This window comes from Vibrio sp. Y20_XG_PY13 (genome assembly GCF_024181925.1).
Lineage (GTDB): Bacteria > Pseudomonadota > Gammaproteobacteria > Enterobacterales > Vibrionaceae > Vibrio > Vibrio parahaemolyticus.
Map to the genome: position 1 here is coordinate 287,775 of NZ_JAMZAL010000001.1, position 115,343 is coordinate 403,117.

Here is a 115,343-nt window from a genome sequence, read left to right on the forward strand (position 1 = left end):
GTGCAGACGGACTCAACTTGGCGCTGATGGTGGCGGATTCAGGCATCATCGACAGTGCTGTAAATGATTTGATGGCTCGCTCTCAAGTCATGATGATGGCAGAAAACCGAGGTGTAAAATCGTCGGTGAAAAACCATTTGTTAAAATGGCGCGGCAACGTAAAGAAACGCATCACCAAAGTATGTGAGACGGAGCGTTTCCAACAAGAGCTCGCTTTATATCAAGAAGTGATTCACTGGGATGAAGACGAGTTTTTTGAGCGCATAGAGGATGTGATCAAAAAGCTTGAGTGGCACTCTGCGTTTTACATGCAAGCACGCCGCATGATGGAAAAGAACAAAGGGGTTAATAACCCGATGTTCCCGCATTACTTCTGTGACCAATGGTATCAAAGCCTTGCTGATGCAATTAAACAGGCGCAAGTAAGTGAGTTAGAAGCCAACAAAGAGAAAGTTCTTAACGATCTGTATCAACGTATGGAAACCATGCGCAATATGGATAAAGTGACGGAATCTGGCGACGCTGAAAGCGTAGGGCGCTTGTGGGATATGGCTTCGGCAAAACTCAGCAAAACCGATTTAACGGTGATGAAGCGCCATGCAGAGTTTTTGAAAAAGCACAAAGGCTTGCAAGAAATCGCAGAACAGCTTGGCCGTATGGCTGGGCAAGTGAATGATCCTGACTTAAACCGTGCACCAGCGGAAGAGCTGCAAATGGTTGAAGAAAAAAGCGACGAAGCGACTGATGATATCGTCGGTATCCATGAAAGTGACGATCTCAACAAGCTGCTGCCAAACGAGACCATGTTTTTGGCTTACCCTGAGCTAGAAGTTGTGTTCTACAAGCATCTGGTCGACAAGCGTTTAATGAACTATCGCACGCAAGGTAAATCTCGCACTTTACGTAAAGTCAAAGCGCATCGTCCAGACAACAAAGCTGTGGATATCGAAAAAGGGCCGTTCATCGTCTGTGTGGATGCCTCTGGCTCGATGAGTGGTTTCCCTGAGCAGTGCGCAAAAGCGATGGCGTATGCGTTAATGCAGATTGCACTGGCCGAACAGCGCGATTGTTACGTGATCATTTTCTCTACTGAACACATTACTTACGAGCTCACCAAACAAGATGGTTTGCGTGAGGCGGCGGATTTCTTAACGTACAGTTTCCATGGTGGTACAGATTTGGAGCCAACGCTTATCAAATCCATCGATTTGATGAGTGGAGATAAATACAAAAACGCCGACATGGTGGTAATTTCTGATTTTATTGCGCCAAAACAGCAAGATGAGTTGTTGGCAAAAGTGGATGCGCTTAAAGCGAAGAAAAACCGCTTCCATGCGATCAGTTTATCTAAATACGGAAACCCTGCGTTAATGTCGATGTTTGATCATACTTGGTCTTACCATCCAAACGTTGTGGGACGTTTACTCAAGCGCGTAAGTAACGGTTGATGACCTAAAGCGGCGAATTCGCCGCTTTATTTTTAGTTCGTTTATCGGATGAATGTGTTTGGGGAAGAATCAATAAATACGCAATTGGATCGAATTTCCATCTGATTGATTTAAAAAAAAGCAAACAAACAGAAAATGAAAGATTTTTGTTTGACTATCTTTTCTGAATCCGTAAAGTAGCAACCAACGCAACGGGGGAGACCTCTTAAAGCGTTAAAGAAAGGCGCGTTGGCAGAGTGGCTATGCAGCGGATTGCAAATCCGTGGACCTCGGTTCGACTCCGGGACGCGCCTCCATTTGCGACACTAGCTCAGTTGGTAGAGCGCAACCTTGCCAAGGTTGAGGTCACGAGTTCGAACCTCGTGTGTCGCTCCAAATTGTTCAGATATGGCAATTGCGATATCTCGATGCTTAAAGCATTAACTTAAAACCAGCGGAAGCTGGTTTTTTTGTATCTGAATATCCGAAAACAGATCCTATTCTTATTTCTCTCTCGTGATTTGTAGGTCTCACCATTGGTAACTGTGACCCTACATTTAGCGCCTCGGCTGATATCGGTTTACAATATCGGCCTCTAAAGGATTTGACGAAGACGCATGAGAAACACCGACGATTACATCATTTTTTACCATTTGGTCGAACAAGGCTCCTTCAGCAGTGCGGCAAGGCACATGGAGCTCACTAAATCGGTGGTTAGTAAACGTATTGCGAAGTTGGAGCAAGAATTAGGTGTTCAGCTTCTTTATCGCACGACGAGAACGCTGACGTTGACAGAGGCGGGGCAATCCTTCTTTGTGCACGCTAAAGCGGTTTATAAAGCTGTTGCTACAGCCGAAGAATCGATCGTTGGATTGGGGAAGAACCTATCTGGCAACATTAAGATCACGGTACCTACCATTTCTGGTGAGTTGATTCTTCCGGGTGTGATTTCGGAGTTCAATGACAAGTACCCTGACATCAATATCGATATGGAACTTGATAATCGATTTGTCGATATCGTCAATGAGCGTTTCGATCTGGCCATTCGTACTGGCATGTTGCCAGATTCTAGCCTTATTGCCAGAAAGCTGGTGGATGCAAATTGGGTGGTGTGTGCGTCTCCCAAGTATCTTGCCAAGCATGGCATTCCAAAGCAGCCGAGCGAACTTACTAAGCATAACTGTTTGGTTTACTCCTATCAGGAAACTGGCGCGCGTGAGTGGGCGTTTAAAGCCGACGATAAGACGTATCAAGTTACCGTTGATGGCAACTTATGTACCAACAACTCTTCCGCGTTGCGAAATGTCGCGCTGCTAGGGCAAGGTGTTATCTATGTGCCTCGCGTATTGGTGTATGAAGATTTAAAGCAGGGCAGCTTGATCCAGTTGTTCAAAGAAGAAACGGCGAAATGCTTGGGTATCTACGCTGTCTACCCATACACAAGGCAGCAACCCGAGAAGATTAAGATCTTCATTGATCACCTATACAACAGCTTCCAAAGTCAAAATCATCGATTTTAAATCAAGTCTACAACGCCATTGGTTACTTTGGTGTTGTGGTTTTGTTTCCACCTTTTCTCTTAAATAATTTATCCAATTTAGCCACTTACACGGTGTTACTCCCTCATCACTTACTTTGATAACAAGACGTTGCGCACACCTGTTAAAGAATGGTTTTGTTATTGTTTCTTTTTGGAAACGATCTGTTTCTTTCGTTCTAACGTCGGTTTGTGAACGCTAAGTTACAGAAAAACAACAGATTAATTACGCTATGTGAGTGCTGGTTAAGGTTTGTACGCTTGACCTTGATGGACGCAGGGAAATTGACTGCTTATAGTGAGCCAAACTCAAATCCACACCGTGTTCGGTTGGATGTGAGTGATGCAAAATAACTAGAGATACGGATATGAAACAAAAGCAGCTGATAGAAGAATTTAAAACGATAGTCGGGGAAGAGAATGTCCTGACCGATCAGGTTAAAACCAAATACTACCGCTCAGGTTTTCGCTCTGGTAGTGGTACAGCGCTTGCCGTCGTGTTTCCTAACACTTTGTTAGAGCAATGGAAGATCATTAAACAGTGTGTCGAGGCGAACTGCATCATCATCATGCAGGCTGCGAAAACGGGCCTCACAGAAGGCTCTGCGCCAAGTGGTAACGACTATGACCGCGATGTCGTGGTGATCAACATTACCAAAATCAAAAAAATTCATCTGCTGGATGGTGGCAAACAGGCGGTGTGCTTACCCGGTGCAAGTCTACATTCACTAGAAAAAGAACTCAGAGCCGTTAACCGCGCGCCGCATTCGATTATTGGGTCATCATCGCTAGGAGCGACGGTTGTCGGTGGCATTGCTAATAACTCAGGCGGTGCGTTAGTGAAACGCGGCCCAGCATATACTGAGCTTGCCATCTACGCGCAGGTCGATAAGCAGGGCAACCTCCATCTAGTAAATCACCTTGGTATTGATGGCTTGGGTGAGACGCCGGAAGAAATTCTTCACAACCTGCAAGAGGGCAATTTCGACCCAAGCAAGATTGTTCACGATGATCGCATGGCATCAGACAAAGAATATGATGAACGAGTTCGTGACGTAACATCTGACATCCCTTCACGTTTTAATGCTGACGAGCGTCGCTTGTTTGAAGCGAGCGGCTGTGCGGGCAAATTGGGCGTGTTTGCAGTGCGTGTTGATAGCTACCCAGTGTCAAGCAAAGAGCAAGTGTTTTACTTGGGCACGAACGACGCAAACAAGTTAACCAAATTGAGAAAAGATTTTCTGACTCAATTCGATAACCTGCCAGAAATGGGGGAGTATCTGCATCGCGATATCTTCAACATGGCAGAGAAATACGGCAAAGACGTGTTTTTATCGATCGACTTATTGGGTACGGACAAACTGCCTAAGATGTTCGCACTGAAAGCGAAAGTAGAGAACTTTTTAGAGCGAGTGCCATTTGTCAGCAAATATTTACCAGACACCATTTTGTACTACGCAAGCAAATTGTTCCCGCAGCATTTGCCTGAGCGAATGTTAGAATTCCGCGATAAATACGAGCACCACTTAGTGCTAAAAATGAGTGATGGCGGAATTGAAGAGGCACAAAAATACCTGAAAGAAGTATGGGCTGTTGAAGATGATTGCGATTTCTTCGAATGTACGCCAGATGAAGGTAAAAAAGCTTACTTACATCGTTTTGCGGCGGCTGGGGCTGCGATTCGCTACGAAACGATTCATCGCAACGAGGTTGAAGACATTGTTGCGCTCGATATCGCATTGCGCAGAAATGATGAAGAGTGGTTGGAAACTTTGCCTGAAGAGGTAAGCAAAAATCTGGTTCAGTCGCTCTATTACGGGCACTTCATGTGTTACGTCTTCCATCAGGATTACATCTTCAAAAAAGGTACAGATACCAAATTGATGAAGAAGCTGATGTTAGAGCACCTCAATAGTCGCGGTGCAAAATACCCAGCTGAACACAATGTGGGTCATTTGTACGAAGCAGAAAACTCATTACAGAAGTTCTACCACGAGCTTGATCCAACCAATACCTTTAACCCGGGCATCGGTAAAATGGACAAATATAAGCGCAACTGCAACTGCTGTGCTTAAGCCCCTGTTTTGATCACTAGAGTCTTAGGCTTATATATCTGAGATTCATCAAACATGAAGAAAAAGCCCTGCTGACGCTATTAGAGTCAGCAGGGCTTTGTTGTTTATGAATCGTGATTTTGATGAATATGGCTTTTCTGAGCCTTTGACGCGATTGAAAACCCAGTTTTAGAAAGCGCGCACTGCGGCGGCGGCGATAATGCCAGCAGCAATAGCAGGAAGCGGTTTTTTAACGATAAACATTACCACAGCGGTTGAAAATAGAGCGGCTCTCGCACCGTTGTCACCTTCGACGGCGAGAGGCGCTAAGAGGGCAATCAATACAGATCCTGACATAGCGGTGATAAAACGTTGCACGCGTTCGCTAATCGGAATGAATGACATCACATAAACGCCACCCCAGCGAGTTGCCAGAGTTACCAATCCCATTGCGATAATGATAAACAGCGTGCCGCCTAAGCTTGTTTCGATGTTCATGCTTTTTTCTCCTTCCAACAAGCCCCTAAAATACCGCCAGCGATTGCGCCGACAACGACATGGCTGTTTTCTGGCAAATACCAGTAAGCCATCAGTGATGAAGCTGCTGCCATACCCCAAATCGCGAAGATACGCAGATTTTTAGGGCCGCCTGCAACCATAGAAAGTAAAAAGCAACCCATGACCATATCAAGGCCAAGACTGACTGGATCTTTGATGGCTCCACCAAAGTAGATCCCCATCCACGTGCCGACAATCCAGAAGCCCCAAAGCGCAAGCCCTCCGCCGACCAACAAACCAAACCCAGGCTCTTTCTTGCCAAATGCGTTCATCGCCATTGCCCAGTTCGCATCGGAGGCAAGCAACATAATGCCATAGCGCTTATGTGGCGGTAGCTGTCTCAGCCAAGGGTAGAGCGTCGCACCCATCAGAAGGTGGCGAGCATTGATGGCAAACACAGTAATCAAAACCGGTACAAGTGGTACTTCAGCTCCCCACATTTCTAATGTGGCAAACTGAGACGCACCAGCAAAGACGAGCGTACTCATTAAAAGAGTCGGAAAGGCGTCTAAGCCGGTTTGCACCGCAGCAACCCCAAAGGCGAGGCCAAAGACCACCACAAAAAAGGAAAGCGGTAAAAGCTGAGTAAATCCACCCCAGACGTCAGCCCGAGTGAACTCATGTAGATCCCCAGAAGATCGAGGAAAAGAGGATGTATTTTCTGTCATAAATGTACCTAGCCGGCAGCAAAGTCGGGAGAAGCCCCAAATGGGTATTGTTGTGATTTTGTAAACTGCATGTTTAACATCAATTGGATGGGCTTTCAAACACAACCAGAATGTGGTTTTCGTCGCAGACAACAAGATGACATTAACGTTATCGGTGTTTCAGGGCTTTTTGAGCGAAAAAAGAAAGCGAGCACGAAGCTCGCTTTGAGTTAGGAAGTGTTTAAAAAGGAAGTCGTAAGACTACTTCACGTACACACGAGGGTTTGATGTGCCCCAAATGGTGTAAAGTTCTGGGAAGATCACGTCGGCGTTCTTCTCGATTTCTGCGGCATTGATGGTTTGAGATTTTTGGTTGCCGAACAGAACGACCTCAGAACCCGGCTTCACGCCTTTGATATCGGAAACGTCGATCATTGTTGTATTCATTGACGTTACTCCAACCACTTTTGCACGTTGACCATTAATCAGCACGTCTGCCGTATTGCCCATTTTTCTTGGGTAACCGTCAGAGTAACCGACAGGAAGGTTCGCCATTACGCTTTCTTTAGTGGTTGTAAAGCTGCTGTCGTAACCCACAGTGCTGTTTTTCGGTAGGTGGTGCAGTGATGCTACGCGTGTTTTGAAAGACACGATAGAAGGGTATTCAAGGTTAGTTGGTAGGTCACCGTAAAGCACACCACCAGGACGAACCATATCAAGTTGAGCTTCTGGTACGTTAAGCGCTGTGTACGAGTTTGCTACGTGCAGAAAAATGTTTTCGCGTTTTAGATCCGCTTTTTCAATTAGCCATGCCGAGCTTTCTTTGAATGAGCCAAGTTTCGCGCGTACTTCTTCTGCGTTGTAATTCGGGAAGTGCGTCATGATACCGACAATCTCAACGCCAGATTGCTTAGCAATCGCAAGGGCTTCCTTTTTGCCGTTTTCTGTCGTCATGTCAATGCCGTTACGACCCATACCGCCGTCGTTAAGCGCAAGGTGAACTTTGACTGTCTTGTTTGCTTTTTTAGAGAGTGCAGCGATCGCCTTTGCTTGATCAAGCGTGCCGATTAGCTCTTCAACATTAAGATCAAGTGCACCTTCAATTTCGCCAATCTCTGCTGAGCGAACACGCATTAATTGACCTTTAAAGCCGCTGTCGCGCACGACTTGTGCTTCTGCATTACTTGCGATCGCTACGCAAGGAATTTGCTGTTCTATGATAGTTGGCATTAAGCCTGCGATACCGTTGCCATAGGCGTCAGCTTTCATCACCGCACAGATTTTAGTCTGGTCACTCATGTGTGACTTAAACTGCTCGATGTTTTGCTTAAACTGACCTAAATCGATTTCTAGCCAAGTGTTGGATGATTGAATTTGACTCTCTTGGTCTAACGTCGTTTGAAGCTGGAGTGGAGCTGCGATTGAATGCATAGCAGGGGTGAACGTTGCTGCAGCAATGGCAATAGAAAGAAGAGTTTTCTTAAGGCGCATAAAACCTCCATACGCGTTTTTTTATTGTTAAAGGAAAGCGTACGAGGGAATGTACGCCAGAAAAACAAAACGCCCCAAACTGCGGAGCTTGGAGCGTTTTTGTCGAGTCGTTTTAGTTTAGCTTAAAGCGGCTCATTACATCTTGAAGAGATACGGATAGCTGGCTCAGTTCGCGGCAAGCTTGTGCAGTTTGCTCTGAACCTTGCGCGACCTCTTGAGACGCAAGATGGATGTTTTCGATGCTACGGCTTAGTTCCTCAGCAACTGAGTCTTGCTGGTTACATGCTGTTGCGATTTGACTGCCCATGTCTGAGATATCAGAAATCGCATGTTCGATGTCATTCATCAGTTGTTTTGACTGAATGCCTTGGTCAGCGCACTCGGCAATGCTTGTGCGAGAAAGCTCAGTCGCTGATTTCGCGTCTTTCGCTAGTGATTGTAGCTGCTCGATGATCGCTGTGATTTCACTTGTTGAATCTTGAGTACGGCCAGCAAGAGTACGAACTTCGTCCGCTACAACAGCAAAGCCACGGCCCGATTCACCAGCACGCGCTGCTTCAATAGCGGCGTTAAGCGCAAGCAAGTTTGTTTGATCTGCGATATCACGGATAACATCAACCACAACGTTGATTTGGTTAGATTGCTGTTCAAGCTCTGAAACTGTATCACCAGCAGCGCCGATAACATTTGCTACTTCACCAATCGCATCAACCATGCTTTGTGTTTCACGCACACCAAGTTGTGTACGGTGGTTCGCATCGTTTGCTTGGCTCGCTGACTCTTCCGTGTTGCGTGCAACGTCGGCGACCGCAGCTTTCATTTCCGTCATTGCTGTTGCAACGTGCGTGATTTGTAGCTGTTGGTCTTTCATGCCAGAAGCAGAAAGCTCAGAGATTTGGTTCATCTCTTCTACTGCACTGCTCAATTGCGTTACAGCGGCAATAACGTTGTCGATAACTTGGCGTAGGTCGTTTTGCATCTTAGTCGTTGCATCTGCCAACTCGCCCAGTTCATCGTTACCAATCAACTTACGATCGATGTCTTTAGAAAGGTCACCTTTCGCAATCGAGTTTGCTTGTTCCACAACAAGTTGTAGTGGGCCACAAATCAAACGCGTTAGAACAAGCGTCATAACAATCATGATCACTAGAATGGTCACGTTGCTCGCGATGGATGAGTTGCTCAAACCGTTCACTGAAGAAAGGATGTGATTTTTGTTGCTGTCCATTGCGACTTTCAACAAGCGGATTAGCTCGTTTAGATCAGAATCGACGGCTTCGAAGTCGTTTAAAGAGTTAGATAGAACAGCGAGCGCTTCGGTTTTGTTGCCTGCTAACATCGACTCATTGTATTGGTCCATAGTAACTAAGTACTGTTTCCATTGACGCATTAGGCGTTGGAACGTTTGTTGTTCTTCACCTGGCCAAATGGTTGAGCCGTAAGCTTCAAGTTCTTTGCTGATCTTTTCGCGTTCACGGATGTTACTTGCGATTTTGTTTCTGATCTTATCTGCGTCCTTATAGGTGTAAGTAGCAAATTGAGAGCGACGCCAGTGAGAAAGATCATCTCGGATCGCATCCACTCTTTCCATTGCTGGAAGAGTGTCATCAGTATAGTTTAAAAGCTCAGATTTGATTTCTTTGAGCTCTTTAGACAAAAACACGCCAAATACAATATTAATAAGCGCAATCAGTAAAAAAGAGAGCGAAATTTTCTTCGCAATAGATAGGTTTCTGATAGACATTGGTGATATACCTTGTTTTTTTTTATGCAGTGTCGTCAAAGTAAACCACGTCCTTATATGTGATATTGATCCATTAAATTACTGCAACACATTTAAAGTATCATTAATCGAAACGATTTTCGATAACGCATTGAGCTTTTCAAAAAAATAAATTATGTCAATGGTTTTATAATGGTAAGACCAGGCGTTTTATGCATTTACGTGTAACAAATTGTTGAAAATGAAAGGACGCTTCCATTTTTACGGGGTGTTAACGATGTGCTTAATGCACAAAAGGTGAGGGAAGTACCGGAATTGTTGTGCATGGATATGATAAGAGCGCGATGCGACGCTTGCTGAATTTATTGTTTTACTCATTTGGTGACGAAAATGTGTGCTGATTGATCGTCAATTAAACTTGTTAGCGTGCTTTTTAATCGTTTGAATCAAAAAGGTAAAATTTATTGTTGACCAGATAAATTAATCCGTTAAAGTACGCCTCGTTCTCACGGCACAGGCCGCTGAGAGATGGTGTTACCATCGCAAAGATTTGCGTTGCCCTGGTGGTGGAATTGGTAGACACAAGGGATTTAAAATCCCTCGGCGTTCGCGCTGTGCCGGTTCAAGTCCGGCCCGGGGCACCATCAAAACGATGTATGGATTTCAAATTCAGTTTTAAAGCATCGTTCTCATGACAATGAGAAAACAATCAGGTAAGGCGCGTTGGCAGAGTGGCTATGCAGCGGATTGCAAATCCGTGGACCTCGGTTCGACTCCGGGACGCGCCTCCATTATTTCGAAAGCCAGTCTCTTATGACTGGCTTTTCTCGTTTCTAGTGCTCGCAAATCGCTTCTTCTCTTCTCTTCTCTTCTCTTCGCTTTGTTTCATTCGTATCCGTATCACCAAACTCATTTGATCGTCATTCAATATTTTACACACGCTAATTATTGATTTTATAAATGTTAATCAACTCAATAATTGTATGGGGTGATTGGTGTTAATTTCTCTTCGATTGTAATCCGAACTTTCTGTCTTACAGACAATACGTTAGCAAGTTTTATGTGTTGCTATTGCAGCTGCATGGTAGGTCAGAAAGCGGGTTTTAGTCCTTTAACGTGAGAGAAAAATAATGAAAATATTCAAATTAAAACGCACTTTTTTACCGCTAACCTTGCTGCTCAGTGCTCCTGCCTTTGCCGGGCAAAATGGCACCATGATGCAGTACTTTCATTGGTACGTACCTAATGATGGCGCATTATGGACGCAGGTTGAAAGCAATGCTCCAGCACTCGCTGAAAACGGTTTTACAGCGCTCTGGCTACCGCCAGCTTACAAAGGCGCGGGCGGCAGTAATGATGTCGGTTATGGCGTCTACGATATGTACGATTTAGGTGAGTTTGATCAAAAAGGCTCAGTACGAACCAAATACGGTACCAAGGCTCAGTACATCTCTGCAATCAATGCCGCGCACAACAACAGTATCCAAATCTACGGAGACGTTGTGTTTAACCATCGTGGTGGCGCTGATGGGAAGTCGTGGGTCGATACCAAGCGCGTTGATTGGGACAACCGCAATATTGAACTGGGCGACAAATGGATTGAAGCTTGGGTTGAGTTTAATTTTCCTGGCCGCAACGACAAATACTCGAACTTTCATTGGACTTGGTATCACTTTGACGGTGTTGACTGGGATGACGCCGGCAAAGAAAAAGCGATCTTTAAATTCAAAGGCGAAGGAAAAGCATGGGATTGGGAAGTCAGCTCTGAAAAAGGCAATTACGACTACCTAATGTACGCCGATTTAGACATGGATCACCCAGAAGTTAAACAAGAGCTGAAAGATTGGGGTGAGTGGTACATCAACATGACCGGCGTTGATGGCTTTAGAATGGATGCCGTTAAGCACATTAAATATCAGTATCTACAAGAGTGGATTGATCATTTACGTTGGAAAACAGGCAAAGAGCTTTTCACCGTTGGTGAGTATTGGAATTACGACGTAAATCAACTGCATAACTTTATTACTAAGACCTCTGGCAGTATGTCGTTGTTCGATGCGCCGCTTCACATGAACTTCTACAATGCGTCAAAATCTGGCGGCAATTACGATATGCGCCAAATCATGAATGGCACGTTGATGAAGGACAACCCAGTCAAAGCAGTGACTCTCGTAGAAAACCACGATACGCAGCCACTGCAGGCGTTAGAGTCGACAGTAGATTGGTGGTTCAAGCCTCTTGCTTACGCATTCATTTTATTGCGTGAAGAAGGTTATCCATCGGTGTTCTACGCAGATTACTACGGCGCGCAGTACAGCGACAAAGGCTACAACATTAATATGGCCAAAGTGCCTTACATTGAAGAACTTGTAACACTGCGTAAAGAGTATGCGTATGGCAAACAGAATTCTTATCTCGACCATTGGGATGTGATTGGCTGGACCCGAGAGGGCGATGCTGAACATCCAAACTCAATGGCGGTGATCATGAGTGATGGACCGGGCGGCACAAAATGGATGTATACCGGTAAGCCAAGCACGCGCTATGTCGACAAGCTGGGTATCCGAACTGAAGAAGTTTGGACCGATGCCAATGGCTGGGCAGAATTTCCTGTCAATGGTGGTTCAGTCTCGGTTTGGGTGGGCGTTAAGTAACGTCGTCCTGTGATTTTGATACAGAACATGCAAATTTCAATGAAACATTACATTTAATCAAGGTGTTATTTGATATTCATGTAACAAATGCGTAACTTATATTTGAGCATTATCTAGAGGAATATAAAGAATGGAATCTATTGCTGATGTATTGGTTGTCGCCATTGTGTTTGGTGCCATTTTTGGAGGCGGGATCGTCAAGTTGATCTTAAATCATCGTAAAGAAGTTCGAGCGTTAGAGATTTCTGAGCGAAATACGATGAGCCAAGAAGAGCAAGAAAGCCTCAAAAAGCAAATTGGCGAGTTAAAACGACGCGTTGAAGTGCTAGAGAGAATCGTCACCGACAGCAAATATCAACTTGAGAAAGAAATTGCTTCACTGTAATTCAAATCTTAGAAAAAGCCGGATCAGTCCGGCTTTTTTATGTCTATCGTTTGGTTTTTCAGTCAACGTTCATCGAAAAAGTCTTTGTTTCGGATGTACTTACTCATTAAATGGTAAGAAAACGGACGAATCAGCCAACTAAACAGTGAACGCCCGAGGCGAATGAGTGTCGGCGTGTTCTCATAAATTCTGCCATTGTACAGCCACAGCATTTTTCCGACGTGCCAGTAAAGAAAAGGCACCGGAGGCATGAAAGTCACAATATCGATATCACAACAAATTCGGTAGGTTTTATGCGCCAGACGATAGCGGCGTTTGAACGTCCAGTCACCAATGGCGGGCTGCCCGAAAGTCACAACGCGCTTGATGCTTTTCGGATACTTCTTTTCTATGTAATCCGCAAACACGCTACCAATTGCACCACCAGAAGAGTGGCCTGTCACCGAAATGCGCTTGCCTTGCAGAATAAGCGGGACAACGGTTGCTTCTAGCCGTTCTATCACGCTCAAACCTAAGCGGTCTTCGTTTCTACTAGGTAAACTTTCTTGGAACAATAGGTGATAAAACCCTGCGTGAATACGGTAGTTGAGACCTAATCGACGGCAGCTTCGTGTCCACATTGCAAAGTTGAGCAACCAATCGGTAATGCTGTGAGAACCTTTAATAACGACCACGACTTCATCGCGGTTTTTGCTCCACAGTACGCGAATCATAATCTTGCCGTGTTCGTTTCGAATGACTCGCTGACCATTGGGATCGAAGCCATAACGTGTTTGTTTAAAGACTCTTGGATACGCGAGGTTGCACAGTACGGCGTAGCGTTCGTATTGGTATCGTTTTAGTGGTTTCACGTTGTCTTACTTAAAACTGTCCAACCTTATACTCTAGTGAGCGAGTGTGAAGAACACGTGAACATCAGCAGAATGTTTATTGGTTCAATCCTCGCGGTTAACGGTAAATCTCTAACGTTGAAGCGTCATTGATAAATGAATCAAAACTTTTTAGACGAAGTAAGGTAGATTGCCGAGACTGCTCATGGGCCTGTTTTATTTCCTTAATCAGAGATTTGAGTACTTGGCGATCTGGTTTGTTGTAGCGTTTGTCTTTGCGGAGCTGGGTGAAAAACGCAATTTGAGTCGAAGTGTCATTGAAGTTGCCGAGCTTGTCTTGAAGTAGCTTAAGTTGCTTCACGTTTTCTTTGTGTTGTTGTGCGGGATAGAGAGCAGAGAAGCACTCCAGCAGGTAGCGCAGAGCTTTGCATTTAATGCGTAATGTGTGAATAACATCGTCTTTACTCGCGGGCGAGATTTTTCTTTGTGAGTTATTTACTTTTCTAAACTGGTCGACAATCTTTTGATTTGCGAACGTCACTAATTCAATGTCGTTTTTTAGCAAGTCGTATTGTTTAGTTCGCTCAAGGCTGTTTCGAACCATAGCGCAATGCGCTTGGTAAGCAAGTGATGCCAACCAACTTGCTACGCGCACTTGTTCAGCATTCTTCATGGCATCAATATCCGCGAAAATGCGCGTTAATGATGAATGCTGTTCTGGCAACATCGCAAGATACTGGTTGGTGTCTAAAGTGAATACATCTAGGTCTCGCAATAAGTTCGTTTGTTTCATTAATGTCTTTAAATGAGGCTTGAGGATGGATAACTCAAAACAGGGGATGACTTCGCTGAGTAAAACGCATAAAGAGCGCATGCGTCGTAACGTGACGCGATATTGATGTGTAAATTCAGGGTGAAGGTTATCCATGATCCCTTGCTCTAACGAACGAGCATACTCAAACTCTCTCGCAAGAAATTCAGGCAATACAAAGCAGAGTTCGGAATCGAGATGCAGTGGCAATCGACTTGAAGATTTTGGTGGGGCGCTCATGGTTTTCCTCCAACATACTTAGACTAAGTGTAGAGGTTGATATTGCATAGACATAAAAGTCGTTCAAATAAATCGAAATCTTACCAAGCAATAAATTAATTGTTTTAAATACATGTCGTTAGCCGATAGTCATTTTATATAAGCATAATATAACCATATTATTAACCGAATTGACTTATATCGACTCCTTTACAATACTTTTTACCAACTTGAAAGAAATTGCTGTCTTATCGTCAGTGTTAATAGCTATTCGGCATTTATTAATACTCAGATTAGATGGAAATCTGTAGCTTGTTGTTATTACTGATAGTTTGAATTTTCTCTAATCACTTAACAGGCATATTCTGTCAATGACATCTCAGCAAATCTTTTAATAGGGATAAGTAAAGTGCGAATTTATATTCGTACTATTTCATAGTGAGGGCGTGAGATGTTTATACAAACTGTAAGAATCGTCATACCGTTAGTATTACTGCAGTTTTTAACGGGTTGTCAGTCGGATGATAACGATAAGCTAAAGTCAGAAATTGAGTCATTAAAACAAGAGATCAGTCAACTAACAAAAGAAGTAGGAAAGATAGAAAATGAAGTGAAAGAAATGAAAGAAATGAAAGATTTGGCATTTAACCCACCCAAAAAAGAGCCACCGACTTTGCCGAATCAACCTAACTTTACTGAAGATGGCACATTGCCACTTCTGGGAAGTAAAGACGCAAAAATTGCTATTATTGAATTTTCTGATTTTCAATGTCCTTATTGTAAACGATTTACAGACAGTGCTTTTAAACAGATAAAAGAAAATTATATTGATACTGGTAAAGTTCAATATATTGCGCGCGATTTCCCGTTGAGTTTTCACGCGAAAGCCATGGGTGCTGCGATCGCAGCGACGTGTAGTCTTCACCAAAATTCCTACTGGCCAATGCGAGATATGCTGTTTAGCAATGTCAAAGACTTAGGAGACGAGCTCTATCAAAAAGCAGCCACAGATTTATCTTTGAACTTGGAAGAGTTCAATAAGTGTATGAAAGATAAATCAATTGCTAACAAAGTTGAACAAGATTTGACGTTAGGAAAATCCTTGGGCATTCGTGGTACGCCAAGTTTCTTAATTGGTCGCGTCGAAAACGATCAACTTGTAGAACCACAGATAGTAGTGGGCGCGCAGAGGTATGCAGTGTTTGAATCGCTATTAGAGCAGTTATCGAATAGCGATAAAGCAAAATAATATTTTTCATATTGAATAAAAGGCAACTAATGTTAGTTGCCTTTTATTTTATCTAAATTAACCAGTTTATTAATTTAGAGCTTTTCTTTATATATTGATATTAGGTGTCGATATTTATAGTTGTTCTGGTGAATTGAAACCACACACATAGATCTTCTTAAACCATCGATGCTTAATAATTGTTTTGTTTTTGTTAATTTTTGGTTATTTAAGATAAATTTCTTATTTTTCATGGGGTAACTTTGAGCATATATTAAAATGGCAAAGTTATATTAAGCTGAATTCATATTGGGATTGGCATTTTACTTGTAATTTAAATCTTCTTATATATTCATGCTTTAAATAAGAATGTTTGATCTTGCGATAAAAATTAATTGTTTTTGGTTGAAATTTAATCACTGTGTTTGTAGGATTTTACCTTCAAAAACCAACCTGCGCTTAAAAATAGGAAAGAGGGGTAAATTTATTGCATACAAATAAATAATTTGTCTTGTGTTACTAATGCAAGTTTAACCTAAATAATAAACGACTATTTTAGAGTTTTGCTTTTTAATTTTTGTTAAAAGGCACGGCATCTTATTGACTAATTATTAGATGTCTTTGGGGTTCTAATTCTAGCATCTATTGCTTACCTTTAACGTTTGTAGCTTTTCGAAATGAATGGAAATTCATGCATTTAGGCTAGTTATTTGCGCTCCCTAACCGTCAAGCGATCGACATGATTGCGGACTTCTGCTGCGCAAAAATTAAGAACCAAAGATAAAAATACATAAGAAATTAAGTATGTTTAATACCCATTTTAATATTGTTACTTCCAATACATTTAAACTATCAACAACGGCTCTTATCGGCCTCTTATCTCTGACATTCAACGCGACGGCGCAGTCGCAAGACATCCCACATGGACATGTGATTCAACAAGAAAAACTGGTTTCACCTACTGCCAAGGGAAAACGCCAACAGGCTCAAGATAATACCAGCGCATTAAAGCAAGCGATGGCTGATTATCGCGGTGCATCGGCGAAAAACAAACATCACTATTTAGAGCAAATGATTTCTCTTGCTCACGGTCGTCAAGCATTGCTTTCCGAGTTGTTTCAGTCAGATCCTAGCGCGGTAGCGCAGGTTGCTCTGACTGCAAAAGCTCGCAAAGGTATGCCTGAAAAAGTACAAGCTTTGCTAGAGCAGGAGCAAACGCTAGAAGGCGAACTGGAAGTCTTCTACGAAGATTATGAAGATCACAGCAAGAGCCGTCTTCGACACGTACTAAACACCTCTGAGGGACTTATTGAGGTTCACGGTTCTTCTCAATCACCAATCAACGCGATTCAGTCGGGTGCAAAAGTACGTGCGCGTGGTTGGAAGTTCAAAGACGTAGCAGATAAATTGGATGCTTTAGTCGTAGCTGACGAAGCGGATGGACTGTCTGTGTTAGCGCAAGACAGCACGGGGACGGTTACAGTATCGACTACGACGAGTTCTGCTGCGTTATCAAACACTTTTGGCGAACAGCGCACGTTGGTGCTTCTGGTTAACTTTCAAGATAATCCGCAGCAACCGTGGACCATTGATGAAGTTCAATACATGGTTTTTGGAAAGGTTAACGACTTCTACAAAGAGAACTCCTTTGGTCAGACGTGGTTGAGTGGTGATGTACACGGTTACTACACGTTGCCGATTAATAGCAGTTGTGATTACAAAGGCTTTGAAAGTTACATTACGGCAGCCGCTGAAGCGGATGGCATTGATACGTCTAGCTATTCACGCAAAGTCTATATCTATCCCAAAGTAGAGAACTGCGGTTGGTCTGGAATGGGTACCGTTGGTGGCAACCCGTCAAGAGCTTGGATTAATGGCGCATTTAGGCTGAACACGATTGGACACGAATTAGGTCACAACTTTGGCCTTCATCACGCTCAAGCATTAGAGTGCGGTACAAATACAGTCGGTGGTACGTGTTACAACTATTCGTACGGTGACACGTTGGACATTATGGGAACATCTAATGGTCATTTTAATGCCTTTAACAAAGAACAGTTAGGTTGGATTAAACCATCCGAGCAAGAGGTCATTACGGTTACCAATAGCGGCACATATTCTTTGGAACCTTATGAAACGGCGCCAGCAGGTGCAGCTAAAGGTCTAAGGATTAAACGTGGGACTGATGCGGCATCTGGACAACCATTGTGGTATTACATTGAGTACCGTCAACCTATCGGTTTTGATAGTTTTCTTGAAGGGCAAACTACAATAACGGATGGCGTCGTTTTCCACGCTGTAACTGGAGATGATTTGAGTAGTGTCCAACTGCTTGATATGACGCCTAACAGTGTGAACTCAGACCTGATTGATGCTGCCTTAATCGCGGGCAATACGTATGAGGATACAGAAGCCGGTATTACCATTACGACCGAATGGGCTGATAGCTCAGGCGCAAGTGTCCACGTTAGCTTCGCTGAGCCTATGTGTGTGCCAAGCATGCCGAGTGTTGCTGTTGTTTCCAATCAAGTTTCAGGTGTAGAGTCTGGTAGCACCGTGGGGTATTCGGTTACGGTAACTAACAATGATGGTGATGGATGCGCAACATCGAATTTCGCTATTGAGGCAAGTGCTCCAAGTGGGTGGGTGACAACGGCATCTCAGTTAAATTTGGCTCCTGGTGCGAGTGATACAGTGACGGTTGATGTGACTTCGGATCAAGCTGCGATAGACGGGACCTACGGCATTACATTCAACGTGACAAATGTTACTGATACTGACTACGACGCGAGTGCTACAGCAAATTATGTGGTTGAAACTGAGGTTGAAGCTTGTCAGCTATCGACGCCATTTCTCATCATGTCTACTAACCAAAACGGGGATTTTGAACCTGGTAGTACAGTAAGTTACACAGCGACGGTTACCAACCAAGATAGCGCAACTTGTGACGCGACTACTTTCACGCTAGCAGCAAATATTCCGAATGGATGGAGTGCGAATAGTGGTGCTATGACTTTGATTCCTGGTGAAACCCAATCTATTACAATGACAGTAACATCGAGCACTGAAGCTACTGACGGTACTTATAACATTGTTATCAATGCGAAACATTCTGCTGATGCAAGCTTGAATGCTAGCCAAGTAGTGAGTGTGAGTATTGTCGCTCCAGTCACGGAAAATAACGCTCCTGCCGCTCAAAACGATTCTGTGACGTTGACATCGAAAGATCCAGTGACTATCGATGTACTCAAGAATGACAGTGATCCCGAAGGAGATACGTTGAAGGTTATCTCAGTGACTCAAGGCGCGAAAGGAACCGTTCAAATTACATCAAATGGTCAATTGCTTTATTCTCCAGCGAAAAGCTTTAAAGGTAGCGATAGTTTTAGTTACACCATCAGTGATGGCGTGAATACGGCTTCTGCGTCGGTGAATATTGGTTTTGGTAGTTCTGATACGAGTACTTCTACGGGGAGCAAAGGCAAAGGTCGAAACAAGTAAGTTGACTTAGAAAAACAAAAATGCCAGTCAGAAGTTCTGACTGGCATTTCTTTTAAGGTAAGGTAGGCCTTACTGATTTTTAGTGCATTCAAACATTAAGGTTGAATCACATCTTGAGTTTGAACCGTAACTTCCACTTCTGCAGCTCGAATACTACCGTCATCATCCAGCACTTCTATAACAATACCATCATCTGCACCAGAGGCGCTGAAGGTATCGAAAATACCAAGTGCATTGAAGAGTTGAACACGAACGAAACAAGCATAGGTCTCGCCAGCAGGAATCGTTTGTCCAACATTACAGTAACCATCAAGCAATTGTTGGAATGCAGAGTCAAGCACACCTTCAATGCTCGTACCAGAGTCATCGAAGATTCTGAATAGAGTACCTACATCAACATCACCAGGGGTGGTTGCGTCAGGAATACTCACACCGCGAATCGACATTTTGTTCAAAGTAATGTCTTCAAAAGTACTGCTGTTGGTTACTTTGACAAATACGTTGGCATGGAAACCGAAGTTAGCTTCAAATTGCGGAAGCACATTATCAAAGTTCACTTGAGCAGTATCTTCGTTCGATTTGGTCTCAGGTTCACTTGCATCATTTGGATCGCGTTTAGCTGTGACGAATGCAGTATTTAGCAAGAATGTGTCGTCGTAATCTGTATTTGGATCGTTTGAACCATTACCAGTTACATCAGCGACTAAGGTACACATGTAAGGTGTGCCATATTCAATCACTTGAGGGAACGAACACTCATCGCTTCGTTGAGTTGAAGAAGCACTTGCTCTCACGCTGCTAAATAGCACGTCATCCGTCAACGAAATCACGGTCAAGTCTTCTTTGGTTACCGCATTAGCATTGGTCATCGTAAATCGGTAAACGACCTCATCTCCCGGTTCATCCACGTTGATAGATTGCATGAACGAAGCTGAATCGATAGCTGGTGTTGGAACGTTTGCGTCTACAGACACGGCAACATCTTTGACAAGCGTAATCATTGGTTCGGCACGAGTCACACTGACTACCGCCATATCGTTCGCTGCACGAGCCTCATTGTCGTTGATAATGACGTTTACGGTATTGGTGTAGGTACTACCATCCGCAACAGTGACATCGACAGTATATCGACAAGTGAAGGAACCAGTCATTTTCGCTAACGGTGTATCGCTGTTAGGATTATCTGGAGCCGTATTACAGGCTGGAGAACCCGTGCTGTCAGCTAACAGATTAATATCGTCGGCCAAGTTTCCTGGTGTACCGTTATCATCGACAAGTTGGATTACCCATGCCGAGTCAACTGTACTTAGATTGGTCACAGTAACTTCATAGGTGATAAGTCCTTCATCATCAATATACCAAGCGCCAGCTACATTACGTAAACCTGGGCCGCTGATAGGGGTTTTAGTGATATCTACGGCTGGGTCGACGTTGATCATTTTAACTGTAACGACATTCGAACAGTTACCATCATCGTTTGTCGCATCACCATCGGTAGGGTCACAGGTATCATCGCCAATTACAGTGCCACGACCTTCATTATCGGTAGCGCTAAAGCGAATGAAGTTTTGATAAAGCTCCTCAGGTTGTCCCGCAGCGTTTGCTGTGGTTGGGGCAGGATCATCTGGGAGATCTTCATCATTGATCTGAACGTAGAAACTACAAGAAGTACTTGGAGTTGTATCAGTTAGTATGATTGGATAACTGAGTGACTTACAAGTATTCGGGTTACCCGCAGTGTCTAGCAGATTAAGCGTACCTTGGTTGTCTGCACCGCCAGTTAAATCAAACTGTTCAAAGATCGAACCGTCTGTGCTTGAACGATAGATATCGGAAAGGCTCGTGATTTGAACTGCTGAACCGGCAGCTTTAGTAATCGTCAAAGTATATTTGAACGTACCTGCTGGCTCGTTGCTGCTAGCTGGCTCGACGGATTTCAACACTGTTGGTGGATTCGGTTTAATGAATACCGGAATGTTGAAGTTGTCACATTTACATTTCGATTTGTTGTTTGGAACTTGGCCAGGATAAGCGCTGTCTTCAGAACAGTTGTCGCGTTCGATGTTGTCCCACGCGGCACAGTAGTTGAAGTCAGCTTGTCCATCTAAGCCGTCATCCTCACAGATAATTTCGAATACAGCATCTTCTAGAGTGTATTCGTCAGCGGTTAGCTCAGATTTTTTAATATCACCACAGGCGTCTCCATCAAGCTGCTGGGCGACAAGAAAATCAGGGTCAAACCCACCAGCACCAACTGGTACTGGCAATAGGACACTACATGCGTCCCCATCTTGATAAATTACGTCTGGATCGACGTTCTCTTTTCGAGGTACGTAAAAGGTGGTATCCCAGCGCTCTGCTGCATTAGCACGCACACGAATATCTGCTTTTAATTTAAAGGTTTCCCCAAGGTACAGGTCAAATTCCCAGAGCTGCTGCCATCTGGAAGGATTATCTCTTTAGGAATGACCTGCGTAATCTCAACGTCGTTCGCGGTACAGTTTAGAGCTTCACCTAACGTACCTTTCATACCAGAACCGCCAGTATCGAAGTACGCGTCCGCCATACAGCTGTTTGCTGAATTAGCGGGATCAGGATAAATAGGTTGCTCGGTTAATGCATTCGCAGGTGAAGCGGTGGTTAACCCATAAAAGGCGGCAGCACTTATCAACATAGTGCTGAGTATCCCTTTATGTCGGTTGTATATTAAATGTTCCATCATCTACCTTCTTTTCTCATTGAAAGTTGATAAAAGGGCGATGTAAGTATCCAATGATGCCAACACTGGACTCCGGCATCATTGAACACACGAACTGCTGTGCCCCCTGTCCCATGACAATTGCTCCACAAAGTGTGTGTTCTGAAACTTGTATGGTGGAGCGCTTGTCGGTGCCCACTAGAGAGCAAAAAACAAACCAACACCTATTGCATTGATTTTTAAATATTTTGTGTTTTTTGAAACTGTTTCAAAAACACTTTGTGTGAACAGAGTGTTAACTTGTTGGGAAACGGTCTAGGAGATCATTCCTAGGAATTAAACGAGATATCAGTCGGTTATGGAGGGAAAGAAAAACGTGCCACTTGGGTAGTGTTCGAGTTAACAGGTGGACACTTTGTTGACAGCGAGTGAGAAAGTCATGTGTCTTGCTGTGGTTTTTTGTGCCTAACAAAGTCAATGTAGAGACTGGGGGAAGGGGATTTGAACAAGATTGTGAGGAACCGATTTGAATGATAGTTGCACTAATTGCGTGTGATTTATGCTGTTGGGATTGCTTTTTAAGCATCTGAATCAAAAAGATAAAATTTATTGTTGACCAGATAAATTAATCCGTTAAAGTGTGCCTCGTTCTCACGGCACAGGCCGATGAGAGATGGTGTTACCATCGCAAAAATTTGCGTTGCCCTGGTGGTGGAATTGGTAGACACAAGGGATTTAAAATCCCTCGGCGTTCGCGCTGTGCCGGTTCAAGTCCGGCCCGGGGCACCATCAAAACGATGTATGGATTTCAGATTCAGTTTTAAAGCATCGTTCTCATGACAATGAGAAAACAATCAGGTAAGGCGCGTTGGCAGAGTGGCTATGCAGCGGATTGCAAATCCGTGGACCTCGGTTCGACTCCGGGACGCGCCTCCATTATTTCGAAAGCCAGTCTCTTATGACTGGCTTTTCTCGTTTATAGCACCCGCAAATCATTTTCCTCTCTTGTTCTGGCTACAATTAATTATCACCATTCTGTTTGCCACATCATTATCATATTCAAAGTGTATTTCCATTTTTTCTACAGAATAAAACTATTTATCTTGTTCAATTTTTTATTCACAGGTAGGAATTGAATAGTAGAGTGAAGCTTATATATTTCTTCGAGTGATTTTATTGTTGTCATCATTTTATATCTATTATGTTCATATAAATGCCACCTTAAATATAAAGTTCACACTTGGTGTGTAATGTGATTAATGTTTTTATTTTGTTTGTTAATTGTTATTCTTTGTTGTTGTCTTAAGGTAAGGCTTTGAAATGTGGTCAGTAAAAAAACCAATAGCAGTTGAGTGAGAACAGTTTTGCGCTCATTTTCTATTTTTGACATATATTTCATTGATTCTTAATGGTTTTTATATTTAAGAGTGCAATCGGTTCATTATTGATTCGATTGAATATTCTCAATTTTTGAGCGAAAAATGATCGATGTTTAACTGTTTGATGTGATTGAAACTCTTTGGCTCTTACAAAGAATTAACGTAATTTGGTGATGTGGTTGGTTGAATTTTAACCTTTTGCTTTGTTATGATGCTGCCTCATTTATTGATGTTGGTGATGTTTTAGAAGAATAAATACATTATGTATAGAAAATTGAGATTATTCATAGAATAAGCTCTGGTTCTATATTTTCTAAATTTTAACCTCTATCTAATTCTATATATTCTTATCGTTAATTCGGTGGGAAGGATAATTATTATAATTATTTCAGGTGAAGCAGTGATTGATAAACTCCGCATGAATAAGCACGCCCTAAATAAAGGGATCTTTTTCTTACTCGTCTTATTTCTATTTCTACAAAACATCCAGTACGCCAAAGCTGCAGGCAGTTCAATAGGCCAACAAGATACGTTGGTGATGCTATTGAATTTCAAAGAGAATCCTAACGATCAACCGATCACGTCAGAAGAGGCGCACGCGTTAGTATTTGGTGAAGTTAACGATTTTTACCAAGAAAACTCCTACGGCAAGACATGGCTAAGTGGTCAAGTTGCAGGTTGGTACACATTGCCTGTATCGAATCAGGTGTGTGATTATCCTTCGGTTCAAGCGGAAGCGGATAAAATGGCGCGTGCTGATGGCGTAGTGCTTGAGGACTATCAGCGCATCATTTACATCATGACGCAATCGGGTTGTGCTGGTGGTGGTTCTGCAACAACAGGGAAAACGTTCCCGAGTCGTGCATACATAGATGGCACGCTGTCAGCAAGAGTGATTGCACATGAATTCGGGCACAACCTTGGTTTGAGCCACGCTAAGGCGTTGGATTGTGGAGATGCGTCGGTATCGAACAACTGTAGCGTAATTGAATATGGCGACTCGTACGATGTTATGGGTACTCCGGATATGGGTTACATCAATACGTACTACAAAGAACGTATGGGATGGTTGAATGATGCGGAATCACCAAACATTCTTACGGCAACTCAAGATGGTTTGTATGAAATCGCAGAGTACGAAACCCAAGACATAACACAAAACATCGCGTTAAAAATACCTCGCGGTGTGAACCCTAATACTGGCTTGAGGGAGTGGTTCTATGTCGAATATCGTCAAGCGATGGGTTATGACCAGTTTTTAGATGACCGCTCTTATATGCTGTTTCGTGGTGATGTGACGGACGGTGTGATTGTTCGTTTAGTCGAAGAAGGCGCGGAAGAAAGTTACATTCTGCACATGAAGCCAAATTCGGATTACAGCCAGGTTTATGGCCGAAAGGATTGGAAAGACACCGCGTTACCAGTGGGTGACAGTTTTACCGATCCAGTTTCTGGTCTCACGATTAATCTTGCGAGTGCAGCCAATGGTTTTGCCGGTGTGAACGTATCGTTTGGTGGTTCGGTAACTCCAACCGTTTGCAAGATGTCTGCGCCAAGTGTGTCTGTGAAAGCGACGTCTGATACACAAGTTAACGCTGGTGACACGGTTGAATATCAACTGACGGTAACAAATACGGCGAATGACGTTTGTGGCACGATTCGTTTTGATGTGTCTGCTCAAGTAGAGAGTGGCTGGCAAGCGAGCTCTCAATCTATTTCCCTTGCGTCTGGCGAGTCTAGCGTGGTTACCATCGCGGTGACTTCTGCTCTAAGTGCAACCTCTGGTGACTACCCTGTGACGTTTAATGTGGTAAACACGAAAGATGAGGCTTACAACGTGGCGACACAAGCAACGTATGCCGTTGCTGAGCAGCAAACGGGCAGTGGTGATGTAGTGGCGGTTGACGATAACGTTCAGATGAGCAAAGTTTCAACGGTAACCATCAATGTATTGGGTAATGACATCATTGCTGATGGTGTGTCTGTCGAGATCTCAGCAATGAGCGCACCGAGTAAAGGAACGGTGAAGCTACTTTCTGATGGGAGTATCCAATACACGCCAGCGAAGCGATTCAAGAATCAAGACAGCTTTAGCTATACGATCACCAGCGGTAATGTTACGTCGACGGCAATGGTGACTGTGGCGCTGCAATCATCTCCTGATTCTGGCGGATCTTCACCTGGCAAAGGTAAGAACAAATAACAAAGCAAAGCCACCTTATGTTTAAGGTGGCTTTTTCGTTATTGTTTACTGTGGATTGCTGCTATCGGTTTGTCTTGCTTACGGTGCAGGACATAGTGGACAGCTTGCCTCTACAGGCATGCCTGTATCGACAGTGACACCTGTAATGGCGTTAACACCTTCTGCAACGACGGTGTCTTTGAAGGTTCTTACATCATGTGCAACAACCGGACCACCAGAAACGTCACTACCCGGAGCAGGGATGTAGGTACCATCGTAGTTCATGCAGCTTTCAGGATTTAAAGTACCGACATCTTTAACGACTGTCATACCGTCATGCATTTCAGTAATTTTCACATCGTTAAGTTTCACTTTACTGTCGTTACATACTTTACCTTCGTAGTTCACTCTTAATCCGTACGCGCCATATGCGTTTTCTTCAACGTAGGTTGTACAGTCTTTAGTGATACTCAATGCGCCCACTGGAGTAAGTGGAGGACAGCTATCTGTGTCAGACTTAGTAAGCACAGGTTCGCCACCATCTTTGATGGCTGCGCTCGCCGTAGCCTCATTTTCTACACCGTTGATGAGCGAAACAAAGGAACCAGTAAATGTTGCAGTTTCGCCAGCGGCAAGAACGTCAGCAGTGAATGAATCGCCAGCGGTAATATCTTCAACATAAAGGTCGTAAAGTGCACCAAAACCAGTATTGGTTACTTTGATCTCGTAGTTGTAGATGATTGAGTCACCACTTGGTGATAACGCACCAGTTGGACATGTTTTCACAAGTTCCATACCACATAACTGGAATTGACCTAAAACGAAGTCTTTCAAAGATGCGGTGAATGAAGCAGACGAACGGGTTTCAGCCATGAAGCTGCTGAAACAAGACGCTGTGCCGTCGATTCCGCCAAGCAGTTGAGTGAGGTTTACACCACCTTCATAGAAGCTTTCGTATGGGAAAGCGTTCATTGTGCCGTTTTTTGCAGTGTATGGCCAAGGTGATGGGATTGGTGTTTCACCTTTGTTGGTGGTTGCACAACCAAAGTCGCCATCATTGACAGCAGAACAGTCAGCAGGGTTTGCACCACTGGTTTCCGCTTGTAGACGTAAGTTTTTGGCTGCACAATCGCCAGGGGCAGGGTCATTACTGTCCGCTTTTGAACAGGTTGGATCCCAAGTTACCAATGCGGCGTAAGGTTCATCATTCGCACCTTGCGGATAATCAATCAATACCAAAACGTCGCCCACAACGTGTTGACCAGAGAACGAACCGTCATCAAGGGCTTGGACATCATCTTGGAAGAACCAGAAACCCATAAAGGCATCACCTACGTTCGCAAAACGGTCGGCACCAAAATAAATGACCAAATCCGAACCGCCACCGCCGTTATCGACGCCGTAGGCAGCAGCATAAGCATTGGTTAAGTCATCTTTATCTGGTACAGAACCATCTTTGTGAGACCATTCTGATATGTCTTGGATATCTTTTCGACCACCAGTAAATATGGAGATAGGTGACGGATCGGGAAGAATCCCAGTATCGACATTGGCACTGTCGCTACCATCGTAAATATTTTCCCAATCATCCCCCTCAACGGCTTCGTCTGTTGCATTACCTTCCAGTTCGAAGGTGCCCAGATCATGAACCGCCCAAGTCGGCGAGGCGAACACACTCAATATCAGCCCCAAGCAAAATGCTCGAGCCAATATCACCAGTTTATTAAAGTCCATCTTACTTTCTCCTTTTCCAAACAGAAGATACGAGCCGATTGGTGCTCATAACGGCAAGGAGCGTCTCCAATTAACACGTCATCACCATTGACGCTGGGCTCGTTACGTACGGGAGGGGTTAAGCAAGAAGTAATCCGTTAGTTAACTGGCTGAAAAATTTGGGAAAAATAATTTCAAGCTGTCGAGGTGAACAGTTTAAATAGCGGTGTTTAGGTGATACGGAACGATAAGCGTATGAATTCGATTGAAAAGACCGAAATCTGTATCAGATGGACAATGTGTAACACACGTGAACAGGTTGTAGAGGCTGGCGAAGAGAGTAGCAAGGCAGCGCGAGGGAAGCCGAAGGTGAAAAGCGACGATGTAAGAGAAAGTTCGAGAAGCTCTCCTGGTGCAAAGTCTTGCGATGTCCTTTGCACCGGGACTCCTGAGGATTAGCGGTTTAGTGCACCACAACGCTCAGGTTGGTATGTGATATCGACAATTTCAATCGTCTTCACTTGTTTGTTTGGCATTGGCCAATCGAGCTTTTGACCCACAGACAAACCGATTAGTGCGCTACCAACAGGAGCAAAAATCGAAATGTCATCGCTGCTTTTTAGCTCCGATGGGTAGACCAATGTTTTGGTCATGGTTCTTTCTTCGCCTGCAAATTTAAACTCAACGGTTGAGTTCATGGTGACCACATTCGACGGCATCTCTTCTGGTTCTAAAACCGTTGCGCGGTCAAGCTCTGCTTCTAGCTCAACAAGCTCTGCAGCGATGTTTGGCATCTTATCCAGTAGGGCGGTAATTCTGTTCATATCTAAGCTTGAGATATAGATAGAGTTGTTTTCTGACATTTTATGACTCCCAAATAAAATGCCGCCTCATAAACATGGGACGGCGCTCTATATGTCAATTACGGTATAAATCACATGGTTTTCATTCCATATGAACTGCTTTTGATTCTAGTCTTTATGCAATCTGTTAGCTAGTAAAAGATTTTTATTGTGGGGCTTGATTTTTTCTAAAACTATCAAACACTTCGAACGCTGTTCGGTACAAAATTCTTCTTTATAACCATAACTTATCATGGGCAGCTGATTGCTTATAAGTGTTCTTTGTAAAAACTACCAATATTCGTTAATAAATTACCTTATTTTATGAGTAAACAAAGCAAATAGAGCCGACTACCCCTTTAGGGTAGTTTGAATTTGTAATTGATTTACATCATGTATTAATTTTCTTTCACAATTAACAATGCGCTCAGTGATAAGAACCTAACCCTTAGGAAGTACAATGAGCAAGTTGAAGCTAGTAGTTATTGGTAACGGTATGGTAGGGCACCGTTACATCGAAGACTTAGTCGAGAAAACGGATGTCTCGCAAATGGATATCACCGTTTTCTGTGAAGAACCTCGTGTCGCATACGACCGTGTGCACCTTTCCTCTTATTTTTCTCACCACACAGCCGACGAACTGTCTCTAGTCAAAGAAGGCTTTTACGAGAAACACGGCATCAATATGTTGATCGGTGAACGCGCGATTAACATCAACCGTGAAAACCGAATCGTTTACTCAAGCACTGGTCGTGAAGTTCAATACGATAAGCTGATTCTTGCTACTGGCTCATTCCCATTTGTTCCGCCTATCAAAGGTCATGAAAGCAAAGACTGTTTTGTTTACCGCACAATCGAAGATCTTAAAGCGATCGAAGCGTGTGCGAAGAAGAGTAAATCAGGCGTGGTTATCGGTGGCGGTCTGCTAGGTCTTGAAGCTGCAGGCGCACTAAAGGCTCTCGGTGTAGAAACACACGTCGTTGAGTTCGCGCCAAAGCTAATGGCTGAGCAACTTGACCTTGCTGGTGGTAATCAACTTCGTCAAAAAATCGAGCGTATGGGCGTGAACGTTCATACCAGCAAAAACACGCTAGAGATTGCAGCAGAAGGTAAAAATGCTCGTAACGTCATGCGTTTTGCTGACGGCACTGAGTTAGAGACAGACTTCATCGTATTTTCTGCGGGTATTCGTCCACAAGACAAACTGGCTCGCCAAATGGAGCTAGAACTTGGCCCTCGTGGCGGTGTTGCCATCAACGACCACTGCCAGACTTCTGATGAGAACATCTACGCGATTGGTGAGTGTGCGTCTTGGAATGAAATGTTCTACGGCCTTGTTGCTCCTGGTTACAAGATGGCGACCGTTGCGGTTGATCACCTACTAGGTAACACAGAAAGCAAATTCGAAGGCGCTGATATGTCTGCGAAGCTAAAACTGCTTGGTGTGAAAGTGGGCTCTATCGGTGATGCGAATGGCCGTACTGAAGGTTGTAAGAGTTACGTTTACCAAAACGAAGAGCAAGAAGTTTACAAACGTCTTATCGTTTCTGAAGACAACAAGAAGCTGCTAGGTGCAGTACTCGTGGGTGATACGTCTGACTACGGCGATCTGCTTCAACTGATGTTGAACGAAATCGACCTACCAGAGCATCCAGATGCCTTGATCCTTCCTGCACACGCAGGTGCTGAGAAACCAGCACTCGGTGCGGATGCACTACCAGAAAGCGCAGTGATCTGTTCATGTTTCGACGTAACCAAAGGCAAGATCGCTCAAGCGGTTGCTGATGGTCACCACACATTGGGTGACATCAAAGCAGTGACTGGCGCAGGTACAGGCTGTGGTGGCTGCATTCCTCTAGTCACTTCTGTTCTAAATGCAGAGCTTGCTAAATCGGGTATCGAAGTGAAGAACGACGTGTGTGAGCACTTTGCTTACTCGCGCCAAGAGCTGTTCCACCTAATCCGTATTGAAGAGATCAAAACGTTTGATGAGCTTCTAGAGAAATACGGTAAAGGGTACGGCTGTGAAGTTTGTAAACCACTGGCTGGTTCTATTTTGGCTTCTTGCTGGGGTGAGCACATCCTTAAGCCACAACTGGTTAAGCTGCACGACACGAATGATAACTTCCTAGGTAACATCCAAAAAGACGGTACTTACTCTGTTATTCCACGTATGGCGGGTGGTGAAGTAACACCTCAAGCACTGGGTGCGCTAGCGAACGTTGCTGCAGAATACAACCTATACACCAAAGTAACCGGTGCTCAACGTATTGGTCTGTTTGGTGCTCAAAAAGACGATCTTCCAGAGATCTGGCGCAAGCTTATCGACGCTGGTTTCGAAACAGGTCAAGCGTACGCAAAAGCACTTCGTATGGCGAAGACCTGTGTTGGCTCAACTTGGTGTCGTTACGGCGTTCAAGATTCTGTTGGTCTAGGTTCTTACATCGAGAACCGTTACAAAGGCATTCGTACACCTCACAAGATGAAGTTCGGTGTTTCTGGCTGTACTCGTGAGTGTGCGGAAGCACAAGGTAAAGACCTTGGTATCATCGCGACTGACGCAGGTTGGAATATGTACGTTTGTGGTAACGGCGGCATGAAACCTCGTCACGCAGACTTACTAGCCAGCGATCTAGATAAAGAAACGCTAATCAAGTACATCGACCGCTTCATGATGTTCTACATCCGTACTGCTGCGCCACTACAACGCACATCAGTTTGGATGGAAAACATGGAAGGTGGTGTTGACTACCTACGCGCAGTGATTGTTGAAGACAAACTTGGCATCAACGCTCAACTAGAAGCTGACGTAGCGAAGCTTGTAGACGAGTACGAGTGTGAGTGGACGGCAACCATCAATGACGCATCACAACTGACTCGTTTCGCACACTTCATTAACTCTGATAAGCGCGATGACAACGTTGTGTTTGTTCAAGAGCGCGAACAGCACCGCCCAGCGACCTTCACGGAGAAACATCCTGAAGCGAAAGGCGACATCCTACACGTAGCGATCACTGAAGCATAAGGGAAGGTTGAACATGTCATTTGAAAAGATTTGCCAAATCAGCGACATCGTACCGGGCACTGGCGTTTGTGCTTTGGTTAATGGTCAGCAAGTTGCGGTATTTCGCCCAACAGAAGCGGAAGAAGTGTTAGCTATCAGCAACACCGACCCGTTCTTCCAATCGAACGTGCTTTCTCGCGGTTTGATTTGTGAGCATCAAGGAGAGCTTTGGGTGGCGAGCCCGCTTAAGAAGCAACGCTTTAACCTGACAACAGGTGCTTGTATGGAAGACGAGCGTTTTAACGTGAAAGCGTACAAAGCGCGCGTGACAAACGGCGAAGTCGAGATTCAAGCGTAAGTTTAATCCCTCCTCTGTGGAGGAGGGATGTTTCTTCGCCTTTCGGTATCCGTTTCATAGATTCAATAGACAAAGGCTTTCCACGCATCATTTCCGGGGGACAGGGAAGCGAGATGATGTCGACAGCAGTGGATGTCAGCGGGAAGCCTTTCTCTATTCAATCTTCAACTTTTAACTTTCAATTTTGAATAAGGACACATTCATGTCTACAGACTTTAAACCTGCTGAATTCGTGCAAACCATGATCAACGTTGGTGAAGCAAAAACCAATACAAGCACGCGCGACCTTCTGCTTCGTGGCACGATGGCCGGCATTATTTTGTCGTTAGCGGTAGTTGTCGCAATTACGGCGATGGTGCAAACGGGAATTGGCCTTGTGGGCGCACTTGTTTTCCCTGTTGGTTTTGTGATTCTTAGTGTGATGGGTTACGACCTAGTTACGGGGGTATTTGGTCTTGCGCCTTTGGCGAAGTTTGCAAACCGTCCGGGCATCACTTGGGGGCGCATTTTCCGTTGCTGGGGTCTTGTAGGTTTGGGTAACCTGATTGGTTCTCTGATTGTGGCTTACCTTGTGGCGATTTCTCTAACCGGTAACTTTTCTCTAGAACTCAACGCGGTAGCGAAGAAGTTTGTCGCTGTTTCTACAGCGCGTAGCCTTGGTTTTGAAAACATGGGTATGGACGGATGGATCACGTGTTTCGTACGCGGTATCTTCTGTAACCTAATGGTGTGTCTAGGCGTGATTGGCAACATGACTGCGCGTTCAGTATCCGGTCGCGTGGCGATGATGTGGTTCCCAATCTTCATCTTCTTCGCACTCGTATTTGAGCACACGGTGGTAAACATGTTCCTATTCCCACTAGGTATGATTCTAGGTGCGGACTTTGGTATCGCGACTTGGTTGAACTTCAACTTAATCCCAACCATTCTAGGTAACATCATCGGTGGTCTTGTCATGACTTGTCTGCCACTGTACCTAACTCATGCGAAAACAGCGCCTTCTCTAAGTGTTGAAGAGGACGTTATTGCAGAACCTGCAATCGCAAAATAAACCGCTTTATTTGGCCCTACCTTTGGTGGGTAGGGCTATTCAGCTCTTTTAACTTTCGATAGATATTGTATTGATTTAGCTATAAAAAGTAATAACTCCTTGGGGTAGTTTGAACCTTAAGCCAATTAGGTGAGTGTTACTCTTTATATCCCAATTTTCCGATAGGCGTTGATATGACTACTGCGAACTCATCTTTAAACAGCGGCTTTGTTTCTCTTGTTGGTGCTGGGCCTGGCGATCCGGATTTACTGACTGTCAAAGGGTTGAAAGCAATTCAAGCGGCTGAAGTTGTGGTGTATGACCGTTTGGTATCGAAAGAGATTCTAGAGTTAGCACAGGCATCCGCAGAGATGATTTATGTCGGGAAAAAGCTCGATTTTCACTGCGTACCACAAGATCAGATCAACCAAATTTTGGTGGAAAAAGCACAAGAAGGGAAACGCGTTGTGCGCCTAAAAGGTGGTGATTCATTTATCTTTGGACGCGGCGGTGAAGAGTTGGAAGAGCTTGCAGAATACGGTATTCAATACGAAGTGGTACCGGGGATCACCGCTGCGGCGGGGGCGACGGCTTACGCAGGTATTCCACTAACGCACCGTGATCATGCGCAAAGTGTTCAATTCATCACGGGTCACGTGCAAAAAGACGGTCGCGAAATTGAATGGCACTCGTTAGCGCAGTCAAACAACACACTTGTGTTCTACATGGGTTTGAAGCAAAGCGGCCACATTATGGACAAGCTCATCACGCACGGCTTAGACCCAGAAATGTCATGCGCAATCATCGAAAATGGGACGCGACCAGAGCAACGCGTGTTCCAAGGTAAACTAAATGAACTGTCTAACATGGCAGAGCAAGCAGTAAGCCCTGCATTGATAGTGGTGGGGAGCGTTACGCAGCTGCATAATAAGTTGGCGTGGTTCGGAAAGTAACGAAGAATCCTGTTTCTTCACGAGTCTTCATTTCCTCAAGTGCTTCAGATTTCGCAGGGGCTTCGCTGCCTCTGCATCTCTTGTTTTCGCATCGGCATTTGGTCAATCAAATCGTTAATGTATTGCCAATCGGTTTCTGCCCCCCAGCGGTATTTTTCTAAGCCATCTTTACCGAGTAAAATCGCAGTGTGCTCGCCTTTTTTCACGCTGTAGATCTCTGCGAGTATCTTTAAATCAAACTCTTCTTTAAGCCAGCTTGGCACGGTGTAGCCGTCTTCTGTGATCACCAGTGTGACGACATCTCTATCAACTAACTCGCACTCGTGCATCAATGCTTCAAGCAAGAACTGTTTTACGTAATCATCATTTTCAGGCGCGAAATACAGAACACTGCGATGCGGCCAGTATTGAGTGTGCGCAGGATAGCCGAGTGCCGTCGAGGCAAAGATACACGAAAGCAGTATCACCAATAACTTTCCACTCATGACTCACTCCTAAAAACGCGATTTTCCGTTTATACGTTAAGTTTAGTGGAATTGGCTCATTGTGCTTTTGGGCGATCTGGCTTAGGGTAGGCGGCAAATTATCGGTATGAGATCACCATGCAATCAGACCACAAAGAAAAAATCGCCATTCTCGTTGACGTTCAAAACGTTTATTACACTTGTCGTGAAGCGTATCGCAGTAACTTTGATTACAACCAGTTTTGGTATGTCGCGACACAAGAAAAGGAAGTAGTAAGCGCGAAAGCTTATGCCATTGCCAGTAACGATCCGAAGCAACGCCAGTTTCATCACATTCTAAGAGGTGTGGGATTTGAGGTGATGTTGAAGCCTTACATTCAGCGTCGAGATGGCAGCGCCAAAGGGGATTGGGATGTCGGTATCACGCTCGATGCGATTGAGATTGCGCCTGATGTTGACCGCGTGATTTTGGTTTCTGGTGATGGCGACTTCAGTTTGCTGGTGCAACGTATTCAGCAGCGCTACAACAAGAAGGTCACCGTCTATGGTGTACCAAGGTTAACCTCGCAAACCTTGATTGATTGTGCTGATAATTTCGTCGCGATTGATGATGATTTCTTGTTGTAAGCATCAGACTAGACAAAGAAAAGGCGAGTCATTCAGGCTGTACTTATGCGTACAATGACTCGCCTTCCAATTTTACTTTACAGGTTGTTTATGAAGGAATGATGATTTGTCCTAGTACGTAACCTAAGCAACACGCGCCGATCACACCAATCAAACCTACCGACATAAATGAGTGGTTGAAGTACCACTTACCAATCTTAGTTGTACCTGATGTATCGAAGTTCACTGTCGCGATATCAGAAGGGTAGTTCGGAATAAAGAAGTAACCGTACACCGCTGGCATTAGGCCGATAAGCAGTGCAGGATCTAGACCCAAGCCAAGACCAACAGGCAGCATCATACGAGCCGTTGCTGCTTGAGAGTTCACCACAACAGACACAATGAACAACGCCAGTGCGAACGTCCAAGGGTAGTTCGTTACCATCTCTACAATGCCAGATTTGAATTGAGGCATTGCGTATTGGAAGTAAGTATCAGACATCCATGCGATACCGAAGATAGCAATTGCCGCCACCATACCCGATTTGAAGACCACACCGTTTGGTACGTCACGCGGGTCAGTTTTGGTTGCAAGAAGAATGATACCGCCGAAGCAGAGCATCATCATTTGAATGACAACGGCCATGCTAATTGGCTTCGCGCCATCCACAATAGTACGAATGTCTGGCCACATCGCGATAACGACGATAACCAAGATAGAAGCGATGAACAGCAACACAGAGTTGCGAGCACTTGTTGGTAGCACTTCGTCAAGAGACGTTGCAGTGGTGTTGAGGATCTTTTCACGCCACACAGGATCTTTCAAACGCTCTTGGTATTCTTCATCGTCTTCCAGTTCTTTACCACGTTTGATGCTGTAAAGTGACATCAGCAACGTACCGAATAGTGTTGCTGGAACCGTAACGAGCAAAATAGAAAGCAGAGTGATCTCGTGCTGAATATCAGAGAGTTGCGCTAAGTAGTAAACCACGGCCGCTGAAATTGGTGAGGCTGTGATTGCGATTTGAGAAGCGACAGAAGCCGCCGCCATTGGACGCTCAGGACGAATGCCGTTTTTCAATGCAACGTCGCCAATGATTGGCATAATGGAGTAAACCGCGTGACCTGTACCGAGCAAGAAAGTCATAAAGTAAGTCACAAAAGGAGCGATCAGGGTGACGCGTTTTGGGTTTTTACGAAGCACACGTTCGGCAACTTGAAGCATGTATTTCAAACCGCCTGCGGCTTCAAGAATCGATGCACATGTTACAACCGCTAGGATGATCAACATAACGGTGACAGGTGGGGAGGTTGGCGGCATCTTAAAGATAAAGACTTCAATCACCAAACCAATACCAGATACGACCCCGAGGCCGATACCACCATAGCGTGAGCCGATATACAGCATCACGAGCAAAAATAGAAACTCAAGATACAACATGTGGATTTCCTTATTCAAAACAGAGGGCTATATAGCCAAATTACCTAGTTATATTGTCCCGATATTCAGATGGAAAATACTTCATGTTGTTCACATTCCGCTGGATAAGAAACAGCAATATTCAATTATTGGCAATAACTCACGCTATCAGAGCGAACTGTTACAGACCTTTTACCAAGGTGTTTTTATGCTGTGGCATTTTTAAATCGAAATACCTCAAAACCTGCTGATGATTTAATCATTTGTTGAATTTTATAGTGTGTCGTTTTACTCAAGTGGTTGAGCAACGAAATGGATACTGACTTGGAGCGCCGGTCAACGGTATATAAAATGCACAAATACAAAGGATAATAGTTTGCATTGCGATTCATGGTTAAGTATAAAGGGGGCAGATCTCAAACCGTAACCGCACGCAATCATGTCCGAGCCATTCTTCCCGCAACTCTTTCAAACATCGCAAACCATCACTCCTTATTTACATGGCGATATTGGTCGCATTGAGTCGGATGCCATTCATATCGATAATGATATCAATCCCATCGTTCAAGAGTTGTATCGTCAACTTTCTGAAACGTATCCAGAGGCCGGAAGGGCGTATTGGCTCACAAGAACATGGGATTTGCTCTGTTGGCAGCCAATCTACGTTGCGCTTGTCTCTATCTACGGTTTTCAATCGCTCCCGAATTTACGCAATATGGCGCAGTACTTACAGCCCTGCTTTGTAAGAGGATTTCGCTTTGCGGATCAGGAACATATTCAAGGTGATCACACAATATTGATTACGAAGGCTGGGCGTCAAATTCGAGCTTTGTTCGATTTTTATCAAGAACAGATGAACGAGTGGATTCGCATTCGTCCGGGGTTTACTCATCAGTTGATGTCAGACGGTATTTTGGCGTGCTTGTTAAGGTTACAGCAACATTTCCCTCAACTGACCGATGCCATCATTAAAGAGCACGCTAGCTTGTGGCTTAGTGCTCTGGGGCTGGATGAGCGTCATATCGATGCTTTGCATGGTGTGCCTCATGAGCAACCGCTCAAACTGGTCAGAAAAAGCTGCTGCTTGGTGTACAAGTGTGAAGGAAGAAAGCTCTGCGAGGACTGCCCGAGAGCTGCAAAAAACCGTCAGTTAATCATGCAAAAGAGCAATGGTTAACAATTTGTTAACCTATGTAACAGTGCTCGATTTGTTATTGATAATAAGTTTCATTGTCGATTCTTTGGCTACAACAAAAAGATAAATACAATGACAAATAGGAAGTTCTCTTTAAACCTCATCGTATTAGCGATGAGCAGTGGATATGCAGCGCACGCATTGGCTGCGGAACAAGCTCAGCAACTGGCGTCTCAAAACGCAGCAGATGAACAGTTAGTCGTGGTTGGCAGCGTCATGCCAAAATCCATTTCTGATATTCCCGGTACGGTTTGGTTTGTAGGGCAAGAAGAAATTGCTCAACAATATCGAGCAGGTAAAACTCTGGGTGATATTCTTTCGGCGACGATCCCTTCTTTAGATGTTGGCACTGGCGGCCGAACAAACTACGGCCAAAATCTGCGTGGCAGAGCCATGCTGGTCATGATTGATGGCGTTTCTCTGCAATCTTCTCGTCCTATCAGTCGTCAATTGGATGCGATTGACCCTTTCAACATCGAACGAATTGAAGTGCTGTCAGGCGCGACTTCCATTTATGGGGCTGGTGCGACGGGTGGTGTCATTAACATCATCACTAAAAAAGCGTACTCAGATGAATTGGCGTTTGAATCTTTTGTCGGCGGTACGTCAGGTTTCAACAGTAGCGATGATTTTGACTACAAAGTCGCACAATCCGTTGCTGGTGGAAATGACATCGTAAAAGCACGTGGCTCAGTGGTGTATTCCGAGACACAAGGTGCATTTGACGGAAATGGTGACATTGTCACGCCAGACATTTCTCAAGGTTCTTTGCAATACAACTCAACGCTTGATGTTATGGGTTCGGCAGAGATCCAAATCTCCGATGCCAGCAAGCTAAACCTAGTCGCGCAATACTATGACAGCCAGCAAGATTCGCCATACGGCTTGTACATTGTTAATAGTAAATTTGTTGATGTGCGAAAAGGGTTCGATTCCGATCGTGAGCATGGTACAGAGCGTGTACTTTTAAGTGCAAACTACGCACACGACAACGTATTCGGTCATCAATTGATTGGTGAATTGTCTTACCGCAGCGAAGATCAAACCTTTACTCCGTATTACCAAAGCTCTTCACAACAAGAAACCGAAGTGTTTGCGGGGCGTTTAGCGCTGGCGAAAAGTTGGGGTGCATTCAGTGCCGTTTACGGTGTGGATGCATACCTAGATCGATTCGATAGCAACCAAGCTTTGTTCGACAAAACCATCGCTGACAACTCAGGTAACCTAATTAACCGAACGTATGCGGAAGTGGGGCGTTATCCTGGTGTAGACGTAACATCTTACGCGATGTTTGTGCAGGGGGATTACCAAATCAATCAAGATTGGTCTGTGCAGGCGGGATACCGTTATCAATATATGGACAACAAGATTGATGATTTTGTCGCATACAGCGTGCAGAAGAACATTGCTTCGGGTAAAGGTGTGTCTGCCGATGCAGTGCCGGGTGGCAGTACTGATTACTCGGTGAGTTTGTTTAATGTTGGGACAATTTATCAGTTGAATGATGAATCTCAATTGTGGGCGAACTTCTCACAAGGTTTTGAATTAGCAGACCCAGCGAAATACTACGGTCAAGGCAGCTACGAGGCCGTTGATGCCAACGGGCACTACGCACTCAAAGACAGCATCAACGTAGCCGATTCAAAAATGTCGGGCATTAAAACGGACAGCTACGAAATTGGTTATCGCTTAGATACCGATACCGTCGCACTGCAAGCGGCGGGTTACTACTCGGTGTCGGATAACTCCATCAAGTACGATAAAAAGACGCTTCTAATTACCAACGTCGATGACGAGCAGCGCGTTTACGGCGCAGAAGCAAACATCAATTATTGGGTAAGCAGTGACATCCTATTGGGTGCTTCTGGTCATTATGTCGTGTCTGAGCTAAAAACCAACGGGAAGTGGGAAGACTTAAGCGCAGGTAAAGCAAGCACATCAAAAGCGAACGCGTGGGCGGCTTACTATCAGGATGATTATTCAGTGCGTCTACAAAGCCAAACGATGTTTGATTACGAAGATGATGCTAACAACAAGCTTGATGGTTACACCACGTTTGATCTACTGGGCAATGTGAATTTGCCAGTTGGTCAGCTTGGCTTTGGTATTCAAAACCTGTTTGATGAAGATTACACCACGGCTTGGGGCCAACGTGCACAGATCTTGTACGCAGCTCACTACGATGCGGCGGCGTATGATTACAAAGGTCGAGGCCGCTCGTTTACACTGAACTACAGCCTTGAATACTAAGTTCAATATTCTTTTCTAAAAGTAAAAAAGCCGCATTATGCGGCTTTTCTTTTTAAGCTTGGTCAGCAGTTGCTGTCTCTACAACGTTTTCAGAAGATTGCTGTTGTTCTTCGGCTTCCATTTTCGCGCGCTCAGCTTTAGAGATGTAGCGCGGTTTGTTGCTTTTATGCAGCTTCGCGTTGTGCTTCTTCTGCTTCGCTTTTAAGATCTGATTGATTTTCTTCTTGCGGTTCATGGTGTTGGTCCTTTAATTTAGCGGGGCAGGATAGTGATTTTTCATCCAAGTTACAACCATAATGGAGTTCGTATGAAAACTTTGACCACCGAACGATTGATACTGCGTCTAGTGAGTGTAGATGATGCGCCATTTATATTGGAGCTCTACAACCACCCTGACTTTTATCGCTTTGTTGGGGATAAGCAAATGCGAACCGATTACGAAGCGGTTCGTTACATCAAAGAGAACATGCTGCGTATGGAAGAAAAGAAAGGTGTGAGCTTGCTGGTGGTTGAAGATAAGCAGACAAAACAGCCGCTAGGCATTTGTGGGTTAGTGAAGCGTGATACCTTGAACGCTTACGACATCGGCTATGGTTATCTTCCTTCAGCTTACGGCCAAGGTTTTGCTATAGAAGCAGCAAAGGCAGTGATCGAGTACGCGAAACAAGCGATGCAACTTAGTCAACTGGTCGCGATTACGAATAATGATAATATTCGTAGTATAAGTTTGCTGAAAAAACTCGGTTTCGAATTTGAACGTGTTGAGCAGCAATATGATAATGGCCGAACTTTAGAACTCTACACTCTCCAACTGTGATTTTGGGCAATACCATGAGCGATATTTTACTTGGCAAACTCGCCACCGAATTTAAAACCGTCAAAGCGATGGTGGAGGTGTATTGCCATGATCATCATGGAACCAAAGATGCGCTGTGCAGTGAATGCCGTGAACTGCTTGATTACGCGGAAGTGCGATTGGATCGATGCCCATACGGAGAAGAAAAACCGACGTGTAACAAGTGTCCAATCCACTGCTATAAACCCGAACCTAAAGAACAGATGCGTTTAGTGATGCGCTATTCAGGCCCGAGAATGTTACTCAAACATCCGATTCTGGCAGTTCGGCACCTGCTGCACGAGAAACGTGAGGTTCCTGAAAAACCAGCAGCCAATGCATCGAACCGCCACAAAAGAATCAATGCAGAACGCGATACTAAGAAGTCGTAACGACGGTTAGATTCTTTATCCAATACTTTTGCGTGTATCGACGATAACACAACGCCAACTTAACGACTTCCTCTGCAATCATCAGTGCATACACGTACTTAAACTCCCAACCAAGAACAAACGCAGCGATTGCACAAAGTGGTAAGCCTGTCATCCACATGGCGATAAAGTCCATGCGTAAGCAGAATACGTTGTCGCCACCAGCTCGAATAATCCCGTTAATGATGATCATGTTCAACATACGCAACCAAATCGCGCAGCACAAAATCATCACCGCAGGGGCGGCGAGTGGGTAAAGCTCAGGGTTGTCCAAATTCAATGCTGCAATGATCAACTCACGATTAAGAAGCAACAGTGCGCCGATGGAAATACCAAAAACAAAGACTGCTTTGATAAAGAATTTTGCCATGTGTTCGGCTTGCTCAAAGGCATCACGCCCCAAGGATTGACCAATCATCACAGAGCATGCCACAGAGATCCCAAAGAAAATCGAGTAACAGAGTGATTCAAATGGGCCGAGCATGCTAAATACCGCCAATTCGGTTGTCCCCATGTGGCCAAAAATCATCTGATAAACCATAGTACCGATTGCCCAAAGTAGCGCACCTAGCGTCATTGGCAGCGCAAGACGACGATAAGACAGCCACAGCGAAGGGCGTTCAGAGCCTTCTTTTACTTCCAACAACCAGTGTTTCCGCCAACGCATGTAGGCAATCATGGCGAGTACTTGGAACAAACGAGAAATGGTCGTAGCGAATGCCGCACCAGCGACCCCCATTGCTGGGATGCCAAAGCCGCCTTTGATTAACCAGAAATTCAAACCAATATTAAGGACGATGGTCATTGCACCCATTAATAGCGGAGTGACGGTGTCACCCGAAGAGCGCATGCTGGCTTCGAGCACGATGACGATATGCGTAAGCAACAGCACCGGAAACGCATACCACAAGTAAGTCGCACCCAACTCAATCACTCGTGTATCGCTGGTTTGTAAACGCATGATGAGTTCGCTACCAAGCGTGATGATCAACGTCACTGGGATAAGCACTTTTAAGCCAAATCGGATGGCGATACCAGTGACGGTTTTGGCACTGACGGCATCATTTCGCCCCCAATATTGAGCAACGAGCGTGCCGTTGGCAGAGGCTAGACCGGCCATGATCATGATCGCCACGAAATGCCATTTTGACGCAATTCCCACAGCCGCTGTCGCTTCTTTACCAAAGTCACTAACCATGAGAACATCAGCCAATGCCAATATCGCGACAAGCGCGCTTTGGATTGCAACAGGAAAACCTAAGCGAATAATCTGACGTAACAAGTCGCCAGACATAGGATTTGTTTGGTTTTTGATGTCAGTATTGTTCGTCATAGTCACTCCTCAGTTTGTGGGGGAATATAAAACCAACCGAGGCATAAATACATGTTCGAAAATCGACAAAACCTGTGCAAATCCGTCATCGGTCAATTCTCTCCTCAAGATGAGTGGCACGATGACGTCTACCTTGCGCCTGCTTGCAAAGAACGTTTTCTTACGTTAACGGAAATTCCAGAATGGCAACGTGCCGATATTTTTATGGCGGGATTGGCTGAGCTGCACGACGGTTATCACGTTGAGCGTGACAAGGTGGGCGTGCATACGTTGTTATTCACGTTAGAAGGCGGCGGTGTGTTGATTACGCCAAACTGCGTTAAGGAGATCGAACCCTACACGCTGACCATCTTGCCCGTAGACACTTGCTTTCGTTTCGAGATCAACCCGCGTTTGGGAAGTTGGAAAATGGTCTAGTTGCTGCCGCAAAATGCACCTGCATGGCATCATCTCAATGATCTTGGTCAGTGCGTGATTCCATTTCGTGGCTCAGAACAGATTTGGTCGTTGATGACCTTACTCTACAACGAAATCGGCGGACGCTCTGGTTTTCGTCAGTTATTGATCAGTGAAGTTCAACGGTTGGTGCAAAGTGTGGAAACTCCAATCAGTACGTCGCTTTCGCGTGTTCAGACCTTGTTTAATGAGATAGAAGGGCAACTGCATTTGCCTTGGACTGTCAGTGAAATGGCGAAGCGATGTTTTATTAGTGAAGAACAGCTAAACCGTTTGTCGAAACAGCTCTTCAATATGAGCCCGAGGAGCAAGTTGATCGAGCTGCGAATGCACAAAGCAGCAGACTTGTTGCAATACCGGGCGTGGTCAATTGCGATGATTGCCAATCGATTGGGATACCGAGACCCGTACAACTTTACGCATCGATTTAAGAAGTTTCACGGCATTTCACCAACACGTTATCGAAAGCAGTTAATGGAAAACGCATAAAAAAACGAGGGCAGATAGCCCTCGTTTTCAATGGTCATTTGGTTGTTTTAGCTTTATAGGCCCGCAGCCATTTGCTGTTTGGTTTTGCTCGCTGCAAGCAACATGTAAACGCATGTCGCTACCAAAGCCGCAAACAAGTAACCCAACAAGCCGTGTACTTGGCCCATAAATTTGTCTGCGACCACTGGGCCTGCTACTGAGCCTACGCTGTAGCTAAACAGCATGACTTGAGTTGCAGAGACAATAAAGCGTTCATCAAGTCCTTCACAGCCGAGGTTGATTGCCACTGGGTATAGAGCAAACGTGGCCATGCCCAATAGGAAAAGCGACGCCGCCAACACTGCGGTAGACGTAGAGATGAACGTCAAACCGATAGAGAAAATACCCAAGATACAGAAGAACGCCATTAAGACTGTTCGGCTCATGTATTTGTTTAATGTGGTCACCATAGGTTGAACCAACATGCCGCCAAGGATCACTAACGCCATAAGCGTACCAATGTCTTGGTGGGTAATTTTACGGTTCGCCAATTCAACAGGCATAAGACCGTAAATCGCACCCAAGGTTAAACCAGATACGACGCAACCGATGATCGCTGCATGATTGAGTTTTGCAATCTGTTTGAATGACAATGAAGTCGATTCATGGCTGTTCGGTTGTTCGCAATCAATAAACATCAGTACCAGCATCGCCATTAGGATCAATGTTGTAATCGCAACAAAGGGTACGCCGCCACTTACGCCAAGAACGCCAATACCAAATTGACCGAGAGCCGAGCCGCCGTACAGAGAAAGCATGTATAGGCTTAGGCGTTTTGCGCGTGATGCTTCGTCGCCTGACATCAACCAGGATTCAACGATCACGAATACACCTGCAACTGCTACACCAGCAATAAAGCGCGCAACGAGCCAAACTAGGCCATTCGGGAATGCTGGTAGGGCAACGATGGTGAGCGAAAATGCAGCCAAACAGCCAATAAATGCTTTGCGGTGGCCAACATTGCGAACAATGCGTTCGATAAACATGGCACCAATCAACAAGCCGCCATAAAACACGCTCGCCAACCAACTCGCGTAATCAGCAGAGATGTTGTATTCGCCGAGCATGAGTGGGATCAAGCTCATCAAATAGCCTGAAGCAACCGCGTAAAGAGACAGTGCGACGACTGGAACTGTAACTCGTGGTGATGCTGCAGAAACGACTGTGTTTTCCAATGTTTTGCGCCTATAAATTAAGAGAAATCTGGGGGTTATTCGGCGCGAATATGAGGCTAATTAGTAGGCATGTAAAATGATAAATTTGTGTCGTATCGACAAATAAAATTTGTCGAAATTATATGGCAATTTGCTGCATAAAAAAGCCTGCCAGATTGGCAGGCTTAAGGCTAGAATTATTTTGTAAGTGCTTGATTTAACCATTGATCAAACTGCGATTTAGGCAACGCACCATTCAGCATATCAACGCGCTGACCGTTCTTAAATACCATGATGGTTGGAATGCTGCGAATACCAAATTGCGCCGCAAGCTGTTGTTGGGCTTCAGTATCAATCTTTACAAAACGAGCCGTTCCTACTTGTTCTTGCGCGACATCCGAGAAAACAGGAGCAAAGCCGACGCACGGATTGCACCATGGAGCCCAAAAATCGACAACAACTGGCGTTGAGCTTTCTAATAGTGCAGAAAAGTTATCGAGTGTACCTTCAATAGGCGCGCCATCTAAAAGCGGGCTCTTACATTTACCGCACGTTGCAGATTCTGCAACACGCTCATTAGGGACACGATTTAAACCGCCACAAGATGGGCAACGAGTTTTAAACGATGACATGACTTCTTCCTTTATAACAACTTGATGAAAACATGACTTATCAGTCAGCTTCATAATGCGTATACTTTCTTTTTACTTGCAAATTTTATGGAATAGCAAGTTTTATAATAGAACCGGATCAGGTTCTTAGATATTTCATTAAAATACAACAATAAATAGGTCTGCGATGACAAATTACTACGCTGAAATTACAGGTTGGGGGAAATGTGTTCCGCCAACCGTGCTCTCTAACGATGATCTTAGCACTTTCCTTGATACTTCAGATGAGTGGATTCGCACCCGAACAGGTATCGAAAATCGCCGTATTAGCCATGTAAATACTTCAGATATGGCGACAGTAGCCGCTCAGCATGCGTTGGCAAGAGCAGGCGTTGAAGCAAGCGAAATCGACCTAATCATTGTTGCAACGTGCTCTCCTGATTCACTTATTCCAAACATTGCGTCTAAAGTGCAGCAAAATCTGGGCATTCGCTCAGCGGCGGCTTTCGACTTAAACGCAGCATGTACCGGTTTTGTATACGGCCTAGAAACGGGCACGCGTTTGATTCAGTCCGGTAACTACCGACACGCCATCATCATCGGTGCGGAACGTTTGTCTTTCTACATTGACTGGGCGATGCGTGATACCGCGGTTCTATTTGGTGACGGTGCTGGCGCGGTGGTTCTATCTCGCACAGAGAAAGAAACGGGCTTGCTGCAATCGCAAATTGGTTGTGATGCCAAAGGTCGCGATATTCTTTCTGTGCCGAAGTTTGGTACTTGTATGGACCGCTTTGCGGAAGATAACGGTTACTGGGATTTCAACTTTGTGGGTCAAGAGATCTTCAAACGCGCAGTGAAAGGCATGGGCCTGGCGGCGAAAACCGTACTAAAAGCATCTCAGTTGACGACGGAACAAATTGATGTGGTGATTCCGCATCAAGCGAACATCCGTATTATTCAAACGCTGTGCGACCTTTCCGGTATTCCTCAAGACAAAGCGTTTGTGAACATTCAAAACTACGGCAATACCTCTGCGGCAACGGTGCCAATTGCATTGTGTGAAGCGGTAGAGCAAGGCCGAGTAAATCCTGGCGATAACATGCTTCTGGCTGCGTTTGGTGCAGGTTTGACGTGGGGTGCTGCAGTGCTGAAGTGGGGTGACCGCGTAACGCCAATTGGTGAAAGTGATGCGGCTTTGCCTGAGTGTGAGCAATCCGCGCTAGAATTGCTTGAGCGTGCTATCAAGCTTTGTAACGAACGTCGTCGTGACGAAGTTTAATGAACGTTCGTTAACATAGATGATATTGCAAAGGGAGCACTGCGCTCCCTTTTTTGACAATTAAATAAACGAAACTAAGCCGCTTAGCTTAAGCCATAAAGCCTAGGTTAGATGTGGTGAAATTACGGATGTTCGGGAATACGTATTCCAGTGCGGCATTGTCACTCACGCCCATCCACTGTGCGAGAGTTGAGCCAACTTGGTTTGCAGCAATAGCCGGAATCAATCGACCTTTTGAGTAATCATCTTGCCCTCCAAGTGTTAACTCTGGCCACGTACCGATCGGCGCACTGCCATTTACCGCACCACCTATCAATAACTGATGACCGCCCCAGCCGTGATCGGTACCGTTACCATTATTGGTCATTCGTCGACCAAAGTCAGACATCGTAAACGTGGTCACGTTTTTACTCATACCTAGCTTATCAACTGCGCGATACATGGCATTTAGGTTGGTGGCGAGATCTTCGAGTAACAAAGGGTGTCGCGCGAGTTGCGAGTCATGTAAGTCGTATCCTGTATGTTTTACAAAGAACACTTGTCGCTGCTGACTAAGCGCACTCTGGCTGGCGATCAATTTGTACACGGTCTGCATTTGTTTGCCGAGTGTAGAAGAGGAGAATAAAGGCGCGTCGTCGATCAGTTTTAGCTGCTCCGCGAGGATGTTGCTCATCATCATGGATTCGTCGACCATCAAATTAAAATGCCCACTGAACGGGTTATCTGCGCTTTGTGAGAGCAATTTTTGATAAATCTCTTCGTAAAGTGGATTTCCAACCGCAGTCAATTGAACTGCTTTGTCTTTTTTGAGTACGGTCTGACGGTGCTCCATGGCCTTCAACCACAACGTATCGCCATGCACACTATACAGCGGTGTTATTTGAGCGTCTGACGTTAGCACATCGAGCATGCGTCCAGCCCAACCTAAATTCGTAGAAGCATCCATCCCACCGCGCAGCCAAGATGCGGTCTGTGAATTGTGAGAAAACAGCTGCTCTGGCAATGGAACATCACCTTGTTCGATGGCTTGTTTTGTCACAGGTTGGTTGAGAATGCCGCTATTGAGCACCAAATTAGCATCGCCTTGTTGGAATAGTGGAGCAAGTGCCGACAACTTAGGATGCAGCCCAAGCGGAACGGCGTTGTTGTTTGCGTCGTGGGCATTCAATCCGATGGGAATAATGGTATTTTTGGCAACAGAAAGAGATCCTCTCACATTGGCGTACTGGTTGTAGTGAAAATCAGATAGCGGCAATATGGTATTAATCGCGTCGTTTCCACCAGCTAAGTACACACAGATCAGCGCTCGGAAATCATTTGAAGGCGCGGCAAGTGAATAACCCGGCAACCCGAGTGAAGCGATCGCCCCAAACGATGCGGTGCTTTTTAGAAAGTTGCGTCTCGAAATGTCCATAATTCACCCCTAATCCTGAATGTAAAACTCATCGCCAGAAATCGCAGTAAAGATAACGAGTGCGAGTTTTGTTGTTGGTACGTAATCGGTTCGATAATCATTCGATACTTCTAGCAAAAGCGCTTTGAGTTCAGGCGAAGCCGTGCCCGCAAAGAATCGTTCATCGACACGCTCAACGAGAGCTTCGTGATCATCGAGTAGGGAATACAGTTCGCTAAAGTCCAGCGTATAAGTATCACCACCACCCGAGCGAGTGCTACTAAGCATGAAATTGACCAGATCGGTATACACTGACCAATCGAGCAATTCGTATTCGGGTGACACCATGCCTGACTGCACAAACTCATTCGAAGGTTGATAGTCTGGCGAGTAGAAGTTAAATACCGAAGGAGAACGCAGTGCGCCTTGTTCTGCGGTGTTCATCACTGTTGTTGCTCCGTCATAGCGCGCAGCGGTAAGTGTAAAGCCTGCGGCTCGGTGGAAGTTGGTGAGCACCAAAATGGGCTCTTTCACTTTCATTGGCGGCGTGTTGGTTAACCCCATGGCTTCGTTATCAAGTAAAACCGCGCGGATCACTGCGCTTAAATCACCTTTTACCCCTTTTCCGTTGTTGTTGAATACGCGAGCAACTCGCGCAACGTACTCCGGACTTGGGTTAGAAGAGACGAATCGTTGAATCAAAAACTTCGACACAAACGGCGCAATGTTAGGATGAGACATCAATATATCCAGCACTTGTGAGAGCTCTTCTTGGGCGGTCAAACCCGCAGGAATGGTTGTTCCCAACACGGTTTTTTCGTTGTTATCATGTCGGCTGTTTATCACGCGCATGGGTTCAACAAATGCCGTGTCTGAATTTTTCCAACCAGTTAGCGCACGGGCCAGTTCTTGGATATCAGTTTGAGAGTAGGCCGGCAGCGGTTTTCCGGTTTTAGGATCACGTTTTACACTGCCATCGAGGTTTAGCTCGTAAAGTCCTAACGTAAAAAGCTGCATCAGTTCTCTGGCAAAGTTTTCATCCGGTAGCGCGCCTGTTGAAGGATTTTCCTTAGTGCTGCCCATCATCGATAGGTAGTTGCCCATCGCCGGGTGGATAGCCACTTCGTGTAGAAGATCACGATAGTTGCCAAAAGCATGCTTCACCAACACATCGTAGTAGTCCACTAGGCCTGTTGGCTTGCTCGATAGTGATCCGCCATAGCGCGAGACCACGAGTATTTGGCTTAACGCAAATGCCATTCGCTGACGAAGCTGGTCTTCTGATGTGAGAACAATTTGATACCAAGCATTTTCTCGGTTTGCTTGTGCTCCTTTGCTAAAAGGAACGTCGTAGAGAGGACGATGATAGGTCGCCGGAAGAAGAAGTTGTTGTTTGATCCAACTTTCAATGCCAACTTCTTCGACTTGATCAATCAAGGCTGGCGTTGGTCCAAACGTACTTTGATAAAGAAAGCGCGCATTGACGAAGTTAGCGGAATCCTCTTCTGAGGAAACGGGCCCTGCATAGCAGAGCAACATGGCTAAGAATCCTAGCACCCAACAAGAAATTCCATTTTGTTTCTGACGTCTCATAGTTAACTCGCTTACCCAAAGGAACGACTTAAATCCATTTAACGGGAGTAGTGACGCTCGTGTGAGCTTTAAAATAAATTTAGAAAAATCAAGCAGCTGCAGAGGTGAGTATAGTCGCTATAAGTGACTAATAAAAAACACAATTACTGAAAATAGTACGATTTTGTAACGACAGGAATTGGTAATTTGAGATAACTTACTGAATTTTATGTATAGACAAAAAGAAAGAAAAACCGCGTAAGAAAGAGAATAATTGTGAACAGATACGGAGCTGACGGTCAATTTTGCCCAATGTAAAGAGGCGGCTTTATCGATGAGAGCGAACTCGGTGTTTAAAACGAATGAGCCATGAAAGAAAATTATCGAAGAGAAGGAGCTGAATAAGTGCCCCGCAGAAGTTCAGCGCTCAGAGAAAAACAAAAGGTCTTCTCTGAGCGGCGAGTCAGTTATTTACGCGCTAATTTATGATGAGCTCGGGAGAAGTGATCGGCACAAAATGCTCCCACAATCGAGAGTTCGCCAGCCAGACAAAGCGCAGCTGCGACTTCGGCTAAGGCTTTCGCTTTGCCGTTGCCGTGCAAACCTAAAATATCCAAACATGCTTTTTGCGTAGGAAGGCCAGTGCCCCCGCCAACCGTTCCCACCATGATGTTTGGCAAGGTCACGCACGCGTACAGGTTGCCTTGAGTGTCCACATCCATACGAGTGATACCAATGGCAGACTCTGCAACACAAGCGGCATCTTGACCGCAAGCAATGTACAGCGCAGCAAGGGCGTTTGCGTAATGCGCGTTGACGCCAATCGTCCCGCTGAGTAAACCGCCCACCGTGGTCATTTTGCCAAATTGAACCATAGACTCCGGCGTTGTATGCAAGTATTTTTCCACCAACTCAGCCGGAATGGTCACTTCGGCGGATACTTTCTTACCGCGTACAGAGCGCAGCGTGTGCGCGTTTGGTTTTTTGTCGCCTGATAAGTTGCCATCCAAGAATGCTTGAGTTGGTTTGATTGGGCTGGTCGCCAAAATATGATGGAACACTTCGTTTGTTGCGATGGTCACCATGTTTTGTCCGGAAGCGTCACCGGTCACGTATTCAAAGACCAAATAAACGTGGTTTCCTTCGATATTTACATTGATGTCTTTGAGTTTGCCATGTGAGGTGGTGGATTCCGCAATTTGACGAAATACTTCAAATTGGGTCACAACCCAACTGACGAACTGGCCAGCGTTGGCAAGGTTATTAAAGGCGAACACTGGTGTTCTGCTCACCCCTTCACTCAGCAACAATGCGCTTGCGCCACCAGCGGCGGTAATAAGATTTGCGCCACGGTTGTAGGAAGCGACTAACGCGGCTTCTGTCGTTGCGAGCGGAACCAAAAAGTCATCGTTCGCATACAAACCGTTGACGCGTAAAGGACCTGCGATGCCGACCGGGACATTGACAGTACCAATGAAGTGCTCGATGTTGTTGGAGTAAGCGTCGCAATGTGACTGTGTGAAAGGATCAAGAAGATGATCTTTATTGGTCACTTGTTCCAATACTTGCCAACGGCGCGCCAAATGCTTATCCGATAGGCCAGGGCTTAAGCAGAGACGTTTCTCTGGCTTGTGAAACTTCGGTTCTAATGCCGATTGAATCTTACTGCTGGTTTCGATATCGGAAAGGGCGGAGCTTTGAACTGGGTTATCTTGGTTTAACTTCGGCATACAAACGTTAACTGAAAAATCGAACCAGAGATTGTAGTGATTGGGGCTTTGATTACAACGTTGATTATACGTTTTGCAACAAATACCACTGTGCAAGCGCCTTTATTATCCAAGTGATTTGATATTGGAGCGGCGAATTTACCGGAAATAAATGGGTTTTGACAATGGATGTGCAGTGAATAGAGGAATCGGGAGGTTATGGTTCTCAGAGAACTTAGAGAGCTCAGACTGTTGGTGTTTGGAGTCGACAAGGTATAAGCATGATTGCCTTCAAATCGGGCTGGCTCAATCTATGAAAGAAATAAATTGTCTAACCCAGTCCCTTGGGTCAGACGCTAACTTGAATCCGTTATTCAGAAGTTAGTTAAAGGCGCGAGCCACACGTCCCACACTTTGAATACGGTAATGGCCAACGTAAGCAGGAACAAATACCGATTGTCCTTTCGCGGCGGTTAATGTCTCACCGTTATCACTGATGAGTGTCAGGTCGGCATCAATCGCCATCAAAATCTCTGCGCTGTTAGCCTCAACCACTTCATTGTTCGGTTGGTTAAGAATGCTGAAACTAAAGTCTGCCACTGGAACGGGGTAAAGGTTTTGGCAACCATCGGTATTGGGTTCTAGAACAAGGCTGTTAAACGGCTTAGGCACAAAGTCTGTGCATTTAACCAGTTCTTCAACATCCATATGTTTCGGCGTGAGTCCTGCACGCAAAACGTTATCTGAGTTCGCCATGATCTCTAATCCCGTACCTTTAATGTAAGCGTGTGGCGTTCTTGCGCTCAGGAACATCGCTTCGCCAGGTTGCAGCGTGATGACATTCAACAGTAATGGCGCAAACAAGCCGACATCGCCGGGGTATTGAGTGGATAGATCCAAGATGAGCTGGAAAACGTCGCTGTCAGTGCCTTGCTCCGATTGACGTGAAGCGTGGGCAAGAAGCTGTTTCAGTGCTCGCTCTTTTGTTTCTCCTTCCATGGTCAGAATGTGCACAAAGAAATCGCGTAAACCTTGTGAGTTGGCTTCGCGTTTGAAGGCATCTAGCGGTGCGCGTAGCTCATCGATATCGCAAAGGCCAAATGCCTCAATAATCTCGTCATACGAACGAAAACTGTTCATGGCTTGGTAACTTGTCAGCGCGTACACCAACTCAGGTTTGTGGTTTGGATCCTTGTAGTTACGATGGCTCGCGTTTAGTGGGATGCCAGCACTTTGCTCTTTTTCGAAACCTATTTCGGCATCTTGTTTGCTTGGGTGAACTTGAATCGACAGTGCATGTTCGGCCGCTAAGATCTTAAACAGAAAGGGCAGGTCGCCAAATTTCGCTGCGGTTTCTGCTGATAAGTAAGCGGGTTGGTTTTGTTTGATCAGTTCAGACAAAGGCAGCGTGTTTTGTTCAATCTGAACTTCAGAGCAGCCGTTTGGGTGAGTCCCCATCCATACTTCTGCTTGAGGCTCATTCGTTTCGTTAGAAAAGCCAAACAAATCGTGAATAGAAGAGGTGCTTCCCCAAGCGTAGTTTTGGATTTTGTTGTTCATTTGAAAGAAGCTATGCGATGAAATAGTGTTCAAATTCATGAATTTTTCCCATAGTTAACCCTCCGAACTGAATCGGAAGAAAAATTGAGCAGAGATACGTTAAATAAGGATGGCGAGCGCGGTTAGGTCACTCGCCAATTTGCCCGAAGGGCGATAAGTTGATTTACAACCGAGGTTTTGGTTCGAGTGGTTTTCGTGATGGTTGCGCTTGCAAAAATGGCAGCAACAAAAGGCCAATGACGGCTGCACAAACTGAAATGGTGATGAAGAAACCCGTCCAATGATATTCTTCAAGAATTAACGCCAGTGGATAGCCAGACAATGCTGCGCCCATGTAGGCGAACAAGCCCACGAACCCTGTTGCCGCGCCGGCAGAATCTTTGTGAGAGCACTCAGCCGCCGCCATACCGATCAGCATTTGTGGCCCAAAGACAAAGAAGCCGATGGAGAATAATCCCGCCGCTTGGAATGCAAAGTTGGTCAGAGGCATCAGCCAAAGCGCAGAGACAGATAAGAAAATCCCAATCGCGAACAGCAAGTTCATTGGCCCACGGTTACCACCAAAGAGTTTGTCTGAGCCCCAACCCGCAACCAATGAACCAACAAAACCACCGATTTCAAACATCGATAGAGCAGCGTTGGCGTTAATCAGGCTGTAGTGATGCTGCTCGGTTAAATACAGGTTTCCCCAGTCATTGATTGCGGTTCGGACGATGTAAACCAACACATAACTGAACGCGAGCAGCCAGATGTATTTGTTGTTAAATACGTACGATTTCAGAATTTCGCGGTAGGTGAGGCCACGTCCGTAATTTTCTTGCGCAAGTTCTAGTGCGTCGTTGCGCCATTGTCCGACACTTGGTAAGCCCATTGTTGTGGGTTTGTCGCGCAATCGCCAACAAACGAATAGACCGAGTAATACCCCGATGATGCCGGGTAGAATAAAGCCTTCACGCCAGCTGTAGTGCAACGTTAAATAGCCCACCAAAATAGGGATCAGCGCGCCACCAACGTTGTGTGCGGTGTTCCAAATCGCCCATAAGAAGCCACGCTCGGAGCGTGAATACCAAGTGGTTAACAGCTTGGAGCATGAAGGCCAGCCCCAGCCTTGGAACCAGGCGTTTAAGATCCACAGAGTAATGAAAGCCGCGAGTGAGCTAGAAAAGCCGAACGCGATGTTGACCAGACCTGTCGCAATCAATCCTAATCCCATGAAATAACGCGGGTTAGAGCGATCCGAAATCGTACCGGAAATAAACTTCGAGCAGCCGTAAGTAATGTAGAAAAGCGTACCGATAAGACCCAAATCGCCTTTATCTAAGCCAAGATCGGTAATCATCGCTGGTGCGGCGTAGTTAAAGGTCTTACGGGTAAAGTAGAAACCTGCGTAGCCGATGTACATCCCCAACATAATGTGCAAACGCCAATGGCGGTAACGCTGGTCGATTTGCTCGTTGCTCAGACTCGGTTGAGTAAATTTAGGTGAACGTAAAAATCCAAACATCTTGAGTTACACCTTAGGTAAAGTAATGCTGATTTGTGTGCCGATCACTTGATCGTTGGTGGAGTAGATAACCATTTTCCCACCCAATGCGTGCACACGCTCTTGCATGCCGCGAACGCCCATGCCTTTCATGCTGTCCTGAACTTTGAAGCCGACACCATCATCGTGAATCATCAGTGACACCGCAGCTTCTCCAATTGTCAGTTTAATATTGATCAACTGCGCTTCTGCGTACTTGGCTGCGTTATTTAATGACTCTTGGCATAAACGGAATAGGGTGACTTTGAGTGTGTCACTCAGGCTGGTGTAATCGCCTTGCCAGTTCAGTTGAACAGTCGTTCCGTGATTGGCGAATTCCATCTCTCGCGTCAGTTGCTCGACGGATTCTTTTAAGTCCAAATCATCCAGCATTTTGGGTCTTAGCTTGCTTAACAGTCGCTTAGTGGTGTCGTACACGTTGAGAGAAAGTCCCTCAATGGTATCTGCGCAATGTGCGCTCATTTCCGCGTTATCGATGCGCTTGATGATGTTGGCTTGAGTACGGATAGCGGTAATGTTCTGGCCGATTTCGTCATGCAGTTCGCGGGCAATGTCGCGTCTTACCGATTCTTCCGCTTCGATAAGTTGACGAGACAGGTTTTGATTGCGGGATAGCTCGCCACGCAGTTTGTGGTTGAGATCTTTTTGCTTTTGAACCGCCAAACCCAGCATGATGCCGGTAATGGTTTGAGCTGAAAGAGACAACAACAAATCGGTGATTTCTATATTCGATACGCCGCTGCGAGCCGCAATCAGCGCAATGCTGTTGAGCATGGTGGCGAGTAGGGCTCCTTGCCAGCCGTAACGAAGTGCCAGCACGATGATTGGGATAGCCATACAAAATGGCGCAAATCGTTTTAACTCTTCAGGCAAACTCGTTTGCACCAGAATGCTGCCGATAAGAAGTACGGCGTAAAACACTATGTGTCGAATGCTGAACACCACAGTGTTGTTCAAAAGATGCGATGTCAGAGGCGACCATCGGCTTTGAAATAGGTAGTTCCACAGTAGGTAGCACATCGGAACCAGCATCAACCCACCAGAAATACTGGCTAACCACACCATGTAAACAGAAGGCACGTGAAAGCCGACCGCCATTACGTTGATGAAGGCGGTAATGATGATCACAACGCCCATGACGGCTAAGTGGCGGTTTTGGTCACCGTAGTAGTATTTTTTCGCAATCAGTGTGACAGGGATGCTGGCAACGCTGGCGATCAGCACGGTGAGCCATTGAGGTTGCTCTAATAGGGTCGCAAGTGCAATCGTCAGCGCCCATTCTGATACGTAGATTGTTGGCCAGTACGCGGTGCGAGTGTGCAGCGCAATCCCCAATCGTAAGGCGAATGGGAAAAGCAGAATGGCGAGCTCTGGATCGTTGACAAAGTAGTAGGCGATCACCCACAAACAGAACCAAGCACAGGCCATAACAAACAGGCCACAAATCGTTGTGACAGAATAGGCTCGCATTAAAAGGACTCTTGAGAGAATAGTTTGGCGAGTTCAACGTTGTTTTTCACGCCGAGTTTGTCGATGGCATTTGCTCGATGAACGTGTACGGTCTTGTGGCTCAAGCCAAGCTCAGCCGCGACGGATTTTACATCCAGCCCTTTGGCTAAAAGCTGGCACACTTCATTTTCGCGTCTTGTTAGCTGGCAAAGCGATGCAGCTTTGTCACTTGGTGTTGCCAATTTGATGGCAATGTCGGAGGTAAGATAGCAGCCGCCAGACGCACTGGTTCTCACGGCTTGAATAAGTTCGTCTGGGCTACAGCGTTTGCTTAGATAGCCCTTTGCACCAAGTTTTAGTGATTTTTCCACCATTGCAGGGGAGTCGTGCACGCTTAGCATGACACAGGCAATGCCAGTTGGAATTTCGCTCAGTAAGTTTAATCCGCTCTCATCGGGCATGGAAATATCTAGGATGACGACGTGTGGGTGTACCGCAGGCAAGCCTGTGCGTGCTTCGGCGACAGAACCAAATTCACCAACAACGGTAATATCACTTTCCAAATTTAATAATTGTGCGAAACCAGAACGCACGATGACGTGATCATCAACTAGAGCAACATGAATCATCATTACAACCAAATAGAGCAGACAACAAACAACAATAAGCCCCAAAACGGAGCTAATAGAAAAACCTTTAATGATACTGAATTGATCAACTCATTTTAATGATCTTGCGCGCTTTACCGAAGTAAAGCGCGCAGAGAAGTTAGGCTTGGTTTTGTGCAAGTTGAAGCTTCTTCGCGTGTCGAATCTTCTTCTCTTCCGCGATAGCGACGAAAGCAAGCAAAACAATACAAATCATGGCGGAGGTATCTAGGGCTGCGAAGGTACCTTTCCAGCCTGTTAGACCGAAGATTGGTGTACCGTCTGCAATCATACCGAGACCAAGTTTCGCGAAGCTGTCACCGATTAGGTAAGCGAATGTACCTTTCACACCGTCAGCCACACTGATTGCTTTTTTAGGAACAAAACCAACCGCTGCAACACCGATAAGAAGTTGCGGACCAAACACCAAGAAACCAAGTACGAATAGAGACGACAAGTACATGAATTCATTTGTTGCGTGTTGGTAGAACTCAAGCGATACGATGATCAAACCAAGAGACACACAAGCAACCAATGCGCGGCGACCGTTTGCTAAGTCAGATAAGTAACCCCACATCAAAGTACCGACAAGCGCACCGACTTCGAACAGAGTAAAGCCAGAGATTGCCGTTTCTTTTGACAGACCAAGCTCTTGGTACGCGTATACCGTTGACCATTGGTCGATACCAATACGCACGATGTAAAGGAAGATGTTGGCAAAGCAAAGTAGCCAGATAACTTTGTTTTTAAGAACGTATTCAACAAAGATTTCTTTTTTGGTCATCTGGTTTTCTTCAGCGGCGGTGTCTTCTTCACTCACTGCTTCATCGAAAAGTTCTTCTACTTTACCTAGACCGTAAGCTTCTGGTGAGTCGCTACCAAAGCGCATACCGATAAAGCCAACGATGATCGCGATAATAGAAGGGAACACGAACATGCCGATTACGTGGCCGTCGAATAGGTAGTTAGCACCGAAAAGAGCAACACCCGCTGCGCCTGCACCACCAACGTTGTGTGACATGTTCCACAAGCCTAGGTAAGAGCCGCGCTTGTTACGAGGTGTCCATTTTGTAATGGTTGAGTAACTAGAAGGGCCACCAGTACTTTGGAAGAAACCACTTAGAGCGTAGAAAGCCACCATCAAGAACAGGCTTGCACTACCGCCGCCCATGCTGAAGCTGAAACCAAGCATTGCAAGACCAGAAAGGATCAGCATAAAAGGGAGGAATTGCTTGGTGTTCTTACCGTCAGCGTAGTAAGACACAACGGTTTTACCGATGCCGTATGTGATGGAGAAGCCAAGGCCAATAAGACCTAGGTCTGTCATGCTCAAACCGTAAGTTGAGATCATGTCGTTTTGCGCGACATTGAAGTTCTTACGAATCAAGTACATGGTTAGGTAGCCGATGAATACGACCAAGTAAGATTGGATGAACGGTTTAAACCACATCTTTCTTCTAACTTCGACAGGAAGATCGAGGGTCGGCTTCCGCACCTGTTCGAGGAATTTTAACATGATGAACTCTCTTGTAATTGTTTTAGAAACACAACGGAGACCGTTATGTGCTCTTGTTACCTTTGACTGAGCGGAATTCTAGAGAGTGGTTTTGTGAGGCACATGAGATGGTTGCCTAGATCGACTAGGAAAAATTCCTAGAATTGCCTAGGAAGGTGGAAAAGCGTGAAAAGAGTCACACAAAATCCTTACTAATTTATGGGTTTTTGACAGGGTTTTTCTCGGATTGGAAAGCGTTCAAATGCAAGCAGATTAATATACGCAAGCTTAGTGCTGGCAAGGGGTGAGCACGTTTGGTTGGAGAGAATAGTGGCTTGTCGCTAAGTATCAATTGGGAACGAGAAGCAAACAACAGAAACCCGGAGGTCTCTGTTAGAAACATTAGGAATTCGGCTAGGTTGACGTGTTAAGGCGCAGGGCTGTATAGACGCGGCGAGCCGTGTTTTGGTAAGTGAATTAGGTTCAAATGGTTTCTTCTTGCCCATTCGACGGTTAACGCTGTAGGTGCAGATAAGCAAACCAGAGTGGGGATACGCGCTCGAACGGCTTTGTGGATCAACTCTAAGCTGCAACGGCTGGTCATGATTGCGAAGCCACTTTGAGGCTCGATGTGATTGTTGACTAATGCGCCAATCAACTTATCTAGCGCGTTGTGGCGGCCGATGTCCTCTCGGCACAACTTGATGTTGCCTTGTAAATCTGCAAATAAGGCGGCGTGTAACGCGCCAGATTCACGTGCGGCTTCTTGATGCAGTGTGACTTTGTCTCGCAGCCCTTCGAATACATCGGAGCGCGGAGGAAGAGACGGTGTTAGCGGTGCTAAATCAGGCAAAGCTTGTTCCAGAGCCTCGACACCGCAAATGCCGCATCCGGTTGTGCCGGCAAGATTTCGGCGCTGTGTTTTTAACGCCCAGAAAGCGCGGTTGCTGATTTCCACTTCCGCATAGTGAGATTCGTGATCGCCACCAATTTCAATGTCTTTGATCTCTTTGAAGTCGTGGACGATGCCTGTGCTTAGGCTAAATCCTTTCACGAAGTCTTCCAGATGGCCTGGCGTCACCATCATGACCGCTTGGCTAATGCCGTTGTAGCTGATAGCTAAGGCGGATTCACTCGCCAGCGACATTTGTTGCACTGGGCGGCCATCAATCAATTCTCGGTAATTGAACGCACTTGGTTGAGGTGGTGCTTGATTGAAATCGGACAGTTCAAAATAAGATTGAGTAGTACATCTCATGAAATCACCTCATAAGCCGTTATGTATGCCAAAAATTGACGTGTGGATTCTTGTTATCGATTGAATATGTTTTTTGCTTCTGCGAAGCACTGATCGGTTAGCGCGGAGAAGGGTTCTTGTTTTCGCTTTAACAAACCTAGCGGGGCGTGAACGGCGGCTTCTTCGATAGGGATAATGCGAAGCGTATCGTTCAACTCTTCCAATCCACAATTCAGAGGCATAATGGCGCAACAAAGGCCACTGGTTACTGCTTGGATCAAGTGGAAGGTGGAGTTACTTTCAATGACGGTTTGCGGAACCAGCCCTTTACTCACAAAGCTAAGATCAATGGAGTGGCGATAGTGCATGCCCTTCGAAAGCAGCCCTAGCGGAATGTTATTGAGTGACTCCCATAACACTTCAGATTCGGCAAAATCAAAATGACGCTCATCGAATAAAACGCCAAGTTTGGTTGAATCTAGCTCGATAACATCGAAGTAAGCGGTGTTTACTTGATCGACATAACACATCCCCAAATCTAGTTGATTGCGATTGAGTTGGTCTATGATCTGTTCGGTCGTCATGGAGAGTATTTGAAAGCGTAACTCAGGGAACTGTTGAGCTAATGGTTTGAGCAATTGCATAGGGTTTTGGCTGGCGAGTGGCACTATTCCAAGCCGAAGAGAGCCGACTAACTGACCACGGCAGTTGGCGGCTTCGGCTTGCAATCCATCATGAGCTGCTAAGACGGTTTTTGCCCAAGCTAAAATGCGTTCTCCGGCTTCAGTGAATCCTTCAAATCGTTGACTTCTTTGGATTAATTCGAGATCGAGTTCTTCCTCTAAGCTTCGGATTCTCATGGACAAGGTAGGCTGCGTAATGTGGCACAATGCGGCGGCTTGACCAAAGTGTTTGGTCTGTTCAAGTGCGATGAGATATTTAAGTTGTTTGATATCCATAATGGCTTGTTAACCTTGCGTTGTGAGTCACATGTACGGGGGAACTCCCTAAAAAGGGCACAGCACTACCGTACTTTTTAAGCGCTGGAGCGTTTTAACTGGGGAATGAAAAACCAAAACCAAGTCAAGAATAAAACCACACTCAAAATTGATCTGAATCAAGGCTATTCCTGATATTAATTAGGGTCAAATTTAAAGTATCTATAGTGTGATAGATATTATCTATTATCAAGAGTAGCGATTTTATTGAGTTCGTTAAGCGAACTAGGCAGAATCGAATAGAAAAACGATTAACCTCATAAATTGTATTGATTAAAAATGTGATGACCGTCCAGTGGAAAAATTCGTCATAGATTTTGTTTATCACTCGGTCAGGATTATCAATTGGACGCATATTGAATATCGACTTAATCTTTGATTTAGATCAAGACGCAACAATGCAAATTGAATCTAACAGTCTTAGAAACAGTAGGCGGGTATCCGATATCAAGAATCTAGATAAGTAAACGCTCGGACAAGCGAGAGCATGTTGAGTGGTTACTTATTTGGATTAAAAAATACATGGATTAGAAACTAAGCCCTTCAATACTTCCGCATTATCTCAATAAATAACGCGCTTGTTTTCACGGGCACCCTGCTTGCTGGTATATCTGCGAGGAGTAAAGTCGTGAGCCAAAAAGAACAAATAAAAACATACAAAGGTCCAGCTGGTGGTTGGGGTGCACTGAAAGCCGTAACCAGAAGTTGGTGGGGCAGTGAAAATGCAGTTAAAAACATTCGCACTATGCTCAAAACCAACCAAAATGGCGGTTTCGACTGTCCGGGATGTGCATGGGGCGAGTCGCCAGATAGTGGTAAAGTCAATTTCTGTGAGAATGGCGCGAAAGCGGTAAACTGGGAGGCGACCAATCGTCTGGTTGATCCTGAGTTTTTTGCCAATCACAGCGTTTCATCTCTCTCAACGCAAACCGATTACTGGTTGGAATACCAAGGCCGTATCACGCACCCAATGCGATACGATGCCGAGTCCGATCACTATGTGCCTGTCTCTTGGGATGAGGCTTTTTCTCTTGTGGCTAAACATCTCAACCAATTGGATTCACCACACCAAGCGGAGTTTTATACCTCTGGCCGTGCAAGCAACGAAGCGGCGTTTTTATATCAGCTATTTGTGCGCGCATTCGGTACCAACAACTTCCCAGATTGTTCCAACATGTGTCACGAAGCCAGTGCAATAGGGATGAAAGACACCATTGGCGTTGGTAAAGGCACAGTGATCTTTGATGATTTTGAAGAAGCCGACGCGATTTTTGTGATTGGTCAAAACCCGGGCACGAATCACCCACGAATGCTTGAACCTCTGCGCGAAGCGGTAAAACGTGGTGCTCAGGTTATCTGTCTAAACCCGCTGAAAGAGCGCGGCTTAGAGCGTTTCCAAAACCCACAAATGCCGATTGAGATGCTCAGTAATGGCTCAGAGCCTACCAACACGGCGTACTTGCGTCCTGCTTTGGGCGGAGACATGGCAGTGTTTCGTGGTATCGCGAAATTCTTGTTGCAATGGGAACGCGAGGCATTGCAAAACGGTGGCAAAGCGGTATTTGACCGTGAGTTCATCAAGCAACACACGATAGGTATTGATGAGTATTTGGCTGAAGTGGACGCAACCTCTTGGGAACACATCGCGGAACAATCGGGTCTTGATTTAAGTGAAATCGAGATGGTGGCGAGCATGTATCGACGTGCAGAACGTGTGATCATGTGTTGGGCGATGGGGTTGACTCAGCATCGTCACTCCGTGCCAACCATTAAAGAAGTCGCAAACGTGCAAATGTTACGAGGTAACGTTGGTAAGCCGGGCGCGGGTCTTTCACCAGTGCGAGGTCACAGTAACGTTCAGGGCGACCGTACGATGGGCATTGATGAAAAACCTTCAGATCTGTTGTTGGATCGCATTGAAAGTCGATTTAACTTTGCCGTCCCGCGTGGTGAAGGCCACAACACTGTGCAAGCCATTAAAGCAATGGAAGAAGGGCAAGCGAAAGTATTTATCGGTTTGGGCGGTAACTTTGCACAAGCAACGCCAGACACAGAACGTACGCACAACGCGATGCGAAACTGTAATTTAACCGTACACATTTCGACGAAGTTAAATCGTTCTCACCTTGTCACAGGTAAAGATGCGCTTATTCTTCCGTGCTTAGGCCGTACCGAGATTGATCAGCAAGCAACTGGCCCACAAGGCGTGACGGTTGAAGATACTTTCAGCATGGTACATATCTCATTTGGTCAGCTAAAACCGCGTTCGGAGCATTTGCGTTCAGAACCAGCGATTATTGCCGGTATTGCCAATGCGACACTCGGGGCAAAACCAATTGATTGGTTGTGGGCGATTGAAGATTACGACCGTATTCGCGATTTGATTGCCGACACGATTCCGGGCTTTACCGACTTTAACCATAAGCTTAAACACCCGGGTGGGTTCCACTTGGTAAACCCAGCTGCCGAGCGTCGATGGAATACACCAAGCGGCAAAGCACAGTTCAGCTCTAGCGAGTTGCCGAAGCAGTTGATCAGCGAAGCGATACTCGAAAAAGGCCAAAAGCCAGATTTGATTTTGCAAACCATGCGCTCACATGACCAATACAATACGACACTTTACGGCTTGAATGACCGTTATCGTGGAGTATTTGGTATGCGCGAAGTGCTGTTCATCAATGAAGCGGATATTCGTAAACTCGGTTTTGAACCAGGTGACAAAGTGGACATGGTGTCATTGTGGGAAGATGGCGTTGAGCGCCGTGTGAGCGGATTTACGCTTGTTGCCTATGATGTACCAGCAGGTCAGGCGGCGGCTTACTATCCAGAAACAAACCCATTGGTTCCTTTAGATAGTTATGGGGATAGAACATTTACGCCAACCTCCAAGTTTATTGCGATCAAATTGGAAAAATCGACATCCGATAAGATCGCTTTGGTGGAAACGGAATAGTTACCAAACCAGCACTACAATATTCGGGATAAGAAAAAACGGCTGATATATGTATCAGCCGTTTTTATTTCTCAAATCAAACCGATTTAATGTTTGCGAAGATTACATTACGCTTTTGCAAACTTGTAAGTACGGTAACCACCAATCAAGTTACGAGCTTTGTAACCATTGTTGACGAGTTGACGGTATGCCACGTTACCGCGCAAGCCTACTTGACAGTAAATCACAATCTCTTTGTCTTTTGGTAGTTCACCCATACGATGGCGCAGCTGATCAACCGGAATGTTGATTGCCCCTTCAAGATAACCAACAGACTCCAATTCACCCGGGTTACGGACGTCGAGGAGAATTTGATCTTCAGTCAGGTTGTCGATTTCATCGTAATGAATCGCCGTTGCGTCACCTTTGATGATGTTATTTGCCACAAATGCCGCTTGGTTGATCACATCTTTCGCACTGCCGTAAGGTGGCGCGTAAGTCAGTTCAAGATGCTGCAGTTGTTCAACCGTCATGCCAGCACGTTGTGCAACAGCCATAACGTCGATGCGTTTATCGATGCCATCTTTACCAACTGCTTGAGCACCTAAAATCTTGCCTGATTTTGGATCGAACAACATTTTGAACGACACCACTTCAGCGCCAGGGTAGTAACTCGCGTGGCTTGCTGTATGCACGTACACTTTGTCGTATGCGATACCAGCGCGTTTTAGTTGCTTCTCGTTTTTACCGGTAGAAGCCACTGCAAGGTCAAAGATCTTACAAATCGCTGTCCCTTGTGTGCCTTGGTAGGTTTCTTTGCGGCCGAGCATATTGTTCGCTGCCATACGGCCTTGACGGTTTGCAGGGCCTGCAAGTGGCACTAGAGTTTGCTCGCCTGTCACGAAGTCTTTCTCTTCTATCGCGTCGCCGACAGCGTAGATCGAAGGATCGCTGGTTTGCATGTATTCGTTCGTGTAAATACCGCCTAGCGCACCAATTTGAAGGCCAGCTTCTTGCGCCAGTTTTGTCTCAGGACGTACACCGATTGCCATGATCAGAATATCGGTAGTGAGTTTTTCACCGTTGTTCAGTGTTAACTCCAATTCACCTTCTAGGTGTTGGTGTTTCTCACTCTCACCAGAGTCGAAACTTGCAACGTGCTCGTTAGGTACGAATTTCACAGATTCAAGCGCGACGCCAAGTTTGAGGTCGACACCTTTGTCACGAATTTCTGCATGAGCAAAACCTGCCATTTCACGGTCTACTGGCGTCATGACTTGGTCTGCCATTTCGATCAGAGAGGTTTTAATGCCAAGTTGGTGGAAGGCTTCCATCATTTCTAAACCGATGAAACCGCCGCCAACAACCGTCGCATGTTCTGGCTTGTTCATTTGGATCGTTTCGATGATGCGATCCATATCTGGAATGTTACGTAGCGAGTGGGTGAGCGGGTTATCGAGGCCTGGGATTGGTGGAACAATAGGGCCAGCACCTGGGCTAAGCAGTAGGAAGTCGTATGATTCTACGTATTCAGACTCATCCAACAGGTTTTTGATCGTAACGGTTTTGTCCTGTCGGTTAATAGAAACTACTTCATTCATCACGCGAACATCAACGTTAAAACGTGCTAAAAAGCTTTCTGGCGTTTGCAGTAGTAACTTACTGCGTTCTTGGATATCGCCGCCGATGTGATAAGGCAAACCACAGTTGGCAAATGAAACAAACGGGCCACGTTCAAACATGATGATTTCGGCATCTTCGCTTAGACGACGAGCACGCGCCGCCGCAGATGCACCACCTGCAACACCACCGACGATTAAGATCTTAGTCATTTTTAACTCCAAGTTTTAGGGCGAGCTGACCTTTCACGAATAGCCAGTGTGAAAGGTCACTACGCTCTAGATTATCTAAAACCAAATTTCTTTAAAAAATAAGCAGCAGGGCAGATTCCCGTGTAAGCACTTTGAATAAGATTAACGCCGATAAACACGGTGAACCAAATGAAGTTACTGTGAACGAACACGGTTAGTATGACCGAGACCAATACCATCGTGCCTGCAAAAACTCGTACTGCATTTTCTAACGTCATAACTCTTCTCCTTCGTACTCTCAAACTGAGAACGCCATCCTTTGATGTTCATCACTATAATTAACTAAATTAGAAATGTCTAATGTTAATTTATCTAAATTCACAATTGCTAATTTAGTGTTGACTAAAGATATTGTTTTAGTAATATCTAATTTAGTTTTTAATGTAGAGGTGAGTCATGAGCTATACAGATATGGATGTAGCAGCAATGAAAGGCAATGCCAATGAAGCTGCTGATCTCCTAAAAGTAATGGCACATCCGGAAAGGCTAATGGTGTTGTGCCAACTGACCCAAGGTGAAGTTGGTGTTGGGGAACTGCAAAAGAACTCGTTCCTTAGCCAGTCCGCCTTTTCACAGCACTTAACGGTGCTTCGCAAGCACAAATTGATCACGGCTCGTAAGGCATCACAGCAAGTGTTTTATTCATTGTCAGAACCGAGAGTTGAGTCATTAATTAAAGCGCTTCATGGCGTTTTCTGTAACTAATTCGTAGCTAAGATTTTAGAGGTAAATAATGTTAAACGTTATTCCATGGGAATCGTTGTTTGGTGGCATTTTGTTAGGGATCTCCGCCACTATATTGTTGTTGGTTAACGGTAAAATTGCCGGAATCAGTGGAATTATGAATGGCATTATGTCACCGAAAAAAGGTGATTATTCGTGGCGATTGCTTTTTGCGGTTGGAATGATAGCTGGTGGCTTGATTAGCGTTCTGATGTTGGGCGTTGCGGCTCCTAGTACCGCGAACCTTTCTTTAGGGATGGTGATTGCCGCTGGTTTATTGGTCGGAATCGGGACCAGACTGGGTAACGGATGTACTAGCGGACACGGCATTTGTGGCATGGGCCGTTTGTCTAAGCGCTCTATTGTGGCGGCCTGTGTATTTATGGCCGTCGCTGGCCTAACGGTATTCGTTCGACTTCACCTAGTTTAAGAGAGATTCCATGAACAAGACTATTTTTCGTTTTTCTGCTCTTTTGAGCGGTGTGTTATTCGGTATGGGCATGGCGGTGTCCGGCATGATCGACCCAGCTAAAGTCATTGGATTTTTAGATATTTCTGGCAGTTGGGACCCAAGTTTGGCTTTTGTGATGGGTGGCGCACTCGCGGTATTCATGCCAAGCTATTTTTTAATCATCAAGCCGAGAAAACAATCAGTTAGCGGTGAAGCGTTTTGCACACCAACCAATAAGAACATCGACGGACGTTTGTTATCTGGTGCGGCGATCTTTGGTTTAGGTTGGGGTTTGGCAGGTATTTGCCCTGGCCCTGCAGTTGCGAGTCTGGCATTAGGCAACGTGAGCATTGTAGTGTTCTTCCTTGCGATGTTAGTTGGATCTCTGTTCGCGAAAGCGATCATTACTAACCGTAACGCGAAGAAGATGAAAACCGCGAACGCGTAAACAATCAATCTGATATGGAGGGGAAAGGATGCCCGACAAACTAAAGCGAAGTTTTGTTCAGTCTGTGATGAACAGCTTTTTCCCTCCGATCATGATTTTACTCGCGCTTGTGGTCGGTGCTGCGGCCTTGTGGTTGACCCCGAAAGAGGAAGACCCGCAAATCGTTGTGCCGATGGCCGATGTATTGGTTTCGGCTCCCGGACTCAGCGCTTCTCAAGTCGAAAATCAAATCACTGAACCATTAGAAAAGCTTGTTAGCCAAATTGACGGTGTGGAATACGTTTATTCTTCGTCAATGGAAGGTGCTGCGCAAGTCATCGTTCGTTTCTATGTAGGTGAAAACCGCGAAGATGCTCTGGTTAAGCTTTACAACAAACTCTATTCCAACCAAGACAAAGTTCCTCCTTCTGTCACTAACTGGCTTGTAAAGCCTGTTGAAATCGATGATGTACCCATTGTTGTTGCCGCAATTTATTCCACCGATCCAGACATTCTCGATCGCCATCAGTTGAGACGTATTGCAGACCAAGCCACGTTAGGCATTAAATCATTGGATGCCACCAACAAGGTGGAAGTGATTGGCGGTGAGCCGAGAAAAATCCAGATAGAGCTTGATTCCGTTGCGATGGCAAACTTCAAAGTAACCATCGATGACCTCGAACAGGCCATTCAGCTCAGTAATAGCAAAACCCAAGGCAAGAACGTTCGCGTAAACGGGCAAAATTACACATTGGAGTCGGGACGGTTTCTGACCAACGCCGAAGAAGTTGGCGATCTTGTTATCGCGGTGCTCAATGGCAAACCCGTTTATTTGAAAGATGTCGCGCGTATTTACGACGGTGAAGGTGAGGCAACATCCGATACTTGGTATCGCGATAAAAACCACGATGAAGCATACCCAGCGGTATTCATTTCTGTCGCTAAACAAAAAGGCTCGAACGCGGTTAACGTCGCTCAGTCTGTTCGGGATAAACTGGCGGCGCTTCAATCCGAGCAGTTTCCTCCACAAGTTCAAGTTGCAGTCATTCGTGACTATGGCGAAACGGCGAATGCGAAAGTAAACAACTTGGTATCAAGCCTTGGCATCTCTATTCTAACGGTCGTGGTGTTTGTCGGTTTGTTCTTGAACTGGCGAAGCGCATTGGTGGTTGGTATCGCGATTCCGATTAGCTATGGTGCCGCGCTCGGGATGGACTTGGCATTTGGCTATTCCATCAACCGAGTCACACTCTTTGCGTTGATTTTGGCGCTAGGTTTGATCGTGGACGATCCGATCGCGAGTATCGACAACATTGAACGCTACCTCAAACGCAAAAATCTAACACGAACCAACGCGATTGTTCTCGCCATGGCAGAAATTCGTAGCGCCTTGTTAATGTCGACGGTCGCAATCGTGATCGTGTTTACGCCGATGTTTTTTATCACTGGGATGATGGGGCCTTACATGGCGCCACTGGCGTTCAACGTTCCGATCAGCGTTATCTTTAGTACCGTTGTCGCGTTTATGATCACGCCTTGGCTTGCCAAGAAGCTACTCAAAGGTGCTGAGGAAAACGGCCACTATGACATCCAATCTTCGCCGATGTATCGTTTGTATCGTGGTGTGTTGATTCCGCTACTTGAAAGCCGCAAGAAAGCATGGCTGTTCCTTGGTTTGGTTGCCTTGTTGTTCGTCTTGGCAGCATTGTTGCCAGCACTTCGCTTAGTTCCACTCAAGTTGCTGCCTTATGACAATAAAAATGAGTTCCAATTGGTATTAAACATGCCAGAGTCTTCAAGCTTTGTGGATACCTCCAACGCGCTGTCGAGCTTTACGGACTATTTAATGACGGTGCCGGAAGTGACAAGTGTGTCGGGCTTTGCAGGCACCGCTTCCCCAATGGATTTCAACGGCATGGTGCGCCACTACTTTATGCGTAGCGAACCATACCAAGGCGAGCTTCGAGTCGTTCTTGCAGAGAAGAATCGCCGCGCAATGCAATCACACGAACTGGTGACACGACTCAGGGCGGATTTAGAGCAGATTGCAGATAAGTTTGACGCTGACGTGCAGCTAGTCGAAGTGCCGCCAGGCCCGCCTGTTATCGCCACCATTACGGCAGAAGTTTACGGTGATGAAGCGACATCTTATGAAGATCTGATGAGCCAAGCAGAGAAAGTCGCGGATAGGCTTCGCAAAGAACAGTTGGTTTCTGAGGTGGATACCAGCATCCAAGGTGATTTAGAAACGTGGCAATTCATCGTTGATCAAGAAAAAGCGGCGCTGTCCGGTGTTTCTGTTGCTGATATCAATAACACGCTGATTACCGCCGCGAACGCCAAAGTGCTCGGTTATATAGCCGATCCAAGAGAAGTGGATCCACTACCTATCGAAGTGCAGCTCCGACGCGAAGACAGAGATAACCTGAATCAACTAGAGCAGCTTTATGTGCGAGGCCGTCCGGGGATTGCAAAAGTAGAATCCAATGGGGCTGTTGTGGATGCTCCTCAGCCTATCGTGCAGTTGTCTGAAGTCGGTCATTTTGTGAAACGCGCAGCGGACAAACCGATTTTCCATAAAAACCTCAAGCCTGTTGTGTATGTCTACGCCGAGGTAGTTGGGCGTGTTCCGGGTGAAGTGATTGCCGATGTGATGGCTGACCAAGATACAACTCACGCGGAAGATGTGCATCGTCACTGGCAAGATCGCACGTACTTGAGCAATGGAGCTGGTGTCACTTGGAGCGTGCCAGACAACATCGAAGTAGTTTGGAGTGGTGAGGGGGAATGGAAAATCACAGTGGACGTATTCCGCGATTTAGGCATTGCTTATGGCGCTGCGCTACTTGGCGTATTTGTGGTGATGTTGATTCAAACAGGTTTACCTGCGGTATCGGGCATCATCATGCTGGCGATACCACTGACCGTGATTGGGATTATGCCGGGGTTCTGGATTTTGAATGTGTTAAGCAGTGACATCGGTAATTACCCGAATCCAGCTCTGTTCACGGCGACCGCGATGATCGGCATGATTGCGCTAGCAGGGATTGTGGTGCGTAACTCACTCGTTTTGATTGAATTTGTTCAGCAATCGCTGGCTGAAGGTCGTAGCCTACATGATGCGTTGATTGAATCTGGTGTTGTTCGTATGCGGCCAATATTACTGACCGCGGGTACAACGTTACTGGGTAATGTCGTGATTACGTTAGACCCAATTTTTAACGGTTTGGCTTGGGCAATCATATTCGGAATTACCGCCTCGACCATCTTTACGTTGCTTGTGGTTCCGGTGGTTTACAACCTTGCATACCAAAACATCAAAGGACATGGATTACCTCAGATGGAGGAAGAGCAATGAAATTAGATACCAAATGGTTAGGCGTGATTCTGTTTGCCATACTCGCGCTTCTTTTTCTCTATATGGCTGGATTTTTTACAGAAAAGTTGCCGACCGAACATGACGCGAAAACTAACCAGATTGATGTAAATAATGCAGAGACACATCAACTGATGTTAACCAGCGAACCGGTTGTTCGAGAGTTTCCGGGCGTCGTCGTTGCAGAGCAGCACGCCGATATCGCGGCACGGTTAACGGCATCGGTGATGGAGGTATTGGTGAAGGTTGGCGATAGGGTGAAGCAAGGAGATGTGTTGGCGCGGCTAGAAAGCGATGATCTCGACGCGCGAGTTCGTCAAAGTGAGCAGGCTTTATCCTCTGCACAAGCGCAGCTCAATGCGGCAAGAAAGGAGTTTTCTCGTGTCAGAGCGCTTTTAAACAAAAAACTGATCCCTCAATCGCAATTTGACCAAGCGGAAAGTGCGTTGCAAACCGCACAAGCCAACTTCAATAAAGCGCAAGCGGCGGTCTCTGAGGCGGAAACGACCTTTGGCTACAGCATCATTACTGCACCGTTTGATGGCTTGATCACGCAAAAGCCCATCAACAAAGGTGATACCGCGACGCCGGGGGCTTTGCTTTTATCAATGTACAATCCAAACTCGTTGGAAATAGAGGTGAACTTTGCTGAGTCTGTCATGCCTTATGTGACTTATGACAAAGAAGTGGACGTTGTTTTTCCGTCTTACAACCTCAACGCGCAAGCGGCTGTAAAAGAAGTGACGCCGTCGGCAGATGCCAACTCGCGCAGTTATACCGTAAAGCTTCAATTTGAGCCGCCAACGGCTATCTATCCAGGTACATACGCCAAAGTCGCGTTGACCTTGACCGACGATGTTGTACTTCGCGTGCCAAAAGAGGCGGTTTACCAAGTTGGCCAATTGGACTACGTAAAAGTGGTGCAAGACAGCGGTGAGGTAGAAACTCGGCTTATTCAGCTTGGAGAGTTGGGGAGAGTGCGAACTGGGTTAAAGCAGGGTGACATAGTGCTGCTGAATCCAAGAGCGCTTTGATAGAACGGTTTCTCTTGTTAACTAGTTAAACGTCTATCTAGCAAACAACATAAAATAGCCCAGCATCATGCTGGGCTATTTTGTTCGTTCAGTTAAGCGTTACCGTTGCGTTTACAGGGCAATGGTCACTCAGTTTGTAATCTAAAACATCTTGTGAGCTAAACAGCGTTTGATGCGCGTTTTTCGCTTTTATTTGCGGGCTAACAATAATGTGATCAATCAAAGAGCGGAATTGGTGTGTTTTGCTTGGGTTTTTATTTGAGCGAACCTTGCAATCGGCTTGGGTATCTCGCGTTACCAATTGTGCATCGTTACCGAGCGTCATGATCGCCCACAACCAATCACGTTGATACGACAAGTTGTGATTGAAATCGCCCATTACGGCATACTGCTCTTTTTTCTTTTCTCTCTCGCTCATCCATTTCGCAAGTGCTTCTCCTTGTTGACTCAGTGTCTGGCAATCACGACTGTTTTTATACGCTCCGCTGCATCCTGCTTTTAGATGCACAGAGAGCAGGTGAAGCTCGTCCTTTTGGTTTGGGTTAACGACGATGTAGCTGGCAAAGCGCAACTTGCTATTACCACGCGTGATTGAGAAGTCTGCTGGGTCAGACACTTCAATGTCTTTACGCACAGCAGAACCAGTGTACTGATTGGTATCAGAAAACTGAAGGTGCTTATTGTTTGATTGAGCTCGATCAGAGAGATAAATCACGTAGCCATCGCCTACGGCTTTTTGAACCGCGGCTTTGGAGTCGACCTCCTGAAAGGCGATGATGTCGGCTTGAGTTTTATCCACATATTGGTTGAGTTTGACGAAATCGTCACTGGTTCTCGAAACCTTACCTCCATTTATAGACAGCCATTCTATATTCCAACTGGTTAAGTTGATGGAGTTTTGAGCAAGTGACGTTGAACTAAAAATTAATAAGGCAGTAACAAATAGTGATCGCATATTGGCTTGTTTCACTCCTGGTTTTTAGCGTATTCCTTTCCAACCTTTATTCTATAAGACATCCCAAAAAAGCAAGTAGATTTAGTTCCAATTTTGCAATTTTCACGGTTTTCTTCGCAACTGAGATCAGTACCAATAAGATCGATTTGTTCTTGTCCGCTAGCCGATCTTTATTGATCAAAATCAATGTTTTCAAGTGGTGCTTTTCGTTAAATACGCCACAATATATTGTGTTAGCAGAATAAAAAATAACCCCATATAGTGTGTTTGTGGATAACTCTGTGAGTATGCTGGGGTAAGGAGAAGAAAGTGAAACCAATCGTAATCAAGCGTGACGGCTCAAGAGCTCCGTTCAACAGGGATCGTATCCAAGCAGCAGTTGAAGCGGCAGCGGAAAACAAAGATAAAGATGTCGCCATTTATGCTCTTAATGTCGCTCTTGCTGTCGAGTTACAGCTAAAAGATCACGATGAAGTTCACATCCATGAGATTCAAGACTTAGTCGAGAATGAACTCATGCAAGGTCCTTACAAAGCCCTAGCACGTTCTTACATTGAATATCGCCATGACCGCGACATCGCGCGTGAAAAGCAAAGTGCACTAACTCGTGAAATCGAAGGCTTGATTGAAGAAAGTAACCTTGATTTGATCAACGAAAACGCGAACAAAGACGGCAAAGTTATCCCAACTCAGCGTGACCTTTTAGCGGGTATCGTGGCGAAGCACTACGCGAAAACGCACATCCTGCCTCGTGATGTGGTTCAAGCACACGAAGTGGGCGACATTCACTACCACGATCTGGATTACGCGCCTTTCTTCCCGATGTTTAACTGTATGCTTATCGATTTAAAAGGCATGCTAACGCACGGCTTCAAAATGGGTAATGCAGAAATCGACACGCCTAAATCGATTTCAACTGCGACTGCCGTAACGGCGCAAATTATTGCTCAAGTAGCTAGCCATATTTATGGCGGTACGACAATCAACCGTATCGACGAAGTGCTTGCTCCGTACGTTATGACAAGCTACGAGAAACATCTAGAGATCGCGAAAGAGTGGAACATTACCGAGCCAGAAGAGTTCGCTAAAGCGCGCACTGAGAAAGAGTGTTACGACGCATTCCAATCGCTAGAGTACGAAGTAAACACACTGCACACGGCAAATGGTCAAACGCCATTCGTTACATTTGGTTTTGGTCTTGGTACAAGCTGGGCGTCTCGTCTTATTCAGCAATCGATTTTGAAAAACCGTATCGCTGGTCTTGGCAAAAACCGTAAAACCGCCGTATTCCCTAAATTGGTGTTCGGTATTAAAGACGGTCTAAACCACAAGGCAGAAGATCCAAACTACGACATTAAGAAACTTGCACTTGAGTGTGCTTCAAAACGTATGTACCCAGACATTCTTAACTACGACAAAGTCGTGGAAGTAACTGGTTCATTCAAAACACCTATGGGTTGTCGTAGCTTCCTAGGCACTTACGAAGAGGATGGCGAACTTATCCATGAAGGTCGTAACAACCTTGGTGTAGTTAGCTTGAACTTACCGCGTATTGCGCTTCGCGCAAAAGGCAGCGAAGAGAAGTTCTATGAACTTCTTGATGATCGTCTACGTCTTGCTCGTAAAGCACTGGAAACGCGTATTTCTCGTCTAGAGAACGTAAAAGCGCGCGTTGCACCAATTCTATATATGGAAGGTGCATGTGGTGTGCGCTTGAAAGCGGACGATTCGATTGCAGAAATCTTCAAAAACGGCCGTGCGTCAATTTCTCTAGGCTACATTGGCGTGCATGAAACTATCAACGCGTTGTTTGGTACTGAAGCTCACGTTTACGATGATGCCGTATTGCGTGAAAAAGCGGTCGCGATCATCAAACATCTAAAAGATGCGGTGAACCAATGGGCTGACGAAACTGGCTATGGCTTTAGCTTGTACGCAACACCAAGTGAAAACCTATGTAGTCGTTTCTGCCGCATCGACACCAAAGAGTTTGGTTTGATTGAAGGCGTAACAGACAAAGGTTACTACACCAACAGCTTCCACTTGGACGTTGAGAAGAAGGTTAACCCTTACGACAAGATCGACTTCGAGATGCCTTACCCAGAAATCTCAAGCGGTGGCTTCATCTGTTACGGTGAGTTCCCGAACATGCAACGTAACGTAGAAGCGCTAGAAAACGTGTGGGACTACAGTTACACCCGCGTTCCTTACTACGGAACCAACACTCCGATTGATGAGTGTTACGAATGTGGTTACACCGGTGAGTTTGAATGTACAAGCAAAGGCTTTACTTGCCCAAGTTGTGGCAACCACGATTCAACCAAAGTATCGGTGACACGTCGCGTATGTGGCTACTTGGGCAGCCCAGATGCACGTCCGTTTAACTTCGGTAAACAAGAAGAAGTTAAACGTCGAGTGAAACACCTATAAGGTTAATTACCACTCGATTCAACACTTTGAAAATCAACCTGCTTTAGGTTGATTTTCTTTTTCGCGATAACAAAGAGACGCATTATGAACTACCACCAATATTATCCAATTGACGTTGTTAACGGACCGGGTACGCGCTGCACATTGTTTGTGTCGGGGTGCGTGCATCAGTGTCGTGGCTGTTATAATCAGTCGACGCAACGCTTGGATTCGGGTGTGTTGTTCACGCAAGAAGCGGAAGATAAGATCATCAATGACTTGAATGACACGCGCATTAAACGTCGCGGTTTGTCGTTGTCGGGCGGAGATCCGCTTCATCCTGCTAATGTACCTCATATTTTAAAGATCGTGAAAAGGGTGAGAGAAGAGTGTCCCGGTAAAGACATCTGGGTTTGGACAGGCTACACGCTGGCTGAACTGGATGACGCGCAAAGAGAAGTGGTGCAATACATCGACGTTTTGATTGATGGTAAGTTTGAACAAGACAAGAAAGACCTCAATCTCGAATGGCGTGGTAGTTCAAACCAAATCATTCATCGCTTTACAGACATCTAACCAAGTATTCTCCAAACATAAAAAGGGCTCACGCGTGCATAACGGGTGAGCCCTTTTGGTGTGAGTTCGTCAGTGCATTTACAGTTACGCTGTCACCGTTTGGTCATCTTCGACCATATTGTTTATCCAACGTTTAGATTGGATACGATAAGTCGTCAGTACGCCTTTCACAAATTCTTCAGCTAGCAGAGACATCAAGACAAAATGTAAAGGCAACCCGAGTACCATACCAGTGTAATAGGTCAGGGGAATACCAATAGCCCACTGACCGAACGTATCAATAAAAATGCTGTAGCGAATATCCGCACCACTCTTTAGTACGCCGCCAATCCCTACCATGTTAAACACTCTCAAAATCATACCCAGCGCCATGACTAAGCATACGTTGAGTGCCATTTCTGCATCGGTTAATGGGCTCAGCACCAATAGATGATGAATCAAAGGCGAGCTCAACCACACTAGGAAAAACAGTAAGGTGGCTAAGATTGCGCTGGTTAACACATACCACCACGCTGTTTTCTCGACCCGATCATAATGTTTTGCGCCAATATCATTCCCAAGAAGAACGGATGCAGCGACCGCAAATCCCATAAAGGTTGAAATCAGTACACCTTCAATTGGCGATAAGAATGAGATGATCGCAAGTTCTGAAACGCCCAATTGACCATAGATGATGCTGTAAACGATCAGCCCACCAGTCCAGAGTGCATCGTGGACCAACATGGGTAGAGAAACCTTAAAGTATTTTTGACGATACTGCTTTAAACGGCCTTGTGCCCAATCGAATTTGGTCGGAATCAGGTGCGCATAACGTTTGCAGAAAAAGTAAATCAATACCGCAGTTTGGAAAAATCGAGAAACAAAAGTACCGACTGCTGCACCAAATACGCCCCATTGAGGAAATCCAAATAAACCGAAAATCAAAACGGAGTTCAGCACGACATTTACAACAATGGCGGAGATACTAACGTTGGTTGCCAGTTTGGTTTGGCCTACGGAGCGCAATACCGCTTCAATCGGTACCACTATCGCCGTTGCAATGAGACTAAAGCCCGTAACCACAAGATAATCACGTGCATAAGTGACGTATTCAGGATCGTCTGACATGAAAGAGACGATCTCTTCATCAAAAATCGCATAAAGAACAATAAATGGCAGCGTCACTAAAATGGAAATACACCAAGACTGCGCCAACGTTCTGCGAATTCCCGCCATATTCCCTGAACCGTAATATTGAGAAGCCAGCACCGTTACCGCACCACACAGGCCAAAAACGACCGCAAGGTTAAAGAAAAAGATGCGGTTTCCGACACCGACCGCAGCTGTTGCGGATTCGCCGAGTAGACTCACCATGAAAATATCCACGACGCCGAGCAACGCAAAAAGCATGGATTGCAATGAAACAGGGAGGCCAATCGCAATCAGCTTTTGCCAAAATGCTTTATCGATGTATTCGCGTGTTAAGAGCATCGCATTTCTCCTTAAAGATTGATGCGAGTAGTTTATCCCCATGATTTCGCGTTGTATTTTTCAAAGGCATCCAAAACTTTTGCAAAACTCTCAACTAACACCCGCAAATAAATTTTGTCATTGTAAAAATGCGATGACTCACAGCACGAGCCACCGACATGGAAGAAAAGCAAGAGCGCTACACCATCTCAGAGAAAACCTATCAAGAGTTCATTGATCACACGCGAGTGCTTGCACTGGAAGAACGAGGCATTGTGCAGTGTGGGATCGCGACTTGCCGTGACTTCTTTTCCGTTTATCGCAAGAACCAGAAGAAACACATGCTGCTTTATACTGTGCGTGGTAAAGGCTGGTTAGAAAGTGGGGCGTGCCGTTATGAACTTGAACCCGGATCGCTGGTGGTCGTGCCTGCGGGGATTGAAAATGGGTTTGGAATGGAAGATGAAACGTGGCAAATCGCTTGGGTATTTCTTTCCCAACATAAAGAGTGGTCGATGGTTGGAGAAAACATCAGCTATCAACTAACACCTGCACCGGAAGTGATGTATTCATGTATTCAGACATTGCTTCGTAGCATAAATCTGTCCATTGATTACGGTAGTGCGGTCGGTGCTCACAGCGTAGCGCAACTGGAATTGATGCTGAATATGCCGTCTTCGGAATCTGTTTCTCGCAATCAGCTTAAACTTCGCCGCGTATTTGACCTCGTTCAGCGTCAATTACATAAAGACTGGAGCGTTGAGCAGTTAGCGGCACTCTATCCATGTTCGGAGCCCCATTTACATCGTTTAACGCAGCAACAATTTGGTCGAAGCCCGATGGCACACTTGATGCGCATGCGAATGGAGTATGCCGCGCGTTTACTTCGTTCAACAGAGTGGCCGATTCAACATATTGGTGAGATTGTCGGGTACCCAACCAGCGCAAACTTTAGTACGCGCTTCAAAGCGTGGTCGAGCATGACGCCAAGAGAGTTCAGACAAAATGGAAGAATAGAGCGAGATCCTGAGAAGTGATTCGTACTTTTTGTGAACGATTGGGCGCACAGAACCTCTTGGCTCTCAGAATATTCTCCTCTAATTGATGAAATAAGTGAAAAATCATTTCGCCATTTTTAACGATAGTGTTAACGTGAGGTTCGATACTTGAATTTCAAAGGGTTATGACTTTCATGTTTTCTAATCTACCAACTCCCGTATTAGATCCAATTTTATCTTTATCCGTTGCATACCGTAACGATGAACGTCCAAACAAGGTTGACCTTGGTATTGGCGTATACAAAAACAGCGCAGGCGAAACGCCGATCATGAAAGCCATTCAAATGGCTCAAGATGTCGTTGTTGAAACTCAAAAAACCAAATCTTACGTTGGTCTTGCTGGTTGTGAAGAGTTCAACCAAAGCATGATTGATCTTCTACTGACGGGAACGTCAGCGATGGATCGTGTTGCTGCAATTCAAACGCCAGGAGCAAGTGGTGCACTGCGTATGCTGGGTGACCTAATGAAGGTCGCACAACCAGATACAACGGTTTGGATTTCGAATCCAAGCTATGTGAACCACAAGCCAGTAATGGAAGCTGCTGGGCTTAAAGTTAAGTTCTACCATTATTTCTCGCCAGAAACGAAACAAGTCGACACTGCAAAAATGCTGGATGATCTTGCTAAAGCAGGGCCGACAGATGTGGTTCTACTGCATGGTTGTTGTCACAACCCAACAGGCGCAGACATCGACTTTTCCGCATGGCAAGCTATTACAGAACTTTCTCAAAAGAACGGTTTTACGCCATTTGTTGATATCGCGTATCAAGGCTTTGGTGACGGCTTAGAAGCTGACGCAAAAGGTCTTCGTTACATGGCGGATAATGTCGAAGAGATGTTGATTACAACTTCTTGTTCTAAAAACTTTGGCTTGTACCGCGAACGTACTGGTGCTGCTATTGTTGTGGGTAAGAACACGCAAGACATCACTAACGCGAAAGGCAAATTGTTAACGTTGGCGCGATCTACGTACACTATGCCACCCGATCATGGTGCTGCTTTAGTGAAAACCATTCTGCAAGATGCGAACCTGACTTCTGTCTGGAAGCAAGAGTTGAGCGAAATGCAACAACGTTTGGTCAGCCTTCGTCAAAGTTTGTGTAACGAATTGAGAAACAACCATAATACAGATCAATTTGACTTCATTGAGAGTCACAAAGGCATGTTTACTGTGCTAGGCTTTAGTGAAAACCAAATGGCGCAACTGCGTGAAGATTATGGCATTTATGGTGTTGGCGATGGTCGAATTAACATCGCTGGCTTAACCGAAACTCATATTCCATACGTAGCTGACGCAATTAAGAAAATATCTCAACCTTAATTGGAGTGTGGATGAATAACTGGAAACTGATTCTGCCGCTTATGATGAGCGGCAGTTTAATTGCTTGTACGTCAACTCAAACGACCACAGAGCCTGTTGAGCCAGAAACGCCAAAAGTTGAACAACCGGCGACGGTTGAACCAGAAGTGAAGCCAGAGGTTGAACCTAAGCCTGAGGTGAAACCTAAACCGGAAACAAAGCCTGAAAAGAAACCAGAACCAAAACCAGAAAAACCTGTGAAGGTGCAAAAAACACCTGATGGTATGCTGATTTTGGGTTCAGAAGAGTGGGTTTATGTGCCCGCGATTGACCAGACGTTTAAAGCGAGAGTCGATACCGGTGCAACAACGTCTTCAATCAGTGCGACGGAAATCGTGCCTTTTGAGCGTGATGGTAAAGATTGGGTTCAGTTTAAAATCGACATCAATGGTAAGACGAGCAAAGAGTTCAAAGTGCCTGTTGAGCGTTGGGCTAAGGTGAAGCAATCATCTTCTGATGAAGTAGATAAACGAGCTGTTGTTGTCGCTTATATCCAAGTTGGCGACTACAAAGAGAAGACGGAGTTTACTCTAGCGGACCGCGATCACATGAAGTTTCCAATTCTCTTAGGCCGAAGCTTCTTCAGAGATATCGCAGTTGTGGATGTGTCTAAAAAGTACATTCAAGACAAACCAACAAAGTCGACCAAAAAATAAGAGTTTTAATACGACAAAGGCCTCCAAAACGGAGGCCTTTTTATCTTACAGAGAAATCAGATTAGTCTGAATCAACACTAGAACGCGAAACGGGCAGACATTACGATCTGCTGACCATAAACACCGTTGTTTTTGAAATCTGCGCCTAAAGATAGCTGTTGTGTCGAGTGGAATCGAGCACCAACGTTGTAAATCGTATTGGCGTTGTCGTTATCCATGATTTGACCAAGGCGCGCGTGAAGTTCTAAATTTTGCATAAACCAAATGCGAGTACCAATGTTGACCTCTGTACGCCACTCATCGCCAACTTTATCGCTGCCGTGTTCTTTGATGTTATGTACCAACATCTGACCGTAAATATCAGCAAATTGACCAGCAGGGCCATTGAAACCAATACCACCAGCAACATCCCAGTCACCACTGAATTCACTGTCAGCGCGCGCAACAAAGTGGGTGTTTTCTGTAAAGTACGTAGTGAACTCGCCACCAAAAGTACCAGGGCTAGTGCCCATGCGAAATTCCATCATGTTGTAGTTGAAATTATTTGCATGTGCGGATAGTGGCAAAACAGCACACAAACCAATGGCTGCAACCTTTAGAGCTTTACCTAGCATGGCGTCTCCGGGCAAGATGATTAAAATGAACAAAAAAATGGTCTGCAAAAAGCAGACCAAGAATCGTAAAGCTATCATTTTAAGTGCTTGCCGTCATCTGTTAACAGACACAATTTCTTACATCATGCTGATATAAAGCGAAATTTGTGACTACCTTACATAATGACTAATTGCTCAACCTCGATTTCTGGCTTGTTGCCACCTTCGAACTCACCAAACAGGCGAACTTTGGTGGTTTGGTCAATCGGAGAATTTAGACGAATGTCATCGTCTAACTCGATCATAACTTCACCGGTTCCATCGCTAAAAATGAATGTATCAGCACGAACTTGGCGGAGTAAATTACCTTCTACTACTACGTCTTTCTCTGTGAACATATTGGAATCTTTCAATAGTGTATCTAACTTTTCGACGGTAACTGGGCCGCCAAATTGCACGTTAGATGGGGTTTGGCTGGGATCTTTTGCAAGTGCGATAGATGGGGCAATAGTCAATGCTGCAATTGTTGCGATAATTGTTTTTTTCATGATGTTTGATTCCTATGTGTGTTTGTTTTCGATGGTGCTATTAAAACAAACCGAGTTTGAACCAATGATGATTTCAACATTCATATTCCATTCATTTGCTTGAGTCAGGACTGACGATAACGTTATGATTGTTCATCTTCTTTTACTCCTTACAAATGTTCATGAAATCAGCAATTCCATCGTTAATGGTTCAAGGCACCACCTCGGATGCCGGAAAAAGTGTGCTTGTGGCAGGTTTATGCCGTGTATTAGCCAGAAAAGGGATAAATGTTGCCCCACTTAAGCCACAAAATATGGCGCTCAATAGTGCCGTAACCAAAGATGGCGGTGAAATTGGACGAGCTCAAGCGGTTCAAGCTCAGGCGTGTAACATTGAGCCAACTGTTCACATGAATCCGGTTTTGATTAAGCCAAATAGCGACACAGGTGCTCAGATCATTCTTCAAGGCAAGGCTTTGTCGAATATGGATGCCGCCAGTTTCCACGACTACAAAAAAGTGGCCATGAACACTGTGTTGGATTCGTTTTCCAAGCTGACTAAAGAGTTTGATTCGATCATGATCGAAGGTGCTGGTAGCCCAGCGGAAATCAACTTGAGAGAAGGCGATATCGCAAACATGGGGTTTGCGGAAGCAGCCGATGTGCCAGTGATCATTGTTGCGGATATTGATCGTGGCGGTGTGTTTGCGCATTTATACGGAACATTGGCGTTACTTTCTGAATCTGAACAGACGAGAGTAAAAGGGTTTGTCATTAATCGCTTTCGTGGCGATATTCGTTTGCTGCAATCAGGTCTGGATTGGCTAGAAGAAAAAACGGGTAAGCCTGTTTTAGGCGTGTTGCCATATCTGCACGGCTTGAACCTAGAAGCCGAAGACGCCATTACTGCACAGCAGGAGTTGAACTCTGAAGTTAAGTTAAATGTGGTTGTTCCGGTGTTAACGCGCATTAGCAATCATACTGACTTTGATGTTTTACGCTTAAATCCCGACATTAATCTTCGCTATGTTGGGAAAGGTGAGAAGATCGATAAAGCCGATCTCATCATTTTACCGGGAACGAAATCAGTACGAGACGATTTGGCATATCTAAAAAGCCAAGGTTGGGATAAAGACATTCTGCGCCACATTCGTTTAGGTGGAAAAGTAATGGGCATTTGTGGTGGCTACCAGATGCTTGGTAAAACGATTGATGATCCAGACGGTGTAGAAGGTGAACCGGGTTCAAGCGAAGGTTTGGGACTATTGAATGTTCATACCGTGCTGACTGGTAGTAAACAGCTCACCAAGACTGAAGCTGTGCTCAATCTCAATAACCAAAAAGCGAAGGTGAAAGGTTATGAGATTCATGTTGGTAGAAGTCGGGTACTTGACGAACAACCGCTTGAACTCGACAACGGAGAATGTGACGGTGCCATTAGTGAATGTGGCCAAGTTATGGGAACCTACTTGCACGGATGTTTTGATGAAGCGGAAGCGCTAAACCTCATTACTGAGTGGGTGAATGGCACTCAGGTCAAACAGCAAGATTTTGAAGTATTGAAAGAACAAGGTATTAACCGTATTGCGGATGCGATAGAACAACACATGAACCTTGACTTTCTGTTTAAATAACTCGTTAACCAAACGCTATCTTTAACCAAATTTTCTCTCGGCTCCTTATTAGAAAAACGGATCGGGCTGGGAACGCATTCATTTGGCTAGATAGAATTTTCGCTTGCCTTGTACGGAGTCACTTTATGAAAGCATGGAAAACGCATGCTTGCCTAGCGGCAATATTAAGCATTTCTTTCTCAACAAATGCAGCAACGGATCTGAAAGTTTATGCTGCGTCTTCGATGACGAATGCGATTGACGAAATCGCTCAAGATTTTAAAGAAAAGTATGACGTAACAGTTACGCCTGTGTATGGCGGCTCGTCTTCGATCGCACGACAAATTATCAATGGTGCTCCAGCCGATGTGTTTATTTCTGCAAACACGAAATGGATGGACTACTTGGTTGATGAAGGCGTTATAGATAGTGACAATGTCACTAATTTAGTGCGTAATAGCCTCGTTCTTATTGCACCTCAATCGTCAAGCATAGCCGTATTTAACTTCGCGGATGCAAAAGCTTGGGAAGCGGCGTTAAATGGCAGTCGCCTCGCATTGGGCAATCCTACGTCTGTGCCGGCAGGGATGTACGCGAAAGAATCACTGACTACACTGGGGGTATGGAAAGAGATTCAAACCAAAGTTGCACCAGCAAAAAATGTACGTCTTGCTTTGGCTTTAGTTGAGCGCGGAGAAGCTCCTTTAGGGGTGGTTTATAAGACCGATGCGCAGTTGACTAGCAAAGTGAAAATTGTTGGCGAGTTTGCGAGTGACACGCACGCGGCTATCGTTTATCCAGCGGCGGTAGTGAACGATTCAACGGAATCGAGACAATTCTTCCAGTATTTGAAATCGGAAGACGCGAAGCGAGTTTTTGCTCATTACGGTTTCCAACAATAATGCTGTTTTCAATAATAGGGACAAAGAGTGACAGAACTTGAATACCAAGCCCTAATGTTGAGCTTAAAAGTTGGCGCTTATGCGGTACTTTGGCTTATTCCTTTAGGTGTATTTCTTGCTTGGTTACTTTCTCGCAAAGAGTTCTTCGGCAAATCTATTTTAGATAGCTTGATTCATTTACCACTGGTGCTTCCACCAGTGGTGATTGGTTATTTGTTGTTAGTCTCGTTAGGGCGACAAGGCTTTTTAGGGCGTTGGCTCTATGAGCATTTAGGTTTGGTGTTTAGCTTCAATTGGAAAGGGGCAGTTGTCGCTTGTATTGTTGTCGCATTGCCTTTGATGGTTCGCTCTGTCCGGTTAAGTTTGGAGAGTGTGGACCCTAAACTGGAACACGCGGCATCCACGTTGGGCGCATCGCCTTTAAAAGTCTTTTTAACCATTACTTTGCCTCTGACGATTCCTGGGATCATCACGGGCACTATGCTGTCGTTTGCCCGCAGTCTGGGTGAGTTTGGCGCAACCATCAGTTTTGTGTCCAATATTCCCGGGGAGACACAAACCATTCCTCTCGCTATGTACAATTTTATTGAAACGCCGGGAGCGGAAATGGAAGCGGCACGTTTGTGTATCATTTCTATTGCACTCGCTTTATCGACGTTGATGATCTCCGAGTGGTTGAATCGTAAAGCGGCAAGCAGATTGGGAGCGAAGCGATGACGATTAAAATTCAATTCAAACAAACGCTTGGCGAAACTAATTTTGATATCGATCTTTCGTTACCACGTAACGAAATAAGTGCATTATTTGGACGTTCTGGAGCTGGTAAAACCACATTAATCAATGTGATTAGTGGGTTGGTGACGCCAAAACAGGGCAGAATTGCAATTGGCGATCACGTCTTGTTTGACAGTGAACATGGGATCAATTTACCAACGCATAAACGTAAAATCGGGTATGTATTCCAGGACTCGCGTTTATTTCCTCATTACTCTGTGCAGGGCAATCTTTTGTATGGGGTGAAGGAAAAGGATGACGCGTATTTTGATACCGTGACGGACTTGCTCTCCATCAAACCTCTTTTAAAGCGTGTTCCAATCTCACTCTCTGGCGGTGAAAAGCAACGTGTCGCTATTGCTCGTGCACTGTTATCGAAGCCGGATTTGTTGTTGATGGATGAACCTCTCGCATCACTGGATATGCCCAGAAAGCGTGAAGTCATGCCATTTCTGGAAGAGTTGTCAGACAAGGTGAATATTCCCATTATCTATGTAACGCATAGCCTACAAGAGATTTTGAGGCTTGCTCAGCATCTTGCGATTATAGATAAAGGACAAGTAACCACATCTGGCAAACTTGAAGAGGTTTGGGCTTCTCACGCAATGCGACCATGGCAATCATTCTCCGATCAAAGCAGTCTGTTTGAAGGAAAGATCGATGCACACCATTCGCAATATGCGCTGACTCGTGTGAAGCTGGCTCCAAACGCGTCACTCTGGGTTCAAAAGATTGATGGCGAGCCCGACACGCCAATTCGTTTACAGGTGCGTGCAAATGATGTCTCCATCGCTTTAGAGCAGCCGAAAGCAACGTCAATCCGAAATGTATTGCCTGCCGAAGTTCATTCGATAGAAGCGTTTAACGCGGGAGATGATAAGCAAAGTATTAACGTCTCTTTGCAGTTAGATGATGGATGCTATTTGTGGGCGACTATTACGCCATGGGCGCTTGATGACTTGAACTTGAAAGTGGGTGACAAGGTTTATGCTCAGGTGAAAGGTGTGAGTGTCACGCAGAGAGACGTTGCGCTAGCACCGCATTAAACCTATAAAAGAATTGACTTATTGCATGATCAAAAAAAGGCCGCGATGCGGCCTTAATTATTTGTATTCTAGCAATTATTTTGCAAATACTTCTTTGAATTCACGCTTAAGAATTGGGTCGCGACGTGCTTTCTTCAGTTGCTTAACCATGTCTTTAACACAGTTATGAAGAACGTTATCAAGCAGTTGCGAACGGTACTCTTCTTTATCTTCATCTGTCATGTTTTCTGGCAGATTCAGAGTTGGGAACTCTTCCATTACATTAATACCAGCAAACGCTTGGCCTACTGATACTAGAGCATGGAACTGCTCGAAGTTATCTAGAATGTTTTGCGCGCTTGCAGGCATTTCGTCCCAAGACGCACGTACAGCTTCTTCAGACACTTCATGGATAGAGGTAACCATTTCGAACATTTGCTCTGGAACTTCGTCAAATTCGATAACTTTGCGTAGTTCTGGAGAAATGGTTTCTAGATTAATTTTTTTGCTTTCGTTGTTAGTTGCTTCTGACATGGTGTGTCTCTCGTTACAAAAGGCGGGAATAGTAATACCAAATGCATCAAATAGCTACCATAAGAACCATTTGAATTCGTGACAAATCGACAAAAAATATAGCACTTAATTCTTAGCGTAATGCAACAAGTCTATGAGTATGGTATATGTTTAATAAAGACAAATAAAAATGGAACGCGTTATGCAGCCTACAGGGACATCAATGCGTATTCTTCTGGTTGATGATGTTCAACTAGACAGAATGCAGTTGGCTATTCGTCTTAAACAGCTTGGACATATCGTCAAAGCCGTCGGTAGCGGTATAGAAGCTTTAAATACTTACGAGAGCTTTGATCCCGAACTGGTACTGCTTGATATTTCCATGCCTGAAATGAACGGTTTTGAAGTCTCCCTCCATGTTCGAGAAACTTTTCCAGACTGGATTCCTATTATTTTCTTAAGTAGTCATGAAGAACCTGAAATGATTGCGAAAGCGATCGATGCGGGCGGCGATGACTATTTGATTAAGCCAGTTGACAAACTCGTCCTGAACTCCAAACTCATAGCGATGCAGCGTATCGCGCATATGCGTCGAGAACTCAAACAAGCAACAGCCCAACTAGAGCAAGTCAACCAACTTCTCACTCAACAAGCCAACGAGGATGGACTGACCAAGCTTTTCAACCGCCGTTACATTGATCAAAAGTTAGATTCAATGGTGGCGTGGCATGGAAGGCACCATATGCCGATGGCGATGATACTGTTGGATGTCGATTTCTTTAAGCCATTTAATGATAACTATGGACACATAGAAGGTGACCGCTGTTTACAAGCGATTGCCAACCAGCTTAAAGCAACATTCTGTCGTTCTGGTGAATATGTTGGTCGTTATGGCGGAGAAGAGTTTGTGGTTTTACTCAGTAGCACGGACGCGCAAACGGCAGAAAGGGAAGCAGAGCGCATTCAAGAAGCGATGTACTTCCTTGATTATCAGCATGAGTTCTCAAGCGTTGCAAATAGAGTGACAGTGTCACAGGGGGTGTTTGTGTTCCAACCCACTGGAAAAGAGAATCAAGCAGATTTGTATGCCACGGCAGATAGGGCGCTTTATACTTCAAAATCGTTAGGTCGCAATACTTATACAATGGTAAACGCAAGTTGAAACAAGCTGTTATCAACAGTTATGCTATAGCTACACTGTCACTTTTTCCCGCGGCTTCACAAGCCGAAACGCTTAATGATTTAATAGTCAAAGAATTTGAGTACAACTTTGCATTGAGTGTGGTTTTAACTGACACCGATGTATTTACATTTGGGTTTCATGATTTCGACCCTAACCAATACTTCAACTTAAGTAACGAAGATATTGGGACGGCAGACTCTTTGGATCTGCGCAAAGAGATCAAAGAATTCACGTTACCTTACAGCTTTGACCTTGCCGAAAACGAAACTGAGAAACTAACGTATCGTTTTAATGGACGCTTTTATCTGCTGGGCATTGATCAAGATGTTTACTTCAATGAAGAACCTATTCCAGATCGAAGTAAAGAGCAGTTTATCGGTGGGTACAACGAGTTTGAAGTGGAAAAGCAGCTCACAGAACACTTTAGCTTAAGTGGTGCGCTAGGGGCTCACCTCATACATTATAAAACGGACTATACCTACCGAAGTGATGCAATTACGGCACTCCAACCTATCTTGGATGGTGCATTGATAAATACCAGCGCTTGGGCTTTGCTCGGACAGCTTAACGCCAAGTTAAAATACCTTGAGCAAGAATCATGGGGTAAATGGTATCTCTGGACATCGCCACATTACTTCTATGGAACCGGATGGGGTGAGGCAAATAACGGGAATGTAGGAAAGCCGGAAGGTTGGTATTGGGTAAATGGTGTCAAAGTCTTCTACGACGTCGCTCATATTGGTACGACAGTTCAATCTTTCTATACCAGCTTTAGTCGAATCGATATTGGTGGCGATACGAGCGATCCGCTAAATACTACGAATTATTATGAAGGAAGTATTGGATGGTTGATGACTCCACCGTTTGAGTCCGATTGGATAGACAATATTGGTATCGGTTTAACCATCAATTATGGTAGTGATCTGAAAGGTGGTAGTTTGGTTCTGTTCTTTAATCAGGATTGACGATACTTGCCGTTGAACTGTCTAAACAAAACGACCGCACTTATTTGAGTGCGGTCGTTGTATTTCTTTATGTGATTAGTTCTGATTCACTCTGGTGCAATTTCGACCTGCTTTTTTAGCTTTATACAATGCCGCATCCGCCAGTTTGATGACTTCAGCAGGTTCTCTTCCGTTTCTACTGTCTGCAGCACCAAAGCTCGCCGTGACGAACACCGATTCTCTTTGCATGTCTTCGGTACCTCGGTTTTGCTGGCCTTGCTTGTGATCGTCAGGGCGAGAGGCTTTGTCGCGGAGGATCATTTCATATTCAGCGATAGCTTTACGAGCTTCTTCTATGTATTGGCGACAATCTTCAACGTTTTTTCCCTTGAAGACCATGGTGAACTCTTCGCCGCCGAAGCGATAGACCTTTGCACCACCACGTGTTTTCATCAATCTTGAAGCCACCATTTTTAGCACATCATCGCCGATGTCATGCCCGTACGTGTCGTTAAATTTCTTGAAGTGGTCGACATCGAGCATTGCAATTGTGAATTTTCTGCCCATGTGTTTTAGATCTAAATCTAATGCTCTGCGGCTTGGAATCTGCGTTAGGCTGTCAGTAAAAGCAAGTTGGTGACTCGCCGAGGTCGAATAGATGATGATGAGCAGACCAGTAAGCGTAAACATGGTGCTGGAAATGTACTGCACATCAAAGAAGATGAATGTTGCGGAAGCCAAAGCCATTGCAGAATAGGTCATCGCATGGATGATTTTGTTGGTTTTCAGCAGCAGAATACCGAGAAAGCACACAATACCAACACAATACAAAACAAGAATAAATGGCAGCTTAGATACGCTAGGCACAATGAACAAAATGCCGCTGGTCCATTGCTCAAAGCCACCATCAACGTAATAAGCCAAGATGATGTAGGACCACAAGATGAACATCACCAGCATCAAAACATAGATGAACATGGCTTTTGAATCGAATCCATCTTTGTTGAACAGAAAGACCGTCAAAAAGGAGACAGGAAGCAGGGTAGCGAGAATCGTGAGTTCTAATAACGCGGTTCCGCTGTTTAGAGGGACTTGCAATCGATGCTGAATAACAAAGTATGCCACCAACATGGATAAGCAGACCATTGACTCTCTGCCTTGCTTAAAGGAGTAGCAAAGCACGAGCGCACAACCTAGCAAGATATAAGGTAGGTTTGCAGCAATACCCCAGTTGGATTGAGTCATCTGAATGATGTTGCCCATACCAACACTCACCATACCTAATAGTGCGATCGGGAATAAAAATCTAAAGCCTGATGACGTCATTAAAGATGAGGACATTTATTAAAAACTGCCTGCAAATAGTTGATTATATCTAGTATGTTACGTTAAGCATTCAATCAATACTGAGTAAGGTGAGTATTTGATTTTCCAGCTTTTTGATTTAAGAAGAATACGTGTATTTACGTATTTTCCCAAGTATTTTGGCTCGCATCGCAACAAAAAGAGAGAGATTGATTAAATTAAGAGCAATCAATGAGTTGTTCAAAACGACCGGCTGCTATACTTGTTCACAATGAACATAGGAGAATCATCAATGCAGATCAGTTCTGACGTACATAACTATATGGAAACCCTCGTTGGTCAAGTGCTAAGTTCAGACCAATACACTTCTCAATTCGATAACGAGCAGTTGGCAGATATTGCCTGTCTCGCGCTGATTCAGCTTAAACCTGTTTATATTCGTCATGATATTGATTTTCTTTCTGCACTACCGGAAAGAAAACTCACTCAGTTCAAGCAAAGCGTGGATGTCGCGGTACACAATGCTGCCGCTATGATTTTAGAAGACAGGCGTAAGAATCGCGATAATGATGTGCCTGTCATTTTCTCTCATACCGGTTATGATGATGACAAAGAGCTGGATTGGTTTGAGAAACCAATCTTAAACGTCAACATTAGGTGATTGGCGTTTGCGCAGAACCGAAACAATAGAGTAATCGTACCCAAGGAGGAATCGTGGGATTCTTTTCACGCTTGTTTGGTGGCAGTGAAAAAACTGCTGAAGTAAAAACGGTAGAGCCTGTCGAATACAAAGGCTTTCTGATCTATCAAGAGAGCATTTCAGAAGGCGGTCAATACAGAATCGCAGGGCGCATTGAAAAGTCCTACGATGGAGAAGTCAAAACGCATCGTTTCATCCGCTCTGATTTGCTCGCCTCTGAGGGAGATGCAAACGAGCTGATGTTGAAGAAATCTCAAATGTTTATCGATCAAATGGGCGACAAAATCTTCGATTAACAATTCGCTGCAACTTGATACGAATCATCTTAACGAGGGCCATTAGTGTATATGCTGATGGCTCTTTCTTTTTTTAGCTTAAATGTCTGTTAACTAAGTAGTTACGACGATCTGGTTAGACCTCGGTCTTGTGTGACAAAGCGTTGTTATTTTTCATGGTCAAGGCGAGAATCTTTGATTACTTAGCGTTATATGTAATGAAATTTAGTATTTAAATTACAAAACACTTGAAGTCATAACCCACGTTCGATACAAACAGAATAATAACAGGGCTGTTAGTCAAGGTGTTATTGTGCAAATGGGTGGCCCCAAACACCATCTTTCGTTTGCAATTGTCTTGCGTGGTAAACAGATAGAAATAAAAAAGAATTAGAGTAGAGCACAGCTCTGTTTTGGGACTAATTTATTGATATGTATACAAGGAGTATGCGTTTTGCAAATCGGTGTACCTAGAGAGATACTCGCGGGTGAATCGCGAGTGGCTGCATCGCCGAAGTCGGTTGAGCAGTTAATTAAATTGGGATTCGACGTCGTTATCGAATCTCAAGCGGGGGTGCTAGCAAGTTTCGATGATGCTGCTTATGAAGCTGCTGGAGCGAAAGTCGTTTCTAGTGACGAAGTATGGGCATCTGGTCTTATCTTAAAAGTGAATGCGCCAATCGTAGATGAAGAAAAAGGCATCGACGAAATCGCGTTACTACAAGATGGTGCAACACTTGTTAGCTTTATTTGGCCAGCTCAAAACGCAGAGTTGATGGAACAACTATCAAGTAAGAATATTAACGTTCTTGCTATGGATTCTGTTCCTCGAATCTCTCGTGCACAAGCCTTGGATGCACTTTCTTCAATGGCTAACATTGCCGGTTACCGCGCGGTAGTTGAAGCGGCACATGAGTTTGGTCGCTTCTTTACCGGTCAAATTACGGCTGCAGGTAAAGTGCCACCAGCGAAAGTTTTGGTTGCTGGTGCAGGTGTAGCGGGTTTGGCTGCAATCGGTGCTGCTGGCAGTCTTGGCGCTATCGTTCGTGCGTTTGACGTTCGTCCAGAAGTAAAAGAACAAGTTGAGTCGATGGGTGCGGAGTTCCTGACCGTGGATTTCCAAGAAGACTCTGGTTCTGGTGACGGCTACGCAAAAGAAATGTCTGATGACTTCAATAAGAAAGCGGCAGAGCTATATGCAGAGCAAGCTAAAGACGTTGATATCATCATTACAACTGCATTAATCCCGGGCAGACCTGCTCCGAAGTTGATCACCAAAGAAATGGTCGATAGCATGAAAGCGGGTAGTGTGATTGTTGACTTGGCAGCCGCTAATGGTGGTAACTGTGAATACACAGTGAAAGACCAAGTTATCATGACAGACAACGGCGTTAAAATTGTTGGTTACACCGACATGGTCGGCCGTTTGCCAACGCAATCTTCCCAGCTTTACGCAACCAACCTTGTAAACCTTCTTAAACTGCTTTGTAAAGAAAAAGACGGCAACATCAATATTGATTTCGAAGATGTGGTTCTTCGTGGTGTTACTGTTATTAAAGAAGGTGAAATCACTTGGCCTGCGCCACCAATTCAAGTATCGGCTCAGCCTCAAGCTAAGCAAGCTCAACCCGTTAAGAAAGAGCCAAAAGTTGAAGAACCAACTTCTCCGACTAAAAAGTTGATTGGTCTTGTTGCAGCCGTTGGCGCATTTGCTTGGATTGCATCGGTAGCACCTGCTGCGTTCCTTTCTCACTTTACCGTATTTGTTCTTGCGTGTGTGGTGGGTTACTACGTAGTTTGGAACGTAACACATGCTCTGCATACGCCACTAATGTCTGTAACGAATGCTATCTCGGGCATTATTGTGGTTGGAGCGTTGTTGCAAATCGGACAAGGAAACGGCGTTGTGTCATTCCTATCCTTTATTGCCGTATTGATTGCAAGTATCAATATATTTGGTGGTTTCACCGTAACCAAGCGCATGCTTGAAATGTTCCGAAAAGATAAATAAGGAGTCACAATGTCTGCAGGATTAGTACAAGCAGCTTACATTGTTGCTGCATTATTTTTCATCATGAGTTTGGCGGGACTGTCTAAGCAAGAGTCCGCACGTAACGGTAACTACTACGGTATCGCGGGTATGGCGATCGCGTTGATCGCAACGATCTTTAGCCCAGATGCTCAAGGGTTTGGTTGGATCATTATCGCGATGGCGATCGGTGGTGCGATCGGTATTTTCTACGCCAAGAAAGTAGAGATGACCGAAATGCCAGAACTGGTTGCTATTCTACATAGCTTTGTAGGTTTGGCGGCGGTACTTGTTGGTTACAATAGCTACTTAGACGCACCAGAAGCTGCAACGCATGCAGAGCATGTTATCCACCTTGTCGAAGTTTTCCTTGGTGTATTCATTGGTGCTGTAACGTTCACAGGTTCTATTGTTGCGTTTGGTAAGTTACGTGGTGTGATTTCATCGTCTCCACTGAACCTTCCTCACAAGCACAAAATGAATCTGGCTGCGATCGTAGTTTCAACGCTTCTAATGATCTACTTCGTAAAAGCAGATGGCAGCATGTTCGCGCTTATCGTGATGACGTTAATTGCGTTCGCGTTTGGTTACCACCTAGTCGCATCCATTGGTGGTGCGGATATGCCAGTAGTCGTTTCAATGCTGAACTCTTACTCTGGTTGGGCAGCGGCAGCAGCAGGTTTCATGCTTGCAAATGACCTATTGATCGTAACAGGTGCTTTGGTTGGTTCTTCAGGTGCAATTCTGTCATACATCATGTGTAAAGCGATGAACCGCTCGTTTATCAGTGTTATTGCTGGTGGTTTTGGTCAAGAGATTATCATTTCAAGTGATGAAGAGCAGGGCGAACACCGTGAAACCACTGCTGAAGAAGTGGCTGAAATGCTGAAAAACTCGAAGTCAGTAATCATCACTCCGGGATACGGCATGGCAGTAGCGCAAGCGCAGTACCCGGTGCATGAAATTACTGATGCACTTCGTTCACAAGGTATTGAAGTTCGTTTTGGTATTCACCCTGTCGCGGGTCGTCTGCCTGGTCACATGAACGTGCTACTTGCAGAAGCGAAAGTACCATACGACATCGTTCTGGAGATGGACGAAATCAATGATGATTTCTCAGAAACAGATACGGTTCTGGTTATTGGTGCGAACGACACTGTAAACCCAGCAGCGCTAGAAGATCCGAACAGTCCAATTGCAGGTATGCCTGTATTGGAAGTGTGGAACGCGAAAAACGTCATCGTATTCAAGCGTTCAATGAATACTGGTTACGCGGGCGTTCAGAACCCACTGTTCTTTAAAGAAAACACTTCGATGCTGTTTGGCGACGCTAAAGAAAGCGTAGAGGCGATTTTTAAAGCGTTGTAATCGAAATTGTTTTAAAACTATACAGGGTCAGCACTTGCTGGCCCTTTTTTGTTCCGTTTCAATGTTATAGTAATGCAAATCCTTAAGTTAGCTAATGTCAATTGCTTGTAGATTGATGTATAGTTTTCGCTAATGAAACAAGTAACGGTAACAGTTTGATTAAACAGTTTTTGCTCGGTTTTGCATCAATATTGCCACTATTCTCGGCACCTGCATTATCCGATTCACTACCAGAACGCATAGATACGTTTACAGAGCTATTTAACTATGAAGTGGCTCTTAAATCGTATGATATACGCATTCTGCAATCAAATTACCCTACGAAGTTACTTTCACCTGATTCGTTGCTTCCTCAAACTTCTGACTATCCTTTGAAGGATATTCAGCAGCTCTACAGCTTGGCGAATACATGTCGAGGGAAATTACCTCTCAGCCCTCTAATTACTGAACCTCTAGTATTTACTCGTGCTATTTGTAAGGGCACGCAATTAACGCCGCGTTGGTTCTCGCGTAGTGGATTAATTCACCCAGGTGGCGGTACTTACGCGGCGCGCTATGTTGAAAAGTATCCTGAGTTGCGTCCTAAACTTGCTCAGTACATGCACATTAAAGAGCGTGACAACGAAGAAGGTGACGAGCTACTAGAAAGCTTGCAAAATATGGACGATGACGCCATTAATGCTCTAATTGCAGGAGCAAGTATGTTTATTGAAGGCAAGGAAATGTGGCTTCGTCGTGGCGACCGTTACTTCGTATTTTCCAAAGACGTTTGGCAAGAAAACGTCGCGAATGCGGGTCTTTCTTATACATTAGCGTCACAAAGCAAAAGCTGTTTCGTAAAACGAGGCAACATATGTTGGGATGTAGAAGATCACTCGCAAGTATTGCGGATCAGCATGATCATCCTTGTCATTGCAAACATCTTGCTTGTCATTGGCTGGGCGGTGTACCGTTGGAATAGTAAGCGTGAAGAACTTCGTAGCCGTATGCTGGTCTTACAGATCTTAACGCATGAGCTTCGAACGCCAATTGCTTCACTATCGCTAACCGTCGAAGGATTTAGACGAGAATTTGAGCACTTACCTGAAAGTGTGTATGACGAATTCCGAAGATTATGTGAAGATACTCGCCGATTGCGTCAATTGGCGGAGGCAAGTAAAGATTATTTGCAATCTGATAACCAAATGCTTGCAACAGATTGGGTTCCATCTGTAGCAGAATGGCTAGAATATAAGATTGAAGAAGAATTTGATAACGCTGTGCTTTTCAACATCAACGAAGATGTAGCGGCAAAAGTTAACGTTTACTGGCTTGGAACATGTATCGATAACTTATTGCGAAACGCACTTAAGTATGGCGTTCCACCGGTTGAACTGAATGTTCAAACCAGTGAAGAAAAAATCGTATTCCAAGTCCGAGATGCCGGTGATTTGACTTCTAAAGACTGGGCAAATTTGAGAAAACCGTTCGTAAGTAAGAGCGGGCTAGGACTTGGATTAACAATCGTTGAATCTATGGTAGGCCGCATGGGCGGAAAAATGTCCCTAATGGGACCACCTACAACCTTTATATTGGAGATACCTTGTGAAACAGACACTGCTTCTCGTTGAGGACGATAAAAACTTGGCTGATGGCCTGTTAGTAAGCCTGGAACAAGCAGGATATGAGTGTTTACATGTGGAGCGTATTGCAGACGTCGAACCTCAGTGGAAAAAAGCGGATCTTGTCATCCTAGATCGCCAGCTACCTGACGGTGACTCCGTACAACATCTCCCTGAATGGAAGAAAATTAAAGACGTTCCAGTTATCTTGTTAACGGCTCTTGTTACCGTTAAAGATAAGGTAGCTGGTTTAGACTCTGGTGCAAATGACTATCTTACAAAACCGTTTGCAGAAGCTGAATTGTTCGCGCGTATTCGTGCTCAATTGCGTGCGCCTGACTCTGCTGATCAAGCTAATGCAGATAAAGTGATGACGAAAGATCTGGAGATCGATCGCGCAACACGTGAAGTTATCTTCAAAGGTGATTTGATCACGTTAACTCGTACTGAGTTTGATTTGCTTCTGTTCTTGGCGTCAAACCTAGGCCGCGTTTTTACTCGTGATGAACTACTAGACCATGTATGGGGGTACAACCATTTCCCTACAACACGTACTGTAGATACCCACGTACTTCAACTTCGTCAGAAATTGCCAGGCCTTGAAATCGAAACGCTTCGTGGCGTAGGCTACAAGATGAAAGCATAGTCGATAATGAAAACGCTACTCCCTGTAGTTCTCTCGTTAGCGTTAGTGAAACCAGTCCAAGCGATGGACTGGTTTCAAACCAATACGCCACTGACACAAGCTCATCAACACCTGCTTGAAGATGACCTCGCAGGGATGTTCAACTCGTTGGTTGAGTTATGGCAAACAGAGCCAAGCAAAGATCTAACTCCTCATCTCAATGACTTACTCGGTCAATCTCTTTCGAAAAATTGTGGAAAATCACTGACAGGTGTTACCTTGCCTGATTGGATCAGTGGCGTAAACGTGATTCGTCAAACTATCCAAAGTCCGGGGCGCGACACTTTCCGTTTGGTGATCAAACTTAGAGCGACAACAGATATTGAAGACATATCGTTTCGTCGTTGGGTCGATGAGTCTATCTCTGGTGACAGCTCTTTCAGTTATGAAGAGCAAGCTGATGGGACAGAAATTGCAAACGAACGCAGTTTTCTCAAGCGATACAACCTTACAGGTAAACTGGAAGCCGGTTTGTATCACTTGTCCGTTGTATCTAAAGATAAACAAGTTTACCGAACTTGGGTGATACTCGGAGACTCAAACTCCTCCCAATATGTACGCTGGACATCAAAAGAGAACTGGAAAGTAGAAAAGAGTGCACTTCGCAATCCTCATTGCCCATTACCTCAATTAGAAGTCGGTCTGTACGACTATGTGGATGGCCAGTATGAGCAGATGTGGAAGAAAACCTACGAATCTAATTACCCAAACTCACTTGAATTAGCTGGTGTACCAAACGATAGATATGTTTTAGCGGTAAGTATCAACAGTAGACGTTGGCAAGGAGACATAATTGTTGAGCAAGCTCAAACAATCAGCCGTACTTATGATCTTTCTCAGGAAGAATAATTAAAGAAATAACATTTGTGCCGATATAAGTTCAGGAAGAACTAAAAACACAAGTGTAGTATGAAAACCCAATTCAAAATTTTAGCCACCACCATTACAGCATCACTATTTGCGAATGTCGCTTCTGCTGCGACTTATGCTATTGAAGCACGTAGCGATGCAATGGGTGGTGTTGGTACCGTTTCTGCCTCATATCTGACCGCTCCATTTTTCAACCCTGCGTTGACTGCAATCTACCGCCGCAATGACGACGCGGGTATGATCATTCCAAGTTTCGGTATAAGTTATGACGATCAATATGATCTTATTGACGAAATCGAGCGCATTAGTAAGCTGACCGATGTCGATGAGATCAAAAAGTCCATGGACGCTATTGACGGCAAAAAAATGGATTTTGACTTAGGTGGTGTCGTTGCCGTTGGTATTCCAAATAAATTCTTATCAGCAACTGTCTACGGAAAACTCTACACAGAGTCATTTGTTCAACCTAATGTTGATACATCAGGTGTCGATCCACTGACAGACAGCTATGTTCAAGGTGTTTCGATTGGCGTAGCGGAGGCGGGGGTGTCTCTTGCCAAGTACACCAACTTTATGAATCAGCATCTTTCTTTTGGTATCACCCCAAAACTGCAGCGTATCTATACATATTCGTATGCGACCAGCTTTAAAAACTTTGATACCAAAGATCTCCGTGAACACGAAACTGCTGAAACTATGTTTAACTTAGATGCGGGTGCACTTTGGTTCTTCGGTCCATATCGTTTGGGTATCTCGGCTAAAAACTTGATTGGAAGAGACGTGAAAACCAAATCGTTCCAGTACAACACTGATACGATTCAGTCATACGAATACTGTATGAGACCTGTTTACACAGTAGGTGCGGGTATCGTTGCAGACTACTTTACCATGAGCGTCGACTACGACTTAAATGAAGAGAAACGCTTTTCCTCATTTGATGACAACACCCAAATGATTCGAGCTGGCTTCGAAATAGACATTTTGCGCCAAATGGCACTACGAGGTGGCTATATGAAAAACCTTGCGAGAAGTAATGATGAAGGGACGATTACGGCTGGTATAGGCTTATCGCCATTGAATCTGATTGAATTAGATATTGCTGCTAGATACACAAACGAAAATGCAATGGGCGCATCCATTAATTTCCTTGCGACCTATTAACTGAATCGTTATAGTCGGCTCCTCACATTGAGGAGCCTTTTTTATGTTTGACGATTTACCACCTATATCGCACAAAGAGCAGCAAGAAGCTGTAGAACGAATTCAAGAATTGATGGCAAAGGGCACAAGTACAGCCGAAGCGATCAAAATCGTGGCAGAGAAGATTCGCGCAGAATACGCAGCCAAACAACAAGACAGTTAATAGAAGAAGCAGGGCACAGACCCTGCTTTTTTTACCCCTTTCTTAATCCATTTCCCATCAAACAATTTAAGTCATACCGTTACCGCGTAACACGACCTTCTTAACTACAGCAGTAAAAGAGCTAACCATTTAGACGAAAGCAACAGGTAAAATTTTACCAATTCATCTTTATCCATAAACATGCTTCAGTGGTGATTTTATGGTTGTTCCGGTCAATCTTGGTTAAATCTGATATTAATCAGTGAGTTATCGTGGAGTTATTTGCTTTTCCAAGATTGATGAATAATTTGCATGTAATTAAATTACACAGTGGCCATTAAGAGGGATAATTAGCCAGTATAATGTGTTGAATTTTTCATTAAGATACAGTGTCACAAAATAAAATTGGAATTAGGTGCTTATATATACTTCCATACAAAGACAGTAAGTACTTGCAGACGGTGTGTCAGAACTGCTTATCCAGGGGCTATATCATTAAAATTGCGGCAGAGTTTTTGATGATCTTTAATCTAGATTTTCAGAGCGCTTAGAGGCAGGAGCCACTACGGACTTAGTTTTACAGCATCGGTTACTAGTCAACTTAAGTTACGGTGTAATGTTTAGTGAGAGGCTTTTGATGTTTTAGGGGGATATGTTCGAACAGCTGAGCTCTTAGAGATGGGGATTTGGATGTTTTCATTTAGATATCGGCAGGTAAGCCGATGTTTAGTGTGTTCGATAAGCTAGACTAAAAGTAGTACCATTCAAAATAGGAGAACGTAATGAGTTATGGACATATTTTGGTCGCGGTAGACCTTACTGATTCCAGCAAAAAAGTCATCGATAAAGCAGTTTCTTTAGCGAAAGATGAAAAAAGTAAGCTTTCCTTAGTCTATGTAGATGTCGATAAGATTATTCTAGAGTTGAAAGAAGAACGAAAGTTGCAGAATGCATTACAAAAGCTTGCTGACGAGTGTGATTACGAAGTCCATGACAGTAAGGTTGTGATTGGTGATCTTCACATCAAGCTCTCCGGAATTGCGAAGGAAGTAGGGATAGATCTCGTTGTATGTGGCCATCATCATAGCTTGTTGAGTCGTTTCTTTTCTTCTGTCCCCAAGCTTGCGAACGCCATAGAAGCTGATTTGCTAGTCGTGTACTTAGATGATTAAACAATGATGAGTAAAAGCCGAACCAAAGGCTAGTTCGGCTTACATCGTTTATCGAGTTAACGAGAATGGCTTTTTGGACAAAACAGAAACGGATTCAGCATTTGAAGCCATGTCAAAATGTACGTTAACTTGGACGCCTTCTCGCTCAAAAGTAACATCGTCAAAATCTGTCATGGCGATTTTGAACCCGTTCTTTGCAAAAAGGCCAGTAACCATGGTGCGCTGTTTAATTTCTAAAGCGGACGCCAGTAATTTATCCATAGCCAATATCCTTGTTTTTTATGAGGGTCACAAACACCATACCGCTCGCAGATTATGAAATCAATTGATTATTGGGCTGTACTAGATTTATGTTTTAGTCAAAGTCAATTGATGCACTATTTAACGTGATATGCATTCATTAGAAGCATTTCCGAGGATATGTTTTACCACGATCTCTGTGACGCAAAGCATCATTCCTCTATTGAGATAATTGAATTGACAATATCGTTAACATAATTTGTTACAAATTAACTTTGTTTTTGAGTGTTATTTGTCATTTTTCGGCAGACCTCAAATGAGTAAGTCCAACTGGATGTGACTCCGTAATTATAGTTACTTTTCCCCTAAGATCGCTGTGAGCTCTAACCTTATGAAAGATGAAATTTCGGCCAGCTTTCTCGGTAATGGATTTTGATAGGGGTAGGCGACATACATTGACTTTTCTGTGCTGTATGTATGGGTAACTTTTAAAAGTTCTTGATGACTACTGCCTTTTAACAGGTAGTTGGGTATTACGCCCAATCCCACACCTTGCTCAACAAAGTTCAATAAAATTGATGTATTATCGACCTCTATCACATCACAATAACTTTTTCTTATTTCCTCCTTATTCGAATGATTTTTATATATAAGAAGAGTGCTACTTTTTTCATTGCTGTTGTTAGAAATTAGAACATCATTATAATTCCCAACTTTATGCGCGATTAAATTATCATCAACAACATCATTTAGTCTTATTGAAATATCAACATTGCTTTCTAATAAATTCTCGACCTTATTACTAGACGAAATTTCAAAAATTACCGCAGGGTATCTCTCTTGTAATTTTTTCAAAATACTGCCGAAAATTGATGAAGCTATAGAGTTTGGCATTGTTATCTTGAATTTACCGCTAATACAGTCACTCAGTGATCTGGCTCTATAGTTTAGTTCTTGTAGCTTACTTAATGTTTCAAGAGCCAGAGGACTAATACTTTTCCCATGGTCAGTTAAGACGAGCTTTCGAGTCGTTCTATGCACCAATGTTACGCCTAAAGCAGTTTCAAGCATCGCGAGTTGACGACTGACTTGAGCCTTTGATTTTCCAAGTTCCTTAGCTGCTTCAGTTAAAGAGAGGTGTTTGCATATTGCCGCGAAGTTGATGAGTTCGCTATTGAGCCATTCCATGATTGTTACCTATCTGCAACTCTGAGTCACGTTGTCTTTTTGGAGGCTGAACAGTATAACTTGCATCAACGGAGGGGGAAAATGATATTTAAAAGTTACGAAGAAGTGGTTTCTGAATACCACTTGGAGCAGATTGTTAATAATATAAAAAATGGGATTATTAACGTTTCAGGCAGTGACGATATTAAATCTTTAGTCAACGATAGGAACTGTAAGGTTGACATTATATCAAAAATAACATCTTTGAATAAAAGTAAAGGTAGCATGTTAATTGAAGCGGCTTGCGTTATCCATAATGAAATTACTGTACCAAAAAATATAAATAAAATTATTTTAGTAATCGATGTTGCATTATCAAATTTAAGTACAAATTATGTTGAGGTTTATGAATATGAAAGTAATAAAACAAAATACGAAACAATTATCCTTGCCAGAAATAAGTTTTTCTAAGTTAGTTGTACAAACCATAAATTTTTATACTAGAGTATTTCGTGTGTTGTTTGGTGGTGAGTTAAGGCATCGGTACTCAAGAAAGCAAAACGTACGAACATCCGAAGCGCTAAGCGACCATATGAAAAGAGACCTTGGTTTGTGATACTTAAAGACTTAAGTCATAAATAAAACAACAGCTCAATAAGCCGAACCTGGGTCATGAGGTTCGGTTTTTACACCTCACCTGAGTTAGTTATGGAATGGATTTATGATGTTTATGAAGGGTTTATCTTTTTGGGTGTTTTCTTGCTGGTATTGCTGCTTGTAGGAGGTTATCGCAATGATTGATTCGATTTTTTCTTGGCTATGCTCTTATGAGTTTTCATTTTGGCATTTACCGCTTTGGTTTTTTGCTAGCGTTATTTATTACTTCCTTTGGGATTTGGTTATCGACCATTACAAACCTTACCCTTAGTACGCATTATATGTGTTATGTTAAATGAAGTGTAACCATACGTCAGATTCTTTCTACTTTGCTCTCCTATCTCTTTCAGATTTTAAATTTGAGTTAACTTTAGAGAGCTGATTAAACATAATCAGTATTTACCATAAAATAGCTAATATCGATCTATCAATCTGCGATTGCTTGTTCTTCAATTAGCTCATTGTTTATTGCAAATAAAAATGGCGTCAAATCATATAGACGCCATTTTTAGTTTATCTGAGATTTTAATGTCAGGAATTTAGCCACCGGCTAGTTTTACTGTCATGCCTTTCTTTTCAAGGTGCGTTTTGATCTTATCTCTTGCGTCACCTTGAATTTCGATGGTGCCATCTTTGACTGAACCGCCACAACCGCATACTTTTTTAAGCTCTGCAGCGAGCAGTTTCAAAGGCGCGTCGTCTAGGTCTAATCCTGAAACGATACAGACGCCTTTGCCTTTACGGCCTTTGGTTTGGCGCTGAATACGAACAATACCGTCGCCTTTAGGACGAGCTATTTTTTCTTCTTCCGGTTTAATGCGTCCGGTTTCTGTTGAATATACCAGGGTCATTCTGTTATTTCTTTTGCTGTTGTGCCTGTGCTTGCATCGCTTTCTGCTTTGCAACTAAATAAGCTTCGATGTGTCGTTGAATAGCAGCTTTGCCACCTTTAATGAGTTTACCATTAAACATACAGTACCAACCGTTTGGTTCACCAGTGTCGTTTTTAATGGTATAGCCGTTAAAAACTTCTGATTGAGCACCACCGGTTGGGTGTGCTCTTTGTCCAAGAGACGCGAATTCTTTCGGGTCAATGATTGATGCTGTGTCACACCACCAATCAATGCTCTTTTTCACCGCCGTCAAACTGCCTTGTAAAACGTGGTTTTTGATTTTAACCTTCCAAATACTGCCATCGGGTCCGCCTGACTGCAGGTTAAAACCTTTATAATTTGAAATTGCCATACCACTGAATCATCTGTTTAATGCGTTAATACAATCATAATTGCTACTGAGCATTATTCAAATATCGCTTGAACAAACCGTGCTCTATTCAACTATTTTTAACACAAAACGTATCGCGTGAACGTTAATCACTTTGCACTATTAATACAATCTTCAAGAAACTCATGGAACTTGTGACCATTGTTTTGAAGCATTTTAGGGAACATTGAAATTGGCGTCATTCCTGGGAATGTATTCACTTCATTCAAGTAAATTTCATTATCTTCCGTAAGGAAAAAGTCGATGCGAGACAAATGACGAAGGTTCATTTGTTTGAATACGGTTTCTGACGCATGACGAATCTTATCGATCTGTTCTTGAGTTAGGTTCTTCGCTTCTACTTCTGTTAATGAATGGCTTGAGCTGCTGTATTTTTCATCGTATGAGTAAAATGCACCATCGGGTGCGATCACTTCACCTGGCTTAGTGATGTGCAGTTCACCGTTCATTTCATAAGCTGCGACTTCTAACTCACGAGGTTTTACCGCTTTCTCTACAAGTACTTGATCTGAATAACCAAACGCATCGTTTACTGCTTTAGCGATAGCTTGTTTTTCCGCTACACTGTAACACCCAACAGACGAGCCCTGACGTGCAGCTTTAACAAACACTTTTCCCCACTTTTCAAAGGCTTGTTCAGCTTGTCTGTGAGCGTGTTCATCATTGCGAGTTAGGAATAAGTAAGGTGTATTTGGAATGTCTAAAGCGTCGTACCAAAGTTTTGATGTGATTTTATTGAAACTGTTGCTGCTTGCTTCTGGTCCACATCCTAAGTATGGGATACCGGCAATTTCGAATAGTGATTGAATGTCACCAGTCTCGCCAGGAAAGCCGTGAATACAAGGCACAATAAAGTCGATCGTTTGATTGGATTCATTCGAGCACAATTGTTTGGTGTTTAAATCAAGGTAAACCAATTCGCCTTGATCTGTGACCCAACCTTCATTTTTTATTTCTACGCGAGTGACTTTGACGTTCTGAATTAGGTTTAGTTGTTGTTCAACAAAGTTAGCCGACAACAGTGAAATTTCGTGTTCAGAAGAGCCGCCGCCGCATAATAGAAGAATATTTTTAATCATGAATCAATCTTTCCGTGACCTACAAAAGATACTAGTTAATATGATAAACCTTTGAGGTGTAACGTACAGTTATTTTAGTGTGAGGAATTCTGTTCGAATAGGATTTGACCAAAGAAATAAGGGAGCGTATTGCTCCCTTATTTTGGTTTGATTAGTTGAGTTTGTTAAGCGTTGGAAATGATGAGTTCTTAATTGCGTCAATGCTTTTAACAAAAGGCTTCAACTGTTGGAATTGAGTTGGAAGCGTTGAAATCGCTTGTTGAGCTTCGGCGCTTGTTGCGTAGTCACCGTAAAGAACCGAGAACCACTTTGTGCCGTTGACGACTTTGTAATTCTCCCAAATCGGCTGACCGTTTTGAGGCAGTTTGTTTGCAAATTGATCAACTTTAGCTTGGCTACCGACGGCGACTACCTGGATGGTGTAACCGAATCGTTGAATACCTGCTTGCTTCTTGCTCGGAGGGACGATTTTAACGGGTTTTACCTGCTCTTTGGGTGTGAGTTTCACCACTTTTTTCTCTTCAGGCTTTGCCGTCATTTTCACGACTTCAGGCTTAACGTCTTGTTCTACAACTGCACTTTCAGACGCCATTATAGGCTTAGAGACTGCGTCTGATTTGTAGTCTTCTCGGTAGCTTTCGGAGGTGACATCTGTGATGTAAGTTTCCGAAACACAAGCTGAAAGAAGGACTGATAAGCCGATGATTGCGATTTTTTTCATGAAGTAACAAACGCTCTGGATAAATATTACGATAAATCATGCCGATAGCAGGCCCGTTTATCAAGCATCAAATACAATAATCTGCGAATTTGATGTGATGAGTAACACAAACTCTACAAGCACTGTATAGATTTGCTTCAATGTCCGGTTCGTTTATGTTTTCTGGCCTATTTATTCGTTTATGATTGTTGATATCAACGTAGCAGATTGCAAGTAAGTCGCGACAAGCCGCAGGAGTTCACATGAATAAACTACATAAGCTCTTTAAACCTAGTTCCGTAGCGGTAATTGGCGCCTCTCAAAAAGAACTCCGTGCAGGCCAAGTCGTTATGCGGAATCTTCTGCAAAGTGGGTTTGACGGTGCAATCATGCCAGTTACCCCAAGGTATAAAGCGGTATCGGGTGTCATTGCCTATCGCGATGTTGCTTCCCTGCCCTATACGCCGGATATCGCTATTCTCTGTACTAATGCTTCGCGAAATGAACAACTTCTCAAAGAGCTGGATGAGCGTGGCACACCATTCGCGATAGTGATTTCTGATGATGCTCAAACGCTAGATTTGTCATCTCTTAATATTCGGGTTCTTGGACCAAACAGTCTTGGAATTATCTTACCTTGGCATAATTTCAATTGTACGTTTTCGCCTGTCGCAGCAAAGCCGGGAAAGATTGCTTTTATCTCTCAATCGGCTGCCGTTTGTACCACGGTTTTAGATTGGGCTAACGACAAAAATATCGGGTTTTCTTCATTTATCTCGATTGGTCGTGGACAAGATATTGATTTTGCAGATTTGCTCGATTATTTGAGTATGGATGGTAATACCGAAGCAATATTGTTGTATGTCGACTCCATTCAAGATGCCCGACGATTTATGTCCGCAGCCCGTGCCGCTTCTCGCAATCGTCGTATATTGGTGTTGAAAGCTGGTCGTTCAAAAGAAATGAATACGTTCGAGCAGCAAGATGGCGATACGCTCGATGTGATTTATGACTCTGCGATACGAAGAACGGGTATGCTGCGTGTTAGCAATACGCATGAGTTATTTGCTGCGGTAGAGACGCTGACGCACTCAGTTCCGTTGCGTGGAGAACGCTTAGCCATCATCACTAACGGTGGAGGCCCTGCCGTCATGGCAGTCGATACACTAGTTGAACGAGGTGGCAATTTAGCGACTCTGGACGAAGTAACAACCGATCAGCTCCGAGCCATTTTACCGTCTAACTGGCGGGGTGTTAATCCGATAGATCTTTCCGGAGATGCAACGAAAAAACGCTACGTAGATGCGATCAATGCGGTAATGAATAATGATTGTGCTGATGCGATTTTGATTATGCACAGTCCTTCTGCCGTGTCTGATTCTTATGAAACGGCTTTGGCGGTTATTGAAGCCATCAAGAATCACCCTCGACATAAACATTTTAATGTCCTAACTAACTGGTCTGGGGAACAAACATCTCGAGATGCTCGACTGGCATTCACTCAAGCGGGGATACCTACCTATCGTACGCCGGAAAGCGCGGTCGTTGCTTACATGCACCTCGTTGAATACAGGCGAAACCAGAAACAGTTGATGGAAACGCCAACAACAGCAGAGCCGCTTCACTCAGGTAGCGTAAATTCTGCAAAAGAATGGGTAGATGAACGACTACTGGATAAAAATACAGTTACACTGGATACACACCAAACTAGCCCATTATTTAAGCTCTTTGGCTTTAATGTTTTGCCTACTTGGATAGCATCGGATGAAATCGAAGCTGTTCACATGGCAGAAAATATTGGATACCCGGTCGCCGTGAAGCTTCGCTCTCCTGATATTCCTCACAAATCAGACGTACACGGAGTGGCGCTTAATTTGAGAAATAGTCGAGAAGTTTCTAACGCTGCACAATCGATTTTAGATACCGTCAAATTCAGTTACCCATCTGCAAACGTACACGGCCTGCTAGTTCAAGGCATGGCGAAGCTTGGCAGCGCGGAAGAGTTGCGAATCAGTATCGCGGTTGACAAGGTATTTGGGCCTGTCATTTTACTTGGTCAAGGTGGATCTGAATGGAACATCGCTCAAGATGCGGTGGCCGCCCTGCCTCCTTTGAATATGACGCTTGCACGCTATTTAGTCGTGGTTGCATTAAAGTCCGGGAAGATCCGTCTTCAGAAACACAAAGATGCGCTCGATATTACTGAGCTGTCAAAATTCTTAGTTCGTATTTCGCAAATGGCGGTTGAGTTACCTGAAATACAAAGACTGGATATCCATCCAGTATTGGTGTCTGGAGATGACTTAACCATAGTTGATGCTGATGTGACGCTTTGCAAATATGAAGGTGACGCTCAAAAACGACTGGCTATTCGCCCTTTCCCTGCTGAATTTGTTGAAACTGTGACACTGCGTGATGGTCAACCAATCCTTCTTCGTCCAATTCTTCCTGAAGATGAGCCACTCCACGCTCAGTTCATCAATAGTGTATCTAAAGAAGATCTCTATAAACGGTTCTTCTCAGAGGTTGGTGAGTTCAATCACGAAGCTTTAGCTAATTTTACTCAAATTGACTACGACCGAGAGATGGCCTTTGTCGCAGTAGCATTCGATAAAAGTGGACCGTCGATCATTGGTGTCGCGCGTGCGCTGATCACGCCAGACAATAGTGATGCTGAATTTGCGATTTTGGTTCGCTCAGATTTGAAAGGAAAAGGATTAGGAAAAATCTTGATGGAGAAGATCATCAGCTATTGCAAAATTAAAGGCACGAAACAAATGTCAGGTATGACGATGCCTACCAATCGAGGGATGCTGATGCTTGCTCAACGTTTGGGGTTTGAAGTTGATGTCCAGTTTGCAGATGGTACGGCAGATATGGTGCTACCTTTAAATTAATGAGTGAGGAGCGTGCTCTCTTTTTACCGCTCAACTTCTTAGATTCAGTAGACTCATCTGAATCTAAGAAGTAAAAAGTGACGCTGTTACTTTAGTTTCCAATTCTTCTTCAGATACTGAATGCACCAAGATTTCGCTTCACCCATGGTGTTTCTTCTCCACGCTAGAATGATATCCATCGGCTGCTCTTCTGTGCCTTCAATTTGCTTAAGTACGCCTTTTTCTATTAACGGTAGCGCGATTTGTCTAGGTAAGGTACCAATTCCTAAGCCTGCGGTTAATGCTTCTACTTTTGCTGTAAAGTTAGTAACAGTGAGTCTAGGTTGCTTTTGAATGATGTTTATCGAAAGTGCTGGCTGTTCGCGTGCGGTGTCTGCAATGGCAATAATTCGGTATTTCTCTCTTGCTGAATCATCAAACTCTCCACTGCGTTTGTGAACGTAATGCTCGGTTGCCGCAACCCAAATCATGGACATCTTGCCAATTTTCTCTGCTTTTACTTCTTGCGGTAACGTATCCAACGAAGGGCACACAAGCAGATCAGCTCTTCCTGTATTCAGAGATTCCCAGCTTCCTGCAAGAATTTCTTCTTGCAGCCTAATGCGTGTCGAGCTTACTTCCGCCAGCGCATCCACCATCGGAAAGAAGTTTGAAATTGGAATGATGCCATCAAACGCAACAGTAATATCCAACTCCCAACCGTTAGCAAGCAAAGTCGCATCATTCACTAACTTTTCACTCGCTTGCAGAATTGCACGCCCTCTTTCCAAAATGAGCTTGCCTGCCTCCGTAAAGAGCGCTTTGTGTCCTGAACGGTCAAAAATATTGATGTCGAGATCTTGTTCGAGCTTTTGGATTTGGTAACTCAGTGAAGATGGTGCTCTATCGAGCTCATTTGCCGCTGCCGCAAAGCTGCCTCTGCGATCTATCGCATCCAAGATATGGAGCGCTTCTAAAGTGATAGGGCTCTGCACGATAACTCCCTTTGTGTGATGTGAATCACAGCTGTGATATTTGGATAGATTTGTCAGAAATCGTTTTCAACAATATAACACACTGATAAATAAAGACTAGAAATGCCAAGCATTCAAGAATAGACGACATCAAAATTTGAATGCTAAAATGATAATGATAGTAATTATTATTTAGATCCATTAACATTTGCGCGTTGTTATTGCCTATTATGGATTTAAGGTATTGAAACCAATGTATAATAAATCAATTTTATCAGCCTCTATTCTGATTGCACTATCCCAAGGTGCCTACGCTGAAGACCATTCAACCTTCAATGAAGTGGTCGTGACTGCGACTCGTACTAATAGCCAAATCGAAGACACTGCTGCTTCTGTTGCCGTCGTTACTGATAAGAACATCGAAGAAAGCATGGTCACTGGCTTAGATGATCTCTTTGAGTACACGCCAGGAGTCACGGTTAAGACCAACTCGCGTCAAGGTGTCCAGAGTATCAATATTCGAGGTATCGAAGGTAACCGAATTAAGGTTCTTGTGGACGGGGTATCTCAAGGTAACCAGTTCGAATCAGGGAATACGTTCATTAACTCTGCTCGCGTTAACGTGGATACCGACCTAATAAAAGCGGTTGAAATTGTAAAAGGTGCAGCATCGTCTCTGCATGGTTCTGACGCAATTGGTGGCATTGTCGCATTTGAAACCAAAGATCCGGCTGATTTCCTTAAGGGTCGTAACTTTGGTGGCCATGCGAAGTTCAACTACTCTTCTGAAGACAATACATTCAGTGAATCTGTTGCACTTGCAAACAAAACGGGCGATTTGGAATCTTTAGTTGCCTATACGCGTCGCGACGGCAATGAACTGGATAACTTTGGAGATCTAGCAGATGCAAGTACTGAAGCGAACAACTTACTGGTTAAACTTCAGTACCAAGTCAATGATGCACATCGTGTTGAGTTCAATGGGAATTATATTCGCAACAAAGGCAACGGGAAGCAGTCTTACAACGGTTATACGAATGCAACAAGTGAAGATGTAACAGAGCAATATCAAGCTGGTATAAAACATATTTGGGAGATGCAAACGGCCTTCGCGGACTCCCTTACTTGGCAACTAGATTGGCTTAGCAAGGAAGAAAACGGCATTACTGATCGTGTTAAAGGCCAGAATATCCAACGTAAAGACTACATCTACGAGGATGAAGGCTACCAGTTTGACTCACAGTTTGACAAATATCTCTCGCTTGGTAGTACAGAGCATTACTTTGTGTACGGTGCATCCTTTAGTGATAAAGACATTAAGAACGTCAACAAAGAGTACAACAGTGCAAGCGCGAACAAAGAAATTTTCTATATTCCTTCTGCGAGCGAGCGTCGTTACGGGCTCTTTTTACAAGACGAGATTACGGTAGGTAACTTTACGATTACTCCGGGCGTACGGTGGGATGCATTTGAAACCGATCCAGGCGATACAAGCAGTAACCCAAGTGGTAACGCGGCTAGCGACTACAAAAAGTTCTCTGATTCTGCATTTACAGGCCGCTTAGGTTCTGTTTATAAGCTTAATGAACAACATCGTTTATTCGCGCAAATCAGCCAAGGTTTCCGTGCTCCAGATTTCCAGGAGTTGTACTACTCTTTCGGTAACCCAATGCATGGCTACATTTTTAAGCCAAATCCTGATTTAAAAGCAGAAGACAGTATTTCGTACGAGTTTGGTTGGCGACATAACAATGACATTTCTAGCAGTGAAGTGTCAGTTTTCTACAGCGACTACGACAACTTCATCGAAAGTAAAACCGTCTCTGGCACTTGGACGCCAGTGACTGACCCTGCGATTCAGCAGTACGTGAATATAGGCAAAGCGACAATTAAAGGTATTGAGTTTTCAAACCAACTTTCGTGGAACAAGTTCATGCCAATCGAAGGCTTTAGCTCTCGTGTAGCAGCGGCGTATACGGAAGGTGAAGATGGAAACAATAATCCACTAAACAGTGTTAACCCTTGGAACCTTGTCGCTGGTTTTAATTACGATTCAGAACAAAACTGGGGAACCACGTTAACCATCAACTACACAGCTTCTAAAGACAAAAGCGACATAAATGACGATAAAGTGTTGCCTATCTCTGCTGCTACGGTTGTAGATATCACTGCGTACTACAAACCTATTAAAGATCTTACGTTGCGAGCAGGTCTGTTCAACGTGACAGATGAAGAGTACTACAATTGGAATGATGTGCGTAACCTTCAGACAGAGAACAAAGATCTGACTCAAGCTGGACGGAACTGGTCAATTACAGCAAAATACGAGTTCTAAAGTCTCCGAAAACACAAAAGCCAGCGTAATGCTGGCTTTTTTAATTGGCTTTCATTTCAAAAATGTTAAGAAAAGTATGAAAAATGAAAGCTTACTGTTTTGCCATCTCTTTCTTCACCATCACTGCTGCCGCAACGATGAATGCGATGATCAGACCAAGCTCCATGAACTACCCCAATAGCTACAAGAAAATTTACGACCTAAATTAAGAGTCATGGGTAGTTTAGCACTTATCTATTTGGTTGCTACCTTTTAACCAGTAATTTACGATTTTTTCCGATTTAGATCAAAAAAGGCGCTGGAATGCGCCTTTTTTGTTATTATTGTGTTAAATAAAACTATGCGTCTGGGTAACCTTGTGGGTTATTTGATTGCCAGCGCCATGTGTCCCCTGTCATCTCTTCAAGAGTACGTGATGCTTTCCAGCCTAGTTCATTCATTGCTTTTGAAGGATCTGCCCAACATTCTGCAATGTCACCAGGTCGACGTTCAACCAGTTGGTATGGCACATTTTTACCGCATGCGCTTTCAAATGCTTTTACCATTTCAAGAACGCTGTAACCATTCCCGGTACCAAGGTTGTAGATGTGCAAACCATCTTTACTGCCGACTTTTTCTAGCGCAGCAACGTGGCCATCTGATAGATCCATTACGTGAATGTAATCACGAACACCAGTACCATCTTTGGTTGGGTAATCACTACCGAATACAGATAGAAACTCGCGACGACCAACTGCTACTTGAGAAATAAATGGCATCAGGTTGTTTGGAATACCTTGCGGGTCTTCACCTAACTCACCAGTTGGGTGCGAACCAACAGGATTGAAGTAACGAAGAAGTGTGATGCTCCAGTCTGGATTCGCTTTTTGGAAGTCAGTTAAGCACTCTTCTACCATTAACTTGCTACGACCGTATGGGTTAGTCGCACTAGTTGGGAAGTCCTCAGTAATTGGCACTGATGCTGGATCACCATAAACTGTCGCAGATGAGCTAAATACCAGTGATTTCACGCCTGCTTCGCGCATTGCATCCACAAGAACAAGTGTGCCATTTACGTTGTTATCGTAATACTCAAGCGGTTTTTCTACTGATTCTCCGACTGCTTTTAGGCCAGCAAAGTGAATAACGGCTTCAATATTGTGTGCTTTTAGTGCCTCAACAAGCGCAGCCTTATCGCGAATATCCGCTTCGATAAAAGTAGGCTTTACGCCGCATACTTTTTCAATGCGCTCTAAGACTGTAGATTTGCTGTTGTATAGGTTATCGAGAATAACTGGTGTCATACCAGCTTCGATCATTTGAATACAAGTGTGGCTGCCAATGTAGCCCATACCACCCGTAACAAGTACTTTCATTTTATCAATCCTTCTGACGCGAATCCGGTTAGTGTAAAGCTTTAATGCGACAATTTAAACGGTCTCTTGCAATTCGCATCCCATTAATATTGCTTGCCCTTTTCCGGCTTTCTTCGCTTGGTACATTGCGGTATCCGCACTCTTTAAAATACGGGTTGCGTCTCGTTCATTAACGCCAACCAATTTCACCCCAATGCTCACGCCGACTTTTAACTCATTACCTTTGTATTCAATAGGCGCGCAGATGCTCTCTAACAATTGCTCGGCGATTCGCGTTACGACTTTTTGATTGGCCGGGTTGACCAGCATAACAAACTCATCGCCAGACAGGCGTGCGATTAAGTCACTGTGCCTAGTCGCCGATGTCAAACGATCTGCGACACGTTTTAAAACTTCATCCCCAGCGTCATGGCCGTATGTGTCGTTGATTTCCTTAAAACCATCTAGATCAAGATAAAGTACCGCAAATTCATCGCGCTGATAGCCTGATCTTTGGACTAAATCTTCCAGCTCTAAATGGAACTTAGAACGATTTGCTAATCCTGTAAGCGCGTCATGATGTGCGAGATACTCGAGGCGCTCCATCTCTTTTGCATTGGAGAGATCGGTAAGAATAATGACCAAGTCGTAGAAACCGTTATCCTCGCACTTCACGATTCGATTTACTCGAGCAAACATTGGCACAAGTAAGCCTAAGTGATTTTGCTCAATCACTTCCCCTTGCCATACGCCATAGTTTTCAATGGACTCAATGATACTCGGCATCATTTCTTGTAATTTTCGCCAACGAATAGTTTGAATGAAAGACTGACCAACTAACTGGTCGATTTCTAAACCCACAAGTTTGGTGACTGCTGGGTTAACCATAGTGATGACGCCTTTGTGATTAAGCACAATAAGGCCGTCTTGACTGGCTTCAAACACTCGACCAGCTACGCGCTGGCGATTCATCGCCTCTTCAATCTCTGTGATGTCTTGAATGGCGAAGAGAAGATAACCGTGGTTAGACAAACGACGAGTCGTTAGGCTTAGCTGCTGTTCGTTATCAATGTTTTGAAGGTGGATATCATCACACTCTAAGCATCGACTAAGAATTTGGCTAAGCTCGTTCGGCATTTTTGTTTTTATCAGATCGCGGATATTCGCATTTTCTAATGCTTCCGGTGATTTCTGAAATATATGCTGAGTCGCAGCATTACTGTGGATAATGGTGCCAAGGTTGTCGGTAATAACTAACGCATACTGAATGGATTCAATGACTTCTTCTGAAAATGCTCTTTTTTGTTCGAGCGTAGCTAACGAATGCTGGCGTTGTTTTTCCCTTTTTCGGAGTTTGGTCATCATTCGGTTGAATGAGTGAATAACTTCGCCCAGTTCGTCTTTAGAATGATGACGAATTTGTACGTGAGAGGCATTACCAAAAGTAACATCTTGAATTGCACCGTTGAGATCGAGCAACGGTCTTAGAATGATACGATCAATGGTAATGTAGAAAATAATGCCGCCAGCCGCCAATATCAGCAGAAGTACGCCGGCATCTTTCAAGAATGAATGTTGCGCATTTATAATTGGAATATGTGACAACGTCACTCGAATTGAACCAATCACATGCCCTTCATGGATGATAGGCTCAAGTACGTACAAAAACTTGGCGGACAACGCATACCCTAATGCATCGAGCTTACTTCTTTCATTTTGATTGGGCACTGGAGCAGACTCCCCACTCCCTTCAAGCACAACAAAAGGTTCATTGGCCCTATCATACAATTTCACTCTAGAAACGTTGGGCTGTTCTAGAAGATCGGCCAGAATAGTTTGTGCTTTTCGCTTGTTCTTTGTTGTGAGCGCATCTTTAATTGAATAAGACACGTTATTGATTAACTTGCGAGTTTGCTCAACCAACTCATGTTTTGACGATTGGTATGCGGTGTACGAGGTATAACCTTTTGAAGCAACAAAGATCGCCGTAATAAAAACCAGAATCGGCCAGATAAGCTTTGCTCGTAATGACATATATATTCCTGTCGCACAACAACAACTAGAAGACAAAAGAGTTGTTATGCAAGCTATCACCCAATAGAAGCCGTAAGACTAACATGACGGCAAAGCAAAATAACGTTAAATTCTCAAAAATTGGATTGAAAAGGACCGAATTACCTTAAAATTCGGATCAAATCAAAGAACGATAACGACGTGCTGGACTCTAATGATCTTTCTCAGCTCGAGTTCTAAGTAAAAATCTCATTCTGGTTGTTTGAAGAATGAACTGAGTCACTGAAGATAAAAGGTTTTTCCTGCATCGTGATGTGATTGCTAAGGTAACTATAAATATATGACATTGAATAAACAGCAACTGACATTAAATTGCGATATGGGTGAGAGCTTTGGTTCTTGGACGATGGGCGCTGACGATAGCGTGATGCCTCATGTCGATATGGCGAACATTGCTTGTGGCTTTCACGCTTCCGATCCGAACGTGATGCACGACACGATTACCTTAGCGAATCTTCACGATGTTGATATTGGTGCGCATCCCGGTTATCCCGACTTACAAGGTTTTGGTCGACGCAGCCTCAGTATGAGCAGCGATGAAATTACTAACATGGTGATCTATCAAGTAGGCGCGTTGCAGGCATTGTGCCGTGCGCAGTATACCGATATCGGTTATATCAAGCCTCATGGTGCCCTTTACAACGATATGATGAAAAGCGATGCGGTTTTTCGAGCGGTCGTTAAAGCAGCCGCGCTGTTTAAAGTGCCGTTGATGATCCTTGCATCGCAAGAGAACGAAAAATATTTAGAAATCGCGGACGATTATGATGTGCCATTGTTGTTTGAGGCGTTTGCCGATCGCCTGTATCAGGATGATGGGATGTTGACACCAAGAACGCACCCAAATGCCGTTTTGAAAGATGAGCTAGCGATTTTAGAACAAGTCAGAACATTGGCTGATTCAGGCCGAGTAAAAACCGCTTCAGGCAGTTATATCTTGTTAGAAGCGGACACAATATGCGTCCATGGAGACAATGAAGAGTCGATCGCTTTGATTCAAAAAATTCGTCAAAGCCTCTACTCCGGAGGAAATTAATGCATCAAACAAAGTTCTCGATTGATTTGGTTTCTGAATGCAGCATTTTGATTCGATTTGATGAAACCATTTCTGAAAACTCAATTGGACAGTTAGCGCGAGCAATGAACCAACATCTGTCTCATATTGTCATGAATATCGTTCCTTCCTATCGAACCGTGTTAATTGATTACTTACCGTTCAGAATCAGTGAATTTCAGTTAGTCGACATACTGCACAATATCTTAGTCGCTTTTGACCCAAATAAAGCCGACAAGGCTGAGCCTAACGAAATTTCGATCCCCGTTTATTACTCCGAAGAAACTGCTTTAGATTTGGAGCGTTTTGAAGAACAAGGCATTGATCTCGGCGCGCTTATTGATGCTCATACAAAGCCGGTATATACCGTTTCCGCGATTGGGTTCGCACCTGGCTTCGCCTTTCTTTCTGATGTGGAAGAGAGTATCGCCATGCCTAGGTTAAAAACGCCGAGAACGTTTGTGCCATCAGGAAGTGTCGGCATTGCCGATAGTAAGACCGCCGTTTACCCATCAGACAGTCCAGGTGGTTGGAATATCATAGGTCGCTCTCCACTCTCACTCTTTTCGGATACTCCTCCTTTTATTCCTTTTGAAGTTGGTGACAAGGTCACGTTTTATACGGTATCAAAACAGGAATTTCTTGAGCTAGGGGGATCGTTATGAGCGCATCAGGATTATTAGTTGAAAAGTCAGGGCCTTTGTCATTGATTCAAGACTTTGGCCGTTTTGGTCTTGCTCACATCGGGATAACGCAAGGTGGCCCTGTTGATGATTACGCCTACAGTTGGGCTAATCATCTACTTGGAAATCGTGTAAACTGCTCAGCAATCGAGATTACGCTAGGCAATGCTTGTTTTGTCGCCTTAAAAGACTGTCACCTGGCAATTTGTGGCGGCGATCTGAATGCATCAGTAGATGGTCACCCTATTGCTAATTGGTCGGATTTTTCGATAAAAAAAGGTCAAAAGCTTCAGTTCGGAATGGCGAAAAATGGCCTTCGCGCCTATCTCGCTGTAAAAGGTGGCTTCAATGTGCCTGAGCACCTTGGGAGCTCATCGACCGTGCTTCGTGAAGCATTAGGTGGACTAGAAGCCAATGGTAACGCTCTAAAAGCTGGAGATGTTCTCCCTTTTGACGCGCATTCATTACCTAACCATAAACCAAGAATCATGACATTTCGTTTCAAGCCAGATTACAACTTGCCAATTACACTACGCGTTATTGAAGGTTATCAATGTGATGATTTCAGTATTGAAGCTAAAGAAAAATTCTATTCGGGAGGCTTTGCGATCTCGCCAGACTCTAATCGAATGGGCTATCGCCTAGAAGGAAATACGGTAAAGCCACCTTATGATGGCATCTTATCTGAAGGGATCGCGCTAGGCGCCATTCAAATTCCCCATGATGGTAATCCGATTGTATTACTCAATGACCACCAAACCATTGGTGGATATCCAAAGCTTGGTTGTGTTGCAAG

General features: G+C 44.5%; 95 protein-coding genes, 6 tRNA genes and 1 pseudogene (2 of these 102 cut by a window edge). 59 read left to right on the forward strand and 43 right to left on the reverse strand.

The window, feature by feature from the left end; all coding sequences use genetic code 11:
* From viaA to dld, 5 genes are all read left to right on the forward strand, one after another.
* On the forward strand, positions 1-1,448 hold the 3' portion of the coding sequence (viaA, locus tag NL646_RS01310) for an ATPase RavA stimulator ViaA (protein ID WP_005463855.1). Its footprint begins 7 nt before the window's first position; the window shows 1,448 of its 1,455 coding nt (coding positions 8-1,455); its start codon lies off the left edge, out of view; the stop codon is at positions 1,446-1,448.
* Positions 1,449-1,670: 222 nt separating this feature from the next.
* Positions 1,671-1,744: transfer RNA gene (locus NL646_RS01315), tRNA-Cys, on the forward strand.
* A 3-nt stretch (positions 1,745-1,747) separates the two neighbouring features.
* Positions 1,748-1,823 (forward strand) — tRNA-Gly (locus NL646_RS01320).
* Positions 1,824-2,044: 221 nt separating this feature from the next.
* Positions 2,045-2,947, forward strand: a complete 903-nt coding sequence (locus NL646_RS01325; RefSeq protein ID WP_025502060.1) for a LysR family transcriptional regulator — start codon at positions 2,045-2,047, stop codon at positions 2,945-2,947.
* 385 nt (positions 2,948-3,332) lie between these two features.
* Complete coding sequence (gene dld, locus NL646_RS01330; protein ID WP_253663741.1) at positions 3,333-5,039, forward strand: D-lactate dehydrogenase; 1,707 nt, start codon at positions 3,333-3,335, stop codon at positions 5,037-5,039.
* A 168-nt stretch (positions 5,040-5,207) separates the two neighbouring features.
* Here the strand turns inward: dld and NL646_RS01335 are convergent, their stop codons facing one another.
* From NL646_RS01335 to NL646_RS01350, 4 genes are all read right to left on the reverse strand, one after another.
* The gene (locus tag NL646_RS01335; protein WP_005460963.1) at positions 5,208-5,516 is read right to left on the reverse strand and encodes an AzlD family protein; all 309 of its coding nucleotides are present in this window, start codon (positions 5,514-5,516) and stop codon (positions 5,208-5,210) included.
* Complete coding sequence (locus NL646_RS01340) at positions 5,513-6,244, reverse strand: AzlC family ABC transporter permease (RefSeq protein ID WP_053048130.1); 732 nt, start codon at positions 6,242-6,244, stop codon at positions 5,513-5,515. The genes NL646_RS01335 and NL646_RS01340 overlap by 4 nt, the downstream gene beginning before the upstream one ends.
* Before the next feature lie 240 nt (positions 6,245-6,484).
* On the reverse strand, positions 6,485-7,714 hold the full coding sequence (gene alr / locus NL646_RS01345; RefSeq protein ID WP_253663742.1) for an alanine racemase: 1,230 nt from the start codon (positions 7,712-7,714) through the stop codon (positions 6,485-6,487).
* A gap of 112 nt (positions 7,715-7,826) precedes the next feature.
* Complete coding sequence (locus NL646_RS01350) at positions 7,827-9,458, reverse strand: methyl-accepting chemotaxis protein (RefSeq protein WP_021452312.1); 1,632 nt, start codon at positions 9,456-9,458, stop codon at positions 7,827-7,829.
* Between the two features lie 536 nt (positions 9,459-9,994).
* On the opposite strand from NL646_RS01350, the gene NL646_RS01355 reads away from it, so the two are divergent.
* The 4 genes from NL646_RS01355 (at position 9,995) to NL646_RS01370 (ending at position 12,476) form a co-directional block, all read left to right on the forward strand.
* A tRNA-Leu gene (locus tag NL646_RS01355) sits at positions 9,995-10,081 on the forward strand.
* Between the two features lie 73 nt (positions 10,082-10,154).
* A tRNA-Cys gene (locus tag NL646_RS01360) sits at positions 10,155-10,228 on the forward strand.
* Positions 10,229-10,567: 339 nt separating this feature from the next.
* Positions 10,568-12,091 carry an alpha-amylase gene (amyS, locus tag NL646_RS01365; protein ID WP_140153387.1) on the forward strand — a complete coding sequence of 508 codons (1,524 nt, stop codon included), beginning with the start codon at positions 10,568-10,570 and terminating at the stop codon, positions 12,089-12,091.
* Between the two features lie 130 nt (positions 12,092-12,221).
* Positions 12,222-12,476, forward strand: a complete 255-nt coding sequence (locus NL646_RS01370; protein WP_005460888.1) for a hypothetical protein — start codon at positions 12,222-12,224, stop codon at positions 12,474-12,476.
* 62 nt (positions 12,477-12,538) lie between these two features.
* Here NL646_RS01370 and NL646_RS01375 read toward each other — a convergent pair whose 3' ends face one another.
* A complete protein-coding gene (locus tag NL646_RS01375) occupies positions 12,539-13,327 on the reverse strand; it encodes a lipase (protein WP_005486315.1) in 789 nt (262 codons plus the stop codon).
* A 97-nt stretch (positions 13,328-13,424) separates the two neighbouring features.
* The gene (locus tag NL646_RS01380) at positions 13,425-14,357 is read right to left on the reverse strand and encodes a CHAD domain-containing protein (RefSeq protein WP_237459855.1); all 933 of its coding nucleotides are present in this window, start codon (positions 14,355-14,357) and stop codon (positions 13,425-13,427) included.
* A gap of 430 nt (positions 14,358-14,787) precedes the next feature.
* Between NL646_RS01380 and NL646_RS01385 the strand changes: the two genes are divergently transcribed.
* Together NL646_RS01385 and NL646_RS01390 are read left to right on the forward strand one after the other, a co-directional pair.
* Positions 14,788-15,585: a thioredoxin domain-containing protein gene (locus NL646_RS01385; RefSeq protein WP_253663743.1), complete on the forward strand. Its 798-nt coding sequence runs from the start codon at positions 14,788-14,790 to the stop codon at positions 15,583-15,585.
* Positions 15,586-16,368: 783 nt separating this feature from the next.
* Positions 16,369-19,065 (forward strand): Ig-like domain-containing protein, encoded by a 2,697-nt coding sequence (locus NL646_RS01390; protein WP_253663744.1) that lies wholly within the window; start codon positions 16,369-16,371, stop codon positions 19,063-19,065.
* Positions 19,066-19,160: 95 nt separating this feature from the next.
* On the opposite strand, the gene NL646_RS01395 is transcribed toward NL646_RS01390, so the two are convergent.
* Both NL646_RS01395 and NL646_RS01400 read right to left on the reverse strand, forming a co-directional pair.
* The gene (locus NL646_RS01395) at positions 19,161-21,440 is read right to left on the reverse strand and encodes a hypothetical protein (protein ID WP_236576033.1); all 2,280 of its coding nucleotides are present in this window, start codon (positions 21,438-21,440) and stop codon (positions 19,161-19,163) included.
* 14 nt (positions 21,441-21,454) lie between these two features.
* Entirely contained in the window at positions 21,455-21,787 is a 333-nt protein-coding gene (locus tag NL646_RS01400) for a hypothetical protein (RefSeq protein WP_253663745.1), read from the reverse strand.
* Between the two features lie 678 nt (positions 21,788-22,465).
* Between NL646_RS01400 and NL646_RS01405 the strand changes: the two genes are divergently transcribed.
* The 3 genes from NL646_RS01405 to NL646_RS01415 all read left to right on the forward strand — a co-directional run bounded on the left by NL646_RS01405 (position 22,466) and on the right by NL646_RS01415 (position 25,345).
* Positions 22,466-22,552: transfer RNA gene (locus tag NL646_RS01405), tRNA-Leu, on the forward strand.
* A 73-nt stretch (positions 22,553-22,625) separates the two neighbouring features.
* A tRNA-Cys gene (locus tag NL646_RS01410) sits at positions 22,626-22,699 on the forward strand.
* Positions 22,700-23,542: 843 nt separating this feature from the next.
* On the forward strand, positions 23,543-25,345 hold the full coding sequence (locus NL646_RS01415) for an Ig-like domain-containing protein (protein WP_182027777.1): 1,803 nt from the start codon (positions 23,543-23,545) through the stop codon (positions 25,343-25,345).
* A gap of 78 nt (positions 25,346-25,423) precedes the next feature.
* Here NL646_RS01415 and NL646_RS01420 read toward each other — a convergent pair whose 3' ends face one another.
* Both NL646_RS01420 and rnk read right to left on the reverse strand, forming a co-directional pair.
* A complete protein-coding gene (locus NL646_RS01420) occupies positions 25,424-27,058 on the reverse strand; it encodes a hypothetical protein (protein WP_253663746.1) in 1,635 nt (544 codons plus the stop codon).
* A gap of 434 nt (positions 27,059-27,492) precedes the next feature.
* Positions 27,493-27,900: a nucleoside diphosphate kinase regulator gene (rnk, locus tag NL646_RS01425; protein ID WP_005480352.1), complete on the reverse strand. Its 408-nt coding sequence runs from the start codon at positions 27,898-27,900 to the stop codon at positions 27,493-27,495.
* 439 nt (positions 27,901-28,339) lie between these two features.
* On the opposite strand from rnk, the gene nirB reads away from it, so the two are divergent.
* From nirB to cobA, 4 genes are all read left to right on the forward strand, one after another.
* Positions 28,340-30,904: a nitrite reductase large subunit NirB gene (gene nirB, locus NL646_RS01430; RefSeq protein ID WP_024700663.1), complete on the forward strand. Its 2,565-nt coding sequence runs from the start codon at positions 28,340-28,342 to the stop codon at positions 30,902-30,904.
* A 13-nt stretch (positions 30,905-30,917) separates the two neighbouring features.
* Positions 30,918-31,241, forward strand: a complete 324-nt coding sequence (nirD, locus tag NL646_RS01435) for a nitrite reductase small subunit NirD (protein ID WP_005460996.1) — start codon at positions 30,918-30,920, stop codon at positions 31,239-31,241.
* A gap of 202 nt (positions 31,242-31,443) precedes the next feature.
* Entirely contained in the window at positions 31,444-32,292 is an 849-nt protein-coding gene (locus NL646_RS01440; protein ID WP_015313275.1) for a formate/nitrite transporter family protein, read from the forward strand.
* A 173-nt stretch (positions 32,293-32,465) separates the two neighbouring features.
* Positions 32,466-33,224 (forward strand): uroporphyrinogen-III C-methyltransferase, encoded by a 759-nt coding sequence (gene cobA, locus NL646_RS01445; RefSeq protein ID WP_005498944.1) that lies wholly within the window; start codon positions 32,466-32,468, stop codon positions 33,222-33,224.
* A gap of 44 nt (positions 33,225-33,268) precedes the next feature.
* Here the strand turns inward: cobA and NL646_RS01450 are convergent, their stop codons facing one another.
* Positions 33,269-33,709, reverse strand: coding sequence for a DUF4174 domain-containing protein (locus NL646_RS01450; protein WP_005486276.1), 441 nt, complete (start codon positions 33,707-33,709; stop codon positions 33,269-33,271).
* Positions 33,710-33,826: 117 nt separating this feature from the next.
* On the opposite strand from NL646_RS01450, the gene NL646_RS01455 reads away from it, so the two are divergent.
* Complete coding sequence (locus NL646_RS01455; protein WP_025575851.1) at positions 33,827-34,315, forward strand: NYN domain-containing protein; 489 nt, start codon at positions 33,827-33,829, stop codon at positions 34,313-34,315.
* A gap of 88 nt (positions 34,316-34,403) precedes the next feature.
* Here NL646_RS01455 and NL646_RS01460 read toward each other — a convergent pair whose 3' ends face one another.
* Positions 34,404-35,735 carry an anaerobic C4-dicarboxylate transporter gene (locus NL646_RS01460; RefSeq protein WP_005460955.1) on the reverse strand — a complete coding sequence of 444 codons (1,332 nt, stop codon included), beginning with the start codon at positions 35,733-35,735 and terminating at the stop codon, positions 34,404-34,406.
* Positions 35,736-36,153: 418 nt separating this feature from the next.
* Between NL646_RS01460 and NL646_RS01465 the strand changes: the two genes are divergently transcribed.
* Together NL646_RS01465 and NL646_RS01470 are read left to right on the forward strand one after the other, a co-directional pair.
* Complete coding sequence (locus NL646_RS01465) at positions 36,154-36,891, forward strand: siderophore ferric iron reductase (protein WP_025621927.1); 738 nt, start codon at positions 36,154-36,156, stop codon at positions 36,889-36,891.
* A gap of 90 nt (positions 36,892-36,981) precedes the next feature.
* Entirely contained in the window at positions 36,982-39,159 is a 2,178-nt protein-coding gene (locus NL646_RS01470; protein ID WP_025621928.1) for a TonB-dependent receptor, read from the forward strand.
* Between the two features lie 52 nt (positions 39,160-39,211).
* Here NL646_RS01470 and NL646_RS01475 read toward each other — a convergent pair whose 3' ends face one another.
* Positions 39,212-39,394 (reverse strand): DUF2986 domain-containing protein, encoded by a 183-nt coding sequence (locus NL646_RS01475; RefSeq protein WP_005480281.1) that lies wholly within the window; start codon positions 39,392-39,394, stop codon positions 39,212-39,214.
* Between the two features lie 72 nt (positions 39,395-39,466).
* Here NL646_RS01475 and NL646_RS01480 point away from each other — a divergent pair, with 72 nt between their 5' ends.
* Both NL646_RS01480 and NL646_RS01485 read left to right on the forward strand, forming a co-directional pair.
* Positions 39,467-39,976, forward strand: coding sequence for a GNAT family N-acetyltransferase (locus NL646_RS01480; protein WP_025621929.1), 510 nt, complete (start codon positions 39,467-39,469; stop codon positions 39,974-39,976).
* 14 nt (positions 39,977-39,990) lie between these two features.
* On the forward strand, positions 39,991-40,386 hold the full coding sequence (locus NL646_RS01485; RefSeq protein WP_005486279.1) for a nitrous oxide-stimulated promoter family protein: 396 nt from the start codon (positions 39,991-39,993) through the stop codon (positions 40,384-40,386).
* On the opposite strand, the gene NL646_RS01490 is transcribed toward NL646_RS01485, so the two are convergent.
* Positions 40,373-41,758: an MATE family efflux transporter gene (locus NL646_RS01490; protein WP_005460902.1), complete on the reverse strand. Its 1,386-nt coding sequence runs from the start codon at positions 41,756-41,758 to the stop codon at positions 40,373-40,375. The genes NL646_RS01485 and NL646_RS01490 overlap by 14 nt on opposite strands.
* 51 nt (positions 41,759-41,809) lie before the next feature.
* On the opposite strand from NL646_RS01490, the pseudogene NL646_RS01495 reads away from it, so the two are divergent.
* Positions 41,810-42,703: pseudogene (locus NL646_RS01495) on the forward strand (helix-turn-helix transcriptional regulator).
* A 53-nt stretch (positions 42,704-42,756) separates the two neighbouring features.
* On the opposite strand, the gene NL646_RS01500 reads toward NL646_RS01495, so the two are convergent.
* Both NL646_RS01500 and trxC read right to left on the reverse strand, forming a co-directional pair.
* Positions 42,757-43,917, reverse strand: coding sequence for an MFS transporter (locus NL646_RS01500; RefSeq protein ID WP_005460918.1), 1,161 nt, complete (start codon positions 43,915-43,917; stop codon positions 42,757-42,759).
* Between the two features lie 176 nt (positions 43,918-44,093).
* Positions 44,094-44,528: a thioredoxin TrxC gene (gene trxC, locus NL646_RS01505; RefSeq protein WP_020837903.1), complete on the reverse strand. Its 435-nt coding sequence runs from the start codon at positions 44,526-44,528 to the stop codon at positions 44,094-44,096.
* 166 nt (positions 44,529-44,694) lie between these two features.
* Between trxC and NL646_RS01510 the strand changes: the two genes are divergently transcribed.
* Positions 44,695-45,789 (forward strand): ketoacyl-ACP synthase III, encoded by a 1,095-nt coding sequence (locus tag NL646_RS01510; RefSeq protein WP_005498926.1) that lies wholly within the window; start codon positions 44,695-44,697, stop codon positions 45,787-45,789.
* 88 nt (positions 45,790-45,877) lie between these two features.
* On the opposite strand, the gene NL646_RS01515 is transcribed toward NL646_RS01510, so the two are convergent.
* The 10 genes from NL646_RS01515 to NL646_RS01560 all read right to left on the reverse strand — a co-directional run bounded on the left by NL646_RS01515 (position 45,878) and on the right by NL646_RS01560 (position 59,353).
* A complete protein-coding gene (locus NL646_RS01515; RefSeq protein WP_253663747.1) occupies positions 45,878-47,203 on the reverse strand; it encodes a DUF1501 domain-containing protein in 1,326 nt (441 codons plus the stop codon).
* 9 nt (positions 47,204-47,212) lie between these two features.
* Positions 47,213-48,775 carry a DUF1800 family protein gene (locus tag NL646_RS01520; protein ID WP_253663748.1) on the reverse strand — a complete coding sequence of 521 codons (1,563 nt, stop codon included), beginning with the start codon at positions 48,773-48,775 and terminating at the stop codon, positions 47,213-47,215.
* Positions 48,776-49,221: 446 nt separating this feature from the next.
* Positions 49,222-50,484, reverse strand: a complete 1,263-nt coding sequence (locus NL646_RS01525) for a hydroxymethylglutaryl-CoA reductase (RefSeq protein WP_005480279.1) — start codon at positions 50,482-50,484, stop codon at positions 49,222-49,224.
* 360 nt (positions 50,485-50,844) lie between these two features.
* Positions 50,845-52,062: a mannose-6-phosphate isomerase, class I gene (manA, locus tag NL646_RS01530; protein WP_253663749.1), complete on the reverse strand. Its 1,218-nt coding sequence runs from the start codon at positions 52,060-52,062 to the stop codon at positions 50,845-50,847.
* 124 nt (positions 52,063-52,186) lie between these two features.
* Complete coding sequence (locus NL646_RS01535) at positions 52,187-53,527, reverse strand: MFS transporter (RefSeq protein WP_005480243.1); 1,341 nt, start codon at positions 53,525-53,527, stop codon at positions 52,187-52,189.
* Between the two features lie 6 nt (positions 53,528-53,533).
* Positions 53,534-55,036, reverse strand: a complete 1,503-nt coding sequence (uhpB, locus tag NL646_RS01540; protein WP_253663750.1) for a signal transduction histidine-protein kinase/phosphatase UhpB — start codon at positions 55,034-55,036, stop codon at positions 53,534-53,536.
* A complete protein-coding gene (gene uhpA / locus NL646_RS01545; protein WP_005394558.1) occupies positions 55,036-55,644 on the reverse strand; it encodes a transcriptional regulator UhpA in 609 nt (202 codons plus the stop codon). Before uhpA ends, uhpB begins: the two co-directional genes overlap by 1 nt.
* Before the next feature lie 139 nt (positions 55,645-55,783).
* Entirely contained in the window at positions 55,784-57,178 is a 1,395-nt protein-coding gene (uhpT, locus tag NL646_RS01550) for a hexose-6-phosphate:phosphate antiporter (RefSeq protein WP_005479317.1), read from the reverse strand.
* 406 nt (positions 57,179-57,584) lie between these two features.
* Complete coding sequence (gene fdhD, locus NL646_RS01555; RefSeq protein ID WP_253663751.1) at positions 57,585-58,415, reverse strand: formate dehydrogenase accessory sulfurtransferase FdhD; 831 nt, start codon at positions 58,413-58,415, stop codon at positions 57,585-57,587.
* A 53-nt stretch (positions 58,416-58,468) separates the two neighbouring features.
* The gene (locus tag NL646_RS01560) at positions 58,469-59,353 is read right to left on the reverse strand and encodes a LysR family transcriptional regulator (RefSeq protein ID WP_042770735.1); all 885 of its coding nucleotides are present in this window, start codon (positions 59,351-59,353) and stop codon (positions 58,469-58,471) included.
* Positions 59,354-60,020: 667 nt separating this feature from the next.
* Here NL646_RS01560 and NL646_RS01565 point away from each other — a divergent pair.
* Positions 60,021-62,345, forward strand: a complete 2,325-nt coding sequence (locus NL646_RS01565; RefSeq protein ID WP_021821704.1) for an FdhF/YdeP family oxidoreductase — start codon at positions 60,021-60,023, stop codon at positions 62,343-62,345.
* A 107-nt stretch (positions 62,346-62,452) separates the two neighbouring features.
* Here NL646_RS01565 and NL646_RS01570 read toward each other — a convergent pair whose 3' ends face one another.
* Positions 62,453-64,156 (reverse strand): FAD-dependent oxidoreductase, encoded by a 1,704-nt coding sequence (locus NL646_RS01570; RefSeq protein WP_253663752.1) that lies wholly within the window; start codon positions 64,154-64,156, stop codon positions 62,453-62,455.
* A gap of 71 nt (positions 64,157-64,227) precedes the next feature.
* Positions 64,228-64,413: a DUF2892 domain-containing protein gene (locus NL646_RS01575; protein WP_005460908.1), complete on the reverse strand. Its 186-nt coding sequence runs from the start codon at positions 64,411-64,413 to the stop codon at positions 64,228-64,230.
* Positions 64,414-64,591: 178 nt separating this feature from the next.
* Between NL646_RS01575 and NL646_RS01580 the strand changes: the two genes are divergently transcribed.
* The 5 genes from NL646_RS01580 to NL646_RS01600 are packed head-to-tail and all read left to right on the forward strand — an operon-like array spanning position 64,592 to position 70,206.
* Entirely contained in the window at positions 64,592-64,900 is a 309-nt protein-coding gene (locus NL646_RS01580; RefSeq protein WP_005460911.1) for a metalloregulator ArsR/SmtB family transcription factor, read from the forward strand.
* 28 nt (positions 64,901-64,928) lie between these two features.
* Positions 64,929-65,348 carry a YeeE/YedE family protein gene (locus NL646_RS01585; RefSeq protein WP_253663753.1) on the forward strand — a complete coding sequence of 140 codons (420 nt, stop codon included), beginning with the start codon at positions 64,929-64,931 and terminating at the stop codon, positions 65,346-65,348.
* A gap of 10 nt (positions 65,349-65,358) precedes the next feature.
* Positions 65,359-65,817 carry a YeeE/YedE family protein gene (locus NL646_RS01590; RefSeq protein ID WP_005460965.1) on the forward strand — a complete coding sequence of 153 codons (459 nt, stop codon included), beginning with the start codon at positions 65,359-65,361 and terminating at the stop codon, positions 65,815-65,817.
* A 28-nt stretch (positions 65,818-65,845) separates the two neighbouring features.
* Entirely contained in the window at positions 65,846-69,154 is a 3,309-nt protein-coding gene (locus NL646_RS01595; RefSeq protein WP_253663754.1) for an efflux RND transporter permease subunit, read from the forward strand.
* A complete protein-coding gene (locus NL646_RS01600; protein WP_025521778.1) occupies positions 69,151-70,206 on the forward strand; it encodes an efflux RND transporter periplasmic adaptor subunit in 1,056 nt (351 codons plus the stop codon). Before NL646_RS01595 ends, NL646_RS01600 begins: the two co-directional genes overlap by 4 nt.
* A gap of 88 nt (positions 70,207-70,294) precedes the next feature.
* On the opposite strand, the gene NL646_RS01605 is transcribed toward NL646_RS01600, so the two are convergent.
* Entirely contained in the window at positions 70,295-71,161 is an 867-nt protein-coding gene (locus NL646_RS01605; RefSeq protein WP_253663755.1) for an endonuclease/exonuclease/phosphatase family protein, read from the reverse strand.
* 309 nt (positions 71,162-71,470) lie between these two features.
* Between NL646_RS01605 and nrdD the strand changes: the two genes are divergently transcribed.
* Together nrdD and nrdG are read left to right on the forward strand one after the other, a co-directional pair.
* On the forward strand, positions 71,471-73,591 hold the full coding sequence (gene nrdD / locus NL646_RS01610) for an anaerobic ribonucleoside-triphosphate reductase (protein ID WP_025816119.1): 2,121 nt from the start codon (positions 71,471-71,473) through the stop codon (positions 73,589-73,591).
* Positions 73,592-73,675: 84 nt separating this feature from the next.
* On the forward strand, positions 73,676-74,146 hold the full coding sequence (gene nrdG, locus NL646_RS01615; RefSeq protein ID WP_005394529.1) for an anaerobic ribonucleoside-triphosphate reductase-activating protein: 471 nt from the start codon (positions 73,676-73,678) through the stop codon (positions 74,144-74,146).
* 84 nt (positions 74,147-74,230) lie between these two features.
* Here nrdG and NL646_RS01620 read toward each other — a convergent pair whose 3' ends face one another.
* On the reverse strand, positions 74,231-75,616 hold the full coding sequence (locus tag NL646_RS01620; RefSeq protein WP_005460916.1) for an MATE family efflux transporter: 1,386 nt from the start codon (positions 75,614-75,616) through the stop codon (positions 74,231-74,233).
* Positions 75,617-75,774: 158 nt separating this feature from the next.
* Between NL646_RS01620 and NL646_RS01625 the strand changes: the two genes are divergently transcribed.
* The 3 genes from NL646_RS01625 (at position 75,775) to NL646_RS01635 (ending at position 78,670) form a co-directional block, all read left to right on the forward strand.
* Positions 75,775-76,632, forward strand: coding sequence for an AraC family transcriptional regulator (locus tag NL646_RS01625; protein WP_005460898.1), 858 nt, complete (start codon positions 75,775-75,777; stop codon positions 76,630-76,632).
* 155 nt (positions 76,633-76,787) lie between these two features.
* Positions 76,788-77,975 (forward strand): amino acid aminotransferase, encoded by a 1,188-nt coding sequence (locus tag NL646_RS01630; protein ID WP_005460937.1) that lies wholly within the window; start codon positions 76,788-76,790, stop codon positions 77,973-77,975.
* Between the two features lie 11 nt (positions 77,976-77,986).
* The gene (locus NL646_RS01635) at positions 77,987-78,670 is read left to right on the forward strand and encodes a RimK/LysX family protein (protein WP_025558626.1); all 684 of its coding nucleotides are present in this window, start codon (positions 77,987-77,989) and stop codon (positions 78,668-78,670) included.
* Between the two features lie 77 nt (positions 78,671-78,747).
* Here the strand turns inward: NL646_RS01635 and NL646_RS01640 are convergent, their stop codons facing one another.
* Positions 78,748-79,284, reverse strand: a complete 537-nt coding sequence (locus NL646_RS01640; protein WP_005460944.1) for a hypothetical protein — start codon at positions 79,282-79,284, stop codon at positions 78,748-78,750.
* A 155-nt stretch (positions 79,285-79,439) separates the two neighbouring features.
* Positions 79,440-79,811, reverse strand: a complete 372-nt coding sequence (locus NL646_RS01645; RefSeq protein ID WP_021484658.1) for a YgiW/YdeI family stress tolerance OB fold protein — start codon at positions 79,809-79,811, stop codon at positions 79,440-79,442.
* Between the two features lie 161 nt (positions 79,812-79,972).
* Here NL646_RS01645 and NL646_RS01650 point away from each other — a divergent pair, with 161 nt between their 5' ends.
* From NL646_RS01650 to modC, 4 genes are all read left to right on the forward strand, one after another.
* The gene (locus NL646_RS01650; RefSeq protein WP_253663756.1) at positions 79,973-81,424 is read left to right on the forward strand and encodes a cobyric acid synthase; all 1,452 of its coding nucleotides are present in this window, start codon (positions 79,973-79,975) and stop codon (positions 81,422-81,424) included.
* Between the two features lie 125 nt (positions 81,425-81,549).
* A complete protein-coding gene (gene modA, locus NL646_RS01655; RefSeq protein ID WP_005460922.1) occupies positions 81,550-82,305 on the forward strand; it encodes a molybdate ABC transporter substrate-binding protein in 756 nt (251 codons plus the stop codon).
* A 27-nt stretch (positions 82,306-82,332) separates the two neighbouring features.
* The gene (gene modB, locus NL646_RS01660; RefSeq protein ID WP_005460972.1) at positions 82,333-83,022 is read left to right on the forward strand and encodes a molybdate ABC transporter permease subunit; all 690 of its coding nucleotides are present in this window, start codon (positions 82,333-82,335) and stop codon (positions 83,020-83,022) included.
* Positions 83,019-84,125 (forward strand): molybdenum ABC transporter ATP-binding protein ModC, encoded by a 1,107-nt coding sequence (modC, locus tag NL646_RS01665; RefSeq protein WP_253663757.1) that lies wholly within the window; start codon positions 83,019-83,021, stop codon positions 84,123-84,125. The genes modB and modC overlap by 4 nt, the downstream gene beginning before the upstream one ends.
* Positions 84,126-84,200: 75 nt before the next feature.
* On the opposite strand, the gene NL646_RS01670 is transcribed toward modC, so the two are convergent.
* Entirely contained in the window at positions 84,201-84,638 is a 438-nt protein-coding gene (locus NL646_RS01670; protein ID WP_253663758.1) for a DUF3069 domain-containing protein, read from the reverse strand.
* Between the two features lie 181 nt (positions 84,639-84,819).
* Between NL646_RS01670 and NL646_RS01675 the strand changes: the two genes are divergently transcribed.
* Positions 84,820-85,779, forward strand: a complete 960-nt coding sequence (locus tag NL646_RS01675) for a diguanylate cyclase (protein WP_005479359.1) — start codon at positions 84,820-84,822, stop codon at positions 85,777-85,779.
* The gene (locus NL646_RS01680; RefSeq protein WP_015313249.1) at positions 85,776-86,765 is read left to right on the forward strand and encodes a Solitary outer membrane autotransporter beta-barrel domain; all 990 of its coding nucleotides are present in this window, start codon (positions 85,776-85,778) and stop codon (positions 86,763-86,765) included. Before NL646_RS01675 ends, NL646_RS01680 begins: the two co-directional genes overlap by 4 nt.
* Before the next feature lie 75 nt (positions 86,766-86,840).
* On the opposite strand, the gene NL646_RS01685 is transcribed toward NL646_RS01680, so the two are convergent.
* Positions 86,841-88,085: a GGDEF domain-containing protein gene (locus NL646_RS01685; RefSeq protein ID WP_011106381.1), complete on the reverse strand. Its 1,245-nt coding sequence runs from the start codon at positions 88,083-88,085 to the stop codon at positions 86,841-86,843.
* Positions 88,086-88,341: 256 nt separating this feature from the next.
* On the opposite strand from NL646_RS01685, the gene NL646_RS01690 reads away from it, so the two are divergent.
* From NL646_RS01690 to NL646_RS01735, 10 genes are all read left to right on the forward strand, one after another.
* Positions 88,342-88,710 (forward strand): late competence development ComFB family protein, encoded by a 369-nt coding sequence (locus tag NL646_RS01690; RefSeq protein WP_020835311.1) that lies wholly within the window; start codon positions 88,342-88,344, stop codon positions 88,708-88,710.
* Positions 88,711-88,763: 53 nt separating this feature from the next.
* Positions 88,764-89,045, forward strand: coding sequence for an HlyU family transcriptional regulator (locus NL646_RS01695; protein WP_005498884.1), 282 nt, complete (start codon positions 88,764-88,766; stop codon positions 89,043-89,045).
* A gap of 433 nt (positions 89,046-89,478) precedes the next feature.
* Positions 89,479-91,035, forward strand: a complete 1,557-nt coding sequence (locus tag NL646_RS01700; RefSeq protein ID WP_005461001.1) for a Re/Si-specific NAD(P)(+) transhydrogenase subunit alpha — start codon at positions 89,479-89,481, stop codon at positions 91,033-91,035.
* 9 nt (positions 91,036-91,044) lie between these two features.
* Positions 91,045-92,421: a Re/Si-specific NAD(P)(+) transhydrogenase subunit beta gene (gene pntB, locus NL646_RS01705; protein WP_005461042.1), complete on the forward strand. Its 1,377-nt coding sequence runs from the start codon at positions 91,045-91,047 to the stop codon at positions 92,419-92,421.
* Positions 92,422-92,576: 155 nt separating this feature from the next.
* Positions 92,577-94,031: a sensor histidine kinase VxrA gene (vxrA, locus tag NL646_RS01710; protein ID WP_015313246.1), complete on the forward strand. Its 1,455-nt coding sequence runs from the start codon at positions 92,577-92,579 to the stop codon at positions 94,029-94,031.
* Entirely contained in the window at positions 94,006-94,668 is a 663-nt protein-coding gene (vxrB, locus tag NL646_RS01715; protein ID WP_005479407.1) for a response regulator transcription factor VxrB, read from the forward strand. The genes vxrA and vxrB overlap by 26 nt, the downstream gene beginning before the upstream one ends.
* A 6-nt stretch (positions 94,669-94,674) precedes the next feature.
* A complete protein-coding gene (locus NL646_RS01720; protein WP_005455351.1) occupies positions 94,675-95,556 on the forward strand; it encodes a DUF2861 family protein in 882 nt (293 codons plus the stop codon).
* Between the two features lie 60 nt (positions 95,557-95,616).
* A complete protein-coding gene (locus tag NL646_RS01725; protein WP_253663759.1) occupies positions 95,617-96,738 on the forward strand; it encodes a conjugal transfer protein TraF in 1,122 nt (373 codons plus the stop codon).
* Between the two features lie 43 nt (positions 96,739-96,781).
* Entirely contained in the window at positions 96,782-96,940 is a 159-nt protein-coding gene (locus NL646_RS01730; RefSeq protein ID WP_076664419.1) for a YoaH family protein, read from the forward strand.
* 761 nt (positions 96,941-97,701) lie between these two features.
* Positions 97,702-98,091 (forward strand): universal stress protein, encoded by a 390-nt coding sequence (locus NL646_RS01735; RefSeq protein WP_005455301.1) that lies wholly within the window; start codon positions 97,702-97,704, stop codon positions 98,089-98,091.
* 48 nt (positions 98,092-98,139) lie between these two features.
* Here the strand turns inward: NL646_RS01735 and NL646_RS01740 are convergent, their stop codons facing one another.
* Entirely contained in the window at positions 98,140-98,352 is a 213-nt protein-coding gene (locus tag NL646_RS01740) for a hypothetical protein (protein ID WP_005479370.1), read from the reverse strand.
* A 333-nt stretch (positions 98,353-98,685) separates the two neighbouring features.
* A complete protein-coding gene (locus NL646_RS01745; RefSeq protein ID WP_253663760.1) occupies positions 98,686-99,519 on the reverse strand; it encodes a LysR family transcriptional regulator in 834 nt (277 codons plus the stop codon).
* A gap of 81 nt (positions 99,520-99,600) precedes the next feature.
* Here NL646_RS01745 and NL646_RS01750 point away from each other — a divergent pair, with 81 nt between their 5' ends.
* Entirely contained in the window at positions 99,601-99,969 is a 369-nt protein-coding gene (locus tag NL646_RS01750) for a hypothetical protein (protein WP_021484665.1), read from the forward strand.
* 725 nt (positions 99,970-100,694) lie between these two features.
* Here NL646_RS01750 and yciH read toward each other — a convergent pair.
* The 4 genes from yciH to NL646_RS01770 form a co-directional block, all read right to left on the reverse strand.
* The gene (gene yciH, locus NL646_RS01755) at positions 100,695-101,006 is read right to left on the reverse strand and encodes a stress response translation initiation inhibitor YciH (RefSeq protein WP_024701236.1); all 312 of its coding nucleotides are present in this window, start codon (positions 101,004-101,006) and stop codon (positions 100,695-100,697) included.
* Between the two features lie 4 nt (positions 101,007-101,010).
* A complete protein-coding gene (locus NL646_RS01760) occupies positions 101,011-101,400 on the reverse strand; it encodes a DUF3319 domain-containing protein (protein ID WP_239592014.1) in 390 nt (129 codons plus the stop codon).
* Between the two features lie 128 nt (positions 101,401-101,528).
* The gene (locus NL646_RS01765; RefSeq protein WP_005455294.1) at positions 101,529-102,518 is read right to left on the reverse strand and encodes a D-alanine--D-alanine ligase; all 990 of its coding nucleotides are present in this window, start codon (positions 102,516-102,518) and stop codon (positions 101,529-101,531) included.
* 151 nt (positions 102,519-102,669) lie between these two features.
* The gene (locus NL646_RS01770; RefSeq protein WP_005455347.1) at positions 102,670-103,239 is read right to left on the reverse strand and encodes an SPOR domain-containing protein; all 570 of its coding nucleotides are present in this window, start codon (positions 103,237-103,239) and stop codon (positions 102,670-102,672) included.
* Positions 103,240-103,481: 242 nt separating this feature from the next.
* On the opposite strand from NL646_RS01770, the gene NL646_RS01775 reads away from it, so the two are divergent.
* Entirely contained in the window at positions 103,482-106,115 is a 2,634-nt protein-coding gene (locus NL646_RS01775) for a bifunctional acetate--CoA ligase family protein/GNAT family N-acetyltransferase (protein ID WP_193265979.1), read from the forward strand.
* 86 nt (positions 106,116-106,201) lie between these two features.
* Here the strand turns inward: NL646_RS01775 and NL646_RS01780 are convergent, their stop codons facing one another.
* Positions 106,202-107,089, reverse strand: coding sequence for a LysR family transcriptional regulator (locus tag NL646_RS01780; protein ID WP_005455339.1), 888 nt, complete (start codon positions 107,087-107,089; stop codon positions 106,202-106,204).
* 232 nt (positions 107,090-107,321) lie between these two features.
* Between NL646_RS01780 and NL646_RS01785 the strand changes: the two genes are divergently transcribed.
* Positions 107,322-109,403 carry a TonB-dependent hemoglobin/transferrin/lactoferrin family receptor gene (locus NL646_RS01785; protein WP_140361991.1) on the forward strand — a complete coding sequence of 694 codons (2,082 nt, stop codon included), beginning with the start codon at positions 107,322-107,324 and terminating at the stop codon, positions 109,401-109,403.
* Between the two features lie 83 nt (positions 109,404-109,486).
* Entirely contained in the window at positions 109,487-109,612 is a 126-nt protein-coding gene (locus NL646_RS23340) for a hypothetical protein (protein ID WP_005480852.1), read from the forward strand.
* 129 nt (positions 109,613-109,741) lie between these two features.
* On the opposite strand, the gene galE is transcribed toward NL646_RS23340, so the two are convergent.
* Positions 109,742-110,758, reverse strand: coding sequence for a UDP-glucose 4-epimerase GalE (galE, locus tag NL646_RS01790; protein ID WP_025559020.1), 1,017 nt, complete (start codon positions 110,756-110,758; stop codon positions 109,742-109,744).
* 54 nt (positions 110,759-110,812) lie between these two features.
* Complete coding sequence (locus NL646_RS01795; RefSeq protein WP_075110247.1) at positions 110,813-112,771, reverse strand: diguanylate cyclase; 1,959 nt, start codon at positions 112,769-112,771, stop codon at positions 110,813-110,815.
* 319 nt (positions 112,772-113,090) lie between these two features.
* On the opposite strand from NL646_RS01795, the gene NL646_RS01800 reads away from it, so the two are divergent.
* The 3 genes in view from NL646_RS01800 to NL646_RS01810 are tightly spaced (each overlapping or abutting the next) and all read left to right on the forward strand, a layout consistent with a single transcriptional unit that may run on beyond the window.
* A complete protein-coding gene (locus NL646_RS01800) occupies positions 113,091-113,846 on the forward strand; it encodes a 5-oxoprolinase subunit PxpA (protein ID WP_020835288.1) in 756 nt (251 codons plus the stop codon).
* Entirely contained in the window at positions 113,846-114,529 is a 684-nt protein-coding gene (locus NL646_RS01805; protein WP_029829681.1) for an allophanate hydrolase subunit 1, read from the forward strand. The genes NL646_RS01800 and NL646_RS01805 overlap by 1 nt, the downstream gene beginning before the upstream one ends.
* Positions 114,526-115,343: the 5' portion of a biotin-dependent carboxyltransferase family protein gene (locus NL646_RS01810; protein ID WP_253663761.1), read on the forward strand. 118 nt of this gene lie beyond the right edge of the window; only the first 818 of its 936 coding nucleotides appear in the window; its start codon is at positions 114,526-114,528; its stop codon lies beyond the right edge, outside the window. The genes NL646_RS01805 and NL646_RS01810 overlap by 4 nt, the downstream gene beginning before the upstream one ends.

Excerpts from the sequence above, each read along its gene's own strand:
- NL646_RS01325 (WP_025502060.1), top strand. The coding sequence starts at position 2,045 with ATGAGAAACACCGACGATTACATCATTTTTTACCATTTGGTCGAACAA.
- dld (WP_253663741.1), top strand. The coding sequence starts at position 3,333 with ATGAAACAAAAGCAGCTGATAGAAGAATTTAAAACGATAGTCGGGGAA.
- NL646_RS01335 (WP_005460963.1), bottom strand. The coding sequence starts at position 5,516 with ATGAACATCGAAACAAGCTTAGGCGGCACGCTGTTTATCATTATCGCA.
- NL646_RS01340 (WP_053048130.1), bottom strand. The coding sequence starts at position 6,244 with ATGACAGAAAATACATCCTCTTTTCCTCGATCTTCTGGGGATCTACAT.
- alr (WP_253663742.1), bottom strand. The coding sequence starts at position 7,714 with ATGCGCCTTAAGAAAACTCTTCTTTCTATTGCCATTGCTGCAGCAACG.
- NL646_RS01350 (WP_021452312.1), bottom strand. The coding sequence starts at position 9,458 with ATGTCTATCAGAAACCTATCTATTGCGAAGAAAATTTCGCTCTCTTTT.
- amyS (WP_140153387.1), top strand. The coding sequence starts at position 10,568 with ATGAAAATATTCAAATTAAAACGCACTTTTTTACCGCTAACCTTGCTG.
- NL646_RS01370 (WP_005460888.1), top strand. The coding sequence starts at position 12,222 with ATGGAATCTATTGCTGATGTATTGGTTGTCGCCATTGTGTTTGGTGCC.
- NL646_RS01380 (WP_237459855.1), bottom strand. The coding sequence starts at position 14,357 with ATGAGCGCCCCACCAAAATCTTCAAGTCGATTGCCACTGCATCTCGAT.
- NL646_RS01385 (WP_253663743.1), top strand. The coding sequence starts at position 14,788 with ATGTTTATACAAACTGTAAGAATCGTCATACCGTTAGTATTACTGCAG.
- NL646_RS01390 (WP_253663744.1), top strand. The coding sequence starts at position 16,369 with ATGTTTAATACCCATTTTAATATTGTTACTTCCAATACATTTAAACTA.
- NL646_RS01400 (WP_253663745.1), bottom strand. The coding sequence starts at position 21,787 with ATGATGGAACATTTAATATACAACCGACATAAAGGGATACTCAGCACT.
- NL646_RS01420 (WP_253663746.1), bottom strand. The coding sequence starts at position 27,058 with ATGGACTTTAATAAACTGGTGATATTGGCTCGAGCATTTTGCTTGGGG.
- rnk (WP_005480352.1), bottom strand. The coding sequence starts at position 27,900 with ATGTCAGAAAACAACTCTATCTATATCTCAAGCTTAGATATGAACAGA.
- nirB (WP_024700663.1), top strand. The coding sequence starts at position 28,340 with ATGAGCAAGTTGAAGCTAGTAGTTATTGGTAACGGTATGGTAGGGCAC.
- nirD (WP_005460996.1), top strand. The coding sequence starts at position 30,918 with ATGTCATTTGAAAAGATTTGCCAAATCAGCGACATCGTACCGGGCACT.
- NL646_RS01440 (WP_015313275.1), top strand. The coding sequence starts at position 31,444 with ATGTCTACAGACTTTAAACCTGCTGAATTCGTGCAAACCATGATCAAC.
- cobA (WP_005498944.1), top strand. The coding sequence starts at position 32,466 with ATGACTACTGCGAACTCATCTTTAAACAGCGGCTTTGTTTCTCTTGTT.
- NL646_RS01450 (WP_005486276.1), bottom strand. The coding sequence starts at position 33,709 with ATGAGTGGAAAGTTATTGGTGATACTGCTTTCGTGTATCTTTGCCTCG.
- NL646_RS01455 (WP_025575851.1), top strand. The coding sequence starts at position 33,827 with ATGCAATCAGACCACAAAGAAAAAATCGCCATTCTCGTTGACGTTCAA.
- NL646_RS01460 (WP_005460955.1), bottom strand. The coding sequence starts at position 35,735 with ATGTTGTATCTTGAGTTTCTATTTTTGCTCGTGATGCTGTATATCGGC.
- NL646_RS01465 (WP_025621927.1), top strand. The coding sequence starts at position 36,154 with ATGTCCGAGCCATTCTTCCCGCAACTCTTTCAAACATCGCAAACCATC.
- NL646_RS01470 (WP_025621928.1), top strand. The coding sequence starts at position 36,982 with ATGACAAATAGGAAGTTCTCTTTAAACCTCATCGTATTAGCGATGAGC.
- NL646_RS01475 (WP_005480281.1), bottom strand. The coding sequence starts at position 39,394 with ATGAACCGCAAGAAGAAAATCAATCAGATCTTAAAAGCGAAGCAGAAG.
- NL646_RS01480 (WP_025621929.1), top strand. The coding sequence starts at position 39,467 with ATGAAAACTTTGACCACCGAACGATTGATACTGCGTCTAGTGAGTGTA.
- NL646_RS01485 (WP_005486279.1), top strand. The coding sequence starts at position 39,991 with ATGAGCGATATTTTACTTGGCAAACTCGCCACCGAATTTAAAACCGTC.
- NL646_RS01490 (WP_005460902.1), bottom strand. The coding sequence starts at position 41,758 with ATGACGAACAATACTGACATCAAAAACCAAACAAATCCTATGTCTGGC.
- trxC (WP_020837903.1), bottom strand. The coding sequence starts at position 44,528 with ATGTCATCGTTTAAAACTCGTTGCCCATCTTGTGGCGGTTTAAATCGT.
- NL646_RS01510 (WP_005498926.1), top strand. The coding sequence starts at position 44,695 with ATGACAAATTACTACGCTGAAATTACAGGTTGGGGGAAATGTGTTCCG.
- NL646_RS01515 (WP_253663747.1), bottom strand. The coding sequence starts at position 47,203 with ATGGACATTTCGAGACGCAACTTTCTAAAAAGCACCGCATCGTTTGGG.
- NL646_RS01520 (WP_253663748.1), bottom strand. The coding sequence starts at position 48,775 with ATGAGACGTCAGAAACAAAATGGAATTTCTTGTTGGGTGCTAGGATTC.
- NL646_RS01525 (WP_005480279.1), bottom strand. The coding sequence starts at position 50,484 with ATGCCGAAGTTAAACCAAGATAACCCAGTTCAAAGCTCCGCCCTTTCC.
- manA (WP_253663749.1), bottom strand. The coding sequence starts at position 52,062 with ATGAATTTGAACACTATTTCATCGCATAGCTTCTTTCAAATGAACAAC.
- NL646_RS01535 (WP_005480243.1), bottom strand. The coding sequence starts at position 53,527 with ATGTTTGGATTTTTACGTTCACCTAAATTTACTCAACCGAGTCTGAGC.
- uhpB (WP_253663750.1), bottom strand. The coding sequence starts at position 55,036 with ATGCGAGCCTATTCTGTCACAACGATTTGTGGCCTGTTTGTTATGGCC.
- uhpA (WP_005394558.1), bottom strand. The coding sequence starts at position 55,644 with ATGATTCATGTTGCTCTAGTTGATGATCACGTCATCGTGCGTTCTGGT.
- uhpT (WP_005479317.1), bottom strand. The coding sequence starts at position 57,178 with ATGTTAAAATTCCTCGAACAGGTGCGGAAGCCGACCCTCGATCTTCCT.
- fdhD (WP_253663751.1), bottom strand. The coding sequence starts at position 58,415 with ATGAGATGTACTACTCAATCTTATTTTGAACTGTCCGATTTCAATCAA.
- NL646_RS01560 (WP_042770735.1), bottom strand. The coding sequence starts at position 59,353 with ATGGATATCAAACAACTTAAATATCTCATCGCACTTGAACAGACCAAA.
- NL646_RS01570 (WP_253663752.1), bottom strand. The coding sequence starts at position 64,156 with ATGACTAAGATCTTAATCGTCGGTGGTGTTGCAGGTGGTGCATCTGCG.
- NL646_RS01575 (WP_005460908.1), bottom strand. The coding sequence starts at position 64,413 with ATGACGTTAGAAAATGCAGTACGAGTTTTTGCAGGCACGATGGTATTG.
- NL646_RS01580 (WP_005460911.1), top strand. The coding sequence starts at position 64,592 with ATGAGCTATACAGATATGGATGTAGCAGCAATGAAAGGCAATGCCAAT.
- NL646_RS01585 (WP_253663753.1), top strand. The coding sequence starts at position 64,929 with ATGTTAAACGTTATTCCATGGGAATCGTTGTTTGGTGGCATTTTGTTA.
- NL646_RS01590 (WP_005460965.1), top strand. The coding sequence starts at position 65,359 with ATGAACAAGACTATTTTTCGTTTTTCTGCTCTTTTGAGCGGTGTGTTA.
- NL646_RS01595 (WP_253663754.1), top strand. The coding sequence starts at position 65,846 with ATGCCCGACAAACTAAAGCGAAGTTTTGTTCAGTCTGTGATGAACAGC.
- NL646_RS01600 (WP_025521778.1), top strand. The coding sequence starts at position 69,151 with ATGAAATTAGATACCAAATGGTTAGGCGTGATTCTGTTTGCCATACTC.
- NL646_RS01605 (WP_253663755.1), bottom strand. The coding sequence starts at position 71,161 with ATGCGATCACTATTTGTTACTGCCTTATTAATTTTTAGTTCAACGTCA.
- nrdG (WP_005394529.1), top strand. The coding sequence starts at position 73,676 with ATGAACTACCACCAATATTATCCAATTGACGTTGTTAACGGACCGGGT.
- NL646_RS01620 (WP_005460916.1), bottom strand. The coding sequence starts at position 75,616 with ATGCTCTTAACACGCGAATACATCGATAAAGCATTTTGGCAAAAGCTG.
- NL646_RS01625 (WP_005460898.1), top strand. The coding sequence starts at position 75,775 with ATGGAAGAAAAGCAAGAGCGCTACACCATCTCAGAGAAAACCTATCAA.
- NL646_RS01630 (WP_005460937.1), top strand. The coding sequence starts at position 76,788 with ATGTTTTCTAATCTACCAACTCCCGTATTAGATCCAATTTTATCTTTA.
- NL646_RS01635 (WP_025558626.1), top strand. The coding sequence starts at position 77,987 with ATGAATAACTGGAAACTGATTCTGCCGCTTATGATGAGCGGCAGTTTA.
- NL646_RS01640 (WP_005460944.1), bottom strand. The coding sequence starts at position 79,284 with ATGCTAGGTAAAGCTCTAAAGGTTGCAGCCATTGGTTTGTGTGCTGTT.
- NL646_RS01645 (WP_021484658.1), bottom strand. The coding sequence starts at position 79,811 with ATGAAAAAAACAATTATCGCAACAATTGCAGCATTGACTATTGCCCCA.
- NL646_RS01650 (WP_253663756.1), top strand. The coding sequence starts at position 79,973 with ATGAAATCAGCAATTCCATCGTTAATGGTTCAAGGCACCACCTCGGAT.
- modA (WP_005460922.1), top strand. The coding sequence starts at position 81,550 with ATGAAAGCATGGAAAACGCATGCTTGCCTAGCGGCAATATTAAGCATT.
- modC (WP_253663757.1), top strand. The coding sequence starts at position 83,019 with ATGACGATTAAAATTCAATTCAAACAAACGCTTGGCGAAACTAATTTT.
- NL646_RS01670 (WP_253663758.1), bottom strand. The coding sequence starts at position 84,638 with ATGTCAGAAGCAACTAACAACGAAAGCAAAAAAATTAATCTAGAAACC.
- NL646_RS01675 (WP_005479359.1), top strand. The coding sequence starts at position 84,820 with ATGCAGCCTACAGGGACATCAATGCGTATTCTTCTGGTTGATGATGTT.
- NL646_RS01685 (WP_011106381.1), bottom strand. The coding sequence starts at position 88,085 with ATGTCCTCATCTTTAATGACGTCATCAGGCTTTAGATTTTTATTCCCG.
- NL646_RS01690 (WP_020835311.1), top strand. The coding sequence starts at position 88,342 with ATGCAGATCAGTTCTGACGTACATAACTATATGGAAACCCTCGTTGGT.
- pntB (WP_005461042.1), top strand. The coding sequence starts at position 91,045 with ATGTCTGCAGGATTAGTACAAGCAGCTTACATTGTTGCTGCATTATTT.
- NL646_RS01720 (WP_005455351.1), top strand. The coding sequence starts at position 94,675 with ATGAAAACGCTACTCCCTGTAGTTCTCTCGTTAGCGTTAGTGAAACCA.
- NL646_RS01725 (WP_253663759.1), top strand. The coding sequence starts at position 95,617 with ATGAAAACCCAATTCAAAATTTTAGCCACCACCATTACAGCATCACTA.
- NL646_RS01730 (WP_076664419.1), top strand. The coding sequence starts at position 96,782 with ATGTTTGACGATTTACCACCTATATCGCACAAAGAGCAGCAAGAAGCT.
- NL646_RS01735 (WP_005455301.1), top strand. The coding sequence starts at position 97,702 with ATGAGTTATGGACATATTTTGGTCGCGGTAGACCTTACTGATTCCAGC.
- NL646_RS01740 (WP_005479370.1), bottom strand. The coding sequence starts at position 98,352 with ATGGATAAATTACTGGCGTCCGCTTTAGAAATTAAACAGCGCACCATG.
- NL646_RS01745 (WP_253663760.1), bottom strand. The coding sequence starts at position 99,519 with ATGGAATGGCTCAATAGCGAACTCATCAACTTCGCGGCAATATGCAAA.
- NL646_RS01750 (WP_021484665.1), top strand. The coding sequence starts at position 99,601 with ATGATATTTAAAAGTTACGAAGAAGTGGTTTCTGAATACCACTTGGAG.
- yciH (WP_024701236.1), bottom strand. The coding sequence starts at position 101,006 with ATGACCCTGGTATATTCAACAGAAACCGGACGCATTAAACCGGAAGAA.
- NL646_RS01760 (WP_239592014.1), bottom strand. The coding sequence starts at position 101,400 with ATGGCAATTTCAAATTATAAAGGTTTTAACCTGCAGTCAGGCGGACCC.
- NL646_RS01765 (WP_005455294.1), bottom strand. The coding sequence starts at position 102,518 with ATGATTAAAAATATTCTTCTATTATGCGGCGGCGGCTCTTCTGAACAC.
- NL646_RS01770 (WP_005455347.1), bottom strand. The coding sequence starts at position 103,239 with ATGAAAAAAATCGCAATCATCGGCTTATCAGTCCTTCTTTCAGCTTGT.
- NL646_RS01775 (WP_193265979.1), top strand. The coding sequence starts at position 103,482 with ATGAATAAACTACATAAGCTCTTTAAACCTAGTTCCGTAGCGGTAATT.
- NL646_RS01785 (WP_140361991.1), top strand. The coding sequence starts at position 107,322 with ATGTATAATAAATCAATTTTATCAGCCTCTATTCTGATTGCACTATCC.
- NL646_RS23340 (WP_005480852.1), top strand. The coding sequence starts at position 109,487 with ATGAAAGCTTACTGTTTTGCCATCTCTTTCTTCACCATCACTGCTGCC.
- galE (WP_025559020.1), bottom strand. The coding sequence starts at position 110,758 with ATGAAAGTACTTGTTACGGGTGGTATGGGCTACATTGGCAGCCACACT.
- NL646_RS01795 (WP_075110247.1), bottom strand. The coding sequence starts at position 112,771 with ATGTCATTACGAGCAAAGCTTATCTGGCCGATTCTGGTTTTTATTACG.
- NL646_RS01800 (WP_020835288.1), top strand. The coding sequence starts at position 113,091 with ATGACATTGAATAAACAGCAACTGACATTAAATTGCGATATGGGTGAG.
- NL646_RS01805 (WP_029829681.1), top strand. The coding sequence starts at position 113,846 with ATGCATCAAACAAAGTTCTCGATTGATTTGGTTTCTGAATGCAGCATT.